General features: G+C 37.9%; 114 protein-coding genes, 2 tRNA genes and 8 pseudogenes (2 of these 124 only partly in view). 70 read left to right on the forward strand and 54 right to left on the reverse strand.

The window, feature by feature from the left end:
* Both AC6ER9_RS01060 and AC6ER9_RS01065 read left to right on the forward strand, forming a co-directional pair.
* Positions 1 to 1,446, forward strand: the 3' portion of a protein-coding gene (locus AC6ER9_RS01060) for an autotransporter family protein (protein WP_497074622.1). It extends 1,767 nt beyond the left edge of the window; 1,446 of the gene's 3,213 nt are visible here — the last part of the coding sequence; its start codon lies off the left edge, out of view; its stop codon occupies positions 1,444 to 1,446.
* Positions 1,447 to 2,475: 1,029 nt separating this feature from the next.
* A complete protein-coding gene (locus AC6ER9_RS01065) occupies positions 2,476 to 5,781 on the forward strand; it encodes an autotransporter family protein (protein WP_497074623.1) in 3,306 nt (1,101 codons plus the stop codon).
* Positions 5,782 to 6,986: 1,205 nt separating this feature from the next.
* Here AC6ER9_RS01065 and AC6ER9_RS01070 read toward each other — a convergent pair.
* The 13 genes from AC6ER9_RS01070 to AC6ER9_RS01130 form a co-directional block, all read right to left on the reverse strand.
* A complete protein-coding gene (locus tag AC6ER9_RS01070; protein ID WP_497074624.1) occupies positions 6,987 to 7,769 on the reverse strand; it encodes an ABC transporter ATP-binding protein in 783 nt (260 codons plus the stop codon).
* A complete protein-coding gene (locus tag AC6ER9_RS01075) occupies positions 7,766 to 8,641 on the reverse strand; it encodes an ABC transporter ATP-binding protein (RefSeq protein WP_497074625.1) in 876 nt (291 codons plus the stop codon). The genes AC6ER9_RS01070 and AC6ER9_RS01075 overlap by 4 nt, the downstream gene beginning before the upstream one ends.
* Positions 8,634 to 9,563: an ABC transporter permease gene (locus AC6ER9_RS01080; protein ID WP_497074626.1), complete on the reverse strand. Its 930-nt coding sequence runs from the start codon at positions 9,561 to 9,563 to the stop codon at positions 8,634 to 8,636. The genes AC6ER9_RS01075 and AC6ER9_RS01080 overlap by 8 nt, the downstream gene beginning before the upstream one ends.
* 2 nt (positions 9,564 to 9,565) lie before the next feature.
* The gene (locus tag AC6ER9_RS01085) at positions 9,566 to 10,639 is read right to left on the reverse strand and encodes an ABC transporter permease (protein WP_497074627.1); all 1,074 of its coding nucleotides are present in this window, start codon (positions 10,637 to 10,639) and stop codon (positions 9,566 to 9,568) included.
* A gap of 114 nt (positions 10,640 to 10,753) precedes the next feature.
* Positions 10,754 to 12,355: an ABC transporter substrate-binding protein gene (locus AC6ER9_RS01090; RefSeq protein ID WP_497074628.1), complete on the reverse strand. Its 1,602-nt coding sequence runs from the start codon at positions 12,353 to 12,355 to the stop codon at positions 10,754 to 10,756.
* 367 nt (positions 12,356 to 12,722) lie between these two features.
* Entirely contained in the window at positions 12,723 to 14,348 is a 1,626-nt protein-coding gene (locus AC6ER9_RS01095) for an ABC transporter substrate-binding protein (protein ID WP_497074629.1), read from the reverse strand.
* 1,833 nt (positions 14,349 to 16,181) lie between these two features.
* Entirely contained in the window at positions 16,182 to 16,808 is a 627-nt protein-coding gene (locus tag AC6ER9_RS01100) for a DNA-3-methyladenine glycosylase I (protein WP_497074630.1), read from the reverse strand.
* A complete protein-coding gene (xseA, locus tag AC6ER9_RS01105) occupies positions 16,786 to 18,213 on the reverse strand; it encodes an exodeoxyribonuclease VII large subunit (RefSeq protein ID WP_497075249.1) in 1,428 nt (475 codons plus the stop codon). The genes AC6ER9_RS01100 and xseA overlap by 23 nt, the downstream gene beginning before the upstream one ends.
* A 447-nt stretch (positions 18,214 to 18,660) precedes the next feature.
* Positions 18,661 to 20,286, reverse strand: a complete 1,626-nt coding sequence (locus AC6ER9_RS01110) for an ABC transporter substrate-binding protein (RefSeq protein ID WP_497074631.1) — start codon at positions 20,284 to 20,286, stop codon at positions 18,661 to 18,663.
* A 964-nt stretch (positions 20,287 to 21,250) separates the two neighbouring features.
* Positions 21,251 to 22,882 carry an ABC transporter substrate-binding protein gene (locus AC6ER9_RS01115; RefSeq protein WP_497074632.1) on the reverse strand — a complete coding sequence of 544 codons (1,632 nt, stop codon included), beginning with the start codon at positions 22,880 to 22,882 and terminating at the stop codon, positions 21,251 to 21,253.
* Between the two features lie 943 nt (positions 22,883 to 23,825).
* Complete coding sequence (locus tag AC6ER9_RS01120) at positions 23,826 to 25,457, reverse strand: ABC transporter substrate-binding protein (protein ID WP_497074633.1); 1,632 nt, start codon at positions 25,455 to 25,457, stop codon at positions 23,826 to 23,828.
* Positions 25,458 to 25,675: 218 nt separating this feature from the next.
* Positions 25,676 to 25,951, reverse strand: a complete 276-nt coding sequence (locus AC6ER9_RS01125) for a hypothetical protein (RefSeq protein ID WP_497074634.1) — start codon at positions 25,949 to 25,951, stop codon at positions 25,676 to 25,678.
* Between the two features lie 398 nt (positions 25,952 to 26,349).
* Complete coding sequence (locus tag AC6ER9_RS01130; protein WP_497074635.1) at positions 26,350 to 27,975, reverse strand: ABC transporter substrate-binding protein; 1,626 nt, start codon at positions 27,973 to 27,975, stop codon at positions 26,350 to 26,352.
* Positions 27,976 to 29,104: 1,129 nt separating this feature from the next.
* On the opposite strand from AC6ER9_RS01130, the gene AC6ER9_RS01135 reads away from it, so the two are divergent.
* Positions 29,105 to 29,386 (forward strand): DUF6460 domain-containing protein, encoded by a 282-nt coding sequence (locus tag AC6ER9_RS01135; protein ID WP_497074636.1) that lies wholly within the window; start codon positions 29,105 to 29,107, stop codon positions 29,384 to 29,386.
* A 22-nt stretch (positions 29,387 to 29,408) separates the two neighbouring features.
* On the opposite strand, the gene AC6ER9_RS01140 is transcribed toward AC6ER9_RS01135, so the two are convergent.
* The 3 genes from AC6ER9_RS01140 to AC6ER9_RS01150 form a co-directional block, all read right to left on the reverse strand.
* A complete protein-coding gene (locus tag AC6ER9_RS01140) occupies positions 29,409 to 30,218 on the reverse strand; it encodes a TIGR02186 family protein (RefSeq protein WP_497074637.1) in 810 nt (269 codons plus the stop codon).
* Positions 30,219 to 30,220: 2 nt separating this feature from the next.
* The gene (locus tag AC6ER9_RS01145) at positions 30,221 to 31,147 is read right to left on the reverse strand and encodes a sulfite exporter TauE/SafE family protein (RefSeq protein WP_497074638.1); all 927 of its coding nucleotides are present in this window, start codon (positions 31,145 to 31,147) and stop codon (positions 30,221 to 30,223) included.
* 178 nt (positions 31,148 to 31,325) lie between these two features.
* Positions 31,326 to 32,219 (reverse strand): hypothetical protein, encoded by an 894-nt coding sequence (locus AC6ER9_RS01150; RefSeq protein WP_497074639.1) that lies wholly within the window; start codon positions 32,217 to 32,219, stop codon positions 31,326 to 31,328.
* A gap of 545 nt (positions 32,220 to 32,764) precedes the next feature.
* On the opposite strand from AC6ER9_RS01150, the gene AC6ER9_RS01155 reads away from it, so the two are divergent.
* The 8 genes from AC6ER9_RS01155 (at position 32,765) to AC6ER9_RS01190 (ending at position 40,357) form a co-directional block, all read left to right on the forward strand.
* A complete protein-coding gene (locus AC6ER9_RS01155) occupies positions 32,765 to 33,511 on the forward strand; it encodes an electron transfer flavoprotein subunit beta/FixA family protein (protein ID WP_497074640.1) in 747 nt (248 codons plus the stop codon).
* A 46-nt stretch (positions 33,512 to 33,557) separates the two neighbouring features.
* The gene (locus tag AC6ER9_RS01160; RefSeq protein ID WP_497074641.1) at positions 33,558 to 34,478 is read left to right on the forward strand and encodes an electron transfer flavoprotein subunit alpha/FixB family protein; all 921 of its coding nucleotides are present in this window, start codon (positions 33,558 to 33,560) and stop codon (positions 34,476 to 34,478) included.
* Positions 34,479 to 34,481: 3 nt separating this feature from the next.
* Positions 34,482 to 34,637, forward strand: coding sequence for a hypothetical protein (locus tag AC6ER9_RS01165; protein ID WP_497074642.1), 156 nt, complete (start codon positions 34,482 to 34,484; stop codon positions 34,635 to 34,637).
* A gap of 2 nt (positions 34,638 to 34,639) precedes the next feature.
* A complete protein-coding gene (locus tag AC6ER9_RS01170; RefSeq protein WP_497074643.1) occupies positions 34,640 to 36,301 on the forward strand; it encodes an electron transfer flavoprotein-ubiquinone oxidoreductase in 1,662 nt (553 codons plus the stop codon).
* Between the two features lie 1,574 nt (positions 36,302 to 37,875).
* Positions 37,876 to 38,763 (forward strand): 16S rRNA (cytidine(1402)-2'-O)-methyltransferase, encoded by an 888-nt coding sequence (rsmI, locus tag AC6ER9_RS01175; protein WP_497074644.1) that lies wholly within the window; start codon positions 37,876 to 37,878, stop codon positions 38,761 to 38,763.
* Between the two features lie 16 nt (positions 38,764 to 38,779).
* A complete protein-coding gene (locus AC6ER9_RS01180) occupies positions 38,780 to 39,148 on the forward strand; it encodes a YraN family protein (protein ID WP_497075250.1) in 369 nt (122 codons plus the stop codon).
* 103 nt (positions 39,149 to 39,251) lie between these two features.
* Positions 39,252 to 39,497 carry a hypothetical protein gene (locus AC6ER9_RS01185; RefSeq protein WP_497074646.1) on the forward strand — a complete coding sequence of 82 codons (246 nt, stop codon included), beginning with the start codon at positions 39,252 to 39,254 and terminating at the stop codon, positions 39,495 to 39,497.
* Between the two features lie 77 nt (positions 39,498 to 39,574).
* Positions 39,575 to 40,357, forward strand: coding sequence for a pyrroline-5-carboxylate reductase (locus tag AC6ER9_RS01190; protein WP_497074647.1), 783 nt, complete (start codon positions 39,575 to 39,577; stop codon positions 40,355 to 40,357).
* Positions 40,358 to 40,963: 606 nt separating this feature from the next.
* On the opposite strand, the gene AC6ER9_RS01195 is transcribed toward AC6ER9_RS01190, so the two are convergent.
* Positions 40,964 to 42,025 carry an Mrp/NBP35 family ATP-binding protein gene (locus tag AC6ER9_RS01195; RefSeq protein WP_497074648.1) on the reverse strand — a complete coding sequence of 354 codons (1,062 nt, stop codon included), beginning with the start codon at positions 42,023 to 42,025 and terminating at the stop codon, positions 40,964 to 40,966.
* Between the two features lie 428 nt (positions 42,026 to 42,453).
* On the opposite strand from AC6ER9_RS01195, the pseudogene AC6ER9_RS01200 reads away from it, so the two are divergent.
* The 10 genes and pseudogenes from AC6ER9_RS01200 to AC6ER9_RS01245 form a co-directional block, all read left to right on the forward strand.
* Positions 42,454 to 43,141 (forward strand): annotated as a pseudogene (locus AC6ER9_RS01200) (Arm DNA-binding domain-containing protein); the annotation flags it as partial.
* A gap of 273 nt (positions 43,142 to 43,414) precedes the next feature.
* Positions 43,415 to 43,630: a hypothetical protein gene (locus tag AC6ER9_RS01205; protein WP_497074649.1), complete on the forward strand. Its 216-nt coding sequence runs from the start codon at positions 43,415 to 43,417 to the stop codon at positions 43,628 to 43,630.
* Positions 43,631 to 44,048: 418 nt separating this feature from the next.
* Positions 44,049 to 44,183 carry a 50S ribosomal protein L34 gene (gene rpmH / locus AC6ER9_RS01210; protein WP_005864709.1) on the forward strand — a complete coding sequence of 45 codons (135 nt, stop codon included), beginning with the start codon at positions 44,049 to 44,051 and terminating at the stop codon, positions 44,181 to 44,183.
* Positions 44,184 to 44,302: 119 nt separating this feature from the next.
* Complete coding sequence (rnpA, locus tag AC6ER9_RS01215) at positions 44,303 to 44,695, forward strand: ribonuclease P protein component (protein ID WP_497074650.1); 393 nt, start codon at positions 44,303 to 44,305, stop codon at positions 44,693 to 44,695.
* The gene (gene yidC, locus AC6ER9_RS01220) at positions 44,685 to 46,547 is read left to right on the forward strand and encodes a membrane protein insertase YidC (RefSeq protein ID WP_497074651.1); all 1,863 of its coding nucleotides are present in this window, start codon (positions 44,685 to 44,687) and stop codon (positions 46,545 to 46,547) included. The genes rnpA and yidC overlap by 11 nt, the downstream gene beginning before the upstream one ends.
* Positions 46,544 to 47,188 (forward strand): ribosome biogenesis GTP-binding protein YihA/YsxC, encoded by a 645-nt coding sequence (gene yihA, locus AC6ER9_RS01225; RefSeq protein ID WP_497074652.1) that lies wholly within the window; start codon positions 46,544 to 46,546, stop codon positions 47,186 to 47,188. Before yidC ends, yihA begins: the two co-directional genes overlap by 4 nt.
* A gap of 139 nt (positions 47,189 to 47,327) precedes the next feature.
* Positions 47,328 to 48,020 (forward strand): glutathione S-transferase family protein, encoded by a 693-nt coding sequence (locus tag AC6ER9_RS01230; RefSeq protein ID WP_497074653.1) that lies wholly within the window; start codon positions 47,328 to 47,330, stop codon positions 48,018 to 48,020.
* 1,721 nt (positions 48,021 to 49,741) lie between these two features.
* Entirely contained in the window at positions 49,742 to 50,548 is an 807-nt protein-coding gene (gene dapB / locus AC6ER9_RS01235; protein ID WP_497074654.1) for a 4-hydroxy-tetrahydrodipicolinate reductase, read from the forward strand.
* 34 nt (positions 50,549 to 50,582) lie between these two features.
* The gene (locus tag AC6ER9_RS01240; protein ID WP_497074655.1) at positions 50,583 to 51,203 is read left to right on the forward strand and encodes a 2,3-bisphosphoglycerate-dependent phosphoglycerate mutase; all 621 of its coding nucleotides are present in this window, start codon (positions 50,583 to 50,585) and stop codon (positions 51,201 to 51,203) included.
* 418 nt (positions 51,204 to 51,621) lie between these two features.
* A tRNA-Leu gene (locus tag AC6ER9_RS01245) sits at positions 51,622 to 51,706 on the forward strand.
* Positions 51,707 to 51,792: 86 nt separating this feature from the next.
* Here the strand turns inward: AC6ER9_RS01245 and AC6ER9_RS01250 are convergent.
* The 7 genes from AC6ER9_RS01250 to AC6ER9_RS01280 form a co-directional block, all read right to left on the reverse strand.
* Complete coding sequence (locus AC6ER9_RS01250) at positions 51,793 to 51,996, reverse strand: helix-turn-helix transcriptional regulator (RefSeq protein WP_139413528.1); 204 nt, start codon at positions 51,994 to 51,996, stop codon at positions 51,793 to 51,795.
* Between the two features lie 86 nt (positions 51,997 to 52,082).
* The gene (locus AC6ER9_RS01255; protein ID WP_497075251.1) at positions 52,083 to 52,460 is read right to left on the reverse strand and encodes a DUF488 domain-containing protein; all 378 of its coding nucleotides are present in this window, start codon (positions 52,458 to 52,460) and stop codon (positions 52,083 to 52,085) included.
* 148 nt (positions 52,461 to 52,608) lie between these two features.
* A complete protein-coding gene (locus AC6ER9_RS01260) occupies positions 52,609 to 53,199 on the reverse strand; it encodes a lambda exonuclease family protein (protein ID WP_497074261.1) in 591 nt (196 codons plus the stop codon).
* A 1-nt stretch (position 53,200) separates the two neighbouring features.
* On the reverse strand, positions 53,201 to 53,965 hold the full coding sequence (locus AC6ER9_RS01265) for an ERF family protein (protein ID WP_497074656.1): 765 nt from the start codon (positions 53,963 to 53,965) through the stop codon (positions 53,201 to 53,203).
* A 115-nt stretch (positions 53,966 to 54,080) separates the two neighbouring features.
* A complete protein-coding gene (locus AC6ER9_RS01270; protein ID WP_497074657.1) occupies positions 54,081 to 54,479 on the reverse strand; it encodes an LbetaH domain-containing protein in 399 nt (132 codons plus the stop codon).
* Between the two features lie 126 nt (positions 54,480 to 54,605).
* Complete coding sequence (locus AC6ER9_RS01275; RefSeq protein WP_497074658.1) at positions 54,606 to 54,965, reverse strand: hypothetical protein; 360 nt, start codon at positions 54,963 to 54,965, stop codon at positions 54,606 to 54,608.
* A 245-nt stretch (positions 54,966 to 55,210) separates the two neighbouring features.
* On the reverse strand, positions 55,211 to 55,549 hold the full coding sequence (locus tag AC6ER9_RS01280) for a helix-turn-helix domain-containing protein (RefSeq protein WP_497074659.1): 339 nt from the start codon (positions 55,547 to 55,549) through the stop codon (positions 55,211 to 55,213).
* Positions 55,550 to 55,634: 85 nt separating this feature from the next.
* Here AC6ER9_RS01280 and AC6ER9_RS01285 point away from each other — a divergent pair, with 85 nt between their 5' ends.
* Positions 55,635 to 55,997 (forward strand): hypothetical protein, encoded by a 363-nt coding sequence (locus AC6ER9_RS01285; RefSeq protein ID WP_497074660.1) that lies wholly within the window; start codon positions 55,635 to 55,637, stop codon positions 55,995 to 55,997.
* Between the two features lie 2 nt (positions 55,998 to 55,999).
* Positions 56,000 to 56,194: a hypothetical protein gene (locus AC6ER9_RS01290; RefSeq protein ID WP_497074661.1), complete on the forward strand. Its 195-nt coding sequence runs from the start codon at positions 56,000 to 56,002 to the stop codon at positions 56,192 to 56,194.
* Positions 56,195 to 56,201: 7 nt separating this feature from the next.
* On the opposite strand, the gene AC6ER9_RS01295 is transcribed toward AC6ER9_RS01290, so the two are convergent.
* Complete coding sequence (locus AC6ER9_RS01295) at positions 56,202 to 56,867, reverse strand: hypothetical protein (RefSeq protein WP_497074662.1); 666 nt, start codon at positions 56,865 to 56,867, stop codon at positions 56,202 to 56,204.
* Positions 56,868 to 56,993: 126 nt separating this feature from the next.
* Here AC6ER9_RS01295 and AC6ER9_RS01300 point away from each other — a divergent pair, with 126 nt between their 5' ends.
* The 5 genes from AC6ER9_RS01300 (at position 56,994) to AC6ER9_RS01320 (ending at position 59,646) form a co-directional block, all read left to right on the forward strand.
* Complete coding sequence (locus tag AC6ER9_RS01300) at positions 56,994 to 57,473, forward strand: crossover junction endodeoxyribonuclease RuvC (RefSeq protein WP_497074663.1); 480 nt, start codon at positions 56,994 to 56,996, stop codon at positions 57,471 to 57,473.
* The gene (locus tag AC6ER9_RS01305; protein ID WP_497074664.1) at positions 57,463 to 57,873 is read left to right on the forward strand and encodes a DUF1376 domain-containing protein; all 411 of its coding nucleotides are present in this window, start codon (positions 57,463 to 57,465) and stop codon (positions 57,871 to 57,873) included. The genes AC6ER9_RS01300 and AC6ER9_RS01305 overlap by 11 nt, the downstream gene beginning before the upstream one ends.
* Positions 57,866 to 58,579, forward strand: a complete 714-nt coding sequence (locus AC6ER9_RS01310) for a hypothetical protein (RefSeq protein WP_497074665.1) — start codon at positions 57,866 to 57,868, stop codon at positions 58,577 to 58,579. The genes AC6ER9_RS01305 and AC6ER9_RS01310 overlap by 8 nt, the downstream gene beginning before the upstream one ends.
* Before the next feature lie 205 nt (positions 58,580 to 58,784).
* Positions 58,785 to 59,141 carry a hypothetical protein gene (locus AC6ER9_RS01315; RefSeq protein ID WP_497074666.1) on the forward strand — a complete coding sequence of 119 codons (357 nt, stop codon included), beginning with the start codon at positions 58,785 to 58,787 and terminating at the stop codon, positions 59,139 to 59,141.
* Positions 59,128 to 59,646, forward strand: a complete 519-nt coding sequence (locus tag AC6ER9_RS01320; protein WP_497074667.1) for a hypothetical protein — start codon at positions 59,128 to 59,130, stop codon at positions 59,644 to 59,646. The genes AC6ER9_RS01315 and AC6ER9_RS01320 overlap by 14 nt, the downstream gene beginning before the upstream one ends.
* Here the strand turns inward: AC6ER9_RS01320 and AC6ER9_RS01325 are convergent.
* The 5 genes and pseudogenes from AC6ER9_RS01325 to AC6ER9_RS01345 all read right to left on the reverse strand — a co-directional run bounded on the left by AC6ER9_RS01325 (position 59,630) and on the right by AC6ER9_RS01345 (position 62,190).
* The gene (locus tag AC6ER9_RS01325) at positions 59,630 to 60,331 is read right to left on the reverse strand and encodes a hypothetical protein (protein ID WP_497074668.1); all 702 of its coding nucleotides are present in this window, start codon (positions 60,329 to 60,331) and stop codon (positions 59,630 to 59,632) included. The genes AC6ER9_RS01320 and AC6ER9_RS01325 overlap by 17 nt on opposite strands.
* Before the next feature lie 398 nt (positions 60,332 to 60,729).
* Complete coding sequence (locus AC6ER9_RS01330) at positions 60,730 to 61,158, reverse strand: type II toxin-antitoxin system HicB family antitoxin (RefSeq protein ID WP_497074669.1); 429 nt, start codon at positions 61,156 to 61,158, stop codon at positions 60,730 to 60,732.
* 66 nt (positions 61,159 to 61,224) lie between these two features.
* On the reverse strand, positions 61,225 to 61,416 hold the full coding sequence (locus AC6ER9_RS01335) for a hypothetical protein (protein ID WP_004859817.1): 192 nt from the start codon (positions 61,414 to 61,416) through the stop codon (positions 61,225 to 61,227).
* Between the two features lie 182 nt (positions 61,417 to 61,598).
* Positions 61,599 to 61,892, reverse strand: coding sequence for a HigA family addiction module antitoxin (locus tag AC6ER9_RS01340; RefSeq protein ID WP_497074670.1), 294 nt, complete (start codon positions 61,890 to 61,892; stop codon positions 61,599 to 61,601).
* Between the two features lie 16 nt (positions 61,893 to 61,908).
* Positions 61,909 to 62,190 (reverse strand): annotated as a pseudogene (locus AC6ER9_RS01345) (type II toxin-antitoxin system RelE/ParE family toxin).
* Positions 62,191 to 62,381: 191 nt separating this feature from the next.
* On the opposite strand from AC6ER9_RS01345, the gene ssb reads away from it, so the two are divergent.
* The 4 genes from ssb to AC6ER9_RS01365 all read left to right on the forward strand — a co-directional run bounded on the left by ssb (position 62,382) and on the right by AC6ER9_RS01365 (position 64,028).
* Positions 62,382 to 62,825: a single-stranded DNA-binding protein gene (gene ssb / locus AC6ER9_RS01350; RefSeq protein WP_497074266.1), complete on the forward strand. Its 444-nt coding sequence runs from the start codon at positions 62,382 to 62,384 to the stop codon at positions 62,823 to 62,825.
* A 10-nt stretch (positions 62,826 to 62,835) separates the two neighbouring features.
* On the forward strand, positions 62,836 to 63,372 hold the full coding sequence (locus tag AC6ER9_RS01355; protein WP_497074671.1) for a hypothetical protein: 537 nt from the start codon (positions 62,836 to 62,838) through the stop codon (positions 63,370 to 63,372).
* Positions 63,373 to 63,435: 63 nt separating this feature from the next.
* Positions 63,436 to 63,636 (forward strand): type II toxin-antitoxin system HicA family toxin, encoded by a 201-nt coding sequence (locus AC6ER9_RS01360; protein ID WP_497074672.1) that lies wholly within the window; start codon positions 63,436 to 63,438, stop codon positions 63,634 to 63,636.
* Positions 63,633 to 64,028, forward strand: coding sequence for a type II toxin-antitoxin system HicB family antitoxin (locus AC6ER9_RS01365; RefSeq protein WP_497074673.1), 396 nt, complete (start codon positions 63,633 to 63,635; stop codon positions 64,026 to 64,028). Before AC6ER9_RS01360 ends, AC6ER9_RS01365 begins: the two co-directional genes overlap by 4 nt.
* Before the next feature lie 163 nt (positions 64,029 to 64,191).
* Here the strand turns inward: AC6ER9_RS01365 and AC6ER9_RS01370 are convergent, their stop codons facing one another.
* Both AC6ER9_RS01370 and AC6ER9_RS01375 read right to left on the reverse strand, forming a co-directional pair.
* Complete coding sequence (locus AC6ER9_RS01370; RefSeq protein WP_497074674.1) at positions 64,192 to 64,614, reverse strand: type II toxin-antitoxin system HicB family antitoxin; 423 nt, start codon at positions 64,612 to 64,614, stop codon at positions 64,192 to 64,194.
* 20 nt (positions 64,615 to 64,634) lie between these two features.
* Complete coding sequence (locus tag AC6ER9_RS01375; RefSeq protein ID WP_038473319.1) at positions 64,635 to 64,817, reverse strand: type II toxin-antitoxin system HicA family toxin; 183 nt, start codon at positions 64,815 to 64,817, stop codon at positions 64,635 to 64,637.
* Positions 64,818 to 65,169: 352 nt separating this feature from the next.
* Between AC6ER9_RS01375 and AC6ER9_RS01380 the strand changes: the two genes are divergently transcribed.
* From AC6ER9_RS01380 to AC6ER9_RS01395, 4 genes are all read left to right on the forward strand, one after another.
* Positions 65,170 to 65,496, forward strand: a complete 327-nt coding sequence (locus AC6ER9_RS01380) for a hypothetical protein (protein ID WP_497074269.1) — start codon at positions 65,170 to 65,172, stop codon at positions 65,494 to 65,496.
* Positions 65,493 to 66,074 carry a hypothetical protein gene (locus AC6ER9_RS01385; RefSeq protein WP_497074675.1) on the forward strand — a complete coding sequence of 194 codons (582 nt, stop codon included), beginning with the start codon at positions 65,493 to 65,495 and terminating at the stop codon, positions 66,072 to 66,074. The genes AC6ER9_RS01380 and AC6ER9_RS01385 overlap by 4 nt, the downstream gene beginning before the upstream one ends.
* A 594-nt stretch (positions 66,075 to 66,668) precedes the next feature.
* Entirely contained in the window at positions 66,669 to 67,412 is a 744-nt protein-coding gene (locus tag AC6ER9_RS01390; protein ID WP_497074676.1) for an antA/AntB antirepressor family protein, read from the forward strand.
* Positions 67,409 to 67,687 (forward strand): hypothetical protein, encoded by a 279-nt coding sequence (locus tag AC6ER9_RS01395; RefSeq protein WP_497074677.1) that lies wholly within the window; start codon positions 67,409 to 67,411, stop codon positions 67,685 to 67,687. The genes AC6ER9_RS01390 and AC6ER9_RS01395 overlap by 4 nt, the downstream gene beginning before the upstream one ends.
* 48 nt (positions 67,688 to 67,735) lie before the next feature.
* Here the strand turns inward: AC6ER9_RS01395 and AC6ER9_RS01400 are convergent, their stop codons facing one another.
* Positions 67,736 to 68,041 (reverse strand): BrnA antitoxin family protein, encoded by a 306-nt coding sequence (locus AC6ER9_RS01400; protein ID WP_497074678.1) that lies wholly within the window; start codon positions 68,039 to 68,041, stop codon positions 67,736 to 67,738.
* The gene (locus tag AC6ER9_RS01405; RefSeq protein ID WP_220717753.1) at positions 68,019 to 68,285 is read right to left on the reverse strand and encodes a BrnT family toxin; all 267 of its coding nucleotides are present in this window, start codon (positions 68,283 to 68,285) and stop codon (positions 68,019 to 68,021) included. Before AC6ER9_RS01405 ends, AC6ER9_RS01400 begins: the two co-directional genes overlap by 23 nt.
* An 89-nt stretch (positions 68,286 to 68,374) precedes the next feature.
* On the opposite strand from AC6ER9_RS01405, the gene AC6ER9_RS01410 reads away from it, so the two are divergent.
* The 10 genes and pseudogenes from AC6ER9_RS01410 (at position 68,375) to AC6ER9_RS01455 (ending at position 75,721) form a co-directional block, all read left to right on the forward strand.
* Positions 68,375 to 68,926, forward strand: coding sequence for a hypothetical protein (locus tag AC6ER9_RS01410; RefSeq protein ID WP_497074679.1), 552 nt, complete (start codon positions 68,375 to 68,377; stop codon positions 68,924 to 68,926).
* 30 nt (positions 68,927 to 68,956) lie between these two features.
* Positions 68,957 to 70,884: pseudogene (locus AC6ER9_RS01415) on the forward strand (phage terminase large subunit family protein).
* A gap of 3 nt (positions 70,885 to 70,887) precedes the next feature.
* Entirely contained in the window at positions 70,888 to 71,136 is a 249-nt protein-coding gene (locus AC6ER9_RS01420; RefSeq protein ID WP_497074680.1) for a phage head-tail joining protein, read from the forward strand.
* Positions 71,136 to 71,369 carry a hypothetical protein gene (locus AC6ER9_RS01425; protein WP_497074681.1) on the forward strand — a complete coding sequence of 78 codons (234 nt, stop codon included), beginning with the start codon at positions 71,136 to 71,138 and terminating at the stop codon, positions 71,367 to 71,369. The genes AC6ER9_RS01420 and AC6ER9_RS01425 overlap by 1 nt, the downstream gene beginning before the upstream one ends.
* Entirely contained in the window at positions 71,288 to 72,679 is a 1,392-nt protein-coding gene (locus AC6ER9_RS01430) for a phage portal protein (protein WP_497075252.1), read from the forward strand. Before AC6ER9_RS01425 ends, AC6ER9_RS01430 begins: the two co-directional genes overlap by 82 nt.
* Positions 72,669 to 73,712 carry a S49 family peptidase gene (locus tag AC6ER9_RS01435; RefSeq protein ID WP_497074682.1) on the forward strand — a complete coding sequence of 348 codons (1,044 nt, stop codon included), beginning with the start codon at positions 72,669 to 72,671 and terminating at the stop codon, positions 73,710 to 73,712. Before AC6ER9_RS01430 ends, AC6ER9_RS01435 begins: the two co-directional genes overlap by 11 nt.
* A 110-nt stretch (positions 73,713 to 73,822) precedes the next feature.
* The gene (locus tag AC6ER9_RS01440; protein WP_246054783.1) at positions 73,823 to 73,975 is read left to right on the forward strand and encodes a hypothetical protein; all 153 of its coding nucleotides are present in this window, start codon (positions 73,823 to 73,825) and stop codon (positions 73,973 to 73,975) included.
* Entirely contained in the window at positions 73,972 to 74,343 is a 372-nt protein-coding gene (locus AC6ER9_RS01445) for a head decoration protein (RefSeq protein ID WP_497074683.1), read from the forward strand. The genes AC6ER9_RS01440 and AC6ER9_RS01445 overlap by 4 nt, the downstream gene beginning before the upstream one ends.
* Positions 74,344 to 74,355: 12 nt before the next feature.
* A complete protein-coding gene (locus tag AC6ER9_RS01450) occupies positions 74,356 to 75,426 on the forward strand; it encodes a major capsid protein (protein WP_497074684.1) in 1,071 nt (356 codons plus the stop codon).
* A gap of 1 nt (position 75,427) precedes the next feature.
* Positions 75,428 to 75,721, forward strand: a complete 294-nt coding sequence (locus AC6ER9_RS01455; RefSeq protein WP_497074685.1) for a head-tail joining protein — start codon at positions 75,428 to 75,430, stop codon at positions 75,719 to 75,721.
* Positions 75,722 to 75,799: 78 nt separating this feature from the next.
* Here AC6ER9_RS01455 and AC6ER9_RS01460 read toward each other — a convergent pair whose 3' ends face one another.
* A complete protein-coding gene (locus AC6ER9_RS01460) occupies positions 75,800 to 76,885 on the reverse strand; it encodes a hypothetical protein (protein WP_497074686.1) in 1,086 nt (361 codons plus the stop codon).
* 385 nt (positions 76,886 to 77,270) lie between these two features.
* On the opposite strand from AC6ER9_RS01460, the gene AC6ER9_RS01465 reads away from it, so the two are divergent.
* Together AC6ER9_RS01465 and AC6ER9_RS01470 are read left to right on the forward strand one after the other, a co-directional pair.
* Positions 77,271 to 78,020, forward strand: a complete 750-nt coding sequence (locus AC6ER9_RS01465; protein ID WP_497074687.1) for an antA/AntB antirepressor family protein — start codon at positions 77,271 to 77,273, stop codon at positions 78,018 to 78,020.
* Entirely contained in the window at positions 78,017 to 78,295 is a 279-nt protein-coding gene (locus tag AC6ER9_RS01470) for a hypothetical protein (protein WP_497074688.1), read from the forward strand. The genes AC6ER9_RS01465 and AC6ER9_RS01470 overlap by 4 nt, the downstream gene beginning before the upstream one ends.
* Positions 78,296 to 78,337: 42 nt before the next feature.
* Here the strand turns inward: AC6ER9_RS01470 and AC6ER9_RS01475 are convergent, their stop codons facing one another.
* The 3 genes from AC6ER9_RS01475 to AC6ER9_RS01485 are packed head-to-tail and all read right to left on the reverse strand — an operon-like array spanning position 78,338 to position 79,106.
* The gene (locus AC6ER9_RS01475) at positions 78,338 to 78,484 is read right to left on the reverse strand and encodes a CopG family antitoxin (protein WP_497074689.1); all 147 of its coding nucleotides are present in this window, start codon (positions 78,482 to 78,484) and stop codon (positions 78,338 to 78,340) included.
* A 42-nt stretch (positions 78,485 to 78,526) separates the two neighbouring features.
* Positions 78,527 to 78,844, reverse strand: a complete 318-nt coding sequence (locus AC6ER9_RS01480; protein ID WP_497074690.1) for a type II toxin-antitoxin system HicB family antitoxin — start codon at positions 78,842 to 78,844, stop codon at positions 78,527 to 78,529.
* A complete protein-coding gene (locus tag AC6ER9_RS01485) occupies positions 78,834 to 79,106 on the reverse strand; it encodes a toxin HicA (RefSeq protein WP_497075253.1) in 273 nt (90 codons plus the stop codon). The genes AC6ER9_RS01480 and AC6ER9_RS01485 overlap by 11 nt, the downstream gene beginning before the upstream one ends.
* A gap of 47 nt (positions 79,107 to 79,153) precedes the next feature.
* Between AC6ER9_RS01485 and AC6ER9_RS01490 the strand changes: the two genes are divergently transcribed.
* The 7 genes and pseudogenes from AC6ER9_RS01490 (at position 79,154) to AC6ER9_RS01520 (ending at position 87,189) form a co-directional block, all read left to right on the forward strand.
* Complete coding sequence (locus AC6ER9_RS01490; RefSeq protein ID WP_497074691.1) at positions 79,154 to 79,696, forward strand: hypothetical protein; 543 nt, start codon at positions 79,154 to 79,156, stop codon at positions 79,694 to 79,696.
* Positions 79,677 to 80,342: a phage baseplate assembly protein V gene (locus tag AC6ER9_RS01495; protein WP_497074692.1), complete on the forward strand. Its 666-nt coding sequence runs from the start codon at positions 79,677 to 79,679 to the stop codon at positions 80,340 to 80,342. The genes AC6ER9_RS01490 and AC6ER9_RS01495 overlap by 20 nt, the downstream gene beginning before the upstream one ends.
* Positions 80,339 to 80,680, forward strand: a complete 342-nt coding sequence (locus tag AC6ER9_RS01500; protein ID WP_497074693.1) for a GPW/gp25 family protein — start codon at positions 80,339 to 80,341, stop codon at positions 80,678 to 80,680. Before AC6ER9_RS01495 ends, AC6ER9_RS01500 begins: the two co-directional genes overlap by 4 nt.
* Complete coding sequence (locus tag AC6ER9_RS01505; RefSeq protein WP_497074694.1) at positions 80,677 to 81,501, forward strand: baseplate J/gp47 family protein; 825 nt, start codon at positions 80,677 to 80,679, stop codon at positions 81,499 to 81,501. Before AC6ER9_RS01500 ends, AC6ER9_RS01505 begins: the two co-directional genes overlap by 4 nt.
* Positions 81,501 to 82,607 (forward strand): annotated as a pseudogene (locus tag AC6ER9_RS01510) (phage tail protein). Before AC6ER9_RS01505 ends, AC6ER9_RS01510 begins: the two are co-directional and overlap by 1 nt.
* A gap of 1 nt (position 82,608) precedes the next feature.
* A complete protein-coding gene (locus AC6ER9_RS01515) occupies positions 82,609 to 85,752 on the forward strand; it encodes a DUF4815 domain-containing protein (RefSeq protein WP_497074695.1) in 3,144 nt (1,047 codons plus the stop codon).
* Positions 85,753 to 85,766: 14 nt separating this feature from the next.
* Positions 85,767 to 87,189, forward strand: a pseudogene (locus tag AC6ER9_RS01520) (Bgr_08870 family protein).
* Between the two features lie 283 nt (positions 87,190 to 87,472).
* On the opposite strand, the gene AC6ER9_RS01525 reads toward AC6ER9_RS01520, so the two are convergent.
* From AC6ER9_RS01525 to AC6ER9_RS01545, 5 genes are all read right to left on the reverse strand, one after another.
* Positions 87,473 to 87,652: a helix-turn-helix domain-containing protein gene (locus AC6ER9_RS01525; protein WP_497074696.1), complete on the reverse strand. Its 180-nt coding sequence runs from the start codon at positions 87,650 to 87,652 to the stop codon at positions 87,473 to 87,475.
* Between the two features lie 42 nt (positions 87,653 to 87,694).
* The gene (locus tag AC6ER9_RS01530) at positions 87,695 to 88,081 is read right to left on the reverse strand and encodes a hypothetical protein (RefSeq protein WP_497074697.1); all 387 of its coding nucleotides are present in this window, start codon (positions 88,079 to 88,081) and stop codon (positions 87,695 to 87,697) included.
* Positions 88,074 to 88,325 (reverse strand): type II toxin-antitoxin system Phd/YefM family antitoxin, encoded by a 252-nt coding sequence (locus AC6ER9_RS01535; protein WP_497074698.1) that lies wholly within the window; start codon positions 88,323 to 88,325, stop codon positions 88,074 to 88,076. The genes AC6ER9_RS01530 and AC6ER9_RS01535 overlap by 8 nt, the downstream gene beginning before the upstream one ends.
* Positions 88,326 to 88,498: 173 nt before the next feature.
* Positions 88,499 to 88,777: a hypothetical protein gene (locus AC6ER9_RS01540; protein WP_497074688.1), complete on the reverse strand. Its 279-nt coding sequence runs from the start codon at positions 88,775 to 88,777 to the stop codon at positions 88,499 to 88,501.
* Positions 88,774 to 89,505, reverse strand: coding sequence for a phage antirepressor KilAC domain-containing protein (locus AC6ER9_RS01545; protein WP_497074699.1), 732 nt, complete (start codon positions 89,503 to 89,505; stop codon positions 88,774 to 88,776). The genes AC6ER9_RS01540 and AC6ER9_RS01545 overlap by 4 nt, the downstream gene beginning before the upstream one ends.
* 394 nt (positions 89,506 to 89,899) lie before the next feature.
* On the opposite strand from AC6ER9_RS01545, the gene AC6ER9_RS01550 reads away from it, so the two are divergent.
* From AC6ER9_RS01550 to AC6ER9_RS01585, 8 genes and pseudogenes are all read left to right on the forward strand, one after another.
* Entirely contained in the window at positions 89,900 to 91,129 is a 1,230-nt protein-coding gene (locus AC6ER9_RS01550; RefSeq protein WP_497074700.1) for a phage tail sheath subtilisin-like domain-containing protein, read from the forward strand.
* A complete protein-coding gene (locus AC6ER9_RS01555; protein ID WP_497074701.1) occupies positions 91,129 to 91,635 on the forward strand; it encodes a phage major tail tube protein in 507 nt (168 codons plus the stop codon). Before AC6ER9_RS01550 ends, AC6ER9_RS01555 begins: the two co-directional genes overlap by 1 nt.
* Positions 91,636 to 91,637: 2 nt before the next feature.
* On the forward strand, positions 91,638 to 91,922 hold the full coding sequence (locus AC6ER9_RS01560; protein ID WP_497074702.1) for a phage tail assembly protein: 285 nt from the start codon (positions 91,638 to 91,640) through the stop codon (positions 91,920 to 91,922).
* Between the two features lie 8 nt (positions 91,923 to 91,930).
* Positions 91,931 to 92,035: a GpE family phage tail protein gene (locus tag AC6ER9_RS01565; RefSeq protein WP_256387030.1), complete on the forward strand. Its 105-nt coding sequence runs from the start codon at positions 91,931 to 91,933 to the stop codon at positions 92,033 to 92,035.
* Positions 92,032 to 94,240: pseudogene (locus tag AC6ER9_RS01570) on the forward strand (phage tail tape measure protein). The gene AC6ER9_RS01565 and the pseudogene AC6ER9_RS01570 overlap by 4 nt, the downstream one beginning before the upstream one ends.
* 5 nt (positions 94,241 to 94,245) lie before the next feature.
* The gene (locus AC6ER9_RS01575) at positions 94,246 to 94,626 is read left to right on the forward strand and encodes a phage tail protein (protein WP_497074703.1); all 381 of its coding nucleotides are present in this window, start codon (positions 94,246 to 94,248) and stop codon (positions 94,624 to 94,626) included.
* A complete protein-coding gene (locus AC6ER9_RS01580) occupies positions 94,623 to 94,847 on the forward strand; it encodes a tail protein X (RefSeq protein WP_497074704.1) in 225 nt (74 codons plus the stop codon). Before AC6ER9_RS01575 ends, AC6ER9_RS01580 begins: the two co-directional genes overlap by 4 nt.
* Positions 94,844 to 96,150, forward strand: a pseudogene (locus tag AC6ER9_RS01585) (phage late control D family protein). The gene AC6ER9_RS01580 and the pseudogene AC6ER9_RS01585 overlap by 4 nt, the downstream one beginning before the upstream one ends.
* Before the next feature lie 13 nt (positions 96,151 to 96,163).
* Here AC6ER9_RS01585 and AC6ER9_RS01590 read toward each other — a convergent pair.
* The gene (locus tag AC6ER9_RS01590) at positions 96,164 to 97,150 is read right to left on the reverse strand and encodes a DNA cytosine methyltransferase (RefSeq protein WP_497074705.1); all 987 of its coding nucleotides are present in this window, start codon (positions 97,148 to 97,150) and stop codon (positions 96,164 to 96,166) included.
* Positions 97,092 to 97,796: a type II restriction endonuclease gene (locus AC6ER9_RS01595; RefSeq protein WP_497074706.1), complete on the reverse strand. Its 705-nt coding sequence runs from the start codon at positions 97,794 to 97,796 to the stop codon at positions 97,092 to 97,094. The genes AC6ER9_RS01590 and AC6ER9_RS01595 overlap by 59 nt, the downstream gene beginning before the upstream one ends.
* Before the next feature lie 497 nt (positions 97,797 to 98,293).
* On the opposite strand from AC6ER9_RS01595, the gene bgtA reads away from it, so the two are divergent.
* Genes bgtA through AC6ER9_RS01615 form a run of 4 tightly spaced genes read left to right on the forward strand, consistent with a single transcriptional unit; the run spans position 98,294 to position 99,521 of the window.
* The gene (gene bgtA / locus AC6ER9_RS01600) at positions 98,294 to 98,956 is read left to right on the forward strand and encodes a gene transfer agent endolysin BgtA (RefSeq protein WP_497074707.1); all 663 of its coding nucleotides are present in this window, start codon (positions 98,294 to 98,296) and stop codon (positions 98,954 to 98,956) included.
* Positions 98,953 to 99,180 (forward strand): hypothetical protein, encoded by a 228-nt coding sequence (locus tag AC6ER9_RS01605; protein ID WP_497074708.1) that lies wholly within the window; start codon positions 98,953 to 98,955, stop codon positions 99,178 to 99,180. The genes bgtA and AC6ER9_RS01605 overlap by 4 nt, the downstream gene beginning before the upstream one ends.
* On the forward strand, positions 99,113 to 99,316 hold the full coding sequence (locus tag AC6ER9_RS01610; protein WP_497074709.1) for a hypothetical protein: 204 nt from the start codon (positions 99,113 to 99,115) through the stop codon (positions 99,314 to 99,316). The genes AC6ER9_RS01605 and AC6ER9_RS01610 overlap by 68 nt, the downstream gene beginning before the upstream one ends.
* The gene (locus AC6ER9_RS01615; protein ID WP_497074710.1) at positions 99,309 to 99,521 is read left to right on the forward strand and encodes a hypothetical protein; all 213 of its coding nucleotides are present in this window, start codon (positions 99,309 to 99,311) and stop codon (positions 99,519 to 99,521) included. The genes AC6ER9_RS01610 and AC6ER9_RS01615 overlap by 8 nt, the downstream gene beginning before the upstream one ends.
* Before the next feature lie 237 nt (positions 99,522 to 99,758).
* Here AC6ER9_RS01615 and AC6ER9_RS01620 read toward each other — a convergent pair whose 3' ends face one another.
* The 6 genes and pseudogenes from AC6ER9_RS01620 to AC6ER9_RS01645 all read right to left on the reverse strand — a co-directional run bounded on the left by AC6ER9_RS01620 (position 99,759) and on the right by AC6ER9_RS01645 (position 104,798).
* Positions 99,759 to 100,175 carry a hypothetical protein gene (locus AC6ER9_RS01620; RefSeq protein ID WP_497074711.1) on the reverse strand — a complete coding sequence of 139 codons (417 nt, stop codon included), beginning with the start codon at positions 100,173 to 100,175 and terminating at the stop codon, positions 99,759 to 99,761.
* Between the two features lie 309 nt (positions 100,176 to 100,484).
* Positions 100,485 to 101,642: a tyrosine-type recombinase/integrase gene (locus AC6ER9_RS01625; protein WP_497074712.1), complete on the reverse strand. Its 1,158-nt coding sequence runs from the start codon at positions 101,640 to 101,642 to the stop codon at positions 100,485 to 100,487.
* A 485-nt stretch (positions 101,643 to 102,127) separates the two neighbouring features.
* Positions 102,128 to 102,413: pseudogene (locus tag AC6ER9_RS01630) on the reverse strand (XRE family transcriptional regulator).
* A 908-nt stretch (positions 102,414 to 103,321) separates the two neighbouring features.
* Positions 103,322 to 103,513: a hypothetical protein gene (locus AC6ER9_RS01635; RefSeq protein WP_497074713.1), complete on the reverse strand. Its 192-nt coding sequence runs from the start codon at positions 103,511 to 103,513 to the stop codon at positions 103,322 to 103,324.
* Between the two features lie 258 nt (positions 103,514 to 103,771).
* The gene (locus AC6ER9_RS01640; protein WP_497074714.1) at positions 103,772 to 103,963 is read right to left on the reverse strand and encodes a hypothetical protein; all 192 of its coding nucleotides are present in this window, start codon (positions 103,961 to 103,963) and stop codon (positions 103,772 to 103,774) included.
* A gap of 244 nt (positions 103,964 to 104,207) precedes the next feature.
* The gene (locus tag AC6ER9_RS01645; protein ID WP_497074715.1) at positions 104,208 to 104,798 is read right to left on the reverse strand and encodes a hypothetical protein; all 591 of its coding nucleotides are present in this window, start codon (positions 104,796 to 104,798) and stop codon (positions 104,208 to 104,210) included.
* Between the two features lie 1,191 nt (positions 104,799 to 105,989).
* Between AC6ER9_RS01645 and AC6ER9_RS01650 the strand changes: the two genes are divergently transcribed.
* Entirely contained in the window at positions 105,990 to 106,487 is a 498-nt protein-coding gene (locus AC6ER9_RS01650) for a hypothetical protein (RefSeq protein ID WP_497074716.1), read from the forward strand.
* Positions 106,488 to 107,708 (forward strand): MFS transporter, encoded by a 1,221-nt coding sequence (locus AC6ER9_RS01655; protein WP_497074717.1) that lies wholly within the window; start codon positions 106,488 to 106,490, stop codon positions 107,706 to 107,708.
* A 1,709-nt stretch (positions 107,709 to 109,417) separates the two neighbouring features.
* Here the strand turns inward: AC6ER9_RS01655 and AC6ER9_RS01660 are convergent.
* Positions 109,418 to 109,508 (reverse strand) — tRNA-Ser (locus tag AC6ER9_RS01660).
* 339 nt (positions 109,509 to 109,847) lie between these two features.
* Here AC6ER9_RS01660 and AC6ER9_RS01665 point away from each other — a divergent pair.
* Positions 109,848 to 111,065, forward strand: a complete 1,218-nt coding sequence (locus tag AC6ER9_RS01665; RefSeq protein WP_497074718.1) for a porin — start codon at positions 109,848 to 109,850, stop codon at positions 111,063 to 111,065.
* A 1,356-nt stretch (positions 111,066 to 112,421) separates the two neighbouring features.
* On the opposite strand, the gene AC6ER9_RS01670 is transcribed toward AC6ER9_RS01665, so the two are convergent.
* Positions 112,422 to 113,291, reverse strand: a complete 870-nt coding sequence (locus AC6ER9_RS01670; RefSeq protein ID WP_497074719.1) for an N-acetylmuramoyl-L-alanine amidase — start codon at positions 113,289 to 113,291, stop codon at positions 112,422 to 112,424.
* Between the two features lie 1,145 nt (positions 113,292 to 114,436).
* Positions 114,437 to 115,343: the final stretch of an isocitrate/isopropylmalate family dehydrogenase gene (locus tag AC6ER9_RS01675; RefSeq protein ID WP_497074720.1), read on the reverse strand. 1,256 nt of this gene lie beyond the right edge of the window; only the last 907 of its 2,163 coding nucleotides appear in the window; its start codon lies off the right edge, out of view; it ends in the stop codon at positions 114,437 to 114,439.

Genomic DNA, 115,343 nt, shown 5'->3' on the forward strand with positions numbered 1-115,343 from the left:
CCAACAGAAACACAATATCAAACGCTTCATATAGGGGCTGGTAAACGAGACACTTCTGCCGTCTACAACGCAACAGGAAGCGCAAAAATTTATTTCAATACTGAATGGAGCGATGGCGCAGCAATAGGCAAACAAAAAACCGATCGTCTTCTCATTCAAGGCGACGTATCAGGTATCACAACCATTTATTTCCAAAATCCTTTAGAAAAAGAAACTATACAAGCAGACGATTCTGACCCCTTAAATACCCTTGGCATTTCACTGGTTCAAGTTTCTGGAAAAGCAAATAAAAACGCTTTCAAACTAGAGCATAGCTATATGGCAATAAAAGGTTTACCTTATAAATACATCCTTAAAGCCTATGGAAGTGATGCAAATTATGGCAAAGCAAATGCTAACCAAAACCTGTTAGGAAACGGTGATGATTTTTGGGATTTTCGTTTACAAAACGAATTTCTAGATCCTCATTTAAGAATAAAAGCAGTTCTTCCACAAGTGCCAAGTTATTTGATCATGCCCAATGCGATTTTCTACGCTGAATTGACTGATATGGCTAAGCAAAATGCACTGTTAGCCACTATGAGAACATCTGCCTTAGGGAACAAACAAGAAAAACAAAACGCTTTCTTCTTATATACTTACGGCGGCACAGGAACATTATCCTCGCAAAACGCTCCACGTCAATATGGTTATAGCGGTGCTCATCTTCGCTATGCTGCTTTACAAGGTGGTGTTAATTTTGCAACATTAGAAGGACAAAACACCACAACACATTTGGGTCTTTTGGGAACCTATGGACGTCTTTCTTTCACCCCAAAAGAAATACAAGACGCAGGGAAGAGTACGCTCGATAAATGGTCACTCACAGCCTATGGAACCATACAGCATGACAATGGCGTTTATCTAGATACGCTGTTATCCTATGGTATCCTAAAGGGGGAAATCACCAATGCCCTCATTGGCAAAACTGCAAAATTTAAAAATGCAAAGATGTTGAGCATCTCCACCACTGTTGGCAAGCAATTTGCAACCGGTATTGAAGGCTTAACGTTTGAGCCACAAGCACAACTCGCTTATCAACATTTAACGTTTGATACCATTGCAGATGCCAATGGTTTTAATGTTGACATGCAAAATCCGCATCAATGGGTGATCCGTGTTGGTGGACATTTGACCAAAACCGTTGTCACAACTGAAAACGGGCGTTCTTTTTCCTTCTATGGAAAAGTGAATGCAACCAAAACTTTTGGCAATAATCAAGCACTATATATTGATAAAGATTATCCACTGGATTCTATGGGTTCTTTCCTTGAAGGTGGACTTGGCATCAGTGCACAATTATCTTCAAAGCTCTCCCTTCACGGTGATGTTAGTTATCAACACAAGCTGCAAAAAACCGGTATCTCTGGAGCAAGCTTTTCAGGCGGAATACGCTATAAGTTTTAAATAAAAACTATAAAATAGCTATTCTATTCAATTTAACAAAAAGGCAGTATAATATGCTGCCTTTTTTATTCTGGACACTCTTTCATGAAAAAAATCGCTCGAATAGCTTTGTTGTTTATCCCCTAAAACACCATCTCCATTAAGAGTTATTGATTGATAAAGCTAGCTATTATTTCGGAAACATAGAAGCATATCAGATTGGATGCTTTCATCTCTCTCAAACAAAATGTTACAAAGCGCTTCACCTCCAAGTGAAAGAAAAGTCTTCAGAAGAAATACCTAGAGAGGATTATGCCCAATCCAAATTTTATTGATATAATATCGCTTGCTTCATAAAATCCCCTTCCCTTTTGAGAGAGAGAAAAATGTAAGATATTTTTATCCAAAACCCTAAATAATAAAAACAAAGATTTTTTAATAAAAATACAATTCTAATAAAAGTGCCATTGTATTAGCCACAACCCCATTCATTTCAAAACTTCAACACGAAGATTTATATGAATAACGTTTTTAAATTTAAGATATGCCTGTTTTAACACCTTCAATTAAGACAAGCGCTTATGAGAAGTTTTCTCCTCATCAAAAACCTTCAACAAATTTTACTTTTCATACAGTATTAAAACAATAGAAAACACAAAAAATGCAAATAATATAGTAATAAAAAATCTTTTTACTTTAAAATAAATTTATTTTAAAGTACTTATCATAAAGTTTATTAACCATTATAAATAACAATAAGTGTTTTTTAAATACTGTGTTTATTACTTATATTAATATATAATATTAACACCGTATTATATAACAAATAATTCCATTATAGATGACAACTAAATAAACTTATTTAATAAAACATAAACTATATATAACACGAACTTCTGCACAAATTACTTACAACCTTTGACAAAAAAACAAAAATATCCTACTACGCTAGAGGAAATTTAACAAAACTAAAAGCAATAATTCATTTTCTATTCTTCTTGTGAAGTTCGGTGGGGGAATGAATATTGGGGGCTTCAAAGGAGAATACAGATGTATAAAAAATCCCTTTTATCATATACAGCAACAGTTGCGATCATACTCTCTAGCATGCATTTCACTGCCCATGCTGAAGCTCTTAAAGCTTCAGGAGAAGGGCAAGAAGTTACTGGGAAAACCGAAGGAAGCTATGAAATTATTCACGCAGAAAAGGGTGGAAAAATCACTGGTGAAAATTTAACAGTCACCGGAAATAAAGATACCAATAAAGACACTAACGAAGGAGCTGTCAACCCTCCTCTTGGATCATCAGAATCACCCGCTGCTGTAACAGCTGAAGGCAAGGGGAGTATAGTCACATTAACGGGGGATAAAACAACCATTAAAGGAACTGACTCAACCATTATCCACGGTCTTAAAGCAAAAGAAGGCGGCGTAATCTCTATGACTGGAGGCTCCATTAATGCTTCTGATTTTGGTGCGACCTTCGAAAACAGTAACAGCGACAACAACAAGCTGGAAAATGTAAACGTACAACAAGCAAGAAAAGCCATTGTTGCAGATAGTCAATCTAAAATAGAGATCATTGGAGGATCATTTGAAGCGAAAGGAGACGCAATATCTGCTTTAAACGGCAGTACCATTAATATAAAAGATGGTGCGACAATTAAATCATCTTATGGAAATGGGCTCTATGCAGAAGGTGAAAACTCAAAAATTATAATGACAGGTGGAACAGTCAAAGCAACAAATACAGAAGCTGCATTGCAAGCAACAAAAAATGGATTCATCAATGCCACGGATGTTACTCTAACAACAGATGATGATGGAACCGGTGCAATTGCATATGGTTCGAAAAGCAAAATTGAATTGCACGGACATACAACAATTGAAAATACGTTTAACGGTCTTGGAGCAGTGAATGGGGGTAAAATTGTTAGTGATGGGCATTTAAAAATAACCGCCGGAGAAACAAATTCAGACCCCGAAGAAGAGCGCTCTGGTATATGGACTAGCGATTCTGGTAGTGAAATTATTTTAAAAGGCAATACAACCATTGAAGGTTTTTATGAAGGCCTTTATGCAGATTATGGTGGAAAAATTGTTAGTGATGGTGATTTAACAATAATTGGCGGTAAATCTGAAGAATTAACCGTTGGTTTAAACATTTGGAAGTCTAATAGCGTCGTTGAATTAAATGGTAACACAACTATTAAAGATGTTGATAGTGGCCTCTTTGCAACTGAGGGTGCTACAATTAAAGCAAATGATAGCACTAAAAATGAGATAGAAGCAAAAAAAGTTGCGTTAGCCGTAGTAAATGGCGGTCATATGGATCTCAAAAATATTTCTGCAACAGCAGACATTGCTGGCTTACAATTCACAAATTTTTCTGATGATGATTCACTTCACCCAAGTGATCCACAAAAATATCGTAGCAATGAAATCAATTTAAGCCATGCAATTTTTCATATTGACAATGGCACAGGAATTTTCATTAGCGTTTTGACACCCAAGGACAATGATGATGATGTTCCCAATCTATCAATTGGTAAAGTTAATCTTACAAATTCAGAAATTCATGCGGATGTGTTATTAAATGACGGTGATTTTTGGGACAAAATTTCTTTGAAAGATAAAAATATCTGGAATGGTAAAGAAGTTAAGAAAATAACCAATGGTCGCTTTACCTTAAACGCAGATCATTCCACTTTAGAAGGCAGAGCAAACATTGCACAAGAGAGAAATGTAGGCTTTAACCTAAAAAATGGAACACAATGGATCTTGAAGACCAGTACAAAAGAAAAAAATGAAAATGGAGAACTCCTTGATATCGCTCAAAGATCACGGTCTGATATTTCCACGCTTAACCTCGACAATAGCACGATTGCTTTTAGTGGACCAACGGAAGATGGTCATTACCACACATTGCATATAGGATCTGGTAAACTAGATGACACAAAAGTCTACAACGCTTCTGGAAATGCAGAAATTCACTTCAACACGGCATGGAGTGATGGCATTGCCATAGCAGATCAAAAAACCGATAGACTGTTGATCCACGGTGATGTCACTGGCAAAACAACCGTTTATATTGACAGCGATAGAGGAGAGGAAAGTTTTGTAGAAAATGCTTCTGACCCTTCAAACACTGGTGGGCTTTCACTGATCCAAGTCTCTGGAGAAGCAGAGGAAGATTCCTTTAAATTAGCGCATGGTTATACCACAAGAGGTGGTTTGCCTTATAAATATACGCTAACCGGTTACGGACCAGACTCAAGTCATGGCCAAGCAAATATTGACCAAAACCTCTTTGATACAAAAGATGAAAATTTTTGGGATTTCCGTTTACATAAAGGCTTTCTTGACCCTGATTTAACCGCCGAAGAACTTGTTCCACAAGCAGCAAGCTATATCGTCATGCCGAATGCTCTCTTTCACGCTGGATTAACCGATATTGCTAAACAAGACGCGTTTTTAGCCAGTATGAGAATGTCAGCCACAGAACAAAGACAAGGACTGGGACAAGGAATAAAGAACGCATTCTTCTTAAACACCTATGGAAATACAGCAACCTTATCTTCCAAACGTGGTCCTCTCAAATACGGTTATGGAGCTGATTTCCGCTATGCTTCTCTCCAAGCCGGTGTTGCATTGGCAACCTTAGAAGGACAAAATACCACAACTCATCTAGGATTAGGGGGAACTTACGGACGCCTCTCCTTTACGCCAAAAGATATGCCAGATGCAGGAAAGAGCACGTTGGATAAATGGGCCGTGACAGCCTATGGAAGCATAGAACACAACAGTGGTTTCTATATCGATGCACTTTTATCTTACGGTATCCTCAAAGGCCATATCACCAATGCCATCAGAGGAAACACCGCAAAATTAAAAAATGCAAAAACACTGAGTGTTGCCGCCACCATTGGGAAACAATTTGCAACAGGTCTTGAAGGCGTTTCTTTCGAACCACAAGCCCAACTGGTGTATCAACGTTTAATGTTTGACACCCTTGTCGATGTCGATAACTTAAAAATTGATATGAAAAATCCTCATCAATGGTTAGCACGAATTGGTGGACGTTTAACAAAAACAGTTTCCACTCAAAAGAACCGTCCTCTTTCTTTTTATGGAAAATTAAACCTTCTCAAAACCTTTGGGGATGATAGTACAATACAGATGGGCAAAGACTTTGACCTTGACACGACCGGAACTTCCCTTGAAGGAGGCGTTGGCATCAATGCGCAACTTTCTCAAAATCTCTCCCTTCATGGTGATGTTAGTTATCAACAAAAGCTGCAAAAAACCGGTATCTCTGGAGCAAGCTTTTCAGGTGGAATACGCTATAAGTTTTAAAGAAAAACTATAAAATAGCTATTCTATTCAATGTAACAAAAAGGCGGCATAATATGCTGCCTTTTTTATTCTGAACACTCTTTCATGAAAAAAATCGCTCGAATAGCTTTGTTGTTTATCCCCTAAAACACCATCTCCATTAAGAGTTATTGATTGATAAAGCTAGCTATTATTTCGGAAACATAGAAGCATATCAGATTGGATGCTTTCATCTCCCTCAAATAAAATGTTACAAAGCGCTTCATCCCCAAGTGAAAGAAAAATCTTCAGAAGAAACACCTAAAAAAGGCTATATCCAGCAGATTTTATTGATAAATCTTGCTTCATAAAATCCCCTGCCCTTTTTCTCAAGAAAAATGTCAGGTATTTTTATCTAAAATATGTCAAAAGCCCCAAATAATGAAATCCGCAACCTTTTAATAAAAGTACAATTTCTCATAAAAGTGCATTTTGAGACAATAGAAAGATAACAGTATTTAAAAAAAATAATAAAAAGCTCTTTCTTCGCACCCTTGCTCTGTTGATATTCCCTATTCTTTCAATCAACGAAGTTATTACCTCATCTGTAAGATTTCATTGAAACATCCCTGTACCATTTTAGGTAAACAATTTTGCAAAAGTTCATCCTCTCATATCCAGTTCATCTCACTAAAAGAAAATAGAACGACGGAAAAACGATCAAAGTCAATATAATAGAAATGAATTTTTAAGCGCCTTAAAAATAGAAAAATATTTGAAGACAGCTATTGACCATTAGAAAAGTTTTATAAAAAATTTCTTCTTTTTTTAAAAATAAAGCTTTGCACTTTTCAATAAAAAAATACCAAAAACTGTAAAAAAGAGCCTAACTAAAAATAAAACGGATGTTACAAAATAAAGAGAAGCTTTTCCGGAATATACAGCATTATTATCTTCTGTTATTTTTTACAAATTTAATGCTAAAAAAAACCAAAATAAAACCTCTAAACATAAAATTATAGGCACAAAAACAGGATAACACGATCAGACAAAGGATAGATGTTACAAGTCACTCGTATATTTCACAACTGTCCTTCTAAGAGGCTCTAATAGGATTGAAAATATCATAGCTCAAACACTATTCAGCAAATTCATGACTAAAAAATCCGACAATACCCTCTAGCTTTCAATGGTATTATGGAACATTTCCAGAAATTTAAAATGCACTTTTTCTTCTGTAAAATCAATCACACTCTTTCTTCTCTATGAGCGATAGGATCAATACTTGCTTCAAAAAACGCCTTTGTATAATCATGTTGCGCATGTAGATTACGCAATTCATCATTGCTAAGCTCTTCAAGAATAATTCCTTTATACATAATGCCAACACGTTCACAAATATGTGCAACAACAGCAAGATCATGGGATACCATCAAATAAGTAAGCTTTTTTCTCGCACGCAATGATTTCAATAAGTTTAAAATTTCAGCTTGTACGGATACATCCAATGCAGATGTTGGTTCATCAAGCAACAAAACCTCTGGCTCAATAATTAAAGCCCGTGCAAGAGCAATACGTTGACGCTGCCCTCCAGACAACTCATGAGGATAACGATAAAGAAATGAAGAATCCAAGCCAACGGCATCTAAAGCATCCTCCACTTTTTCTTTTTGATTATCCATACCATGGATTTTGAGAGATTCAGAAAGAACCGTATGGACCATTTTTCTGGGATGAAGCGAAGCATAAGGATCTTGAAAAACCATTTGAACACAGCGTAAAAAATCCTTACTTCTTTTTTTTTCAACTTCTTTTCCATCAAAAAGGAACGTTCCACTATAGTCTGGAATAAGCCCTACCAATGTATTCAAAATAGTTGATTTTCCACATCCAGACTCACCAATCAACCCATAAGCTTCACCACGCTTAATATGAAAATTAACATTTTTAACAACGGTTACAGCCTTGTGCCTATGCCCAAAAGTTACAGATAAATTAGACACATCAATAATATTCTCATAATTTGTCATGGAGAAACCTCCTCAACACCATTAACAATCGTAGGATTATATAACCAATCAGGATCACGCTCAGGAACAGCCAAAACATCAACAGGATTATCAAGCCGTGGCAAACTTGCGAGCAGAGCCTTCGTATAAGGATGACAAGCATGAGACAAATCAGAAGCAGGCAGCTCTTCCAACACACGGCCCGCATACATCACCAAGATACGATCACAAAAATCAGCAATCATATTCAAATCATGACTAATGAAAATAAGTCCGGTTCCAGACTTTGTTACAAGTTCATCTAATACAGATAAAACTTGTCGTCTAACCGTAATATCAAGTGCAGATGTTGGCTCATCAGCAATGATTAAATCCGGTTTTGGAATAAGCATCATTGCAATCATCACACGCTGTCCCATCCCCCCAGATATTTCATGCGGGAAGAGACGCATCACACGTTCAGGATTACGAATATGAACAGATTCCAACATAGAGATGGTTCTCTCCCGTGCTTCAGCTTTTGAAACTCGGTAATGAATACGGTAAGCCTCCATAATCTGTTCCCCAATCCTTATTAAGGGATTAAGTGAATATTTGGGGTCCTGTAAAATCATTGAAATACGTTTCCCTCGGATTTTTCGCATCTGAGGTTCACTGGCCGTCAATAAATCGACATCTTCAAAGCGCATTTTTTTTGCTTTAACAATGGCTGATTTTGGACTAAGCTTCAGTATTGCACGCCCAGTCATCGACTTTCCAGATCCGGATTCACCAACAATTCCAATTTTTTCTTTTCCGACAGAAAAGCTAACACCGCGCACAACTTCTGAAAGTCCACGTGTTGTCGGAAAAGAAATACGTAAATCTTCTACTTCTAATAATTTATTACCCATTGCGCGGATCCAATACATCACGAAGACCATCACCTAAAAGATTGAAAGCAAGGCTTGCAAATAATATTGCACAGCCTGGTATTGCCGCCAACCACCAATTTGTCATCATAAATTCCCGTCCTGAGGAAAGCATCGCTCCCCACTCAGGACTTGGAAGTTGCGCTCCCAACCCCAAAAATCCAAGACCAGCAGCTGTTAAAATAATTCCAGACATATCTAAAGTTAATCGTACAATCACTGAAGGAATACACATGGGAGCAACATGAAACAAAATAATTCTCCAAGCAGAAGCCCCTTGCAAGCGAACGACAGAAACATAATCAGAAGAACGTATCGTCAAAGTCTCAGCACGCGCTAAACGTGCGATTGGTGGCCATGCTGCAATTGAAATTGCAATAGAAGCATTTTCAATCCCAGGACCCAATGCGGCTGAAAAGGCGAGAGCTAAAATCAAACCTGGAAAAGCAAGAAAAATATCGACAATGCGCATGAGCACAGTATCAACCCATCCCCCCATATAACCAGAGACAGTCCCAACAATAAGCCCTATTGGACCGACAATAATTGTTGTAAGAAAAACAACATAAAGAGTAATCCGAGAACCAAAAACAAGACGACTAAAAATATCACGTCCTAATTCATCGGTCCCAAAATAATGCGCCATAGAGGGGGGCTGCAACCGATGACCCAGATCATTGCTAAGAAAATCATGCGTAGCAATCCAAGGCGCAAAAAGTGCACATATGATAATGATACAAATAATAAGCAGACCAAATACAGCCGAGAAGTTATGAAAAAACTTAACCAGCGCGTGATAAACTCTTTGTAGGTTCGCTTGAATGATGGACCGTGGAACAGGATCATTTAACCAAGAACCCAAAGAAGATGATGATTGTGATTTTTGATGATTACGAGCTGTCATATTCAACGTGTCCTTGGATCAAAAATGCGATAAAGCAAATCAGAAAATAAATTAATGGCAACAAAGATAAAGCCTACAAGTAAAGTACACCCGACAACGGCATTCATATCTCCAGCGAGAAGAGCATTTGTCAAATAATGTCCAAAACCAGGCCAAGCAAAAACGGTCTCTGTCAAAACAGCCCCTTCTAATAAAAAAGCATAAGAAAGTGCAACAACGGTAATAACTTGAACAGCAGCATTGCGAAAGGCATGCCCCCAAACCGTCCGCGCCCACGATAATCCCTTTACACGTGCCGTAATGATATATTCCTGATTGAGCTGTTCAATCATAAACCCACGAGTCATCCGACTAATATAAGCCATCGCACCAAAAGCTAAGATCAAAGCAGGCATAATAATGTGACTAAAGACATTGCCAAAAGCCTCCCACTGTCCTTGAGTTGCGGTATCCCAAAGAAAAAATCCTGTTTTGGGTTCAAAAGAATATTCATAAAGAAAATCAAGTCGCCCTGGACCACCGACCCAATTAAGCTTGGCGTAAAATATTAACAACGCCATAAGCCCAAGCCAAAATGTCGGCGTAGAATAACTCAAAAGTGTAAAAACACGGACAACATAATCAATAAATGAATCGCGATACATTGCGGCAAAAACACCAAAGGGAATTCCAAGAGTTGTGCCAATAACAATAGCAACAGTTGCAAGCTCTAACGTTGCAGGAAACACGCGCATAATATCAGCTAAAACAGGACGCCCAGATGTTAAAGCATCTCCAAAGTCAAATAAAAATACATTCTGAAGATACTTCCAATACTGAACAATCAACGGCTTATCAAGACCCAGCTTATAATACATGGCATCATAAGCTTCCTGACTAATATTATCACCAAGAATAGACAGAACTGGATCGAGAGGAAGTAGATGACCAAGAAAAAAAGTAATCGTCACCAACCCAAGCAATGTGATAAAAACTGAAATAAGCAGCTTTAATCCTTTGAACAAAAAATCCCATACAAATAATCTTTTTTGTTTTTCTGATACGGCTCTTTCAGTCTCTGAAAGCGACAAAACCATTATAAAAATCCCCTCTGTAGCGATAAAACATAAAGCAAATACCTCTTTTTATATAACGAAACAACCTCTTATTAAGCATGTTCTAAAATCCTTCTCTATAACATGCCTCTTTTTTTATTTTTCTGCTTCATTGTAATAAAGTCTGTAAGTGTTCCAAACCCATTTTTTGACATCAGGTCCCATGCCAACGGTATAATATGTCTGAAATAAATAAACCATAGGACCATGCTCTAGCACATAATGTTGTAAAGTACGATATTGCATAATGCGCTTATTAGGATCTTGCTCAAACAAAGCATCCATCACCATTTTATTAATATTTTCATCATAATATCCAGCGCGCCAAGCCAAATACATATTGTGTTTTTTTGTAAAGGTTGGATCAGGATTAAACACGTGATTTAATGAAGCAGGATGTCCATCAGGGTCAGCACTCCCCCACCCCATAAGGGCAGTATCATAATTTCCACCACGCACACGGCCCAATAATTGATTTTGAGCCATTTTTTCAAGTGTCAGCTCAACACCGATTTTGTGTGCATTGGCTTGAATAGACTGCGCAACAGAGGACATATAACTAAGACTTCCAACTAAAAGATTAGCCTTAAAACCGTTAGGATAACCAGCCTGTGTAATCAACTGTTTTGCTTTTTTCAAATCTAACTTAAAAGGCAAACCTTCTTTTTCATCCAAAGCCCCCGGAACACCCAAGGACATATAAGTTGCCCGAGGAATAGCAATCCCCTTCAAAACAGTTTTTCCAAGACCTTCATAATCAACCAAATAACGAAGAGCCAATCTGACCTTTTCATTCGCAAAAATTTTATTTTTATTGTTCAGTGATAAATAAATAATCTGCGGGCGCAAAACACGACTAATTTTGATCGGACCGCCTTTTTTTTCAATATCTAAAATATCCTCGGAAGAAAGATCCCGCGCTATATCGACATCACCTTTTTCCAAAAGAAGTCTTTGACTTGCTGAATCTCCTACATGCTGTACAACAATATGCTTAATTTTAGGAACATTCCCCCAATAATGCTGTGTAGCCTCTAACACAACTTTATCCCCTGGAGACCAGCTTGCCAATTTATAAGGTCCAACACAAGCCGAATGTGTCGCTAAATACTTATTCCCCATATCCCCGTTAATACTCTGCGCTTCAAGTGTTTTCCGATCAAGCAGAGCAGAAGCATAAGACTGTCCAATAACAGTCAATATCAGCTGAGTAGGATAAGGTTTGTCTAATTTTAATTGTAAAGTTTTATCATCAAGAGCCTGAATATTTGTTTCGGCATTATCTTTGCTAAATCCATAATCCATTAAAGATTGAGCATAACTCAATCCTAATTTAATAATCCGTCGCATTGACCATGCCAGATCTTGCGCTGTTGCTACCCTTCCATCATCAAATTTCAAATCATCACGAAGATGAAAAACTATTCTTTTGCCATTATCTAAAACGTCCCAAGATTTTGCCATAGCAGGACGAATTTTTGTAGGATCATGCTCATCATACTGCACAAGCGCACTGCAAATATTTGTCAATAACTCACTCGTCACAACCTCAACGGTTTGTGCTGGATCAAATCCACTAATTGAATCAATATTCCATGCCATCACCAATACATCTTTAGATGAAGCACTAAATGCTGATGCTATAGCGCTATTTAAAAAGCCTATTGTACTTAATAAAATACAAATTCTTTTCAACATTCTTTTTTCCCCATTTTATCGCTTCCTGTTGTATTCTTGTACCTCTTCACACAACATAATTGTGATTTTGCTCTTTTATCTTTTAAACAGCATAGTATCAAACATCAACTTTATTTAACCAAACCAAACATCTAAAAATACTTCTCTCATACAGCAGTCTATTACTTAGAATACTAAGAATTCATATGACCTTAAACAAAGATTCCTCCTCCGAATATACCTATCCCATCTATCAACAGCTTCAATCATATACGGCCCCACACAAATGCATTCTTTTAAAAAAACTGAAAAGCTTTTACACAGGAGAATATTTGCATCACGTAATTATGATCAAACTCTTTTTGCCTAGACAGCATTATAGACATACTTATTTTTCAATTTTACTATAGAAAACACGGGGAGCACTATTCCAAACCCATTTTTTGACATCCGGCGTCATCGCAACAACATCATATTTCTGAAAAATAAAAGCATAAGGACCTTTTTGCATAAACTCACGTTGTAAATCAGCATAAAGCTGTGCCCGCTTTTTCGGATCTTTTTGAAACAATGCCTCTTCAACCTTTTTATTCATCTCTTCATCAAAATACCCACTCTTCCAACTAGGATAAGCTGTATTTCGAGCCTCAAACCGATTATCCGGATTATAAACAAGGCGTGAAGCCATGGTATGTGGATCGGCAGAATCATTATTCCATCCGATAAAAGCTGTATCAAAAGCCCGTGCATTTACCTTTGAAAATAACTGCGTCCCAGCCATACGTTCAATTTTAAGATGCACTCCTGCCTGCGCAGCACTATCCTGGATTGATTGAGCAATCAACAAAGCATAAGGCGTATTGGAGACCAAAAAATTGACTTCAAATCCATTCGGATAACCCGCCTCTGCTAAAAGTTTCTTGGCTTTTTGAACATTAAATTTAAAGGGTTGCCCTTCTTTTTCATCTAAAGCCCCAAAATTGCCAATAGGAATAAAACTTGACCGCGGAATACCAATCCCTTTGAGAAGTTTTTTGCCAAGTCCTTCATAATCTATAAGATAGTGCATGGCCAAACGCACTTTTTCCTTCGCAAAAATGGGATTTGTCATATTAAATGCCCAATACATCATTGTTGGCACGAGGACTTCTTCAGTTTTAACATTTGTTGTTTTTTTCAAGTCTGTCAGATCTTCAGGGGTCAAGTTACGTGCAACATCAATATCGTGCTTTTGCAACAACAAACGTTGTGTTCCAGGCTCTGCAACATGGCGAATGAGAATCTGTTTCAGCTTCGGTGCCTCTCCCCAATAATGGGAACTAGCACGCAACAAAATAGCCTCTCCAGGACGCCAGCTTTTTAACTGATAAGGGCCAACACACGCAGCATGAGCCTTCAAATAATGATTGCCCAAATCACCATTTTTTTCATGTTTCATAATCGTCTTACGATCAAGCAAAGCGGTCGCACGACTTGCCACAATATTATTAAGAATGAGCTCTGCTGGATAAGGTTTCTCAAACTTCATCACCACCGTTTTCTTATCCGGAGCTTGCAGCGCCTCATCAACATTTTTTTCTACAATGCCATATTCATTAAAAATGGCCGCATTCGCCATCTTTAATTTGACAATCCGCTTCATGCCCCAAACAAGATCATGGGCGTTGGCTAATCTGCCATCATTAAACTTCAAACCATCACGCAAATGAAAGGTAATCACTGTGCTATGATCATCCCCTGAAACATCCCAATGCGTTGCTAATGCTGGAACGATTTTTGCTGGATCATCTGTCGCTGTGCTAACCAAATTATCACAGACATTGTAAATAATTTCACTTCCATAAACATCGCTAATTTGCGCGGGATCAAACGTACTGATTGCATCAAGATTCCAAGCCATGACAAGCGTATTCGCCGGTGTTTTTGCTTCAACCTGTTGTGTCACCATTCCCAGTGCCATAAGAACAGAAACAAGGCTACTGCTCCTTTTTAAGATTTTTCTTTTCAAGTTCATAAACTTTCCCCTCTATTTTTATCAATATTGTTATCAATGAATGACACCAAAATGACAGGTAAATTTATAATCATAAAGAACAAACTTGTGATTATAAAAATGAAACAAAGACGTTCTCATCACCTATACACAGTCATCTTATTTTTAATTTCATCAACTTTATAAATTCCCATCCCACTTTATAAGTCCATTGACTGATTGTCTCAATCAAACCATAGTAAACATGCCAATATATGGTACCAACTAATATTACCTTTTTTCATAATCACTCTTTGCACACGACAATGTACTTTATATTAGGTGCTTTATATCAACCCCGCGCTTTATCTGCCCCCCATTCCATTCATCATCAAATGATAAACCTTGTAAGTCCCTCCAAAAAACAGTAATCTTTTAAAAAGACAATCATTGCATAAAATTTTATGACATTGCGCAAAGTTTTATGAACGCACTATTTTTATTCCTTTTCTATTTCTTTAAGTTGTATTTAAAAATAAAATACGTAAACTTTAAAAGTCATTTCCCCCTTAGATACTCATTTTCAAGATACCAGACATCTTTACGCCATGATCAAAACTGTATTAAAACGATAGAAAAATATTAAGAAAATATCTTCTCTAAAACTCTTCCTCTTACAAAAATCTGCTTAAGCTTTTGAACATTAAGTATCAAAATTTTTCCTACCAAAAAGGCTAAACGCCTTAACAAAGAAAAATGAATAATGAGAAAACTACTTCTTCCAAATTTTATCTTCTGAGAGATAAAGCTTACAATAAAACTTGTAACAAAAGAAGATCCATTAAAATAGTCTCCCTCATTGATAAAAACAAAATTCATGAGATGATTTTTCCCAAAAACATAACGAATATAAATCCTTCTAAACTTTAGTATACTTTATTGCTTTTCCGTAATTGCTTTTCCGTAACAAAAATAGAATAAAAAGCAACACACCGTCACAAAACCTTCGTTTGCAACAGCCCAATACAGAGATTCAACGAAGCAATGCAGTGGATACAAGTGCGATTGAGCTTAAGTATCCTCCCCAAAACTGCTGCTTACACGCAGCAAAACTCCTCTCTAATAGGGAAAACTTATCAGATAATAAAACCTAACACAAGAAGCTTAAGTTATTTAACATCAATTTTTCATTATTGCGTTTTGTTTTAGAGTGCCTAAGCAAGTCTTGGACAATCAATCACCACGCAAATAAATCAATCCTCATACAATCAAAGCAAAATACGACAATGCAACAGTAACACCCCAGCTAAAAACGACTTTGCATTCATCAATAAACATGAATAAAATATTGATGACTTCATTATAACGATCGGCTTATAACAATGTCATTAACAAAAATGCAAATATCTCTTCTAAGCCATTTCAAATACCAAACGTGTGCACAACATGGAGGGATGCAGAATATGGAATGGTGCAGACACATTCCTTCATAAGCACACGAAAGTGGTGTGCAATAACTTCATCGTTATAGCATTCATAAGCCCTATTGCTAAATGAAAACATTATATTTTTTAAGAAAGCACATGAATTAGCAACTAGGTAATATCCTGTTTGACCAATAAAATATCATCATTATCTAACGCCAGATACATAAAAACTCAAGATATCACTCTTTTTTATTTTTACATCTGTTTTTTCATCCTCAAAATTATACTTTATTTTATCATTTTGATTTCCAGCAACAGTAGAGAAAATCATCATTATGGTATCATTTATATCATTCAGATATCTTATGTCGCAGTGTTATCTGTACATTTATATCATTCAATTATTATTCTCTTGATCATTGCCCTTGATAAGAGAAAATTTGCCAATTTATCGACAAAAACACCCTTCAAGATGATCATTGACAATCCCGATAGACTGCATAAAAGCATAACAAATCGTGGGACCAACAAATGTCCATCCGCGTTTTTTTAAATCTTTAGAAAGACGAAGAGAGGCAGGGGTTGTAGGATGAGCTGATAGTGTTTGAAAATCTATCTTTTCATAACGCTCCGATTGTGGTGGTTTAAAAGACCAAAAATAGTGAGACAAACTTCCCCACTCTGTTATAATTTCCTGTGCTCTGAGTGCATTATTAAGCACTGAACGAATTTTCCCTTGATGACGCACAATTCCTTTATTCTGCATCAACATTTGCACCTTTAGCGCATCATAATGAGCAATCTTTTCAAAATCAAAATCATCAAATGCAATGCGAAAAGAAGGGCGTTTTTTTAAAATCGTCAACCAAGAAAGCCCCGCTTGAAAACCTTCAAGAGAAATTTTTTCAAACAAAGGAATATCCTCAAAAACAGGTTTACCCCATTCGTTATCATGATAAGCACAATAAAGAGGATCCGTTCCAGCCCATGCGCAACGAACTTTTCCATCCCCCCCCTTAAGAAGCCCTTCTGCCAGCATTAAATTCACCCTATTAAAAGAGAGTTCCTTGGTCATCGCTTGGTGACTTTATTTTTTTGTGTTTTGAATGTTTTGCAGAAACAGACTCTTTTGTTGCAACAGTGATATCCCCATCAAAAAAGCGTAAATTTACTTGTCCATTTTCAGGCAACTGCGCTAGCCGTTTAATGGGCTTCTGATCTTGCCCTAAAGCCAAAACAAAACCACGCTCTAAAATATTCTGATAAGAAGTGCTTTTTAAAAGCCTGCATGCCAACTCTAATGCCGCGCGTTGTCTTTCCACACTGCGCACAAAAGCACGCTGAAGACGCGCCGTATATTCTTCTGTATGGCGTTGTGCTTTTTCACTATTTAACAAACGTGGCGAAAGACGGAGCTGAAGAGCATGAAAAGAAAAACGTTTTTTATCGTAGCTCACACAAAGAGCACGCTGTAATCGACTTGAAATTTCATCAAAACCACGCCGCGGTAGTGCAAAAAGTTGGTCGACAGTGGGAAGCCCTCGTCTGGCAGCACGCAACTTTTGTTGATGAAAATCAAAAGAACGTGCAAATCCTTTACGCAAACGTGCCCCAAGGGATGCAACACTTACTTCAAGATCAAGCTTGACAGGAACAGCCTTTTCTGCCGCTCCTGTAGGGGTTGGAGCACGCCAATCAGCGACATAATCAATCAAAGTCCAGTCTGTTTCATGCCCAACGGCAGAAATAACTGGGAGCTTAGAAGCATAAACAGCACGAACAACAGCTTCATCATTAAACCCCCACAAATCTTCTAAACTTCCCCCTCCCCGTGCAACAATAAGCAGATCTGGTTTTGGAATGTGTCCTCCTGCGTCAAGAGCATTAAAACCTTCAACAGCAGCAGCCACTTCACTCCCACTTGTTTCCCCCTGAACACGGACAGGCCAAACCAAAATATGTAACGGAAAACGGTCAGATATACGATGAATAATATCCCGAATAACAGCGCCCGTTGGTGATGTTACAACACCTATAACGCGAGGCATATAAGGCAAAGGCTTTTTCTTTGTCTCATCAAATAAGCCTTCTTCTGCAAACTTTTTCTTACGGTTTTCAAGCAGAGTCATCAAAGCACCAACTCCTGTTGGTTCAAGAGCCTCAATGACAATTTGATATTTCGATGACCCTGGATACGTTGTTAGTTTTCCGACAGCAACGACTTCCATCCCTTCTTCAGGAGGAAATTTAAGCTTGTCCATGACCCCACGCCAAATAACAGCCTCCAGCCGTGCCTTGTCATCTTTTAAAGCAAAGTAAGCATGCCCCGAAGCATGGGCCCCACGATACCCTGAGATCTCACCACGCACCCGTACATACCCAAACTTCTCTTCAACAACGCGCTTTAAAGCCCCCGCTATTTCTGAAACAGTAAATTCTGCGACATTTGTTGCAACTGTTTTTTCATCAAACAAACTCACCATTTTTGAACTCACTACATCCGTTTCTGTGAAGCCTTTAAAAACTCTGAATCTTTAACCTTTTGATGTATATTTTATCTCAATACCCATAACACCAAATCGGATACCTCTTAGCTTTAAAGCAATTATGAGAATTATCAATAATACCTAAAACCATTTCATGGAAATTTATAAAGCATTCTTCTCGCTTATAAAATATAAAAAGTACCAACGACAGTTGAAACATTCAATCTTAACATCTATACAAACACAGCTTTTATCCAAATACAGCTTGCATAAGAATAGAAACTCTTTCTAAAGAGAATGTCTTAAAATTAAAATTTTCTACAAAACAAGAACAATCGATCAGCGATAAAATTCAACGTATTGCAAATTGCTTTGATGCTTTGCAATACGTCAAATATATCGTGATCATGCTTTTTTATGTTTTATAAATTTGATCTTTTTTTATTTTTCAATTTTACTATAAAAAACACGGGGCGCACTATTCCAAACCCACTTTTTGACATCCGGCGTCATCGCAACAACATCATATTTCTGATAAATAAAGGCATAAGGGCCGCTTTGCATCAATTCGCGTTGTAAGTCAGCATAAAGCTGTGCCCGCTTTTTCGGATCTTTTTGAAACAATGCCTCTTCAACCTTTTTATTCATCTCTTCATCAAAATACCCACTCTTCCAACTAGGATAGGCTGTATTTTTCGCCTCAAATCGATTATCTGGATTATAAACAAGGCGTGAAGCCATGGTATGCGGATCTGTAGACCCGCTACTCCAGCCGATAAAAGTCGTATCAAAAGCCCGAGCAGCCACTTTTGAAAACAATTGCGTCCCTGCCACACGTTCAATTTTTAGATGCACCCCAGCCTGCGCAGCACTGTCTTGGAGCGATTGAGCAAGAGCTAAAGTATAAGGCGTATTGGAAACGAGAAAATTAGCTTCAAATCCATTTGGATAACCCGCCTCTGCTAAAAGTTTTTTGGCTTTTTGAATATCAAGTTTAAAGGGTTGCCCTTCCTTTTCATCCAAAGCCCCAAAGTTGCCAAGAGGAATAAAACTTGCCCGTGGAATACCTATCCCTTTGAGAAGTTTCTTGCCAAAACCTTCATAGTCTATGAGATAACGCATCGCCAAGCGTACTTTTTCCTTTGCAAAAATGGGATTTGTCATATTAAATCCCCAATACATCATGGTTGGCACCAACACCTTTTCAACTTTAACATCTGTTGTTTTTTTCAAGTCTGCCAGATCTTCAGGGGTCAAATTACGCGCAACATCAATATCGTGCTTTTCCAATAACAAACGTTGTGTTCCAGGCTCTGCAACATGACGAATAAGAATCTGCTTCAGCTTCGGTGCCTCTCCCCAATAATGGGAACTAGCACGCAACAAAAGAGCTTCTCCAGGACGCCAACTTTTTAACTGATAAGGACCAACACAAGCAGCATGACTCTTCAAATACAGATTGCCTAAATCGCCATTTTTTTCATGTTTCATAATCGTCTTACGATCAAGCAAAGCTGTTACGTGATTTGCAATAACATTATTAAGAATAAGCCCCGCTGGATAAGGCTTATCAAATTTTATGACGACTGTTTTATCATCCGGAGCTTGCAGCGCCTCATCAATATTTTTTTCCACAATTCCATATTCATTAAAAGTTGCCGCGCTGGCCATCTTTAATTTAACAACCCGCTTCATGCCCCAAACAAGATCATGGGCGTTAGCGGGTCTGCCATCATTAAACTTTAAACCGTCACGCAAATGAAAGGTAATCACCGTACTGTGATCATCGCCTGAAACATCCCAATGCGTAGCTAATACCGGAACGACTTTTGCTGGATCATTTGTCGAAGTAGTGACCAAACTATCACAAACATTTTCAATAATCTCATTGGCATAAATATCATTGCTTTGCGCCGGATCAAGCGTACTGATTGCATCAAGATTCCAAGCCATGACAAGCGTATTTGCCGGTGTTTTGGCTTCAACCTGTTGTGCAACCATTCCCAGTGCCATAAGAACAGAAACAAGACAGCTGCTCCCTTTTAATATTTTTTTCTTCAAGCTCATAAGTTTTTCCTCTTAATGTTTATTGTATTTCCCCACACAACAAAATCACGTAAAATAATGAGATTAGACGCGCCATAGGCTCTGCAAGATAAACATGATGAGCACTTTTACCCCTTACTCATTATCCTTTTGTCCTTGTACACCTGTTCACCTATAGGATACCCCCAAACCTACACAGGAAAACGCTCCGCCAGACAAACATTCCAATAGACAATGGATGATTATAGACAATGGATGATCCCCCATAAGAGAGCCTATTAATGATATAACCCACCATTTAAAGACGATAAAACCAAGATTTCTTCTCTCTTGTTGAGCAAACGTATCTCTTCTTTCTTCCCGTATTTTTCTCTTTTAACGTCTTTTACATTTTTTAAATATCGTCAAAGCATGCTCCCTGTGGGCTCAAGCGCTTAATAACAAACAGTCTTCATAATCATTTGATGTTTCGATAAAGTAGAAAATTTCGTCACCCCACCAAGTTGCGCAACTTCTATCCCTTTCAAAAAGGGATTTCAAATCTTTTCATTGCTTACCATAAAATAACCTCCTCCCCGCAAAATAATGGCTTCAAATATGCACCGTAGCAGCTTTCAAAGTAAAAGAAAATATGGGCAGCATAAAAACCTGATATTCCTCGTATCCCCCCATAACAAAACTTTTCTTACAACATTGCAAAATCTTTGTGCCTTTAGAAAAGTTCAATTATGTGACATATGTTGCACTAATCTTTTCAGCAAATAAATTGATCCCTTTTCAATTCAGAGAAATTGAAATCTTCACCCCACAAAATACCGCTTTGAATGAGAATGAAAAATCTCTCTTAAGATGGACGATCTTGATAAGACGTGAAACAACATATCCCTCTCTTAATTTACAATCTTCGACGTCTTGCAAAATGTTAAAATCTATACAAAACGTCGAAGATATCATGACGATGTTTTTTATGCTTTACAAATAAAAATTATTTTTCAATGTCCGCATAAAAAATACGGGGTGCACTATTCCACACCCATTTTTTGACATCAGGTGTCATCGCGACAATATTATATGTCTGATAGATAAAAGCATAAGGGCCTTTTTGCATAAAATCACGTTGTAAATCAGCATACATTTGTGCTCGTTTCTGTGGATTTTTTTGAAAGAGGGCTTCCCTTACCTTCTTATTCATATCTTCATCAAAATAACCATGGCACCAACTAGGATAGCCTGTGTTTTTAGCCTCAAACCGATTATCCGGATTTAAAATAAAACGTGCAGCCATGGTATGGGGATCGGCAGAAGAATTATTCCATCCGATAAAAATTGTATCAAACCCCCGTGCATAAAGTTTTGAAAACAACTGTGTCCCGATAAAATGCTCAATTTTAAAACGCACACCTATTTTTTTTGCATTATCTTGGATAGACTGAGCAATAGGCAACGCAAAAGGATAAGGAGATTTTCCTGCAAAAATATTAGCCTCAAAACCATCGGGATAACCTGCTTCTATTAAAAGCTGCTTGGCTTTTTTTAAATCAAGTTTAAAAGGTTGTCCTTCTTTTTCATCCAAAGCCCCAAAATTGCCAAGAGGAATAAAGCTTGCCCGTGGAATACCAACATCTTTAAGAAGCGTTTTTCCCAAAGCATCATAATCGATAAGATAGCGCATGGCCAAACGCACTTTTTCATTGGCAAAAATAGGATTTGTCACATTGAAGCCCCATACGATCAGAGAGGGAGCCAATATTTTTTCAACCTTAATATCTGTTGTTGCTTTCAGGTCTGCTATATTCTCTGGCGTTAAATTACGTGCCACATCAATATCGTGTTTTTCCAACAACAAACGCTGTGTTCCAGGCTCAGCAATATGACGAATAAGGATCTTCTTCAATTTTGGTGCCTTTCCCCAATAATGGGAACTTGCACGCAATAAAATCCCTTCTCCAGGACGCCAACTTTCTAACTGATAAGGACCAACACAAGCAGCGTGACTGGCCAAATAGCGATTTCCCATATCACCATCTTTTTCGTGTTTCATCAGTGTCTCACGATCAAGCAAAGCAACAGTACGATTAGTGGAAATATTGCTCAAAATAAGCTCTGCTGGATAAGGTTTATCAAATTTCATCACCACTGTCTTATCATCGGGTGCTTGAAAAGCCTCATCAACATTTTGTTCTGTGATGCCATATTCATTAAAAGTTGCCGCATTAGACAGCTTCAATTTGACAACCCGTCTCATCCCCCAAACAAGATCATGAGCACCGGCAGGCCGACCATCATTAAATTTCAAATCATCACGCAAATGAAAAGTAATCACCGTACTCTGGTCGTCGCTTACAACATCCCAACTCTTTGCCAAAGAAGGAACAACTTTAGCGCCATCATCTTTGGCAGTATCAACCAAATTATCACAAACATTGACAACAATTTCAGCGCCATACCGATCATTGAGCTGTGCAGGATCAAAATTACTGATTGCATCAAGATCCCAAGCCATCACAAGCGTATCGGCCGGTGTTTTTGCTTCAACCTGTTGCACAAATATCCCCAATGTCATAAGAGCAGAAACAAAAAAACGGCTCCTTTTCAATATATTTTTCTTAAAGTTCATAGACTTTTCCTTTAAAGTTTATTGTATAAATTTCCCTTGGCCATAGGAGCGCGCAAAAATAAAAAGATCAGACTTGGGAAAGACATCTCCTAAAGATAAAATAGCAAAGCCTTCAAGCAGCAGAAACAACCCCCTTTAAGCAGTACTTGTCAGCTAAAGCAAAACAGACAACAAAGATCTGCTAAACACGGAAATCTGCTAAACAATGCGTGATCGCACAAATGACAGCGCCCATTTGTAATGTCAGCACACCTGAAACTTTGAACATACAAACCAGAGAACTTCCTTGATCGCATCAAACAAAACTTCTGCTTTAAAAGTCTTTTTACGATTTTCTAAAAAGAGTCTTGAGAACACAAATTTCCGTTGCTTTAAAAGCCTTCAAAGCCCCTTTGATATTTTGCCAATCCTTATAAGCATCATTCCCAACAATGGACACTCCCCTCCCTCCTCATATAGAAATTTGAGCATTTCCATATGAACCTATACAGAGGATAATCTCCAACATTTTATCATTTTTTAAGGAAAGCTGGTATCATTTGAAGCATCAGCTCCACAACAACCTCATATTCCCCCAACGCACCTACATATAATTCATTTTTTCTCAACAGCACATTTTAAGGTTCCCCGCTTTTTCTATAAAATACTAAACTCTGCTTATATTCAGTGTGCTCGTTTCTTTAACAAACAAATTCATTATTTTTTACTTCACTTAAGTTTTTTTACTTCACTTAAGATGGAAATCTCCAATCTTAATATCTACCTATGTAAATTTCATCGATACAGATAGACCCTACGTTAAACGGCAGTATCTTCCGCATTATTTTATAATGCATTTGACCGATAAACTTCGATATTTTGCAAAGCTTTTAAGCCTTATGCAAAACACCGAAGATATCATCATCATATTCATTGTTGTATATAACAACAGTTGAAAACATGCTTATTTTTCAATGTCATTATAAAAAATACGGGGTGCACTATTCCACACCCATTTTTTGACATCAGGTGTCATCGCGATAATACTATATGTCTGATAAACAAAAGCAAAAGGTCCTTTTTGCATAAAATCACGCTGCAAATCAGCATACATTTTTGACCGTTTTTTGGGGTCTTTTTCAAACAATGCATCCTGAACCTTTTGATTCATATCTTCATCAAAATAGCCATGGCACCAACTAGCATAGCCTGTATTTTTAGCCTCAAACCGATTATCCGGATTGAAAACAAGACGTGAAGCCATGGTATGCGGATCGGCAGAATCGTTATTCCATCCCATAAAAATTGTATCAAAATTCCGTGCATAAAGTTTTGAAAACAACTGTGTCCCGACAAAATGTTCGATATTAAAGCGCACACCTATTTTTTTTGCATTGTCTTGGATAGACTGAGCAATAGGCAACGCAAAAGGATAAGGAGATTTTCCTGCCAAAATATTAGCCTCAAAACCATCTGGATAGCCTGCTTCTGTTAAAAGCTGCTTGGCTTTTTTTAAATCAAGTTTAAAGGGTTGCCCTTCTTTTTCATCCAGAGCCCCAAGATTACCAAGAGGAATAAAGCTTGCCCGTGGAATACCAACATCTTTAAGAAGCGTTTTTCCAAGAGTATCGTAATCGATAAGATAGCGCATGGCCAAACGCACTTTTTCATTGGCAAAAATAGGATTTGTCACATTGAAACCCCACATGATCACAGAGGGTGCCAATACTTTTTCAACCTTAATATCTGTTGTTTCTTGGAGATCTTTGATATCTTCTGGCATCAAATTACGCGCAACATCGATATCGTGTTTTTCCAACAACAAACGTTGTGTTCCAGGCTCAGCAATATGGCGAATAAGAATTTGCTTTAATTTTGCTGGCTCTCCCCAGTAATGGGAACTTGCACGCAACAAAATTGCCTCTCCAGAACGCCAGTTCACTAATTGATAAGGACCAACACAAGCAGCGTGACTTGCCAAATAGCGATTTCCCATATCACCATCTTGTTCGTGTTTCATAATGGTTTCACGATCAAGTAAAGCAGCAAGACGAACAGAAGCCATATGACTAAGGATAAGCTGTGCTGGATAAAGCTTATCAAATTTCATCACCACTGTCTTATCATCGGGGGATTGAAGAGTAGAATCAACATTTTCTTCAGTAATTCCATATTCGTTAAACATTGCCGCTGCAGACAATTTTAACTTAACAATCCGCTTCATACTCCAAACAAGATCATGAGCACCAGCAGGACGACCATCATCAAATTTCAAACCATCACGCAAATGAAAAGTAATGACTGTCCCCTGGCCATCATCTGAAATATCCCAACTTTTTGCCAAAGAAGGAACGACTTTAGCAGCATCATTTTTCGCGGAATCAACCAGATTATCACAAATATTGCTAATAATTTCATTGGCATGACGTTCATTGATCTGCGCAGGATCAAACGTATCTATTGCATCAAGATTTAAAGCCATCACAAGCGTATCAGCCGGTGTTGTTGCTGAAACTTGTTGTACAAACATCCCCAATGCCATAAGAGCAGAAATAAAAGAACTGCTCCTTTTCAATATATTTTTCTTAAAGTTCATAGACTTTTCCTTTTAACGTTTATTATATAATTTCCTCACGCAACACGAACTTGCTTAATAATAAAATTAAACAAACCATGAGATCCTAAAAACACAGTTTTAAAACCTTCAATTTCCCTCTTGCCAACCAGTCTCTTTTGCCCATAAACACCTCTAGGATAACAAAAAAAACATAAGAGAAAACAATGTGATAAATAATCACCCATCACAAAACAACTTCATCGCATCTTCTCTTCATGGTGTCCTAACATCTCACCATTGAAGACTCCCAACAAAGTTTTCGTCTTTGTTTTGTTGGCAAACTTATCTCTGCTTTCTTTTGCATTCTTTAATATCATTAAAGCATTCCCCTCTATTGGCCCAAAAGCCTTCATTATAATTTGACGTTTTGATAACACAGGAAAATTCGGCAACTTGCCACGTACAACAACTTTTATTCCTTCGTTCAAAAGAAAAGTTGAATTTTTTGCTTCTCCCTGAAACACATCTTCCATCTGCCTCTCATCACCTTTCAGAAGCAAAAGGAAATATGCGCCTCATAAAAAACTGATATTTCCGCGTATAAACAAAACCTTTTTCCATATTGCAAAGTCTTTGCATCTTCAGCGCGACTACATTATGCCACATATGTTGCACTGATTTTTTGTTGCACTGATTTTTTTTGCCAATAAATTGATAACCTTTCACTGCAAGGACTATGTTCAATCTCCACATCCACGCAAATACATCTTTCGTGAAAATGAAACATCACCGTTCAATGAGTTATGTCAAAAATATTTAACAATACGAATTAATTACGATCTTCGACGTCTTGCAAAACTCGAAAATTTATGCAAAACGCCGAATAGATCATGACAAGCTTTTTATGTATTTGACAGCATTATAGACACACTTATTTTTCAATTTTACTATAAAAAATATGGGGTGCACTATTCCAAACCCACTTTTTAACACTCGGCGTCATCGCAACAACATCATATCTCTGATAAATAAAGGCATAAGGACCCTTTTGCATCAATTCGCGTTGTAAATCAGCATATATTTGCGCCCGCTTTTTCGGATCTTTTTGAAACAATGCCTCTTCAACTTTTTTATTCATCTCTTCATCAAAGTACCCATGCTGCCAACTAGGATAAGCTGTATTTTTCGCCTCAAACCGATTATCTGGATTATAAACAAGGCGTGAAGCCATGGTATGTGGATCCGCAGAATCATTATTCCATCCGATAAAAGTCGTATCAAAAGCCCGTGCATTTACCTTTGAAAACAACTGCGTCCCTGCCACACGTTCAATTTTAAGACGCACCCCTGCCTGCGCAGCACTATCCTGGATTGATTGAGCAAGCAACAAATTATAAGGCGTATTAGAGATAAGAAAATTGGCTTCAAATCCATTCGGATAACCCGCCTCTGCTAAAAGTTTCTTGGCTTTTTGAATATCAAGTTTAAAGGGTTGCCCTTCCTTTTCATCTAACGCCCCAAAATTGCCAAGAGGAATAAAACTTGACCGCGGAATACCAATCCCCTTGAGAAGTTTCTTGCCAAGACCTTCATAGTCGATAAGATAGTGCATGGCCAAACGCACTTTTTCCTTCGCAAAAATGGGATTTGTCATATTAAATCCCCAATACATCATTGTTGGCTCTAAGATTTCTTCAACTTTAACATCTGTCGTTTTTTTCAAGTCTTCCAGATCTTCAGGGGTTAAATTACGTGCAACATCAATATCGTGCTTTTGCAACAACAAACGTTGTGTTCCAGGTTCTGCAACATGACGAATGAGAATCTGCTTCAGCTTCGGTGCCTCTCCCCAATAATGAGAACTAGCACGCAACACAAGAGCTTCTCCAGGACGCCAACTTTTTAACTGATAAGGCCCCACACAAGCAGCATGACCCTTCAAATACTGATTGCCCAAATCACCATTTTTTTCATGTTTCATAATCGTCTTACGATCAAGCAAAGCAGTCGCAGGACTTGCCACAATATTATTAAGAATGAGCTCTGCTGGATAAGGTTTCTCAAACTTCATCACCACTGTTTTCTCATCCGGAGCTTGCAGTGCCTCATCAACATTTTTTTCTACAATGCCATATTCATTAAAAATGGCTGCATTGGCCATTTTTAATTTAACAATCCTCTTCATGCTCCAAACAAGATCATTGGCATTGGCTGGTCTGCCATCATTAAACTTCAAACCGTCACGCAAATGAAAGGTAATCACCGTGCTATGATCATCTCCAGCAACGTCCCAATGCGTTGCTAATATCGGAACCATTTCAGCAGGATCATCTGTCGCACCACTCACCAAAGTATCACAAACATTGCGAACAATTTCACTTCCATAAACATCGTTAAGTTGCGCGGGATCAAACGTACCGATTGCATCGAGATTCCAAGCCATGACAAGCGTATCGGCGGGTGTTTTTGCTTCAGCCTGTTGTGAAACCATCCCCAGTGCCATAAGAACAGAAACAAGAGAGCCGCACCTTTTTAATATTTTTCTTTTCAAGTTCATAGACTTTTCCTTTTAACGTTTATTGTATAAATTCCCCACGCAACCAAAACGTGAAAAATAACAGTATTAAGCGAACCATAGGCTCCAAAAGACAAACGATTAACACTTTTAAGCAATACCACTTACCAACCACACCTATTGCCATATTTATGCCACACTTATAAGCTATAATTTTCAGTATCCATTTAAAAACACTTTGATATACAATCAATAGTGTAATTGATGACAGAATCTAATGACGATGTTACAATATCTGCTATTGAAAATTATAGGATAGAAGTTTTCTCTCTTTTGTTGGATGGGTTTATCTTTTTTTGGTATTTATTCTTTTTTTCTAGCGTTTTTTATGGCATCAGATTTTATGCTATCAAAGCGCGTCTCCTGTTGGCTTAAGTCCCTTCATGAACGAGGAGGCTTAATATTTTGATATCACAATAAAACAGGAAAATTCACCTATTTTCCAGCTTCAACCACCTCACCCTCTTCTACAAGAAGAATTGTGAATTTTCTCATCATTCTCGTAAAATGACAGTCTTTAATGCTATCTTATTTCAAAACAAAAGAAGCATAGGCTTCCAAACATTCGCTTATGCACCCATATAAAACAAAACTTTTTTCAACATTGCTTTTAAATACCTTTGCCCCTTCAGCAATACTCAATTCATTATTCATTGAAATGATATTTTTGAGAAAAAATATTATTTTAATGAACTAAGGTTGAAATATCAAAATATAATCTCTATATAAGCATACCCTTATCAGAATAGATAGTCTTTTTTTAAGTAAATTGTCTTAAAATATTATTTTTATACACAGAACAATCATTAATTCCGTAAAAAAGTTTTTAACCTACAAGAACGCTCACTATGATGCGAAATATTGAAATGCTACAAAATTTCTCTACAAATTCTTATAAAGAAACGTAGATGGCTCTATCTAATAAAAGAAGTACAAAAAAAATTTCGCAAAAAATGCAATAGAATACGAAAATATTTCAAAGGTTAAAACGGATATTACATCAATACTAAGGAATAAACTCAAAAATAAAAAATGCTCATCCTTTATGATAAGAACATCACTATATTATAATGATACAACGAAAAAATAAAATATCCGAAAGTATATTAAAATGAACCAAAAGAAAAAATTGTCCACTTCTTTGCATACGTTTCTTGGAGGCACATTAAGCAAAGTTAGTATAAAATTGCTCATCCTTTCATTTTTCATTGGCATCGTAATGAATTTTTTGGGATGGACACCTCAAAATCTCATAAAAAAAATAGTCAATTTTTTTCAATCTCTATGGAAAACAGGGTTTATAACACTGACAAACTTGTTCCATATAACCATAATGGGAGCCATTGTTGTTGTGCCTATTTTTCTCATCTTGCGCATTCTTCATAGAAAATAAGCACCTTAAACATTTTTCTTAACTAATCTTTTCGAAAAATCAAACGACATAAAAATCCGGTGGTAATAGCAATAATCACCGCAACAACACCATAGAGAAAACGATACTTGTGTGCAGCATAAAAAATTGTATAAGCGATATGTGCTTTAACAATTTCAAGCGTTGTTGTCGCACTATCAATAAACTGTCCGTCACGAAAAAGATAAGCACGAGCTTTATAATGTCCAACAGGGATATTGGCTGGCAAGCGAAAATGTGCTGTAAAAAGTGTATCAGAACCAAAACGAACACCGCCTACTTCCTCATAGTAAAGGCTTTTAGCTTTTTGTAGTTTCACCAGTTCATCGCGAAAAGCTTGTATTTTTTTCTGATCTTTTCCGTCCGTCTGTAACGGCAAATAGGGTAACCCTAATCCCAAGCGTTTATAATTTTCAATGCTTGTAATATCCTCAATGTCACGTGTTGTAACCATAGAATAAAAAAGAGGAACCTTTTTAAAAATAAGGGAATCTGCATTAACCCATACACCGGCATTGCGTTTTTTTTCCCGCATCACCATTGTCCGCCCTTGTCCCTCTAAGCTTACAACAACATCATAACGGTTTTGTCGAGAATATAAGGGATCAATATTTTCTAAAACACCAGCAATATAAAGATCACGACCAGCAAAATTTGCATCCACCGTAATCGTATTCGTTGTTACGATAATTTGGACAGTTTCATGATTAACTTTATCAACAAATGCCCCAATCATCTCAAAATGTGGCCATGTAGGAAAAGAAACAAAACAAAAGCAAGCTGCCATGATGCATAAAGATAATAATCTACTCATTTTCATCTCATCAAAATATCCAGAGAGAAAAGATTATCTGGGCGTACAAATAACTGAAAAGCAAGACGCATACACACAACCAACACCAAAAATGCCAGTGCCATACGCAATTGTTCAGCTTTTAACTTCCGTCCAGCCCGTGTTCCATATTGCGCCCCAATACTTCCTCCAAGCATTAATAAAAAAGCCAAGACAATATCAACGGACTGATGAGTCATACTTTGTAAAATTGTCGTAAAAGAAGATACAAATGTAATCTGAAAAAGTGAAGTTCCAATCACCACATTGGTTGGAACACGCAAAAGGTAAATTAATGCTGGGATCATAAAGAACCCCCCACCAATTCCCATAATAGAAGACAATAACCCCACAATAAGACCAATGCCTAACACTGGAATAATGCTGACATATATCATAGAAGTCCGAAAACGCATTTTTAACGGTAAGCGATGAATCCAATTATGTTTATGTCGACCTGCAAGACGAACATTGGCTTTTCCTAACCTACGCTTGCGCATCATATCAAACCAACTCTCAATAATCATCAAGCTCCCGATACTTCCCAGAAGAATCACATAAAGAAGCGAAATCATCAGATCTAATTGACCTAACTTTTTCAAAACAGAAAAAATCTGAATCCCGATTAACGCTCCCCCTCCTCCCCCAAGTGCCAAAAGAATACCAAGTTTGATATCAAGTGTCCGTCTTCTAAAATGTGTAATCGCCCCTGTTACCGATGATGCAATCATCTGGTTAGCCCCTGTTCCAACAGCAATAGCAGGGGGAATATTATAAAAAATTAATAATGGTGTGATAAGAAAACCACCACCAATACCAAAAAGACCTGAAAAAAAACCAGCCACGACTCCCATACCAATTAAGATCAGCATATTGAGTGACATTTCAGCAATGGGTAAGTAAATACTCACGGATAGAACCTTCAAGATAATTTGAGTCTTTTTAACAGCTGGAGATTTTCTCTCCAACGATCCCTCTTGTCTAATAATCTCTGTTGCGTGTTTAAAAGGATGATTTTAACGGCTATAGCTTTCGCACAATCACAAATGCGCAATCTATTTCATATCTATTCACATCAACATCATAAAATTAAAAAAAACGAACTCCTTTAAAAAAGCTATAAAAACATAACGTTATCGCTCCCATAAATGCAACGGTAAAAACACAAAGAATACTTTTTTTTACAAGATGAGATAAAAACGATACACGTTCGCAAGACCGCGCTTTTAAAACAGGAGAAACATCATTCTCAATAGGATGATTAGAAGCCTGAACATCTATCCCCTTTTCTTCTATCACAACATGCTCCACTGCTCCCTCAACCTTTTTAAAAGTAGGTTTTAAAACATCCCTAGGCAAAAGTGCATCCCTTGGCGAAAGGGCATTACTGGACACAGAGCTTTTATTTTCTTGCTGTAACACATTTTTAACATGTAACCCATTTTCAACATTTGTCTGGAGGGACGCTATATTCGTCTGGAATGGCGCTATAGTGTTTTGTTTGGAAAAGTTTTGTCCCTTGTAAAGCCGTAAGTGCTTTTGATTTTCCTCACATTCCATATAAGCCAGTTTTTGCACAACAGAATCAGACAATTTTGAACGAGGCACCTGTCGTGTTACCGTTGCTTCTTCTAGGCTTTTTTTTTCACGCTGCAAATTTTGAACAAGTATTTTAATCTGCTCTAAAGACTCAAAAAGCTTTTTTTCCCTTTGCCGACGGATATAATATTCAGCCAAAATGGCCCGACTAATATCATCTAAATAAGCTTTAAAATGTTCTTCGGCAAAACCCTGTTGCTTCAAAGGACGAGACGAAGGTTTCATTTGCATTTGTGCATAAACCGTGCGTAACTTTTGAGCAATATCCGACATCGTTACTTCTACAGGTGTATCCATTCTCTCCTTTTTCTCAATAAAAGAAGAAAATTGATGACTCCGAACTTTATCGGTTGCTTGGTCGACCGTATGGCCCTTCGTATTCACAAACGCCTACCCCTCATTAACCTTTTTAAAAAGAACAGCAAGAAATGATTAGAAATCATACGCTATTTTAGTAAATAGAGCTTTAAGAGTTCCCAATTTTTTTGTTAGAAATATTTTCCCCTGATCTTCAACCAAAATATTTATCTTCATCTCAAATATTTCCCTAATATTCATCCACAATATTTAAAAGAAAAAATATTTTTCTACCCTCAAGATTTGAAGGGCACAGTCATTTCCCCCACTTTTACTTTTTTCACTTAATTTTTCATGGCATAAAATCTCTATCGCATCTCATCATAAACAAAGCATCGTGAAACAAAAAATAATATTCTCACAAGATGGTTTTATTTTTTTACCTTTTATTCAAGCAAATAAGGCAATTATGTCCATACAAAAGAAATAATGATGACAAGAAAGTACAAGTAAACGTAAAAAAGCTTAAATTAACGAGAACACAAGTTATCAATGAAACTTTATTCTAAACAATTTGGTTTCTTATGTGTATTGCTATAAACTTGTGATCATATAAACCAAAGAGGATCATCATGAAGATAATTGTCGCTGTCAAACGTGTTGTTGATTATAACATCAAGATACGCGTCAAGCCCGATAGCACAGGCGTTGATTTGTCTCACGTAAAAATGTCTATGAATCCTTTTGACGAAATCGCCGTGGAGGAGGCCATTCGCCAGAAAGAATCCGGTAAAGTTTCAGAAGTTGTGCTTGTTTCAATTGGACCGGAAGCCGCCCAAGAAACTTTACGAACAGGACTTGCAATGGGGGCTGATCGCGCCCTTCTTATCACAACAGATCAGACACTTGAACCCTTGAGCATTGCTAAGGTTCTCAAAGCCATTGTCGATGAAGAAAAACCCGATATGGTCTTTTTAGGAAAACAAGCAATTGATGATGATAGCAACCAAACAGGACAAATGCTTGCCGCTCTTCTTGGTTGGGGACAGGCAACTTTTGCCTCACATCTTAACATAGAAAATGGGCAGGCTACAGTTACGCGTGAGGTCGACAATGGAACACAAACCCTTTGTCTTCCCCTTCCCATGGTTATGACCACCGATCTACGGCTCAATGAACCGCGTTATACTTCTCTTCCCAATATCATGAAAGCAAAAAAGAAAATCATTGAACAAAAATCGCTTACTGATCTTGGTATCGATACGAAAGCACGCTTAACAGTTTTAAGCGTTGAAGAGCCAAAACCGCGTCAATCTGGAATTAAAGTAGCGAATGTCGCAGAGCTTGTCAGTGCACTAAAACAAAAAGACTGCATTTAATATTTTCTAGAGTAAAAGCAATACGCACATAAAAGGGAAAAAACTTATGGCAATTCTTTTATTGGCCGATCATAATACACAAGAAACTGCAAAAGCGCTCACCGCTGCGCGTGCAATCGGTAGCGATATCGATATTTTGGTTTGCGGAGAAAACATTCAAACAATAGCGCAAAACAGTGCTAAACTTAATGGTGTGCGGCAAGTCCTTATGGCCGAAGCTGATTATTTAGCCCATCAACTTGCCGAACCGATGGCAGATACAATCATTGCGCTCGCCAATGATTATGATGTGATCATGGCAGCCTCCAGCACGACTGGAAAAAATGTGATGCCACGCGTAGCGGCTCTTCTTGATCTTATGCAAATTTCAGATATTACTGCCGTTCTTTCACCCGATACCTTCAAACGCCCCATTTACGCAGGCAATGCACTTGAAACTGTCCGCAGCAATGATCACAAAAAGATTATAACCATTCGCACCGCCTCTTTCACACCAACGCCTGTCCAAAATAATGCAGCCCCCATTAAAACAATAACACCAGCGCCCAATCCCAATCTTTCTTCTTTCGTAAAAGCAGAAACGCATAAAAGTGATCGCCCAGACCTTACCTCTGCACGTGTTATTATCTCAGGCGGGCGTGGTCTTGGTTCCCAAGAACAGTTTATGGCGCTTCTTCTTCCCCTTGCAAAAAAATTAGAAGCCGCTTTAGGAGCCAGCCGCGCAGCAGTTGATGCAGGCTATGCTCCCAACGATTGGCAAATTGGACAAACAGGAAAAATCGTTGCCCCTAAACTCTATATCGCCGTTGGCATTTCTGGTGCAATCCAACATTTAGCCGGTATAATGGATGCACAAATTATTGTTGCCATTAATAAAGATGAAGAAGCACCCATCATGAAAGTTGCCGATTATATCCTTGTGGGAGATCTCCACCAAATTATTCCAGAACTTGAGAAAACTTTATAAGCTATGCGTGCCCCTCAGCATCCTCAACGCGAAAAAGTGCTCTTGAACAAAATTGTTGTTGAAGAAAAACCGATAGAACTTTTTGCTACGTACATCGTTAATTTACCTCTTGTGGTCAAGCCACGCAAAACTATTCCAAAATTGGAGAAAGCTTTATAGCCATGAAAGCACCTCTGTATGACCAGCGTGAAAGCATGGAGTTTGACATCGTCATTGTCGGAGCAGGACCGGCAGGGCTTTCTGCTGCCATTCGTCTAAAACAAATTAATCCTGAGCTTTCTGTCACAATTGTTGAAAAAGGAACTGAAGTTGGGGCACATATTATCTCTGGTGCTGTTGTTGATCCCATCGGTATCGATACACTCTTACCAGACTGGAAAAATGACCACGACCATCCTTTCACAACCCCTGTGACCCGTGATCAGTTTTTTTTTCTAAAGCCTCAAAAAGCGACACGATTGCCCCATATCTTGTATCCCAAAACCTTATCCAATGACGGGTGTTATATCGTTTCGCTTGGCAATGTTTGCCGCTGGCTCAGCAAAAAAGCCGAAGCATTGGGTGTTGAAATTTATCCTGGTTTTGCCGTAACACAAACCATTCAAAATGAGGACGGCGCGATCATTGGTGTTCTCACCGGTGATATGGGGCTTAACAAAGATGAAACCCCTGGAAAAAATTATATACCTGGTATGGCATTATTGGCAAAATATACTCTGATTGCGGAAGGCGCACGCGGTTCCATTGCAAAACAACTGATACAAACTTTTAACTTGAGCAAAAATCGTGACCCTCAAAAATTTGGTCTTGGTCTTAAAGAGCTCTGGGAAATTGATCCCCAAAAACACCAACGCGGCTTAGTTCAACATTTCACCGGTTGGCCCTTAGACAATAATACCGGCGGCGGTGGTTTTCTTTATCACCAAGAAAACAATATCATTTCTGTCGGTTTTGTTGTGCACTTAGATTATAAAAATCCTTATCTTTCTCCTTTTGAAGAATTTCAGCGGTTTAAAACACATCCACAAATCTATGAAATCTTCAAAGATGCAAAATGTCTTTCCTATGGGGCACGTGTTATCAGTGAAGGAGGATGGCAATCTGTACCAAAACTCACCTTTCCTGGCGGCGCGCTGATTGGCTGCTCTGCTGGCTTTGTCAATGTTCCTCGTATCAAAGGATCACACAATGCCATTTTATCGGGCATATTAGCAGCCGATAAAATTGCGACCGCTCTTGCGCAAGGTCGTGCTCATGATGAAGTCACAGAAATCGAAGAACAGTGGCGAAAAGGCCCCATTGGCAAAGATCTTTATCAAGTGCGAAATGCCAAACCACTCTGGACAAAATACGGGACAAAATATGGAATTAAACTTGCCGGTTTTGATATATGGTGGCAACAACTGTTCGGATTTTCTTTATTTAAAACACTCTCCCATGGCAAGGAAGATTATGCTTGTCTTGAACCCGCAGAAAAATTTCAACCCATTGCTTACCCAAAACCCGATGGGGTGATAACCTTTGACCGCCTGACAAGTGTTGCCCTTTCCAATACACATCATGAAGAAAATCAACCTTGTCATTTAAAGGTCGCCTCATTAGAAAAACAAAAGGACTCCGAATATGCAATTTATGGAGGACCTTCCGCACGCTATTGCCCCGCCGCTGTCTATGAATGGCTAGAACATAATGATCATCTAACATATATGATCAACGCTTCAAATTGCATACATTGCAAAACATGCGACATTAAAGATCCAAACCAAAATATCACTTGGATTTGTCCGCAAGGCAATGAGGGCCCTTTCTATCCCAATATGTAATCCCTCCCAATAACGCATCATTGTTTATTCTCTTAAAATATCAGCATATTGATTTATAATCATATAGAATTATTCAACGTGAATGAGAAGCTTAAATACCGTAAGCTTCTCTCATCTCAAATCCCTCTCATGATGAATTAATCAAATTTATTTGCTTGTACGTTAAAAGTACAGGGGCGCCAAAATAGAAAGAGCCCATATGGATAAAAATCGTACAATAAAAATGCCTTTTTATAAAACCGTCGAAAAGTGCTAAAAACTATCTACAACACTCAAAGACAGATCCAAGTGTATTATGGTACCCCCTGCTCCTTCATAAACATAAAAATGGGCGGCTCAATGGCTTAATCGTTATCCCCCGTTATCCCCTTAACGGGCGCCATCGTGAAATGGATGTGACGGGCACTTTGAGAGATATTTCTTTAAAACAAGCCCGTGAAACTGCACACCAATAGCGCTCTGTTCTTTATGAACGTCGTGATACTATTAAAAAACGCGAGAAACAAAAGTATGAAGCAATCTTCATGATTTAAAAGATAGTGCTTTGGATGTTTTTGAAGGTTGCAAAACTGAAATGAAAAAGATGATAAAATGCGTGATTGGTTTGCACCTTTAAAACTTCATATCTTTCCTAAATAAGGCTATCTGCCGGCTTGAGAGATGACACCAATAAAAATACGCTTATCTCCTTGCTCCCCTCTGGCATAAAGAAGTTGGAATGGCTTGAATAGTATTGATGCGTCTTAATCTTTGTTTTAAACATGCGGCTGCCTTCAGTGTAGCTGTTTATCTACCAGCAACAGAAAAAGCATATGCGCTCCCTTAAGATAAACAACACCATAAAACGCAAAACATGCCGACTATGGATCTATGAATCGGAGAGAAAGACCAGCTTTTTATAAGAGGGGTAAAGTGAGATAATTTAAAAGCTTTTACTCAAGATAAAAGATAATAAATTCGTCATTAAAATTATTAAGATAAAAATGAACCTTAAAAGCTTCTAAGATAAACCTAATATTGTTAAAGATGTCGAGAATATAACAAAATATTTTTCTGATAAGGACTTATCTTTCATTCATAATATTCGTGAGGCATTTTGTGTTTTAAAAGGGTCTGTTTATACTTGCTCAAAAAAATATTAATGGGACTTTTAAAAGATCAGCATGATAGAAATAATCCTGTCAGCTTCGTTTTGAAAAAATCCCAACCAAAGGTGAGATGGTACCATAGATAGTTTTTTTGCTTCTTGATAGGAAGGTTTTATAGAAAATAATAGCGCTAATAGGATATTGATATCTGGAATTTATTTGACTGAAAATAAGATAATGGTGAGAAAAATAACGGAGCATATGAGACAAAAACGTTGAAGTTGAGAATAAAGTTATCTCATTATGAAGTAAGCGATTATTTAAGCAAGTAAACCCAAACAAATAAGCTGTTGTTAAGCCGCTGTTGTTAAGCCATTGTCATGATAAAAATGTACTGATAAAAAATGAGCAAAAATAACTGATAAGTATGGATATAAATTTTGATAAGATCTTATAGTAAGGGAAGTTTGATGAAGAGACAAAAGCATGTCTAAGAACACCTATTTCATAGGTGCACATGCTTATTGTGCACCCATCATAGAACCAGGGCTTTATCTTGTAGCAACGCCCATTGGAAATCTTGCAGATATTACGCTTCGTGCTTTGCAAGTTCTGGCAAGCGTTGACATTTTAGCATGTGAGGATACACGGGTAACCCGTGTTTTGTTGGAACGTTACGGTATTGAGAAAAAACCTTTTCTCTATCATGAATATAATGCGCAAAAAGCAGGCCCGAAACTCTTAGCAGCTTTAGCGGAAAACAAAACGATAGCGCTTATTTCTGATGCAGGAACACCGCTTATCTCTGATCCTGGTTTTCGATTAGTGGAAGAAGCCCGTACAGCGGGTCATAAAATTATTCCGATCCCTGGAGCCTCAGCTCTTTTAGCAGCTCTAATACCAACAGGGCTCCCAACCGATAGCTTTTTCTTTGCAGGTTTTTTGAATGCACGCAAAACACAGCGTCAAAAAAGATTGGAACAATTAAAAAACATTCCAGCAACTTTGATTTTTTATGAATCACCACATCGTCTTGTTGAAACTTTACAGGATATGGTCACTGTTTTTTCAGCAGATCGTCCTGCTGCAATTTGCCGTGAATTAACAAAAAAGTTTGAAACAATCGATGTTTCCAATTTGGGAGATTTATTGGAAAATTATAAAAAACAGACACAAATTCGTGGGGAAATTGTTGTGCTTGTTGGAGAAGCCTCTTCTTCTTTCAATGTGATAAGTGATCAAGAAGTTGATGAAATGTTATTAGAACACGCACAAACACATTCTGCGGCTCAAGCAGCAGCTTTGGTTGCCAAAAAGACTGGATTTAAAAAGCAGAAACTTTTTCAGCGGTTGATTTTTTTAAAAAATGCGTAAAATAATGCCTAAGACGATACAAAAAAAACAGAGACAAAAGTCTTTTTATCGAGGGGTTCGAGCAGAAAAATTAGCCGCTTGGTGGTTGCGTTTCAAAGGATTTCACATTGCAGAAATGCGTTTTAAAACCAAGTGTGGGGAAATTGATTTAATTGCACGACGGGGAAATCTTGTGTTAATTGTTGAAGTTAAAGCACGTTCAACATTGATGGAAGCAATGGAAGCGGTTTCTCGAACAAATGAAAGACGAATTGAGGCCGCTGCCGATATTTGGCTTGCACGACAAAAAGATTATGCTCTTTTGTCTGTACGCTTTGATTTGATTGCCATTTTACCTTGGCGTTGGCCACAACATATCCCCGCATTTTTTACATCTGATCAATAAGAGGAGGCACCCATTTTAACCATGCTCAATAAAAAACATTTCTCCTTTATGTGCATATGCGTTAAAAAGTGTCTAACCGTTTGAGCGCTATAAGGAGCAAAATATGGATGATTATGAAAAGTTTGCAACAGGTTTACTCATTGTTTTTGGAGCGCTGATTATTGGTGGTTTAATGGCAATGCATATTGTAATGATGAATAAACCAGGTTTTTTATGTGCCTTATCCGCCGCTGTTGTGGGTTGGTTTTCTGCTTTTGCTGTCCTCTTCGACAAGCCTAAAATCTATTTGGGGTTGATTATTCTTGCGATACTCTTTGTTGCTGCCTCAATTAGCATGTATGTGAGTTAAAATATTTAAAAATGTTGATGGGGATTTCTTTTAAAAGGTAAAACTAAAGAATAAAAAAACAAAACTGAGGCATAAAAATGAAACTTGGCTTTTTGGGAACCGGCACAATCAGCGCTTCAATGATCAATGGACTAATGAAAAGTGCCTTTAATGTTTCTTCCATTGTTGTTTCACCGCGCAATGCACAAACAGCAGAGCATCTTTCACGCACTTATGATAAAGTGATGATTGCTGAAAATAACCAAGCATTGCTTGATATGAGTGATTGTGTTTTTCTTTGTTTACCCAACCAAATTGCAGAAAGCGTTTTGCGCTCTCTTCGTTTTCGTCCAGAACAGCTGGTTATTTCCGTTCTTGCTATGGCCAAAGCCGCAGAAGTGGAAGCGTGGATCAATCATAAAGTTTATCGAGCTGTTCCGTTACCTTTTGTTGCAGAGTGCAAAAATTTGACCCCCATTTATCCTGATCACCCCTTTTTGCGCACTTTATTTGATGCCTTGGGAGGCACATTGGTGCTAGATAAAGAAGAACAATTTAATCTTTTTATGACAGCGGGTTCTCTTATGGGCGTCTATTTCAATTTTATAGCAACAGCCCATCAATGGTTTATCACACAAGGGTTAAAAAAACAGCAATCAGCAGAATTCCTTGCCATGATGTTTGGAAATCTTACGGATGAAATGCGTAAAATTATCACAAAGGATTATTCTCCCTCTCTTAATTTTGCAGAACTTGAAAAAGAATTTTCAACAAAGGGGGGAACAAATGAATTTTTGTCAAATTACTTTTCTCAGAAAGGGGGAAGAAGGGCTTTAACAACAGCTCTTGAGGCAACTTTACAAAAAATGAATGCTCCTTAAAAAGACTTAACCAACATTTTTTTATCTCAAAGCTCTAGCGCTCCGATTGCTTCCTATTCAGGTTTCAAAAATACCAAATACATGATGTATTTTTTGTTTTAAGCAATATACAAGGCCCTGATTTATAAAGGATTCTCAGTGTTTTGCATGTTGAATGAGAAACCCCAATAGTATGAGATTCTCTCATGCAAAATTTCTCTCATGTTGCATTAAGCAAACTCCTTGGCTTACACGTTACTTGGCTTGCACATTATAAGGGGCATATGGAATAAAACTGTATAAGATAAGGACTAAAAAATACCTTTTCATGAACCGCCTCAAGTGCCAAGAATGATCGTAACGCTAAGAGATAGCAAGGTGTGTGATAATGCTGGCTTACTCTTTCAAACAACATCAAAGATGAAAGGCTCAATGGATTACCGTAAAACCATTCACAAAAAACATAGCAAAACACGAAAAACGTTGCAAAATGGCTGTGACATACCTTAAGAGATGTTTTTTTTCATATGCCATTCAACCATTAAGGCTCCCCTTATCCCATGACAAAAATTATTTTTATGTCTTTCATGACTGTATTTTAGCAAACGTTCTTCAATAAACATCCATTCACAAAAGTTTATTTTTTATTTGATCAACAATTGTACGATACAGTTTAGCATGCTCGCCATCAGGCTGAGCAACACAAATAGGGATCCCCTCATCTGAAGAAAAGCGTAAAGCAGCATCAAGCGGTATTTCTGCTAAGAAAGGAACTTCTCGACGTTCCGCTTCTATTCGTGCCCCACCATGGCCAAAGATATCATAGCGTTTTCCTGTATCAGGAGCAATAAAATAACTCATATTCTCAATGAGACCTAAAATGGGAACATTGACTTTCATAAACATTTCTATCGCTTTACGTGCATCGACTAAAGCAAGATCCTGCGGTGTAGAAACAACCAAAGCACCGGTTAATTGCACCTGTTGCGCAAGTGTTAATTGTGCATCTCCTGTCCCTGGCGGCATATCTACAACTAAAACATCCAAAGGCCCCCATACAACATCGCGTAATAATTGCGTTACAGCCGCCATAACCATAGGACCACGCCATACGACCGGCTTTTCTTCTTCAACCAAAAATCCCATCGACATCAATTGCAGACCAAATTTTTCAATAGGTTGAATCTTTTTTTCTCCAATAAGCTGCGGCTTTTGATTAACAAGTCCTGTCAAACGTGGCAAAGATGGTCCATAGATATCCGCATCCATCACCCCCGTTTTTAAGCCAGCATTTTGTAAAGCTAAGGCGATATTGATCGCCGTCGTAGACTTTCCAACCCCTCCTTTTCCAGAAGCAACAGCAATCACATGCCGCACGCCTTCTATGGGCATTTTTACAGGTAAGGGATTGGCTCTCTGCCTGAACACCCCCTTTGTTGTCTTTTCTGCTGTAAGGGTGACAACAACAGATTTTACTCCCTCCAAAGCACACACCAGCTCTTCAGCAGTACGGCGCAATGATTCCCACTCTTGTATACGTCCATCCGGAACTGTAATGGAAAAGAAAACCTTCCCATCCGCAATCAATATTTCTGAAACAAGCCCCAACGATACAATATCGCTTTCCAAATCTGGTCTTTTGATTTTACGTAATACGTTGCGGACAGTCTCACTTGTCATAGGATCCACATTCTTTCCTCTCTATCAAAATGCTAAAAATACAAGCATAAGAACGAAAAATATTTACAGATTTATCACCTAAAATTTTCTACTTTACTCAGAAACGATAAAGTATAAACAACCTCTATTTTATCTCTTTAAAAATAAGAAAACACCCTTCAAATAAAGAAATTAAAACACAAAATTTGCTATAAAAACTTAATTAAGCATATTATCTTCAGATAATACTTTGATTTATAATCATAGTCTAACGTTATTCAATTTGAATGGGAGACCCAAATAGTATAAGATTTTCTCATTTCAAATTTATCCTTTATTGAATCAATCATAATCTCTTGCTTGCACATTACAAGCGGAAGGCACCTGTGTATAAAAGTATAAAATATGTATAAGATGTGTATAAAATTTGTACAAGAAAGGAGCCCAAATGGCGTTTCATGAACCGTCTTACGAGCCAAAAGATGGTCAACAACACTCAAAGGCTGGCACAAATGTGTAATAGTGCCGGCTTTCTTCTTCACAAGCGTAAAAGTGGAGGATTCTCAATGGATTGACCATTATACCATTCATGGACACCGTCGTGAAGTAAATTTGGGCGCTTTATAGAGATATTTCTTTAAAACAAGCCCATGAATTGGCAGCATAGCTATATTCCATTGGATCCTTTATCCCATTGGGGCGTTCTATTTTACGCGAGGGGCGTATCCCCATTAAAGACCATGTGAAAAACAAAAGCGTGAGGCAATGTGTCATCTCCATTATTTAAAAGACATTATTGTTTAAAAGACATTGCTCTAGATGCCTTTGAAAGCCGTCAAGCTAAATTAAAAAATGACGATAAAGAGGAAAACTGGTTTACATCTTTAAAACTTCATATTTTACTCAAATTAGGCTGCAAAATTAGGTTGTCTACCAGTTTCAAAGATTACACAAACTAAAGATATGCAATACTCTTTCCCCTATTTGGCATTCAAAAGAGATAACCGCAGAAAAAGCATTGAACTGTCTTAATCGTTGTCTTAAACATGCGACTGCTCTGGAGTTAAATGTTGATTTACAGGCAATAGAAAAACAAACGCCATAAAACCATTACCAGCAATGGATTGGCAAGATGTACCGGCTTTCCCAGCCTTTGAGTGTTGCGGACCACCCCTTAAGCTTGTAAGATGGTTCATGAAAAGTCATTTTTAGTCCTCATCTTATACAGTTTGTATTCACGCGGGCTTTCCCCACTTATGATGTGCAAACGTATAGTTTTGATTGATCCAAGACCAACAGATTTGAAATGATTAGTCTCTGACGTTATTTAGAAATTTTCATTCAAGTTGAATAATACTATATTATCATTATAAATCAATTTATTATCTTTCCTACAAAACGCTTTGTCAAAAAACAACAATGACACATTTGGCTGTGCATCACCTTATCCTTATAAGTACTTATACACGCCTTTTACGTTACATTCGTAAAAATCATATTGATAGGGATATAGGAACTATTCTTGGGCTCGAAGGTATAGAAGGGAAGCATGATGCTCCAACAGAATTTTGCGTGCCCCTCTCATTTAAAGCATTAGAAATTAAAAAAACAAACGCGCTTGCTCTCTCGCAGTGATTTCTTTTTTTATGAAAAATCGTCGTTCCCTTAGGATGACCACTTTAACGGATTTTTTGATGAAAATTTTATAAAAAGCAAAACTGAGAAAAACACTTTATATAAAAAGTATATATAAAGCTGAGCATACAACAGTCCGTCACACTTTCTCTCATTTTTTAATGCCTTAATCATTTACTTTCTATATACGCAATCATTATGTTTGTGCTCATTTAAAATATCACAAAAAAATATCACAAACATTTATAAAGCATTTTGTATTTTTTCAAGAAAGAGAAAAGCAATCTAAGATTGACTTTTTTTATATTTTTCCTTATGGATAATCAGCTGTATGATTAGAATAAATTTGTTCATCTCGCGCATAATTGTTCATAAAACTTAAATATAAGAAGGGCCGCACGCCGCGGTATTTAAATAAATGAAACGTACCTACCAACCCTCTAAACTTGTCCGTAAACGCCGCCATGGATTTCGTGCACGCATGGCCACAGCTGGAGGACGTAAAGTTATTGCAGCAAGACGTGCTCGTGGACGTAAGCGGCTTTCTGCTTAACCATTTAAATTTTCACAACCATTGAGGATTGTTTACCATTTCTTTGTTGTGAAGCTTTTATTATGAATTTCTAATGCTTGGTCAGTCAAGCATTGAGTGAGGTTGTGAAATATTCTTTTATGAAGAAAAAACATCCCTGCCGTATTCGCAAAAGAGCAGACTTTTTAGCTGTCCGTACAGGAGAAAAACGACGGGGTCCTTTATTTTTACTCGAAGTTAAATCTCGCGAACAAACAACAGAAAAAAAATCTTCTCTTGTTTCACGTGTGGGATTCACTGTTACGCGTAAAAATGGTAATGCTGTAAAGCGTAATCGTATCAAAAGGCGCTTGCGTGAAGCCGTAAGAGTTGGTGCAACAAACCATATGGAAGCAGGAACAGATTATGTCATTGTGGCCTATCGTGACGCATTACATGCCCCTTTTACATCTTTGATTAATGAATTAAATCGGCGCATAAAACCAAAAGCAAAACATCAGCAACGACAACAAGGGTGTACGAATGGAATATAACCGCAATTTCTTTATCGCTATTGGCTTATCTTTCCTAGTGCTTATCGCATGGCAATTTCTTCATGTCGCTCCCAAACAAGCAAAGCTACAAAAACAACAAATCATTGCACAACAACAGCAATTGTCAAAGCAACAATCCGCCCTTTCTACTGCCACAACGAATTTTTCTGATGATGACTCAACGCATCAAGCAACCTCGATTATCGAGCAACCAATGACTCCTGAAATTCGCAAAGCTGTATTAGCCAAAACAGAACGTGTTGCGATCAAAACCAATGAGCTTGAAGGCTCTATTAATCTGGTTGGGGCTCAATTTGATGATCTTCACCTCAAGAGATATCGTGTAACAGTCAATAAAAAATCCCCAGAAATCGGTTTGCTAAATCCTAAAGGTTTTAAAACGACCTACCTTGCTGAATTTGGTTTTGCCAGTGCATCTTTGCCAGCAAAAGCCTTGCCACAATCTGATACCCAATGGCAAATAGAGGGAGATAATACAACCCTAACCCCTTCAACTCCCATCACTTTAATTTATAATAATGGACAAGGACAAATCTTCCGCCGCACCCTTTCTGTTGATGATCATTACATGTTTACCATTGAGGATTCTATCAGCAATGAAAGTGATCAACCGATACATCTTTCATCCTATGCTCGCGTTGCACGTGCAGCACCACCAGAACATACAAATGCCACCTATTTGCTTCATGAAGGGATGATCGGGATTGCAGGAGATTCGCTCAAAACTGAAAAGTATAAAACCTTAGCAGAACTTGATCCCAATCCTGATAATGGACAAAAGAGTATGACTTTCTCCAAAGTCACGGGAGGCTGGATTGGTATTACTGATAAATATTGGGCTGTAGCCGTTATTCCCCCACAAGATAAGGAATATACAAGCCGTTTTATTTATTTTGATCGTTTGCAAACGCATTATCAATCTGACATGCTAGGATCACTTTTAACGATTGCTCCGAATGAAACAAAAACCGTCACAAATCGTCTTTTTGCAGGTGCAAAACAAGTTGAAATTATTAATAACTATCAAAACGACCTAAAAATTAACAAGTTTGCTCTCTTAATTGATTGGGGCTGGTTTGATTTCATCACCAAACCCATGTTTGCTCTCATTGACATTCTTTATAAGCAAACAGGAAATTTTGGTGTTGCTATTCTTCTTGTTACAGTGCTCTTAAAAACACTTCTTTTCCCTCTTGCCAATAAATCTTATCAATCTATGGCACGCATGAAGCTGATGCAACCGCGACTGCTAGAGATAAAAGAAAAATATTCCGATGACCGAACCAAACAGCAACAAGCAATCATAGAACTGTATAAAACCGAACAAATTAACCCCCTTGCCGGTTGTTGGCCAATGTTGGTTCAATTTCCCATATTCTTTGCTCTTTATAAAGTTCTCTATATCACCATTGAAATGCGCCATGCCCCTTTCTTTGGCTGGATACAAGATTTAGCAGCTCCTGATCCAACGTCTCTTTTTAATTTGTTTGGACTCTTACCCTATACAACGCCAGCATTTCTTATGATTGGTGCTTGGCCTTTGATTATGGGAATAACGATGTTTTTACAAATGCGTATGAATCCCGCTCCTCAAGACCAAACCCAAGCCATGATCTTCACGTGGATGCCTGTCGTCTTTACTTTTATGCTAGCCTCTTTCCCAGTTGGTCTTGTCATCTATTGGGCATGGAACAATATATTATCAATTATTCAGCAAGGGATCATAATGAAGCGTCAAGGAGCCAAAATTGAGCTATTTGATAATTTAAAAGCCATGTGGAAAAAATCACCCAAAAAAGAAGTGCAGACCTCAAAAGAAGTTCAGAAATGACGAGAGATTCTTCTCTTTCTGGAATTTTTTCTCGCAATTGGATTTTTATTCGTGGTGTCCCCGCAATAGGCTTTCTCCCGCCTGAAGGGCCACCAGAAATCGCATTTGCAGGACGTTCCAATGTTGGAAAATCATCTTTAATCAACGCACTTGTCCAGCAAAAAGGTTTAGCACGGACCTCAAATACACCAGGACGAACGCAAGAGCTTAATTATTTTATTCCCGATGGTTTTAGTGGACAACAAGAAGATCTTCCCCCTTTTGCCTTGGTCGATATGCCTGGTTATGGTTTTGCTGCGGCTCCTAAAAATCTGGTTGATGCATGGACAAATTTGATTTTTAGTTATTTACGAGGACGCACAACCCTAAAACGTGTCTACCTCTTGATTGATTCACGGCACGGCATCAAAAAGAATGATGAAGATGTTCTAACACTCCTTGATAAAGCAGCTGTTTCTTACCAAATTGTTTTGACAAAAAGTGATAAAATCAAATCAAATGTCTTGGAAAAATTAATGATGACCATGCAAACAAAACTTCTCAAACGTCCAGCCGCTTATCCACAGATCCTTGCCACCTCTTCAGAGAAAGCATATGGCCTAGAAGAATTACGTACTGCCATTTTGCAAACCATTGCATAAAAGAGCACCTTCACATTATTAACAGTTTATTAAGCATAACTGTGTGCCACTGCTAATGATCTTGTACTTCTCATCAAGCATCTTTATAAAAAAGATGACTTGAAAGAATTCTTATCAACTCTATTTTATAGTGTAAATTATGCTGACACTTTTTCACTCTCCTTTATCTACTGCCTCGCGCTTTATACGCCTCATTCTTGGGGAATATGGTTTAACCATTCAATTGATTGAAGAATATGAATGGGCTAGAAGACACGAATTTCTCGCTCTCAATCCCGCTGGTCATGTTCCTGTTTTTCTCGATGAACACGAGGTTCCATTATCAGGCCCCTTAGTCATCTGCGAATATTTAGATGAAACCCATGGAAGTTTACGACAAGAAAATAAACTCTTTCCAGAAAATCCTTTAGATCGTGCGGAAGTACGACGCCTCAATGACTGGTTTTTAAATAAATTTGAAAATGAAGCAACGCGCCATATTGTACGAGAACGAATCCATAAACGTGAAATGCCTCTTGCCATTGGAGGGGGTGCTCCCAATTCACAAATTTTACGCAATGCACGCGCTAATATTCCACCCCATATGAATTATCTTAATTGGCTTTGTGCCTCTCGCGATAGCTTAGTGGGCTCTAGCCTATCCTATGCTGACCTAGCAGCGGCTGCTGCTGTTTCTGTCCTTGACTTTCTAGGGGAAATTGACTGGGAACAATCCCCTGCTGCTAGAGATTGGTATATGCGGATTAAATCACGCCCTTCTTTTCGTTCTCTTTTAACAGATCGTGTCCGTGGAATTGTTGCAAGCGCTCACTATGCTGATCTTGATTTCTAATCTCTTCTCATAAACAAAAATATAAGTGATATTTTGCTTAAAAGAAACTGCCCCATTTATGGATTTTTATGCTTGCGTATCAACAAAATACAGAGACTCATCATCGTATTAAACAAAACAACAGAATCCATCATAATCTCTTAATTTCAAGCCCTTACTAATGCCGCCCAAAATCCTTTTTGCTGTACCACAAAAAAGATCAGTTTAGAGATCAAGATCTTGAACAAGGGGTTTTAAAGTCTCTCTTTCAAAGACAAGAGCTATCGTAAAAGACAAAAGCTGTCGCACCATGGAAAGCGAAGCAAATAAAATAACACTTAACTCAACGCATGTTATCCTCCATTCTTGCCGATATATGAAAAAAGGTATTCCATAACCTACATAACTATTGACTCTTAAAAAAGCGCCCTAGCGCCATCACACATTTTTACAAAATAATAATTTTTTCAACGGCCTTTCCTTAAAAGATAAAGAATCCAACCAACGCCCGTGTGTTAAAAATCCAGCGTCTCAGATACCTGTTTGTTTTCTTTCCTTATGTTTTTATATATCGATAAAAAAATAGTGATTCAAAATGATACGTTTTTAAATTGAATGATGAACTTCAAATATTTTTTATACATGCCCCTCCTCACATTTGAAGAAATTAAAAGCTTTTCCCTCTACAGCGCCGCTGGGCTTCTCCATCACTGCTGGAATGAGCGCATGAAAAAAATTATACAAAAAAGAATAAAGATACTCATGAATCATTATAAGTACCAAGAGCTGTCAGTCTACATTGAAGACTGAACAAACATAGAGCGCTCTCTTTGTTATGAAATGTGGTGGTGCAGAATAGATTTTATATTATTAGTTTTTTTCGCTATCCCCTTAAAAACGTCTCATTATAAAATGAGCTTTAAGAGCATTGAGCCCCTATTTCTTTTAAGACAAGCGCATAAAGAAACACCTTAAGTATATTTTGTTTTAAAACGTTCTATTTTACATGAGAAACACACTTCCATATAAAGGTAATATATTGATTTATAATGATAGTTTAGCGTTATTCAGCTTGAGTTAGAATCTTGAGTACTGTAAAATTTTCTCATTTAAAATCTGTGTCTTTTGAATCAATCAATATCACTTTCTTGGCACATTAATATTAAAAACAGAATGAGTATTTGGATAAAATTTGTATAAGAAAGGAACGAAAATGCTCCTGATAGAGTCTTACGTGCAAAAGATTGGTTAGCAACACTCAAAAGGCTAGCAAATATAACAATAGTACCCGCTTGCTTCTCCACAAGCATAAAGACAGGGGTGCTTCAATGGATTTATCATTATACCATTCACAAACCACCGTCGCGCAATGGGATGAGAAACGTTGAAAAATGTTTTCTTTAAAAAAGCCCGTGAACGTACAAATCAATGGCCTTCTCTTGTGCATGAAAGACGTGCCCCCACTCAATAACCAGAGCAATAAAAAAATAAAATTAAAGCACGTACGCAATCTCCCTTAGGCTTTACAAGCTAAGCCTCAAACGATCCATCACATAACATAACGAAAAACATCTCTCTATAAATTTATAAATCTTATATCACTTACCCTAAAGGACAAAATTCTACAGAACAAAAGAATGAATTAACATAGAATTTTTTTCCTATAAAGAAAAAGAACCCTTGGAAAAAAAGCGAGAATTTGCCTATATTACAGACCAGTAAAATATCATAAGGAGATAAAAATGCGTCTTACGGTTGTTGGTGCAAATGGAAGAATGGGACGTGAACTCATCACAGCAATTCGACGGAGGAAAGATGTAGAGCTTTGTGCTGTTCTTGTACGCAAAGGCTCATCTTTTGTAGGAAAAGATGTGAGTACCTTAATTGGTTCAGATTCTCTCGGACTTCGCATTACCGATGATCCCGAAAATGCTTTTTCAAACGCAGAAGGTATTTTAGATTTTTCACGACCCCAAGCCAGTATTCTTTATGCTAATTATGCAGCTCAAAAAAAACTTGTCCATATTATTGGCACCACAGGATTTAGCCAAACAGAAGAAAAAAAGATTGCAGAGTTTGCCCAACATACAACAATTGTCAAATCCGGAAATATGAGCCTTGGAATAAATCTTTTAGCCAACCTTGTAAAGAAAGTGGCCAAAGCATTAGAAGCCGATGATTTTGATATCGAAATTTATGAAATGCATCACGCAAACAAAGTTGACGCCCCTTCTGGAACATCTCTTCTTCTTGGACAAGCCGCAGCTGAAGGGCGCAATGTTATGCTGCAAGATGTACGTGTCAACGAACGCAATGGCCATATCGGTCAACGCAAAAAAGGCTCCATTGGCTTTTCTTGTTCACGCGGTGGAACGGTTGTTGGCGAACACAGTGTCATTTTTGCCGGTTCAAATGAGCGCATTGTTCTTTCCCATACAGTGCAAGAACGTTCCATCTTTGCCAATGGTGCATTAAAAGCAGCTTTGTGGGCAAAAAACCATGAAAAAGGTCTCTATTCCATGCTTGATGTTTTGGGATTAAACAATTAATTTTAAATAATCAACAGAATAGAGGAAATTCGTAATGAGACGCACACTTGTACTCATCCGTCATGGTCAAAGTGAATGGAATCTCAAAAATCTTTTTACCGGTTGGAAAGATCCTGACTTAACTAAAAAAGGTCAGGACGAAGCGATAGCAGCAGGAAAAAAACTGAAAGAATCTGGTTTGAAATTTGATATTGCTTATACATCCGCCTTACAGCGTGCCCAAAAAACGGCTCAGCACATTTTAGAGCAAATGGATCAATCAAATTTAGAAGTGATCAAAAACACCGCATTAAATGAACGCAATTATGGGGATCTTTCTGGTTTAAATAAAGATGAAGTGCGTCAACAATGGGGGGCAGAGCAAGTACAAATATGGCGCCGCTCCTATACGATTGCTCCCCCGAATGGAGAAAGCCTACGCGATACCGGTGCACGCATTTGGCCTTATTATCTTTACCATATCCAGCCTCATATTTTACGCTCTCAAACTGTTTTGGTCGCAGCGCATGGAAATTCTCTTCGTGCTCTTATTATGGCGCTTGAAGGTCTTACCAGTGAAGAAATTATATCTCAAGAATTAGCAACCGGCATTCCTATTATTTATACCTTTAATCCTGATTCAACCATTTCATCAAAAACTATCATCACACCTTAAACTCTTAAAAATTTAAGGGAGCAAGAAAATATAATCATGCCATTGCTTCAAAATGAATAGTTTTCTCTCCTCCTCACGATAAAGGATCAATTTTTCTACTCTCCCCCAATAGGCTCATCAGTCCATAAATCCATAGGTCTATCAGTCCATCAAGCCACCGCCCTATCAGATGCGTTTCTCTTACAATGACTCTTCTTGGTTTTCTCAATAATGCCGCTCTCACTCTTTCATTTAACGTTGTTATTTTATCCTTGATGAATAAAAAGCAGAAAATCAGACCTCGACAACATGACGCTTTATACCATGCATGATATAAATAGAGGTAACTTTCCCACCCCGTACCAAAACATAATGTCTGACAGCACTATCGATAATTCTATTGACAGAATTGCTTCACAAGCTTAGATGAATTTCATGAGCCCAGATGGCGGAATTGGTAGACGCGCAGGTTTCAGGTACCTGTGCCGCAAGGCGTGGAGGTTCGAGTCCTCTTTTGGGCACCATTTTATGTCTTTAGTACATTGAAATCTATAGATTTTTATTTAAACAATCATTTTTAGACCACCTTCTACGGTTTATATAATTTTACCTAATTTGTTGTTATTTGCTCCGTATTTTTCTTTGGAGTGAATGCCAGAATCTCTTTTTTTCTCCATCTTACGGCTCTCCCTAGTTTATATGGTTCTGGAAATACTCCTTGAAGCACCCAATTGCGAATCGTTGTTGTCGATACACTAAAAAGCTCTGCACATTCACGGGTTGTTACATATCTATCGCCATCATCAAATATCATCTCATGACCTTTCTATCTTTTTATGTTATGTAAATAAGTAGGCTGTTAAGAAACACCTCTGTATTTAAAATTTGCAAATTTATTTGTTAGATGTGTTTAATTTCATATTTCCAATTTGTTAGTTGTGTAAGAGCCTTCGCAATTTCTCCCCTATGACACAAGCACACATCAGATTCAAAACAAGTAATAGCAACACGTTTTTTATCTAAAAAAAGCTGATATAATTTTTCTATTACATGAAGATTATCCTTAAGAGTTGTATTTTGGTAATCTTCAAAAAGATATTCATAATCTTCTCGTGTTTTCAGATTACGCCTTTTTTCAGAGGAAATTCCAAGTTTAGGCATGTGCATATATTCAATGCCAATGTTGCTTACAGCTTTCTCTAATTGCCTTTTCGAAAACCCATATTTTCTACTTATTGGATTTTTACGAACATCACACTCAGATAATGGTCTAGTGATTTTCCTTCATAACCAATGGTAAAAAAACAAGGCTTCTCATCTTTGGTGTTACACATATTTAATTTCCTTATGTAAATGGGTGGGGGTGCTGGGAGGAGAGAGCACCCCCATAATATCAAGCAGTTTTCGCTAAAATCTTTTGCATCTCTTAGTCTATTTCGGCTAAAAAGATTTCAACCGCTTGATTGATTTTTTTAATTTGTTCTTCATCACGGTTGACGCGTTTGATTTTCATACGGAAACCAGATGATTTGCCTACAAAACGTGGGTCATAACTGATAAAATCACACCATTTGCGCCCCGTACAAGCCATTTGAAATTGCATTTGTGCGTGATATTCAGGCTTGATATTACTATCGATAAAGAAGCGTAGATGATTTGGTGATTGTGGGCATTTAACCTCTACTAGACCGTTCTTACCAACAAGCCCATCTGGACTTGCACCAGCCATTTGAATTGTGGGATGTTGAATGAAACCACATCTTGTGACCTCTGTATCATAAATGAATGCATATTCTCTCAAAGCATCTTCTTCATGTTCAATGCCCCATTGCATAGCAGGCGTTGTATAAGATTGGCTTATTTCCTCTGTTAATCGCTCTGTCATAAGCTTTATTTTGTAATCTTCATATTTGCTTGTAGGTGTTCCTTTTGCCGTTTTACTGAGTATGTTATAAACGTTTGAAGCGGTGACTTTTCCTAAACGGGCTTGAAACCATTCTGCTGTTCTTTGTTCCATTTCACACCGCCTTTTGTTGCTCTTGTTGTGTTTTATTCATCTGAGAGCGTTTCTTTTTTTTCAAAGCAAACAAAACGGTTTGTGCTTGTTTATAAGACATCTGTGTTAGATTTTTTACTCCTATGAAAGAAAGAATATCGCTTTCCTTTGCTTGCGTCTGTTCTATTAATTCTTTGATTTCATTCATTTGTTCAGGTGTGACACCTGCGATAAGCGTGTTGCCATCTGTATCATCTTCTTTGTTTGCGACATTAAGAAGCATGCCTAACAAGTATCTTCGTGCATAAGTAATTCTAGAACCAACAGATTGAGTGCTATTTTTGCTCCCTTGTCCATCAATTGGAAATGTTCCTTGTGTTGATATTTCATTTCCCGTGGGATGTCTCAAAGCCATTTCTAAAGTTATGTTGTTTGAATTCTGCTCTTTGATCTTAGCAGACAAGGAAAAGTGGTATTTTGCAAGAGTATCCTTTACTGCTTCAATATACTGATCAAGCGTTGCATATGTACTCTTTGTATGGGTATTAATAGCGTTTTTTTGGATTTTTTGATATTCCGTTTGCATAGCAGAAAGATCAAAGACAAAGTCTTGATAATTTTGTCGTTCTATTTCCTTTTCTCGCAATGCAATAAGACGCTCTAAGCGATCCATATCGACGTCATTTTCTAAAGCTTTGGTTAAAATGCGATCCATGGCTGTTTGTTTGGCTTCACCATCATTTGTTTGTTTTTCTAATTCGGTTTTCGTGATAGTTAACTCACTCATCTTGATTTCCTCCATTAAAGCGCAATTCCCCCGTGGCGTGAATCACGCATGTGTTAAAAGTTGTTTGGTTTGCTAGAAAGGGCTTATATGTTACGCCTTTTTTCTATGGATAAGTTTAGCTTTTTTTATTATGACTAATGTGTTCATAGTCTGAAATACATGTCTTACCAGATACAACAGCGTCACCACAAACATGTGCATAACCACAAATTTTGGCATCTCCATAAATAAAGGCTTCATTAAATATTTGGGCATCATCATAAACATGGGCATTACCATAAACCCGCGCATGATCACTCACCTTGGCGTTACGATAGACCCGTGCATCATCATAAACCCAAGCATTGCCTCCAACCCAACAGTCATCTTCATGACTTAAGTTCCTTTCATGTTCAATAAAGCCACCTAGATCACCTGCTTTTATGTCTCCAAAGTCTTTTAATGCTTTAATTCGGTGAAGAGTTCTTCCCAAAATTTTGATTGTCTCATCTGTCAGTTCGTATTTATTTGGCATGATTTTACTCCTTTAAGTTAGACTCCACCTTTGTCGCTCTTGAAAAGAACGGCATTGGTTTGTGTTGTAGTTTTTTTGAAAAGGGGGCGTTATTAGAAACGCCCTTCATAGTTTTTAAAGCACATCTCAAGGATAACGGTGCTGTTGTTCATAAGTACCGTACATTTCATCTTCATATCGCTGCTTTTCTAAATCAGACAAAAATTCATGGTAAGCATCACTTTCGCGTACAAACTCATAAGGTACAGCTTTCTCGTGGAGCCAGTCGATATTGTCTTTTACATATGCTTCTGCAATCTCTTCAGAAATGTCTTCACAACTATTTTCAGAAGGATTTATACGAAAGATTTGGAAGGCATCATCTTCTTCATAAACAATGCTTAGAATTTGGCTCGCATCAAGCGGTCCAGCCTCTGCAATGTATTGATCTTTATCGAAATAGATTAAAACAATTTCATCAGAATTTATAAGAATTGGCTTTTCCATAATTTTTTCCTCCCTAACGCCTTTGCCTATTGGCAAGAGCTTGTTTGTGGTTTATGAAAATAAAATACGTTTATCGTAATTATGTGTCAAGAAAAAAATTACGATAAACGTATTTTTATATATTTATAATCCACATGATTATTTATTATCTCAAAATTTAAATGGGGAATTTATGTTGGACAGTGAAAGTAAAAAACAACTATCTGTAATGCTAAATAAATTAGCAGAAAATGAAAGAACAGCTTTTATAGATTTCGTGCTGCGAGCAAAGATTTTAAAAGATCCTCAACAATCTTTTTTTCAGAATCATTTGCTTGAGAATACAAATAAAGAAAATCATCCGAACAAAATCCAGAAACAGGTGAAGAGTCTTTAAAAAACTCCATAATTTTAACAAGCTCATCAGCTTTAACGTCTCTCATTTCTTTATTAGGATCAAGATTGACAATATTAGATATAGCTGGTCTACGCACTCCAAGATGGGCTGCAAGTTTTGCTTGACTTCCACGGCCCATTTTATTGAGTTCTTGCTTTATCCAAATTTTTAGCTCTCTTTGTTTAACCATACTTGAATTATTTACCATTTTTAAAAAACCTTACAATATTAAAAAACAAAAAAATACGTTTATCGTATTGACTAAATATTTCTTATATCGTATTTTATTGATTATGATAAAAGCATATACAGAAACAGCGAAACTTATAATTACATATCTTGGTGGGCATCATAAGGTTGCAAATATTGTTAATCGTAATGTTATCGTAGTTAGAAAATGGGCTTATTCTCTTGAAAAACGAGAAGGTAAAGGTGGAATTATTCCGGCTAAATATCAAGTCATGCTTTTAAACTATGCTTGTAAACATAATATTGACTTGCGTCCCGAAGATTTTTTCTACCCCGAGCGTTTGAAAAATTTGATGAGCAAAGAAGAGCACCTCCCACCGCCTTCTTTTGTCAACGGTTTCAGTTTGAGTGAAAAATCGTGCGAACAAAATAAGATGATACAGCCCCAATATGAAGAAAGGAAATAAAGATGGATTCCAGTTGGGCGACGACTATTGTGCTTTTTATAGTCGATGTAATCATGTTTTTTGTTTTTCTTTACATTTATAAAATGACGGAAACGCAAGAAAAAGAGACAGATGAAATAATGAAAAACATAATACGTCGACAAGAAGATTTAATTCAAACACAAAAAGATTTAATGGAAAAAATTAACCGCTTTTGAGACTACTCTACTGAAATGGCAGTAAAAATTTTGGCCAAAAAGTAGTTTCAAGTATTTTCTCTGCGTGATTTGATGAAGTGTGTTCAATGATAAAGATTGGTGTGCTTACGATATCTGGTTTTAGGTGGCGAACTGTGAAAGAAAATTCTGTTTCTTCAGATGCATCTAAATTAAAAAAATCGAAGATTTCCTGTGTGTTTAAATCTGCTACAAAAAGACTTTTTAAGGGTATATACTTTTCATTTTCTGGTTCTAAATGCATTGGATATCTTCCCAAAAGAGCACCTTTATCAAACGCAAATGGGTTTTCGTTATATAACCGAAAATTATTTATTCTCATTGTTTGCTCTGTAGGATTTTTTATGATGCCATTTACCTCTATGAAGAAGTCTTTGTCATATTTGTATGCTGTTGACTCTTTCATAGAAACCTCCAACTTTGGACCCAAGTCTCGTATTTGTTTTTCTGCCCATAAAATGGAGACGTGCTCTTTTGCAGCTTCAGCTTGTTTTTTTAGCTGCTCTAATTGCCTTTCTACATTGTTTAAATCTTCTTTGCGGATTTTGGCTGCTTCTTTCTGGTCTTTGTGTCTTAAAATAAGAGTCACAGAAAGAGATGCAATAAATGACAAAAAACCTGTAAGAAATGTATTTATCCATTCTTCTTGCATCATAACTCCCCCCACTTTTTTAGAATCGTTGGGAGGTTACTTTTTCACAAACATTTTTGCAAGACGGGCAATCACAACACGATTTGTCATGGCGTGCAGATAAATACACAACAGCCTTAAGGGGGGATTATGATCACGCATGCACAAACCATTCTCTGTCTTGATCTAGGCACTAAAACTGGTTGGGCTATATGCGGTGCTGATGGTCACATAATAAGCGATACAGAACATTTTCAATCACGCCGTTTTGAAGGCGGTGGTATGCGTTATCTACGCTTTAAGAAATGGCTTTCTGAACTAAAGAGGTCCGTTGATGAAATTGATGCCGTGTATTTTGAAGAAGTACGCCGGCATGTGGGGACTGATGCAGCGCATGTTTACGGTGACTTTCTAGCAACTTTAACGGCTTGGTGTGAACATCATCAGATACCGTATGAAGGTATTCCAGTTGGCACAATTAAGAAAGAAACAACCGGCAAAGGAAATGCTTCAAAAGAAGAAATGATTAAAGCGGTGCGTGCAAAAGGACACACGCCTTGTGACGATAATGAAGCAGATGCTTTGGCAATTTTATATTTAAAGAAAGAAGGGGGTATATATGTCCAGTAAATTACCATGGACAAGGCTTTTTGCAGATAAGTGGGCAATGATTGTTGATTATTTGCCTGCTGTAGAGGGCAATATTTATATGCGATTACGGTTACGTATGTTGCGTACTGGTGAACCTCTTTTTTATAACATTAAAGTTTTATCTCATTACACCGGTTATTCAGTGAAGAAGTTTGAAGCAGCGTTAAATGTTTTGCTTGAAGAAGGACACCTTGTTCGTTTAGCAGATGGTCGCTTATGGAATTTAGATGTTGAAGAAGAACTCAATAACTCTAATGAGAATTTAGATAAATCTTCAGAAAAGGCATCAAAAGCAGCAAAAGCTAGATGGGATAAAAACAAAGATAAAAGCAATCATGATGTTAGTGAAATGCACAAGCAATGCATGAGCAATGCATGAGCAATGCTTGGAAATGCACAATAACATTAACAATAACAATAACAAAAAAAATAAAAATATTCTTTTATCAAAAAGAGAAATTGAATTTGAAAATTTAGAAACAACAGATTTGCTTGAAGAGCCAATCGAGTGTGATGATGTTCAATCAGAAGAAATTAAAACGATAGAAACTAAACAACCAATCATTCACGAGCAAAATAACAACATTTCAAACGAAGCTAATAATCGATGGCAAATTAACGAAGCAATGATTGAGAAATTGCCGTCACGAAAAGGTAAAAAGGTTGGTAAACAACTTTCAGAAATCGTTGACAAGATAATGCCTGCTTATTTTCCAGAGAAAGCAAAATTTCTTGAGGTAACAAGGAAAACGAGGGAAAAACAAGAAGTTGAAAGCATATTAGAAGATTTCAAGCCCGATTTCCAATACGCAATTAAACAAGGGTTAACGTATGATGAAGCGTTATCAGAATTTAAAAAATTTTTACGCTTTTCAAAAGCAAACCCATGTCGAAATGCTCATGAACGAGATTGGCAAAGCGCTTGGGATAATTGGATTACGCACCCAAAATATGGATTGGTAAGAAAGAAACACGCAGAATTAGAAATGAAAGAACTATGTACAATCACATGTTGTGAACCACTATCAGACACCTTGGTAAAATATCTCAGAAATACAGAGGCTATCAGTTCATTTGCAACATAATAAAATCGTATTTAGTTGCATTTGGAGATCAGCAAAATAGTGAAAAGTGCTGATGGTTTTGAGATTAGATATGCGTTTAAATCGACAAAAAGGCACCGTACAGAGCGATTTAAAGATTTTATGATAAAACATATCTGTAATATAAAACACTCTGTACGATCAAATTTGAGATAAGTAAGCCCATACGTAAAATTAGGATTAAAGCATGACAATTTTAAAACATTTATCCTTAATAAACCGTAAACAGCCCATGCAAAAAAAGTTCGTAGCAACAGCCGTTAGTTATGTTCCATGGGGAGATGGAGCAGCAGAGTATTTTTACAACCTCTACGAATATGAAGACGGTACAAGAGAATGTGAAAAGTTTGATGGTGGTCAGTATTACACCGTACCAGAGAATGCGGGTTTTAGCACCAAAGCGCAAGTGAAGGCGTGGATTTACGGTGGTAATTTACCAAGAAGTGTTCTCGATTATGAACCTCTCATTGATGAGATCAACAAAGAAATTAAAAAATTATCAAAAGCCGCAGAAAGTAAAGAAAATAAACATGTTTACAGATAAGCAGATAAAAGCCTTATTTGGCATTGGAATTTTTATATTTTTATGTTTTTTAGGAATTAGAAAAAATCCCTACTTTATTCAAAGTATTTTGATATTTGCATCTTTTGGTTTGATAATGGTAACAAATATTTTTATAATTTTATGCAATTCTAATATCCCTTCTGAGTTGCAGAATAACCCAAAATATAAAGATGATGATACAACTGGTTGGGTGAAACTAACACGTGATTTAAAACAATATATGCACCGACTCTTAAATATAATAATTTTAGCGCTTGTCGTTTTAATTTTTCCAAATAGTTATAAAGAAACTTTTTCTTTGCCTGTCATTTCTAGGTATATGGAACACAAGTTTCCTGTTTCATTAGATACCGTACTGTTGTACTCAGATATTGCTATTTGGTATTATTTTTTATGCCGTGTACTCTTTCTTATGTTGTATACACGCAGTTTAATAAATATATCTATCCTTACGCTGCAGTGTTCCATTATAAAGCCACAGTGAAATTTCCGATTTCAAAGATCAATTCTTTTTTTACAGAATCTTTATTATATCTGCCATTATCATCTTTAGATACTTTAATAGGGATTCTATGCTGAAAACTTTCAGTATTAAATATTACATCGAACTTATCATATGTATCTCCCACAAAATTTAATTTGTGGAATATGGGATTTTTTTTATCTTTTTTTAAAAAATCACACAAATACTCCCTCAAATTATTTTCTTCTTTAAATTTAATATCTAAGCTGAGTTCTATTTCAGTAACATCATCATTGGGAAATGCATCAAGAGAATCTTTAGCCAACTCCGTTAAGTATTTTGCTGATTGCTTTCCAAAAAGTTCTAATTGTTTTTGTTTTTTATATTTTAATTTTATTTCTTTAATGGAATGCAATTTTTTTTCAAAATCTTGCTTATCAATAAGCTTAGGTAAAATATTAATTTCTTTCTTGAAATTTTCTTTGTAGTGTGACTGCAAGCATTGGTTTAGCTTTTTACTTGAAGAAAAAAGAAGAAATTTTGTAGGAATCAAAACTCCAAAATATTGTTGATTTTGTTCAATTTGTTTTTTAGAACGTGGATTAGGAACGCTTTGAAAGCCATTTTCGGAATCAATCACTTCAGGATCATAAGGACTTTCTTCTCCTGTTAAAACATAAACCCAATAGTAGGCACTTGATTTCACAGAAAATTTTTCAATTGTTAAGGTAGCATATTGATTTTCACGGTAAGAGTGTACGTTCCTTCCTATAAAAATTTATCAATACAATTTTTATTAACTAATTTTGAGTCTGTATCTATTTCATATTTATAAGAAAGAAAGTTAATGGTATTCATAAAGCTAACACAATTACAACGTTTATAATCTTATTGAGCAGTAAGTACTGCCCAAGTTATCTCAGTGATTATGAGGAGTGGTTTCTATTTAAAATATCTTGTATCTTTTAGAATCATTCAGCTAAAAAGTGGAAGTTATGAAATTTTACTTGTAGAAGCAATATGAGTTCTAAAAAATCTATTATAAAAATTTTTTAAATTTAAAAGAACGATAATCATCTTCCCTGCTTTAAGCGGAGAAGAAGATCAAGCCGTATCTTTGACTGTAATCACAACTTGCTTACCAAGAACAGTCAGTGCTTGCTCTAGTGTTTGAAGTTTCGTTGGATAATTTAGATCAAGAATGCGTCTTGCTTCTGTTTCTTTCTTACCCAAACGATTGGCTAATTCTGTTTTAGTAATATGGGCTTCTTTAAAAGCTTCTACCACTGCAAGCTTAAGAGCATTCCATGCATCTACCGTTACCTCTACAAGACCTTTATACTGCTGTGGTGTAGGGAGAGGCAAACCCCGCATCGGATAGCTACGTAATGCCAACCCTAAAGCTTCAACAGCATTCTCTAGTGCCTCTGCTCTATTTTCTCCAGCTGTTATTGCTTCGGGTACATCTGGAAAAGTTACCACAAAACCACCATCTGGATCAGATTCCAATTTTGCTTGATAAGTATATTCCATATCTAAATCTCCTTTCTGTTACCAAAATGCTTCTAAGAGAGGTATAAAAACATTCGAATGAAAACTTCACACTCCCAACTGTTTTTTGATTATTTTCACATAGAGCGGGGTTAATTCACCAGATTTTATAACGGTCGTCTTATCTCCAAAAGTGACTAAATAATGGGACCCCTTGCCTGCATCTGGAGCCTCACTGTAATGAATACCTCTTTTTCTGGCTTCTTTACGTAACTCTCTAAGCAGTGCTTCTCTTTTCATTCACCCTCTCCCACTTTGTAATAAAACTAATATCGCACAAAAAAGTTCGTCAGTCAATAACAAATCGTACAAAAAAGTTTGATATAATCATTTATGAGAGGAGCTTCCTTAAAGAACTAGAAAATGCCGAGAATTGCTTAATATGTTTTAAGTACAAAAAAGCTCAATCTCGTTTTTCATTTCTAAAGATGCTCTACTTGCTCTAAAGGTAAAATATGGGGGATTGAGCTGTTATGACGAGCTTGCCATAGATCATGCTTTTGTTGCAATTTAAGCCAAAATTCTGCATCATTTAAACCAGCCTTTTCTAAACGTAAAGCAAGGTTAATACTGATTGCGGCATGACAGTTTAAAACACGCGATAGAGTTAAACGTGCAACGCCGAGATGATTTGCAGCCTCTGTTACTGTTAAGCCTAATTCGTCCAGCAATTCTTCTTTCAAAATGCCGCCAGGGTGTGGAGGATTGTACATCATAATAATACCTCAAAAATCAATGGTAATCTTGGTAATCAACCAGTTCAACGTTTGTTCCAATGAAACGAAAAGTAACACGCCAATTTGCATTAACACGCATAGATCAATAACCCTTTAAATCGCCTGTAAGTTCGTGAAGACGGTATGATTTAATAGTCATTTGTTCAGGAGCGGATATCGTATCTAAAATCACTAAAATATTTGCTCATTTTTTAGCATGTGCAGGCTGTATTCCTTTAACAATTCCTTTTTCGAAAAATAACTTCAACCCTTTATGCTTAAAACTAACGATTGCCATAATACTACCCCTTTGCTACTTGATACGATACACCATGCATTTATGTCAATCGATTATTTATTAATTTGTCATGTAAAACATAATGTTATATGTTAATATTTAATAATATCATTTTGAAATAATTGAAAAAATAAACAAATTATGATAAAATTTTATATGTATAAAATGCAAATCAAATGGAACTTACAAACATGTTGAATAAAGTGACTTTAATTGGCTATTTAGGGGATAATCCAGAGAGCAAAACGATGAATTCTGGTGCAGAAGTGGTCAATTTTCGGTTGGCAACCTCTGAGAGCTATACAGATAAAAACACGCACCAAAAAGTAGAGAAAATAGAATGGCATTCCGTGGTAGTGTTTAATCCACATTTGGCAAAAATTGCGCTTCAATACTTAAACAAAGGTTCAAAGGTTTACGTAGAAGGCAAATTACAAACCCGTAAATGGCAAGATAAAAATGGTCATGACCGTTACACAACAGAAATTGTTTTGTCACAATACAAAGGTGAATTGTATTTGCTTGATGCAAAGAAAGAGCAATCTCCCCCCTCACCCGTGACTTCTCAAAATTATGCTACAGCCTCTGGTGCCTCCGATTATAGCGCATCTCTTAATGACAGCGTGCCATTTTGATTGAAAAAATATGACAAAAAGAAAAAAACGAGCAAAACGCGGTCGTCCTCGCATTGAAGGTTGTATCAGAGAACCAAATGGTCGTATCTCACGAACCAAAATGCCTCGTGACCCTATCGATAAATTGGCAATTGAAATGCGTGCCAAACGCTTCTGTTTGACCATAGAAGAAGCAAAAAATCCGCTTTCCGGTACCTATATCGGACGGCTTTATCTGCAAGGCAACCTTAATCAAGATCAATACGATGCAGCACAAAAATATCTTGAAGTGAAAAATGATTATTTATGTGCAAAAACATTACCTAGTGCAATTTATGATGAAATGCCCTCATCTTCTGATGAAGCAGCTAGAAAAAAATGGGTTGAATTTACAACAAAACAATTTTCAAATATGCAAGAGGTAATAAAAGAAACACAACATCTTTACAGACAGTATAATTTTTATGCTGCATTACAATACCTTGTTATAGAAGATCTAGAATTGCCATATCTTGTACCTTCATTACATATCGTCCTTAATGCTCTTCAAAAATATTTTGGTTATTAAAAACATTGACTTAGAATAAAAAAAATATAGTGTGTAAATATATACACATTATGAGATTGGGTAATGGAACAAAACAGCCGAAAGATAATTGCAAAATTAAAACGCGACGGCTTTGAACTTGTTAAAGTGAAAGGTTCACACCATAAATTTAAAAAAGATAGCAAGGTTGTTATTGTTCCACAGCCTAAGAAGAATCTTCCAATCGGTACAGCGCGTTCTATTGCACTACAAGCAGGCTGGTTAAAAAAAGGAGAAGAAGAATGAAAAGATTTTTTGCTCTTGTTCATAAAGATGAGGATTCTGCTTTTGGTATTCAGTTTCCCGATTTTGAAGGTTTATTCTCTGCTGCTGATGAAGAAGAAAATCTTATCATAAATGCAACCGAAGCCTTACAACTTTATTGTGAAGATATGGATACAGTGCCTGTTCCTTTAAAATTTGAAGAAGTAATACAACAGAAAGCTGTCAAAAAAGCTTTGTCACAAGGAGCTTTTTTAATACAAGTTCCTTTTATTGAAAATGATGCAGAAGTTGTACGTACCAATATATCAATTGAACGAGGGCTTTTACGTGCAATTGATAATTGTGCACAAGAGAGAGGTTTAACAAGATCTGCTTTTTTGGCAACAGCAGCCCGCCATGAGCTTAATATTTAGCTATATATTAATGAAAATCAAAAAGCAGCAGGTAAACAAAATGCTACAGTTAAGAGGGATATGACTATCATTGATATCATATACACAGCATCTAATATTTCTGGACCTGTCATTTCTCTTCCCTTCTATAATAATTGCTCAGTAGTTTATAAATAAATAAGTTTTAAGCAGCATCTTGGATACTAATGGTAACTTCTTTGCCAAGAATAATAAGAGTGGATTCTAAAGAGTCTAATTTTGTTGCGTGGTTTAAATCCAACAATCGATCAATTTGTATTGGATTGAGTTTTAAAAGACGCGTAAGATCTGCTTTGCGTAATTTTTTTTCAACCATAGCGTTATGTATTGCAATTTTTAAAGTGACCAATGAAGATACTTCAACAAAAGGATAGGCAGTATCACGAACTCCGAAAGGAACAAATTCTCGATCTTGGAAACGCCCCATAATAACTGTTAAAAGGGCATTTTTAGCGTTTTCTAAAGCCTCTTTTTCGTCGTTACCATAGGTAATAAATTCTTGAAAGTCTTTGGAAACGACAAGAAGAGTATCATTGTCATCTTTGATAAATTTAAGTGCATATTTCATTTATATCTCCATATTCAGACTTACCTTAGGTCAAGATCTTTAAGAATCTTTTGAACTAATCCCGTTCCTAATTCTTTCCGTGTACCATGCATAGGTAAAACAGATTTTTTAGAACCGCGTTTTACAAGCAAATGGCCACCTTTCCCTGAGGTAAAACTGCAACCATGTTTTGTAAGATATCTTTTTAATTCTTGACTGTTCATAAACATAACATAACATCTAAAATGTTTAAATACAACATAAATGTTGTTATTTGTATAAAATTAAAGATTGGCTTTTAAAATACTAAGTTTTGATCAAAAAATTAAAAAAATACAAAATATAGATTTTTTCTATTGACAATACGTAGAAAATTTTATTTAATGCCTGTGCTGTCACTGGTCGTATTGTGTCTAAAATTCAAAAAAATCCCTTAAAATTTGTTAAAATATTAAGCTTTAAAAGTAGTTTAACTTACTGTTTTTATTAAAAAAACTGGATTATCTATTTTGCACACATCAAAAGCCATTCATTGACCAATAATGTCATTAATTAACTTCCTCAAAAGGAGTGAAGATGAAAGCAATCATCACCAAACCAATGTGTGTTGTTGGCGACAACAAAAGCACTGTTCGTTTTGAAACATCAACTTTAAATAATCCATTTGTGGAGGTTTCCAATCAAGTCTACGCACGCCTCAAACGCGCCAATGCCGCAAAACCTTTTTTGGAAAGTAAAACAACAATAAAATCTGAAAAGATAAATGAACCAATTAAGCCAATAGAAAAAGAAGCCGTACAGATATCCTCTGAACCAAGTGCAGAAGAAATTTCACTTCAACAGACCGAAACATCTAAAGTTTCCAAATCATCAACACCTACGACAAAAAAGCTTAAAAGTTGAAATTAATCATCCATCAAGAATGGTATCTTCAACAGGTAAAAGATCCCTTTACCAATCTTCAAGCACCACGTCTTAATTGGGCTTTGCGGAACGCTATAAATACTTCAGCAAAACAAGTCGAACGCTTTACTGAAAAGCAAGTTTCCGACCTCTCATCAGCCCAACTAAAGCGTATCAAAAAAGGTATTTATATTAAAGGAAAAGCTACCGCAAAATTTCTCGAGACAGATATCATTGGTTCTGGAACACCCTTGCCTCTTAAATTTTTTCAAGCAAAAGAAACAAAACGCGGTGTGACCTACACAATGTTTGGAAAGAAAGAAATCTTGCCCCATGGTTTTATTAAGGGGGGAAATTTTCCAAAGCGTGTTGAATTAAAAAAAATGAATGGTCATGTTTTTCAAAGAGTAGACGACGATAAATTCCCCATTGCAAAACAAGAAGGACCTTCAATTGCTATAGTGATGTCTAAGCCAGAGATTACAAATTCTATTATAAAAAAAGCCAATGAAAGATTAACCAAAAACATACAGATTCAACTTTCTCGTCAAGAATACGCTGCCAATAAAAGAGGCTAGATCATGTTCTTAAGCTTTATCTATACATTACATATAGTTATTAGTTTACGCATTCCATATTCTTATTGTAATTTCAAAAACAGATCATCGCTTATGCTTTGCTTTTTCCATAAAAAAACCAATAAAATCAATGCAAAAGGTACTTTCCAGCGGGTTGGCTTCGTTGCGGGGCGGACGAGCGCGAACTATCGCTAGCGACAGAATTTTCAAATCGACTGTACATTGTACACTTAACATATTGATAAATAACAAAATTAATGTGCATTAATATACACACTATACAATCTATGATTATTTAAAAAAATGTGAAGTCACCGCTTGACAATATGGCAACAATGTGTCTATTGTTGAGTCAGGTGCCTCAAAAACACCCAACGATAAGCGGATAGATTACCGAAATAATCTCTTCCCGCCGAAATTTAAAAACTTTGACTCATCACATGCTTTGTAGCATATAGTGATTTTGTCGGGTGTGGTTACACTATACAATACCCTTGCGGGAAAAGTGTAACGACGGACTTATCGCCGTGTTTTTGAGCGCCCGGCACTCTTTTTGAGTGTCAATCAAAAACATCTAACGATAAGGAGTTCATTATGAACACGCTTATAGAAATATCAGAACAGGTTATTGATCAAGAAACTGTTCAAACAGTCAATGCTCGTGATTTACATGCATTTTTGGGAATTACATCAAAGTTTGCAGACTGGATTAAAAATCGCATTAAAGAATGTAAGTTTTTGGAAAATATAAACTTTATAATGCTTTCTAAAAATTTAGAAAACGGTGGAAAGATAAAAGAATACCATATTACCTTAGATATGGCTAAGCACCTTTCCATGATAGAACGTAATGACAAAGGACATGAAGCGCGTCAATATTTTATCAAGTGTGAAAAGCTTTTGAAAAAAGTAGTAACACCGCAAATAAATCTTGCCAATGCTTTGGAAAATCCTCTTACGATTAAACAGCTGCTTTTAGAGAGTATCAATCAATTAGAAGACTTAAGAAACGAGGTAAGTACACTCAAACCAAAAGCAGAGGCTTTAGAAGGCTTAAAGCGCTCTGATGGGCTGTTCGGTCTTATTGAAGCAGCAAAGATGTTAGAGATACGACCAAAGGATTTAAACGATTATTTGCGCAAACACGATTGGGTCTATCGACGTGCTCCAGGGGCGCCTTTGCTACCCTACCAAGATAAAATCAAGAAAGGTTTTATGGATTGCCCTGCGATTACTATTCAAAGACCAGATGGTACGGAAAAAATACTCCCTTCGACAAAAATCACCTCCAGAGGATTGGCATGTTTAAGAGAACAAATCCATGGAGGTGTACAATGAAGATTGATACCAACTTCTTATGCAATTTGTGGATAGCATTATCTCAATTTTCTAGACATGAAAATATGAGTGACAAAGATTGTACTGCTCTGGTTGATACTATGAGTGTCATAGAAAAAGCTTTGATTTTAAAGCTTCAAGATGATGTGCCAAATATACTTAAAATTTTAACAGTTCTAACAGATTTTGGAGATTCAGAGCTACCGCATAGCATGGATTCTTTGTTGCGTGCTTACGAACCAGATTTAGACAACCCTATTAAAAAGGTTGCTTAAGGTAAAACATTTCCCTTCCCCATCTTTTAAGGTGGGGAGGTGGTAGCTTTAGCAACGGCTTGCTTTTTTTAACACTTCACTCATACGTGTGCGCCAATCTTTTCCTTGTTTTTTAAAAGAGGCAATAACGTTTGGGTCAAGGCGTAGAGTAACCGCTTGTTTTGGAGATTCAACAGGCGGACGCCCACGTTTACGGCGTTCTTCTGTTACATACTTAAAGAAAGAGGGTGGTAAAACATCTTTCGCTGGCTTGAGACGTGCAAGTTCTTCATCTGTTAGTGGTGGAGAATCCACAGCGTCCCAATCTTCTTTTGTATAGTCACAGCCTACTTCAAAGGTTTTTTTGATAGTCATTGAAAACCTCTCTTTCTTTTTTATTGGCTTGACGGAAACTGATAATGGATATCGCTTCAGTGCCAAGCTTCGCAAAAACAACAACGGTCGTACCATTAGCAAAACGTCCAATAGCCTTCATGCGGTTTGAATGAGTTGCATCAATAAGAGCATGCTCCCAATCAAAGTAAATAACATCAGCAAAATCAAGCTTATGTTTAACAATGTTTACAGCTCTTTTTGGTTCATCCCACACGATCTTCATATATTTTATGTACACGAAAAATACAATTGTGTCAATAATTAAAGTGTACAATAATTCGCATAAATTATTTAAAATGGAGCGACTGCTCAATGAATAAGAAATCTCGAAAAGGTCTATCGCTTCGTGCCTTTGCCAAAAAGATGCATGTTTCTCCTAATGCGGTGGTTTCTCGTTTTAAAACTGGAAAATTTGATAAGGCTATTTTTGAAGATGGTTCTGTTAATGAAGCGCTTGCAACAGCCATCTGGAATGAGAATCCAACAAAGCGCCCTGCCCCATTTTTAGCACCGGATGGTCAACCACGGACAAAGATCAAACAAATCTCTAAAGAGGGTGCTAATGAATACGAAATCAAACTGGAGAGAATGCAAGTTGCCCTTGAAAGCGAAAAGATTGCTCTTGAACGTTTGCGCGAAACAACCGTTGACCGTGAAGAAGTAAAGAGAGCAGCCCGTGAGTTTGGAAGAGCACACCGTGATGCCATGTTGAATTTTCCTCACCGCTTTGGAGCAAGTATTGCCGCACAGGTTGGATGTGATGCCGCAAGCCTTATCGGTGCTATCGATTATTATATACGAAAAGCTTTGCTTGAAGCTGTTCATATTCCAGTTCCTTATCATGATCATCAACCTCCGGAATGAGAGCGTTTTGGGGCACGCAAAGAATGAATAATGGATGAGAATGCTGTTAAAGAATTTTTCGCCAATGCCAATGATGCAAGACAACCGAACCCACCGTATACGGTTTCTCAATGGGCGGACAAGAATAGATACCTTAGCACCGTAGCAAGTGCTGAACCTAGATTATGGAGAACAAAACGCACCCCCTATTTGCGCGAAATCATGGATAATCTTTCCTCTTATGTGCCTATTGAAACAACCATTGTTATGAAAGGGGCACAAATTAGTATGTCAGAGGCAGGACTGAACTTTTGTGGTTATGCTATTCATTATAGTCTAGGACCAGCCCTTTATGTCATGCCCACCGTTGAGACAGCCAAAAAGCTTTCAAAGACGCGGCTTGACCCCATGATTATGGCCAGTCCCGTTTTAAGTGAACGCATAGCCTCTGCCCGTGCGCGTGACAGCGGTAATACCATGTTTTCTAAAGAATTTGATGGTGGGGCGTTGATGCTGACAGGAGCCAACAGTGCTGCTGGTTTGTGCTCTATGCCTATTCGTTATCTGATTTTGGATGAGGTTGATGCTTATCCTCTCAGTGTCGATAACGAAGGTGATCCGGTGATGATCGCAGAAAAGCGTACCTCGACCTTTATTCAACGAAAGATCTTTAAATTGTCCACGCCAACCCACCGTGACACAAGCCGTATTGCCAAGGATTTTGTTTTAGGAGACCAGCGATATTACAACGTCCCTTGTGATGCATGTGGTGTACTCCAGCCAATTGTTTGATCACAGATTAAATGGCCGAAAGGTGCCCCTGAAAAGGCTGTTTTTGTTTGTGCGCATTGTGGTCACGAGCATGCTGAACACCGAAAAACGGATTTGATGTGTGAAGAAAGAGGTGCGTGTTGGGTTCCTACCAGCGAGTCTAGCAGACCCAATTTGCGCTCTTATCATATTTCTGCACTCTATTCCCCTTGGCTAACGTGGGGGAATGTGCAAGAGAGTTTTTAAATGCCAAAGATGATCCAGCCCTTCTGCAACCTTTTGTGAACACTGTTCTTGGAGAGCCATGGGAGGATAGAACCGGTGAGGTTGTTGATCCAGACAGTCTCTATGCAAAGCGCGAAGAGTATCCCCTTGCCCCAGAACAAGCTGTGGTGTTGACAGCAGGAATTGACGTACAAAATGACCGTTTAGAGCTTGAAGTGGTAGGTTGGGGACGCAGCGAAGAAAGTTGGCATATTGATTATCAAGTTATCCTTGGTGATCCCTCTTCTTTTGAAGTGTGGGACCAACTGGATGAATATCTTGCAAAACGTTGGCCGCATCCAGGCTATAAAGACGGTATTAGGATAACGGCGGCTTGTATTGATACTGGTGGTGGACATACACAGGCTGTTTATAATTATGTGCGCCCCCGTGAAGGACGGCGCATCTGGGGCATTAAGGGACAGGCTGGCTGGCGTGCGGTATGGCCACGCCGCCCAAGCAGAAACAATAAAGGACAGATTAATCTTTATATTGTTGGGGTTGATGCGGCGAAAGATATCATTACAGCGCGGTTTAAAAAATCGGGTCCCGAAGCAACGGGGGCTGGTGCAACACATTTTCACAAAAGCCTTGATCGAGAATATTTTGATCAGCTAACCGCTGAAAGAAAAGTGATCAAATTTTTTAAAGGCTTCAAGCGTATTGAATGGCAAAAAAGTGAAAAGGCAAGAAACGAAGCCTTGGATTGTAGGGTCTATGCTTATGCGGCTTTACAAGGTCTGATTTCGGCAGGAATAAACCTTAATCGAGAAGTCGATATCTTAGAAGAACGTTTGGAAAAGCTTAAAATTGAAGGCTCTGTAGAGCAGCCAACATCAGAACATGTGTCCTCTCCTTCTCCAAGAAGATCTCAGACAATACGGCCTCAAAAGAAACCATTCAGAACAATGATGAATCCTTATATGCGAGGGGATTGGAGGTAATTTGTGGATGAAACTTTAGAACCAATGAACAGCAAAATTGAAAGACTTGAAAGTTTAAAAAGGCGGCGTGAGCAAATTGAAGAAGCTCTTTATTCGGGTGCGCAATCCGTCCGCCATGGCGATAAGCAAGTCAGTAACCGCTCTGTTGAAGAACTGCGCAGAGCACTTGAGATGCTGAACACACAAATAGCAGACCTTGAAGGACGCAAACGTTCACGCGTGTTCTATTTTAATATATCACGAGGCTATTAATGGCTGGTTTGTTCAATAAAATTACGGGATTTTTTACAATTTCTCGTCAACACAATCCCCATTTTGAAGCGGCAAGCAAAAGCCACCGTATGGGTGGTTTTGACCCCGCAAAAAACATATCAATAAAGCCATTGAAGAATGCGGTGATACCATTGTTGCCCGTTCAAGATGGCTTTATGACAATGAATCTCTTTATGGTTCTGCAACAGAGGAATGGGTTTCTGCCGCGGTGAGTGATGGGATTAAACCCTATCCTCGTATTGAAGGCTTTCAAGAAGAAAAGAAAAAGCTTTTAGACTTATGGTGGCAATGGGTTGATGAAGCCGATTATGATGAAGATGCCAACTTTTATGGGCTGCAGGCAACCATTGCACGAGAGGTCTTTTTAACTGGTGAATGCTTTGTAAGACTGCATTATGTTGACCTTTATGGACGCTCTGGTGTGCCTCTTCAATTACAAGTTTATCCAACCGAAATGCTGGATTTAACTTACAACGGACCTGCTGAAATTAAAGGCAATTACATTCGTATGGGGATTGAATTTAATGCCAGTGGTAAGCGCGTTGCTTATCATTTCTGGAAACATCACCCCTATGATGATTGCCCTTCCAATACAGTCTTTGAGAGTCAAGAGCGCATACGCGTGCCTGCTGAAATGGTCATTCATATCAAAGAGCGCCGTATTGCTGGACAATTGCGCGGTTCTCCCAAAATAACGCGCTCTATGACAAAAATCTTTCAACTTGAATCCTATGATGATGCAGAACTTGAACGAAAAAGGACAGCGGCTCTTTTTGCAGTGTTTATTACAGGAACTTCTCCCAATGGTGAAAGAATACCTGAAAACCGTAGTGAAGAGGACGCCAAAGAACAAGAATTACCGGTAGCTGCACCTGGTGCTTCACTTTACGTAGGAGAGAATAAAGAGGTTACATTCTCAAATCCTGTTGAGGTTGATGGCTCTTATGAGGCTTTTCAATTTCGCAATATCTTGAAAATTTGTTCTGCTCTCAATATGCCTTATGCCGTTGTGACAGGGGATGTTACGCGAGGAAACTTTTCCAATGTGCGAACCTCCATTATTCAGTTTAGACGCCATGTTAAACAATGGCGAGAACATATCATTGCCTTTCAGTTTAATCGCATTGTTTGGGAACGCTTTGTCGAAATGGCAGTGCTTGGCCAATGCGTGAATTTACCAGGATGGGAAGAAAGTCCCTTGCCATGGCTTCAATGTGAAAGCTTTGCACCACCCCTTGAAATGATTGACCCCATTAAAGACATTTCCGCAGAAAAAGAAGAAATCCGTGCTGGCTTGAAAACACGACGTATGGCGTTGGCTGAACGGGGCTTTGATATTGATAACATTCATGCCGAACTTGAAGAAGAACGCACAGATGCGCACACACGGGGTTTATCCTTTGATACCGATAATGCGCTAGCGCCCTCTGGTGGCAATCAACTGATTGATACGGAAGATTCAGATCCTTCTGAGAGTTATGAAAGCAACCAAGACAGTAAGGCACAAGCAAATGGTGAATAATCTTGATATGCCCTTTTTGGCATCACGGCTTTTTGGTGTTCCACACATGCTTGCTTCTACAAAGCTTGATATTATTCTCAATGCGCTTGCTCCACGGCTTTTTGCAGGAGAAAAGTTTGCCGTGAAAGCCTTTTTGGAAAAGGATGGGGCTGCTTTAAGACCACCAGAAACTTACGTGGTGCAAAACAATATTGCTATCATACCGGTTCATGGCACGCTTGTACGTCGTGGTGCATGGCTTGGGGCTTTATCGGGATTGACCTCTTATGAAGGCTTGGGCGCTTCTTTTCGTGAAGAAATTAGGCAACCTGATGTTCATGCAATATTGCTGGATATTGACAGTAGCGGTGGAGAAGCCGGCGGTGTGTTTGATCTGGTGGAAGAGTTTCAAGCACTTTCACAAAAATATAACAAGCCGATTTGGGCACATGCCAATGAATTTGCTTGTTCGGCAGCTTATGCCATTGCTTGTTCTGCTTCTCAAATCTGGACTGCACGCACAGGGGTTGTGGGCTCCATTGGGGTTGTTTGTGCGCACCTTGACCAGTCCCGTGCAGATGAAAAACATGGGCTGAAATGGACTTTTATCTTTGAAGGGGATCATAAAGTTCATGGCAACTCTCACGAACCTTTGAGCGATACAGCACAGATAAAAATACAAGCCGATTACGCCCTACTCTACGAGATGTTTGTGGATTTGGTTGCAAAAAACAGACCTCTGAATGCGGCTACAATTCGCGATACCAAAGCAGAAACTTTTATAGGCAACCAAGCCATCACGCTTGGATTGGCAGATGCGCATGGAACTCTTGCGCAAGCTTTGGAAGCCTTAATGGATTCCATTCACTCACCCCCAACAGCAACAAAAAAAGGACAAAGCCCATGGCACGCACACACTACCGCGCCGAACAAGAGGATGATGAAAAGATTGTCGACGTCACCCATGAAGACGAAGAAGACACTCTCGACATTGACGCAGACGACGAAGAAGAAAGCGAAGACGAGGACAACGAAGATAAGCAAGAAAACATAAAAGCAGCTCTTGAAAAAGAAAGAAAACGCGCACAGGCACTCACAAACCTTGAAAAGCAAGCAAAGCGTTTAGGTGTTTCTTTTGATGCAGCAAAAGCAATTCAAAGCGGCATGAATGTTGAGAAGGCTAAAAATGTTGTTTTATCTGCTGCTGTCTCAAAAAGTTCCTCTTTAAAACTATCGACCACAGCGCCCCATAGTGATGGGACGAGCAAGGCAAAAATTAATACAAAATGGGAAGCCGCTTGGAGGGCAATAAAATGAATAATCAAGTTTTTTATGAAGATGTTCGCAATGGCGCTTATCTTGGACGCTATGATACGGATATGTCCAATGAAGAAGTGGTTTTTGCGTCTGGGGCATTTGTTGAAGCCGGCACTGTTATGGGAAAAGTAACAGCAACGGGGAAATATGTTCCTCTCAATCCAGCAGCATCTGATGGCAGTAAAATACCAGCAGGGATTTCTTATGCCACTGTTGATGTAACAGAGGCAGATCAACGTGCAGTCATTACAGCGCGCTTGAGTACCGTGAAAGCTTCTGAACTCCTATGGCCGGATGCCATTACAGACGAACAAAAAAATGCTGCCATTCAGTCTTTAGAAGACAATAACAAAATACTGTTGCGATAGGAGAATGCGTACATGGATATGAACTTTTTTAAACACGACGCTTTCTCCGCAACCACCATGATGAAAGCGATTGAAAACTATGAGTTTCAACCTAGTCTCATTAGCTCTCTTAATCTTTTTGAAGAAGTGGAAACAAGCACCACAGTGGTTGGCATTGAAAGACGTGACAATACATTGTCTTTGATTCAGACCAGTGAACGGGGCGCCCCTTTGATTGAAGGAGATGGGCATAATCTGCATTTTTTCAAAACAACACGGATCGCCAAAAGTGATACCGTAAAAACAGAAGAAATCCAAGGATGGGATATATTGAGGCCAGAAGATCAACTCGAGACAGCAATGAAATATATTGCTAGAAAACAAAAGAAGCTGATTTCTGAAATCGAATTGACATGGGAAAACATGCAGCTTGGCGCTGTTCAAGGTGTTGTGCTTGATGCCGATGGCTCTGTTATTGTTGATTGGTACAAGGAATGGGAAATTACACCCCCAAAGCCGATTGATTTTAAACTGAATGTTGAGACAACAAATGTTGCCGACCACGTTGATCAAATCATTATGAGAATGATTGAAGCTTCAAAGGGGGCATTTTCTGATCATTCACGGATTATTGGACTTTGTGGAAATGAATTCTTTTCCAAATTGAAAAACCATAAGACAATTCGTGAAACCTATCTCAATACAGCGCTTGCACAAACACTCAATAGCGCTGGAGGTGTTGCAACACCCAGTAGCATTGGTTCTGGAAGCTTTGGTAGTTTTGACTTTGCGGGTGTTACGTTCATTAACTACCGCAGTGTTCATAACTATAATGTAAGTGCAAAAGCTGGAACAAAACGCGCCATAGGCATTAAGCCCGATGAATGCCAGTTTTTTCCTTCCAATGCGCCTAGCGTGTTCCAAAAAACCTTTTCTCCAGCAGAAACTGAGAATTTTTCTCACACAATTGGAAAATCTCTTTACACTATTCTTATTCCAGATACTAATCACAATACATGGGCCAAACTTGTGGTGTACAGCTATCCGCTTTATATTTGCACACGCCCTGAAATGCTCTTTAAAGCGGTCAGTGGAGGCAAATAGCATGCAATGGCACGGGTTTGCTCAACAAAATGATCAAGATGTACGCAACACCTTTGGGCAACCCGTCATCTATACGCGAAAAGATAATCAACAATCGTTTCAGATTACAGCAATTTACGGCATTAAACATTCAGAATCGAACGCTGGCGGGAGAATCCCCACAACAGTGCCTCGAAAAGAACTTGATGTCTGTATTCATGATATCGGTGGCTTCCCCCCAAAACCTCAAGATAGTGTTGTGATCATTTCTCCTAAAGATACCTCTCAAGAGCACTTCTTGATCACAGAGGTATAAGCCTCTGAATCCGGTATGTATAAGCTTATCTTACGGGAGTTAAAGTAAGGGAAGTCTATATGGTATACCTTTAAAAATCTAATAAGGCTGCCCAAGAGCTCGGATTATTGCTGCAAACCTTGGATTTGGAATAGCACTAAATCGGTAATTCCATGGTGCGCCAGTACGATGACTGATGTGACATCCTTGGTATGTTATAGATACTGATGCAATGCTTGCCCAAGTAGTCCTTTCATTATCTTCAGGGCTTTCAAATACAATAGCTTGATTTGTTACTAAAAGACGTCCTAAAAGCGGGGTATTTTCGCCAATATTGAAGGTAACGCGCGCTTGAACTCCCAACAGTTTTTCATTTTGTGCTAAACGATAATCATATTCACTTGCGTCAAGTTCTTGAAACATTTCACATGCCTCCTCAAAATTAGAGGGAGGAATGTCTGATTGCCACAAAGCAACTTCTTCTTCAAAGCGTTTTTCTTTTTTACTTGCAATATAGATAGGGATAATCAAAGCTAAAACGATAAGTATTGGTACTAATAACCATAGTGTAATACTTATTATTACGACAATGCCTCCAATCAGTAGAGTACAAAGGAGAAAGATCTTTATTCTCTTTTCTAACCGTTTTTTTTCAAGTTCCGGTGACATTTTATTAACAATTGATAAATCAGAAGAGGGGTGGATATGGGGGGGAGGCATTAACACCTGCTCTGAAACTGTTTCTTTAAAACGTTTTTTGCGTTTATCTCGCCAATGAACAAAAATAGACAATGCAATAAACGCAAAGAAAATTAACCTGAACCACCTCCAAAAACCTAGATTATCATTTTCGTCTGACTTTTTGTCTTGAACATAGATACTTTGCTTATCAGTATTCTCAAGTAGTGGCTGTGTCACGCTTTCATTTTGAGTAGCAATATTTATTAATAAAGCTGAGGAGGAGAAAAAAAATTCATTATTGTATGCAACCTGATCTGATTCGATTTTGTGAAAAAAAACCGCACCTAATATTGCAAAGCTGAGAAATAATAAAACTCCAATGCCAAGGGTTTTCAATCCGTTTTTACGCCATTTTTTTATATACACTAAAACAAGGCCGACAACCATCACTGATAACGACAACAAACATACGATCATTGCAATTGCATCAAGCATGCCAAGCATTATTTTCCCCTCCGCTAAATAAAAAAAGAAGTTGATAGATCTGAAGTGAGTCGACAAATAAAGTAAAGGAACGCTTATTAATTTTTAAAAAAAAATTAATATTACTGCTTGACATTATAATAAGGATATGAATAATCGAATCAGGTGCCTCAAAAACACCTTAAAACCACAAGCAGATAGATTACCGAAACAATCTCTTCTCCGCACATTAAAGATTTTGACTCATTGTATGCTTGTAGCATATAACAGTCTTGTCGGGTGTAGTTATGTCATAAAATACCCTTTGCGGGGAAAGTGTAACGACGGGCTTGTGGCCGTGTTTTTGAGCACCCAGCACTCTTTTTAGAGTGTCAATCAAAAACGTCTACCCCACAAGGAGTTCACAATGACTCTCATTAAAATATCAGAACAAGTGATCGGAGAAGAAACTGTTCAAACCGTCAACGCGCGTGAACTACACGCATTTTTAGAAGTAGGAAAAGATTTTTCAACTTGGATTAAAAACCGTATCGGTAAATACAATTTTGAAGAAAATCAAGATTATATAGTTTTCCCCCATTTCGGGGAAAACCTCCAAGGTGGTCGTCCCTCTAAAGACTATCACCTCACCTTAAGTGTAGCCAAAGAACTTTCTATGGTGGAGAATAATAAGAAAGGTAGAGAAGCGCGTTTATACTTCATTGAATGCGAAAAGCTTGCAAAACAAGCAGCAACACCGCAAATAAATCTTGCCAATGCTTTGAAAAATCCGCTTACGATTAAACAGCTGCTTTTAGAGAGTATCAATCAATTAGAAGACTTAAGAAACGAGGTAAGTACACTCAAACCAAAAGCAGAGGCTTTAGAAGGTTTAAAGCGCTCTGATGGTCTGTTCGGTCTTATTGAAGCAGCAAAAATGCTCGAGATGCGACCAAAGGATTTAAACGATTATTTGCGCAAACACGATTGGGTTTATCGACGTGCTCTAGGGGCGCCTTTGCTACCCTACCAAGATAAAATCAAGAAAGGTTTTATGGATTGTCCTGCGATTACCATTCAAAGACCAGATGGTACGGAACAAATACTCCCTTCGACAAAAATCACCTCCAGAGGATTGGCATGTTTAAAAGAACAAATCCATGGAGGTGTACAATGAATACCAGTATCGACTTTTTATGTGATTTGTGGATGGCGTTGTATCAGTTTTCTGATCGTGATGATATTGAAGATAAGGCTTTTAATACACTCATTGAAACCATGGATGCGATAGAAAAAGCTTTGATTTTAAAACTTCAAGATGAAACCCCAAATGCACTGAAAATTTTGGCAATGATTACAAATTTTGGAACTTTAAGACCACCTCCGATTATAGAATCTTTGTTGAAATCTTACGAACCAGATTTAGACAACCCCATTAGAAAGGTTGCTTAAGGTAAAATATGCCCCCTCCTCGTTCTCAAAATGGGGAGGTGGTTAAGAGGCTTCTTTAGGTAAGAATTCGAAATGAACGGTTTTAAAACCTGTTAAGTCATAATCTGTAAGATCAGCAGTATCAACAAAGTTCTCTGCTTCTTCATCCGTCTTTAAAACGGGCATTTGTTTTAATTGAGAAGTTTTCATAAAAATCAATCTTCTTTTGGCACATATAAACCTTTAAAAGCTTCAAAGTTTAGAAGAAATGTATCTGTTTAAGCTTACACCATTTTCGGCGGCTTGAATTGCAAGTTGTCTATGGAGTTCTGGTGGTATTCTTAATTGAAACTTACCACTATATTTGCCATGTGACAAAGGTATCGGGACTTGTTCTCCATTATGTTTCATATCCTCAACGACTTCTGAAACGAGGTCCATAATACCTTTTAAAGCTTTTTCTGCTTGAGCATCTAACCATGAAAGGGAAGGAAATTCTGCACACAAACCAACATATTCCTCATCTTCTGGTGACCAAAAAACACGATAGGTATAATGATTATTGTTCATGCTTTATCCTTTCTATTGCTTGTAAAACCTGCTTAACTTGATAGGCTTTTGCCTTATTTCCGGAACCTTTCTGAATATTGACACGAGGGTCCCCTAACCAAGGGGTTTTAAAAACAAAATGACTTGAACCATTGTTCCTTGGTTCTCCAAAGAAATAGACACACACAGCCAACAAATCTGAAAACTTGATGTTTTTTGGTGATGCTTTCATCAAGCTGATTATTTTTTCAACTTTATTACTCATAACCAATAATAGTATTATTATTAATACTAGTCAATCATTTATATGCCTACTCCAAAGGAGCCTTTATGCATCCGCGTGAAACGATAAGAGAAACATTTGTTGGGTTGATCAAAGCAGCAAAGACAACAGCTGGTGACAATGTTTTTAATATGCGTGACTTCAATTTATTCATTGAAGCAATGCCCGCCATTAATGTTTCAACGCAAAACGAAACCATTGAAGATGGGCATGATTTTGGCTTAAGGCGGCGTGTTTTAACAGTAGATGTTGAATGTTATAGCACACAAGAAAACGGAGCGTGCTTCGTTGATCAATTGGCATGGCACGTTGAGAAAATTTTCCATGCCAATCCCAATCTTAACAACACCGTTGAGACATGCCGCTTGCAAAATATTGCTTTTGCCTTTGGCGATAATGGCGCCTTAGCACTCCATGGTGCAATCCTAACCTTTGAAGTCACTTATGTGACCAATATCCCCTTCCCTCATGAAGGAAATGCAACCGCAGGAATTGTTGAACCTCTTGTCGGTTTTAAACCAGAAATTGGTGTGGAAAACGAAGAAAAATACGTAAAAATTAAGGAACCCCATGTTAGAGCGACGCGATAAAGAGATTACCGATTTAAAAAGACGCATGGCCAATATGGTAGTGGTTGGAAAAATTAGCCATGTCGACCATAAAAATGCACGCTATCGGATAAAAAGCGGTAATCTGATCAGTGACTGGATTCCAGATACACAAGCCCGCACTGGTAAAACTTGTTCTTATGAAGGGCGTGATGTTGGAGAGCAAGTTATTGTTGTCTCTTCATCAGGCGATTTATCACAAGGGGTGATTGTTGGTTCACTTCACACGGATGCAAACCAAGCTGCCGATAAAGGCAATATTCATAAGACACTTTATCCAGATGGAACCACCATTGAATATGATGATGAACAAAATAGCTATACCCTTAACCTGACATCAGGAGGAAAGTTTAATCTCACGATTTCTGACGGTGTGTCGATAAAAGGCGATGGCAAGAAATTAGAACTGCAAGCACCAGAAGGCATCAAAATTACCGCACAAGGTGATCTGAATTTAAACGCAGAAAAAGCCATTGCTCTAAAAGCAGGCGGGGGAATTTCACTCCATTGTGATAATGGTATTGCTCTTCATTCCAGTGACTTAAAGCATAATGGCACCAATGTAGGGGCAACCCATGTTCATGGGGGTGTTTTCCCTGGTGGTGCTATGACAGGAGGTCCAAAATGAACAGTGGAATGGACCGCACAACAGGAAAGCCCCTCTCCGGTATTGATCATTTGCGCCAATCAATTCTTGATATTTTAACAACACGCATTGGCACGCGAGTGATGCGACGTGACTATGGTTCACGTATTGGAGAACTCATTGATGCACCAGCCAATCATGCGCTTACCATTGCCCTTTATGCCGCTGTTGCTGAAGCGTTAGACAAATGGGAACCCCGTTTTAAGCTTCAAAAGATTGATTTTCAAATGTGTGATGCTGGAAAAGTATCCTTGTCCTTTGAAGGCATTTATTTGCCATCTGGCAAACCCATTACCATGGAAGGAGTGCTGATACAATGAAGAGTCTTGCCAATCCGGAAATCATCTCAGAACTTTCTTTTGAAGAAATCCGTGCTGCAAATATTGAACATTTAAAAGAACTTTTGCCTAGCTACATTTTTTTAGAAAGTGACCCTGCTTTAAAAATCATTGAGGCTTTTAGCTATCGAGAACTGCTTTTAAGACAACGCATTAACGAAGCCGCACGTAATAATATTCTTGATTTTGCAAAAGATGAAGCTCTTGATGCTTTGGGCAATTGGCATGGGGTTCAACGCATGGACGACGAGAGTGATGAGAGATACCGCGAACGCATAAGACTTCACACCCGCAGTGGCAAAGGCAGTGGAACAGAGCCTTATTACAAATTTATTGCTTTATCCGCAGATAACCGCGTAAAAGATGCTATTATTTACCGGAAGAGTAAAAACCCAACCATTCATGTTGCCATTTTTGGTAACAATGAAGAAGAAACCGCAAGCCAAGACCTGCTAGACAAAGTCTCACAAGCGCTTCACGATAAAAATGTCATCATGACTAATGACACCATTCTTGTGCATGCGGCTGTTGCAAAAGTTGTGGACTTAAAAGCAGACGTTTGGCTGTTACCCGAAACAGCACTGACCGTTTTAACCCAAATGGAGACACATTTGCGCACCGCTTGGAAACAAGAACAAGCCCTTGGACGTGAATTAAGCCTCTCATGGTGGATTTCAAAACTGATGATCCCTGGTGTGCAAAAAGTTATTGCTGTTGAACCTACAACGGATAATACTGTTTTGGACGAAGAAGTGTTGTCCATTGGCAAGGTTACCTTAAACTTTAAAGGACGTGCACGCTGATGGGTAGCACTTTACTCCCAACAAATGCAACGGAATTTGAAAAGCGCCTTGCTGATGTTTGCGACTTTCATCAAGATGTTGATGGTTCTGTTTTGGGGATTTCACAAACAAAACTCATCACACGCCCTCCCCGCGTCCTACCATGGTTGATTGAAGAATATGGTCTTGGAGAACTGACCCCTTATGTTCCAAACCTTTATGATCTTCTTGACCAAGGGCTCCAATGGCAACGGATACGTGGCTCTGTCGCTGCCATTGATAGGGGGCTTGAATGGCTTGGACTCTCAGTACAATTCACCCCCGCATGGTCAGAGCGGGCTTGGTGGAATTCCTTCCAACTTGAATTTGACCAACTGCCTAAATGAAGTGATCTTGAGGCGATTGAAGCCATTGTGGAACTCTCCAAAAGCTTGCGCTCTGATTTTCGCCGCGGTGTCACGGGTTATGATGTTGGGGCTATAGAAGCTAATATGTCACGGCTTGATGACAGCATGCTGGATTTTGAGAGTGGTATCCGCTTAACCGCTGGAGATACGCTGTTTTCTTTTGGACGCACCACAGAAATCAACCATGTTCTCACAAAAGAAGAAGGCAAACGCATTGGCAACTGGATTGATGATGGGGATGAAGAGTTAAGTTGGGATCAAATTGATTATCCATGGGATTTGGCAAATTTTCCGTGGTGTTCGGTCAAAAAACATGAACGCGACATATTAATGGCAGAATGGTTTAAAAACCGCACACTTTATTTGGCTTTAAGAGATGCAAGCAATGCTCTGATTGGCTATCGCCGCTGCTATGCTGTACAACCCGTTGAACAAGCAGTTGAGGGCATCTACAGCCATTGTGGCAACAGATTTAACCCTTGTCCTACCGGCACTCTGTTGTTTCTTGCCGCGCGCACGGATTTTAATGATGTTGAGGATAAACACGCCGCCTCTGTTTCCCTTCTTGTTCATGGCAATCTTGCAGAACAGACATCCCTTGGCAAACTTTGGCTTTCCGCTGGTGATTTAAGTGGTGGTGTGGAGATTCTCAAAACACCGATCAACATTCCTTTGCGCGCTGATGTTCGCGAACAATTCAAGATTTTATTGAGGTTTTAACATGAAACATGAAAGTGGCTTGCCCTTTGCAATTGACAGATCTATTGGCAGCGAGGAACAACAAAGCGTTGTGTTTTATGGACAGCGCTCCTTTATTCAAGGCGCTGAACTCAATGAAATGCAAACCATCATCAAAGGGCGCCATAACCGTTTGGGGCGCCTTGTGGCCAAAGAAGGAGACCGCGTTGAACGGGCGGATGCCTTTGTCAATAAAGACACAAAGACGGTGACGCTAACCGAGGGCAAGATTTATATTTCCGGTGATATCTTTCCCGTCTCAAATGCCGTCTTAGAGAATGTTTCTATGATTGGACGCGTAGAAATCGGTGTAAAACTCCAAAAAACATGGGTAACGCATGAAGATGATCCAAAGCTCTTGGGGCAAATTCCAGGCACTTTAGCCGAAGGAGAGCCTGGTGCTGCGCGCGAGGTGGCAAAGCTTGTTTGGGCTCTCAAAGATGATGGACAGCAAGGCGCATTTTTTCCGGTTTATATTTTACAAGATGGTGTTTTGATTGATCAGAAATCCCCCTCTCTACTTGAACCGGCCATGCAAGCCATTGCGACCTATGATCGCGCCCATGGACATTATATCGTGAATGGTTGCCGTGTCACAGCTTTGGGCAGAGAGGGACAAAAGCAAGTGTTCACAATCCAAGAAGGCGAAGCCAATATCAATGGTTTTAAACGCAAGCGTCTAGCCGCTTTGCGCCATGAAGAGATGGAAGATTTTTCCACGAGTGAGATCCCTAGCGAAACCTATATTTTTGCGCCTCAAAGCAAAAAAACAAGCTTTACCTTTAAGCCCTATTACACCCCTATTGCCGCTGTTCATTCTATTTTACTCACAAAAGAAAAAACCGTTACAATCACGCGCGGGGCTATTACATCTGGGCGTGATGGTGTTCCCGATAAAAGCATCACCGCTTTTCTTAAAATTGTGCAAGGAGACAAAGAATTTAAAGAAGGCAAGGACTTTAAAAAGACCGGAGACACCATTGATTGGGTCCTCGCTGGCGATGAACCCCTTCCTGGTAGCAGCTATAAAGTGACCTATCGATACCGTGCAAGTGTGCAAGCAGATAAAGTGACAACAGAAGAAATCACTGTCTCAGGGGGTGCTGATGGAGGTGATATTATTGTACGTTACTCTTATAAACTCCCCCGCATTGACCGGATTGGTCTCAATACTGGGGGCAATGTGGTCTATATCAAAGGGGTTTCGGCAGACCAACCCATGGCACCAAGTGTTCCCGAAGATGTGTTGTCCTTAGCAACCATTAGCAATAATTGGCTGGATGTACCGCGTGTGGTCAATGATGGCACGCGCGTTGCCCCCTATGATGAGATGTGGCGCTATTTTCAACGCGTACTCTCCCTTGACCGCTTGATGCAACTAGAGCGCATTAAAAGCAATGTGGATTCTAAAGAACCCGTTGCTAAAAAAGGCATGTTTGCAGATCCTTTTCTCGATGACAGTTATCGCGATGAAGGTTTTGAACAAACAGGGGCGGTTGGCAATGGCATGTTACAGCTGGCAATTGACCCAACATTTTATACTGCCCCCTTGAATTCACCTATCACTCTTGATTGGAGCAATGAAGTCATCATTGCGCAAGAATTGACAACGGCTTGTGAAAAAATCAATCCTTATCAAAATTTTGCCCCTCTCCCTGGAACCGTCACCCTTACCCCCGCAACAGACTTTTGGCATGTTGAACGCACTGATTGGCTCTCTGGTGTCACCAATCAACTCAATATGGGTTGGAACCGTGGGAGAAGCATTCGCAAAACAGAAATTAGTGATGATTTGGTGAATACAACGAGAGAGCAAATTGACTTTTTAAGACCCATTCCGTTGAACTTTAAGATTGAAGGTTTTGGCAGTGGGGAAATCTTGGAAAGCCTTAGCTTTGATGGTGTGAGTGTTTTACCCAAAAGCCGCCTTGTTGCCAATGCCAAGGGGATTATAGAAGGAACCTTTATCATTCCTAAAGACATTACCGCTGGGACAAAGAATGTGATTGCACGGGGCAAAGGTGGAACGGTTGCAATGGGGCTTTTTACCGGACAAGGCGTGATTGATGTAAAAGTCATGCGGCGCACCACCACGGTAAAAATATGGACAGCCTATGATCCGCAAGCACAAGTCTTTACCCCCGATGAAACACGACAAATCACCGGCATTGACTTTCATCTTTGTAAAATTGGCAATCAAGCCCATGATCTGGTGATTGATTTGGTGACCACTGAAAACGGTTATCCTACCGCTGATATTCAAGCCCAAACCTCCTATTCCATGAAGGGCGCCAAAACGGGCTGGGCGAGCGCACGCTATGCTGTACCCTTGTTAGTGCCCGATGATCGTTTGACCGCCTTTGTCATTAAGACCGATGATGGTGATCATTCCGTATCACTTGCCAAACTTGGGGATTTTGATAAAGAACATCAAAGGTATGTTTCCAGTCACCCTTATGTGACGGGTCCACGCTTTTCTTCTGTGAATGCAAAAAGCTGGAGCGCGCACCAAGATGAAGCCTTAGCCTTTCGGGTGTTGGCCGCCCGCTACAAGCAAACAGAAAAAACAGTGGATTTAGGCAGCTTTGATCTTGTGGACTGTTCTGATTTACAAATCCGTGCAGCCATTGAATTGCCTTCAAGCGATTGTTCTGTCATCTTTGAAATTGAACGCAATAATGGCACGGTTTATCAATTGTTGCCCTTTCAATTGCTCAGTCTAACCGAATATATCAGTGAAAAAGTCAAGCTTCGCGCTATTCTCAAAGGTACAGAAAAGCTCTCGCCGGTGTTATTTGCTCCCGTGCAATTGATTGCAGGAAAGATTCATAAAACAGCAACCTATGTCACGAGAGCTTTTGCCTTTGGGGAAAAGGCAAGATTAACCAGCTATATCAAAAGCTTTTTACCAGGTGGTTCTTGCTTAACCCTCGAGATGCAACTGGATGATGGTGCTTTTACCCCTTTAAAACTCGATGAAACAGAACAGCTTTCTGAACCCCTTTGGACAGAGCGCAAGTTTATTAGCAGTGACAAAACAGGAGGACATGCGCGCCTTAAACTTACCCTTACCGGTGGACCAGCGGCACGGTCCATGGTGTGTGATTTTGGCGCCGGTATCATATAATGGGAGAATGAGAGATGACAAAAACTAAAAAACTCGACATGGAATTACCCAAAGAAGGACGCTTTATCAGTTCTGAATTCCCCATATTGCGCGATAATCTCACCAAACTTGATCAAGCTCTTATAACTGTTGAGGAAAAAGCAGACGAAAAAGCCCCTTTACAACATAAGCATACAATCAGTGATGTGACGGGGCTAGAAACAGCTCTTAATGGCAAGATGGCAGCGGGTAAAACCTTCACTTTTGCCGATTTAGGCGATATCGAGGGGGCTAAAGATGCTGCCAACAATTATGTGCTTTATAAATCAGGCAACAATAATTTTACCTTTGGCAGTGCCATCTCTTTATTAGGCACCCATCAACATAAAACAGAAGATATTGTAGGATTGGATGATTTTAGAGCCAAGATTAACCAAGATCTGACCAGCTATGGGCTTCTCACAAGCCCAATGAATGGCAAAGTTATAATAAATTTACCAGCAAAGTCACCATGAGTGGTGGTTTGGAGATCGTCGAGAGTTTATCATCTAGTGCATCTCCATCATTTGGTTTCTCCGCCGACTCCATCGGGACTAGAAGAAGATTCTCAATCTCAGAACCAGAGAGCGCCAATGTAAGCGCAAACAGAAGCATGTTGAAAGGACCGCTAACAGTTGACGGTGACAAGGTTTATACCAAGGCGCAAGTAGATGCCGCCATTTTGGCTGGGATAAAGAGTCTTAAAAAAGATTTAATCGAGAAAATCACCAATTGGCCAGAACTTGCTGATGATGAATTGCTCTATACACAAGATGGTAAAATTGAATGGCCCGATTGGGTGACGGATAAAACCAAAGTTGAAATCCAAGCTTGGGGCGGCGGCGGTAGTGGTGGTGGAGCTTATCGTTCATATTTAGGTAGCGGTGGCGGTTGTTCCGTGTGGTATGGCTATAAAGCCAGTTTAAACGGTCATGAGAATATCATCATTGGTCAAGGAGGAGCTTCTGTTTCAGGGTGGAATGAAACAGGTAAGTCTGGAGGAATAACAACCGTTGGAAAGAGTTTTATGACTGCTACAGGAGGAAAAGGTGGTGGTGGTGTTCACTCCTATACCTCTCACTCGATTACTGGGAGTACGACTTCCTTCTATTCAGGCTCTGGCGGTGCTGGAGGTACAGGTGGAAACTTTGGTTTAGCAACAGACGAACATCTAGGAATTGCCAAAGGCGGAAATGGTTATGCAGGAACGGATGGAATCAATGGAAAAACAAGCGGAAATGGTGGTGATGCTGGGGGGATACATCAAGAGGTGGCGCTGGAGGGATAGGACAAGGTTACTATAGTTCAGGAAAAGCAGGACGTGGTTTTGGTGGTGGTGGATCAGGTTCTCATGGGACTGCTTATTCAAGCGGTGCTGGAGCTGATGGGGCTGTTCTTATAAGATTATGGAAAGAATAAATACAAAAACAAGTAGCGCAATTCAAACGGATGCTTGTTGTATAAAACAGTCTTTGTATGATTTGTCCTTTTATCTTATCGCTCTTTTTGACTGACATTGTCAGTCTTATGAGAGAGTTCTGTTGGTTGTTAATGTCTCTTCATTGATTTGGAGAGCAAAATGACAATAGAATTTAAATTTCGTATTCGCTTTATGAAGGATGGCAAGAGATCTGAGTTTTTAGCAATATTTTATCAGATGTTTATGTGCAAATTGATCCCTTCCATGAGTTTGTGCTTCTCTTTACGCATGAGTTGGAAAAATAGGATAGTGCTCGGCTTCATATGCTTCAATCAACAAAACAAGAACCTCCATTAGATCAAATTCTGGTGTGTTTTCTTGAGGTTGATTATCAAACATTGCAGATACAATTTCTAAGGCTTCTTGATAATCTGTTTCAGTGCGAATGGGCTTGATGTTCATTTCTTAAATTTCTTTGAATTACACAATGTTTAATTGCATCACTTAGTCTCTAAAAACTTTTTTAAGTGATTTTATTGTTTTAACTTCTTTAATTTTAAGTGCAATTTTACGCACGAAAGCGAGGCTAAAACGCCCTTGTGGCTTTAAATCTTCAAAGTCAAAAAGAGATTCACAAGGAACAACATTAAATTCATCAACACGTACCCAAGACTGCTTTTGTAAACCCGCACGTTTACATTCTATCTCAGGTACTTTTAAGCTATACTGCAAATCATGAGGTTCTTGAGAAGTGATAGGAAATAAAAAAAGATGCTTTTCAGTTTTGACCATAACGCAGGAAGGACGCGCTTTACGCCCCGAATGTTCACCCTCTTGTGCTTGTTCATGCCATAAATAATAATATCGAACAACATCCCCAGCTTTAAACATGTTCGTCACTATTTAAAATGTCATCTAAACCACGATCTAAATCGTCCAATATATTTTGGGGTGCATCTGCATAGGAAAAAGACTGTGCGTGAGAGCGCGCTTTTATTAATTCATGATATAAATCAACGGGAAGCATAATAATTTTTTCACGCCCACGCTTCGTTAAAGCGACAGGCGTTGCCATCGCTTCGTCTAAAATATCGCCTGCCCCGCGGTTTACATCTGTAAAACTATATTTTTTCATCAGTACAGCCCTTTAGTACATAATACGTATTATACGTATAATATGTATTATGTAAAGATGTTTTACAACGTACTGGAGAAAAAATACACTTTTGTAATTGGAATAAGCTTCTTTAAGGGAATCTGGTCAACTCTTCCCCACTTAGAAGCAGGGAAGAGAGGTTATATTTTACCTTAAGCAACCTTTCTAATGGGGTTGTCTAAATCTGGTTCGTAAGATTTCAACAAAGATTCTATAATCGGAGGTGGTCTTAAAGTTCCAAAATTTGTAATCATTGCTAAAATTTTCAGTGCATTTGGGGTTTCATCTTGAAGTTTTAAAATCAAAGCTTTTTCTATCGCATCCATGGTTTCAATGAGTGTATTAAAAGCCTTATCTTCAATATCATCACGATCAGAAAACTGATACAACGCCATCCACAAATCACATAAAAAGTCGATACTGGTATTCATTGTACACCTCCATGGATTTGTTCTTTTAAACATGCCAATCCTCTGGAGGTGATTTTTGTCGAAGGGAGTATTTGTTCCGTACCATCTGGTCTTTGAATGGTAATCGCAGGACAATCCATAAAACCTTTCTTGATTTTATCTTGGTAGGGTAGCAAAGGCGCCCCTAGAGCACGTCGATAAACCCAATCGTGTTTGCGCAAATAATCGTTTAAATCCTTTGGTCGCATCTCGAGCATTTTTGCTGCTTCAATAAGACCGAACAGACCATCAGAGCGCTTTAAACCTTCTAAAGCCTCTGCTTTTGGTTTGAGTGTACTTACCTCGTTTCTTAAGTCTTCTAATTGATTGATACTCTCTAAAAGCAGCTGTTTAATCGTAAGCGGATTTTTCAAAGCATTGGCAAGATTTATTTGTGGTGCTGCTACCTGCTTTTCCAATTCTTGCCAACGATCAATTATTTTCGCTCGTAAGGCAGTGTTATAACCGGATACAAGAATCAAACATTCACGTTTGGGAAGGTTGTAACAAGGGAGGGTGCGACCTGTTGAATCTTTATAACCCCCTGCAAAATCACTGAGCTCAAATTTGAGCTCAGTGAATATTTGTTTAATATCGCGCATAACATTTTTATGCTGCTTACCACACACTTCCGCAATTTCAATGCTAGACATAGTTTGAACTGCGGCATCATTAGCAATATTTTCTGTAATTTCTGTAAGAGTGTTCATATGAACTCCTTGTGGGTTAGACGTTTTTGATTAACACTCAATAAAAAGAGTGTCGGGCGCTCAAAAACACGGCCACAAGTCCGTCGCTATGTTTTTCCCGCAAAGGTATTTTATGACATAGCTACACCCGACAAACCATTTATATGCTACAAACATACAATGAGTCAAAGTCTTTAATGTGCGGAGAAGAGATTGTATCGGCAATCTATCCGCTTGTGGTTTCAAGGCGTTTTTGAGGCACCTGATTCGAAAATACAGATTACAGAAATAATGTCAAGATACTTTTGATATTTTTTTCATTTCATCTTTGGAAGCCGAGCATTGAAAAACACAGCTCTTCACTTCTCATTTTTTCATATTCATTTCATTAGCCACTATTTTAAAGGAGCATAAAATGGCAACAGGTTTTCTACACGGTGTTGAAGTCGTCGAGGTTGATGACGGTACACGCCCCCTTCGTGCAGTTCAGTCTGGCGTTATCGGAATTATCGGCACAGCACCCGATGCCGATGAACAAGCCTTTCCTCTTAACACACCAGTTTTGGTCGCAGGCTCTCTTTCACAAGCCGCAAAACTGGACAAAACAGGTAAACGACGCGGTACTTTGCCTAATGCCCTTGATCTAATTTTTAAGCAAGTGGGAGCAATTGTCGTCGTCGTCCGTGTGAGCAAAGGTGACAATGAAAACGCCACACTCACCAATATTCTAGGTGGAGTGAATGAACATGGCGCTTATGAAGGTGTTCACGCTTTCATTGGGGCGCAATCTGTTGTGGGACAAACACCACGTATTCTGATTGCTCCAGGCTTTACCCATCAACGCCCTTCCGGTGTAACCACTGATGAAACGGGGGCGACTGTCAAAGACGAGAGCAGTGTAACCTCTAACCCCGTTGCGGCAGAATTGATTGGCATTGCCGAACGCCTGCGCGCCATTGTGGTGATTGATGCTCCAAACACAACAGATGAAGCAGCTCTTAGCGCATCAAAGGATTTTGATTCCAAACGCGCCATTCTTATTGATCCATTTGTCAAAGTTAATCGCAATGGCAAAATCTTAGCAGAACCAGCAAGCGCAGCGGTTGCCGGTGTCATTGCTAAAACAGATTTTGCTAATGGTTTTTGGCATTCCCCTTCCAATAAAGTGATCAATGGAATTGTAGGAACTGCGCGCCCGATTGATTTTTCTATTGGTGATCGCGCAAGCCGCGCGAACCTGCTTAACGAACAAAATATCACAACCATTATTCGTGAAAATGGCTATCGCCTTTGGGGAAATCGCACCCTTTCAAGCGATACAAAATTTGCCTTTTTATCCGTAGTACGCACTGCAGATATGATCAATGATGCCATTTTACGTGGACATCTATGGGCAGTCGACCGCAACATCAAAAAGACCTATCTGAATGATGTGAGTGAAAGCGTCAATGCTTATTTGCGTGATTTAAAAGCGCAAGGCGCCATTCTTGGGGGGCGCTGTACACCAGATCCAGAGCTTAACACAGCAAGTGCTATTGAAGATGGCAGAGTCTATTTCAATGTGGAATTCACACCCACAACACCGGCTGAACACATCACTTTCCGTTCACAAATTATCAATGATTATCTAGAGGAGATCTTTTAATGACCGTACCCATTTTACCAAGAGTCTTGAAATATTTTAACATTTTTGTCGACGGTATTCCCTATCAAGCAAAATGTGAAAGTGTCACCCTACCAAACTTGAATTTGGTCGTTGAGAGTTATCGCGGCGGTGGCATGGATAGCGCCATTGAGGTTGATCTTGGTCTTGAAACCCTTATCCTTACCATGACCATTTCTGATTGTTCACCAGAATTAATGGCACTGTTGGGACGCACGGATGTTGACATCTCATTGCGCAGTTCAATGCAAGCCCAAGGCACACCCGCAGAAGACGTGATCATTACCATGAGAGGACTTTGCAAAGGCTTTGAAATGGCAGAATGGCAACCTGGGGGAAAAGCAACATCTACAGCAACATTTACATTGCAATATTTCAAATATGTCCAAAAGGATGTTGAAATTGTTGAGATAGATGTTCTCAACTTGGTGAGGAAATTCAATGGCGTCAATCAATTAGCAGACCACAAAGAAAATATAGGATTATAAAAATGACGATACAACAAACTGTTACACATCAATTGCTTATCCCTATTACCTTTGAAGGAAAAGAACACACCAAAATTACCTTACGCCGCCCCAAAACAAAGGATTTGCAAGCCATTGATAAAAAAGAAGGCGTAGAGCAAACAATCGCTATGATTGCACGTCTTTCTGAATGGCCGCATGAAGCTATCAGTGAACTCGATATCAATGACCTCTCAAACATTGGAGAAATTTTGGAATCTTTTATCAAACGGCGGGAAACCTCGACTGGGAAACCGCCGCTAAACTGATTGCCGATATTGCCATTGTGTTCCATTGGTCTCTTTCAGAGATGATGGAAATGGAACCAAGAGAGTTGCTCTTTTGGCGAAAACAAGCAGCAGAAAGGTATAAAACAAAATGAGTAAAAAAGTTGCCGATGCAAAGGTGAAATTGTCTCTTGAAGACGAACTCACCGCGCCTTTAAAACGTGTACAAGAGCGTTTTAAGAAATTATCCCATAGATTGCGTATTCCGCGCTTTTCTGCTGCTGTCAAAAACATGACAAAAAGCCTTCATGGCGTTCAAAGTGCTCTTGGTACAGCAGCAAGCCGTGCTTCGGTCTTTACCGGTGTTCTAGGACTTGCTGGGGGTGGTCTCGTGGCAAGCTTAACCGCCGTCACCATGAAAACCATGCATATGGGCGATAGTCTCTACCATGCCTCACACCATTTAGGAATGAGTGTAACAGCCCTTCAATTATGGGGTGATGCAGCGGATAATTCAGGATATTCTGCCGAACTCTTTCAACAATCCTTGGCAACCTTAAATAGACGGTCTGCGCAAGCATATGCCGGACAAAAAAGAGGCATGATGAGATTTGAAGCGCTTGGTATTTCTGTCAAAAACGCTTCTGGAAAACTCAAATCAAATTCTCTCTTACTAGAAGAAATTACCGAAAAAATGAGTAAAATGAAAAACCAAGCGCAAAGACAGCACATTGCTGCCCTACTGTTTGGTGGAGATGGTAAGGAAATGGCATCTATGCTCTCACAAGGCATGGCGCCCATTAAAGAACTTTTTGCAAAAGCGAGAAAAGGAAAATGGCTAATCGGTGCTGATGTTGCACGCTATGCAGCAGATTTAAGTGATAAGCTTGGTGCTTTTAAGAAAAAAATAGGCGGTATCGCAAGCTTTATTGGTGCACGTTTCATGCCCGTAATCAATGATTTAATTGATGGTTTTTCAAAGTTGATTGATGAAAACCGTGACCTCATTCAAACAACTGTTGCAAACTGGGCAAAAACCTTAAAACAAGTCTTGCAGGATTTACTGAATCCTACCTCTGATTTAAGAAAAAGCATCCGTGATCTCACAGAGAGGATTAAAGGCTGGTTCCAATGGTTAGAGCCTCTGATTGGTGAAATAACCCTCTTTAAAATTGGGCTTGTCGCCCTTGGTTCATTTATTTTTGGTCCACTCATTGCCGCATTAGTCGCAGTTGGTGTCGCATTTGTTACCCTTGGCTATGCTATGCTAACCACCCCTATCGGTTGGATACTGGGTGGTATTGTAGCGCTTGTTGCACTCTATAAAAATTGGGATAAAATCAACGGCTGGGTGGCTACATCCCTAGCCTTAGTCAGCCTAGTTTGCATCAGGCTTGCTGTTGCTCTTTCAGGACCAGTGTCTTCAGTCTTAACTAAAGTTGGTTCTAAAATTGCTGGTCTTGCTGAAAATCTTTGAAGATCACTCCTTTCAGCACTCGCCTCAGCTGCTTCTGCTGTTGCCAGTCTTGCTTTAACTCTTGTAGGTTCACTGATTTCGGCAATAACCGCCGTTGGTTCTGCTTTTATATCGCTTGGTGTTGCCATCATGACCACACCTATTGGCTGGATAATGGCTGGTATTGCTGCTCTTGTAGGTGCTGGATATCTCCTCTACAAAAATTGGGATACGGTCATGAATTTCTTACGCAATTTGTGGAATTCTTTTGCCAACTTATGCAGTAATATTTTTAGTAACCTCTTTAGTCTCTTTAAAAACTGTTCCCCCCTCTCTTGGATAGCAAAAAATCAATGCATTGATTGATTGGCTGTTTGGAGTCAATTTAATGGATGCAGGCGCCCATCTGATTGGAGGGCTTTGGGAAGGTATCAAAAGCAAATGGAACGCTCTGTCTGATTGGTTTAGCAGCATGATTAATAAATTAACCAGTTGGATGCCAAACTGGATGAAAGAAAAGTTAGGATTTAAGGCTACAATCGATAACAATTCAACCCAAACCATTAAAACCTTTACCGATGAAACCAATGCACGTGCAAAAAGAATGGTTGATACAGCCATTGTTCCCAATGCTCCATCTGGAAAAGGCAAAAGCGGTTTTAACACCACTAGAGTCGAAGCAGGACAAATGCAGGCGACAAATGTAAAGGTTGACTCTTTCAAAGTTCCAGAGCCCATTACCGTTCATAAACCGGTAGAAATAGATGCCCGCGTGATAATTTCAAATTTAAATATCTCTGTGCCCAATGGTTTAAAAGACGAAATCCGCGCCGCAGTCAATCAAGCTCTTGAACACTATGCCAAACAACAGCGTTTGGCTATCGCCTCTAGCCTTTCGGATTAAACATCATGATGTTAGCTTTAGGTGGTTTTATCTTTTCCATTGAAACAGCAGCCTATCAAGCCCTCGATATGACCTATGACATTCCATGGGTAGAGCAAGGGCGATTGGGACGCAAGGCTGCTCTTCAATTACCAGCCGTTGCCAATGCAGAATTTTCCCTAACAGGTGTGGTTTATCCAGACTTTAAAGGCGGTTATAGACAACTGGAATATTTACGACAAATGGCACATCATGGTCCTCACATTCTTGTGACGGGTCAGGGGAAGATTTTAGGTAAGTTTGTCATACTTTCTGTCAAAGAAAAGCAAAGCTTCTTTCACCAAAATGGCAGCCCTAAAAAACAAGAATTTACCGTCAATTTGAGAGAATATGGTGAAGAGCTATGAGTGATCTTTACGTAACCAAAGAGGGCGATATGGTTGATGCCATTTGCTGGAAATATTATGTCAAGGGTCAACAAGCCCTTGCTGTTGAACGCGTCTATGCAGCTAATTTTGGTCTTGCAGACTATGGACCACTCTTAAAAGCAGGCATGACCATTCTCCTACCAGCCCTTCCCTATCCCAAAGCCACACCGGTTATCAGACTTTGGGGTAGCAAACAATGAAACCTTTTTGCATAGTTCTAGCAAATGGCGAGGACATTACAAAAACGCTCATGGACTATGTTTTGTCGATTGAAATTACCGATGAAGCAGAAGATAAAAGCGACCGCATCACCATAGAGCTTGATGACCGCGCCCGTGAGTGCGATAATGGCTTTCTTGACATTCCTCTCATTGGGACAATCCTTTCTGTCACTCTTGGCTATGAAGGCGGTAAAAACCGCGATATGGGCACCTATCTGATTGATGAAATCTCTGTAAGCAGCCCACCACAAACCTTAAGTGTTACAGGGCGCGCGGCTTCTATGAACACCTCTTATCGAACACCCAAAAGCCAATCCTATCATCAACAAACCCTTGTAATATCATTCAAGAAATAGCACAACGTAATGGCTATATAGCAAAGGTAGAGCCCAATCTTGCAAAAATTGTTGTGCGTCACATGGATCAAACAGCCGAAAGCGATATGGCTTTTGCCACACGCCTTGCAGAAGAATATGATGCCGTCGCAAAACCCGTTGATGGCAAATTGGTTCTTGCCAAACGAGGCGAAGGCAAAGCCATAACCGGTGAAACGCTGCCCGTTGTTGTCATTCATGAAAAACAATGCACCTCTTGGGATTTTAAATACAGTGCACGCGATGAAGCAGGCAGTGCCAATGGCTTAGCAACAGATGCGGGAGATGACCAAAAAGCTGCCGCTGATGCAAGAGAACCAGAGGAAATTGAAGAAGGCGAAGATGTTATCCATATGGATGAAAGTGATACCCAGAATTTTCCTAAAGAAGAAACAGCAGCAAAAACACCCGAAGAACAAGAGCTAGAAGAAGAGAAAAAAGGCGGCGTTATCGCAAGCTATCATGATATCCGCAGTGGTGAAAAAAAGGAAGTCAAGGTTGGCAAAGCGCCTTTTCATGAACTTAAATATACTTACCATAACCAATCAGAAGCTGTTGCGGCCATTGCTGCTTATCGCAACAAATCATCACGTGAAAAATCTTCTTTCTCTTGTGATATTGGTGGCAACCCCTTTGTGCAAGCAGAAGCAAAACTGGTTCAAGAGCCCCCTTTCCGCCCCTATATTCCAGCAGAATGGCGTATCAAAAGTGTTAAACACAAGCTTGATAAAACAGGTGGATTTACAACAAAGATAGACTGCGAACTTTTTGATAAAGCGCAAGAAGATGCCGCTAAAAACGTAGCCAATACCACACCAGACAAAGACGATACCCTTGATCCAAACGCCCTACCCGATGCTTCATATGAAGAAGACGGCGTCATCCATATGGATAAAGAAGATGTATGAGTGAAGGCGCATTTTAGTACAGATATCTTTTCATCTGCAACGCAATGGCTTTAATGACAGGAACAGACACACTATTTCCAAATTGGCGATAAGCTTGTGCGTCAGATACAGGGATCTGATAACTTTCAGGGAACCCTTGCAATCGGGCTGCCTCTCTCGGAGTTAATTTTCTAGGATTTTTATTATTCTGCATTATGAGTATTTCACTACCGTCTTTGTAATAACGGGCAGAAAGCGTGTTCGTATATGGTGATTCTACATTGAAAAGTCCATAACCAAACCCTTTTCCCTTTAGTTTATTCTGAGCTTTTCTCCGTTGGTGTCCATACCAAAGAGTATTACTAATCGTATATTTTTCATCAACATCGTCATCCAAAATATCCCCCACTCTTGTTTTAATATTCATGGGAGATGGAAATTGAAAGTCTACAGAATGATCTAAAAAACCAACAATATATATGCGCTCACGATTCTGAGGAACTCCAAAATCTCGTGCTCTTAAGATATCATAAAAAACTTTATAACCACTTGATTGTAAATGCTCTATGATACTAGAAAGTGTGCGTCCCTTATCATGCCCCTTTAATTGCTTAACATTCTCTAATAAAAATGCCCGAGGCCTTCTGTACAATAAAATCCTATTGATATCAAAAAATAAAGTCCCACGTGCATCTGCAAATCCTTTCTTCAAACCTGCTTGCGAAAAAGGTTGACAAGGAAAGCCTGCTAACAAAATATCATGTTCTGGTATTTCTTGTTCACTAATCTGAGTAATATCTCCATGGACGTAATCATTATTAAAATTAAGCTTATACGTTTGAATAGAATATTTATCGATTTCTGATGTAAAAACACATTGAGCATTATCCAAACCAAATGCATATTCGAAGCCTAAACGAATTCCACCAATACCAGCAAACAAGTCAATTATCCTAAACATCTTACTGATTTTTCCAATAATTAAAAATTTCAGGCAGCTCTTCCAAAAAATACGTTTCAAAATCTATAACACTGTGATTACATAATATTTTTTCTTGATTTTTAACCGTGTCAAGCACAACAAGAACTATATTATGCTTGTTCATTTGTTCAATTTTATTGACAGAGATATCATTATCAACTGTCAATAGATGAATATTAGGAGCTTGAGATCTTGATAACTCTTCGATAACTTCTTGCCAACGCTCGCGTAAAGTGGTTTTCATTGTGCCAATAATAGTCTTACCGCGTCTTTTCTCAAAATTCTCCACACTAGGTAGAACTGAATCAACCATTTTCCCCAAACCTGCTTTTTGAAATAAATCTTTTGCAACTTTTCTTTGCGCATCAAAACTATAGCCAAAACGATTATATAAAAAATAAATGATATCTTCAAATGTTTTTCCTGCTCTTGAACGGCGTGATTGTGTATTGCTAAGACATAACGCATAAATATATGGAATGATTTTTTCTGCATATTGGCCAAAACACTTTATTAGCTGCTCATTAAACTTTTGAGAATCAGAAATATTAAGTTGAAACAATTTCAAACTTAATTCAGAAATCACTCTCTTGGGCATTTCAAACTGTTGGCTAATTTCCATTAAGATAGCAGAATTAAAAGCAGATTCTTGTTTTAATAATGCGGAGTATGATAATTCTCTCATATAAAAAATTGTTTTAGAAATTTCATTTTTTTCGAGAAAATCATTGATAATTTGTTGATTTTCTTTTGCTGCTTGATTTACAATTTTACCAGTGGGTAGAATTAGTTCATTTCTTTTTTTTTGAGAAAATTTCCAAAGCTTCTTTTTTCTTCCTCATCAAGTCCATAAAAATCTTCTAAACTTTTATATCCTATCTCTTTCATTACATTAAATCCTACAATTATAAATTGCGTAACTGATTAACAGATTCTACATTGCAACCAATAATATTTTTATCAGCTACATCGTAAAATCTCATTCTTTAGAGCAGATTGGAATTAAGCTTTCAATTTTTTCAGTTTGAAGCTCTTAGAAAACATTATGTACTGTAGCTAATTCTATTTCAGCACTAATTTAAACCTTTAAAACACTATTTTTCTCTTCTTTTTTAAGAAGGAAAGAAATTCATTTTTTCACTCAGTCTCACTTTATGTGGGACTTTTTTTATGGAGAACTTTATGCGAAAAATATCACAAGAAGGGTTTGCACTCATTAAACAATGGGAAGGTTTGCGTTTAAAGGCTTATAAAGACGCTATCGGGATATGGACAATCGGTTATGGACATACAAACAGTGCCGGAAAACCTTTTGTTCACAAGGGCATGACAATCACTAAAAAACAAGCCGAAGATCTTCTTTGCCAAGATTTAAAACAATTTGAAAATGCTGTTGAAAAAGCAGTTCAAGTTTCCTTAACAAACGAACAATTCGCAGCATTAGTGTCCTTTTGCTATAATGTAGGAACAACAGCTTTTTGCAATTCCACCCTATTAAAAAAACTCAATAGTGGCGATTATGAAGCGGTACCGGCCGAATTACAAAAATGGACCAAAGCCGGTGGTAAGCGTTTACAAGGTCTTGTGCACCGGCGTGCAGCAGAAGCAGGGTTGTGGGCGAAAGGCGCTTATGTTTCCTCTAACTACCAAACCGTGGAAACGCAAGCACCAACGGGACGCTTTAAGGCAGAAGCATTGGCACCAGTTATTGGTTCTTTTTCAGGTCTTGGAGGCTTATTGGCAGGCAATGGTCCAGTGCAATGGGCTTTTGCTACCATTATGGTTTTAGCAGCAGGTGTTGGTCTTTTCTTTGTTGCCAAACGCTTTCAGGAGCACCGCCTATGATCTTATGGATAAAAAAGTATTTGCTCCTAACTGGTGCGGCACTAGCCGCTTTTTTTATGGCTTTAGCCAAAGCTTTCATGCTTGGCAAAAAAGCAGAACAGCAAAAGCAAACAGAAAAAACGCTAAAGGCAGCAAAAAAACGTCTGGAGGTGGAAAATGAAGTTAATCAAAAAAATGACACTGATGTGCGCACTGCTCTTTCTCGTTGGTTGCGCGACAAATAAGTATGTCTCTTGTGTTGGTTGGTTACCCATTTATTTAAACAAAAGAGATGTTGACGTGATCAGTTCAAGCTTAGCAAGAGATATCTTAAAACATAACACCCTAGGTGAACGTTTGTGCGGATGGAAACATGGCTAAAAGAAAAACAAGAGACGATATAGAGCTTACAGAAGCGGAAAAAGAAATTCTTCAAGAAATCATCATGACCTATAAAAGCGTGAAAGTGATGTCGCGTTATACGAAATGGATTGTACTTATTATACTCTTATTAGCGCTTGATTTTTCACGCATCCTAGATGCATTTGGAAGTGTTTTTACACAAAAACCAAATATTCGACTCTAAATACACTTTGAGACGTGCAAAATTTTTAGCCTATAGATTTTTAATTTTGCACGTCTCATCAAAGCGATCAATAATGTATTTGCGCATATGAAACAGCGGTTTTCAAAAAATTTGACGCATCAAACTTCCCCTCCAAATAGCTAAAAGAACGCAAAAAGATTTGTTAAAACTTTGTTCTAAAAAATCTGTTTGCATATAAGCTATTTCTACCCCATAAAGCATTTTGATTGTTGATAATCAATGGCAAAATGGAGTGTTGATATTGAGAAGTTTTATTATACCGTCGTTTTTACAAAACGAGCTGTTTAAGCGTCTCTCAACACTTCTTTGAGTCCCGACAGAACCAAGAGGATACACCGGAATCCTATCATCTTTACAATTTTCACACCATTTCCCATCTTTAATTTTATAGTGAAATCCTGATTGGATCATACAAGTATGAATCATCGACCATTCATGAAAGCCTAATTTGCTATTGTCCATATCTCTACTATAAGGAGATAGAGCACCACACTCTAACAGTGCTTTTCCTACCTCAGTAGAATTTACACCTGGCTTTTCCCATATAACAAAGTATGTTGAAGGAGGCTTTGAGTAACATCCAGCCATATTTAATAAAGCTATGCAGCTTAATAATTTTACAGTTTGTTTCATTTTTCCCCTTTTTTAATGGATTTATTGACTATGAGAAGACTTTAAAGCCTGTTGATTAGATATTTGTTAATGACGTCGTAAAAGGGCACTGGGCGCTAACAAATACGGCGATAAGCCCATCCGTTACACTTTCCCTGCAAAGGTATTGTATAGTGTAACCACACCCGACAAAATCACTATATGCTACAAAGCATGTGATGAGTCACAGTTTTTAAATTTCTGCGGGAAGAGACTATTTCGGGAATCTATCCGCTTACCGTTCGGCGTCTTTCGGCACCTGATTTGACAATACACATCGCAGGAATAATATCAAGTCGCTCCTGTTATAAATGCAGCCCACTGTTCTAAGAGAGCATGTCGTTGTTCTAAAAAATCCGTTCGCATATAGGCTTTTGTCACTGAACTCCCAACTGAATGCGCAAGAACAGTTTCGGCTATTTCAAATGATGTTGACGTTGTTTCCGCTATCCAATCCCGTAAGCTTGAACGGAAACCATGGGGACGATAAGTCAAACCACAAATGGTCATATATTTTGCCATGCTTGCATCAGAAATTGGCTTGCCGGTAAGACCAGCAAATAAAAAACCATTTTTTTCAAAGGAGAGAGATTTTTCAATCACTTTCAAGGCTTCACCACTCAATGGCACACGAAAATCTGAAACTTTTCCTACAATACCTTTCATATTTTCTTTCGGTATCGTCCATATATTTTTATCTATTTGTTCAAGACGCAAATATCGCAATGGATGTGACCGTACTCCAGTCAAAATAAGTAATTTCAGTGCTAAATTTGAAAGAATCTTATCATCCAAATTCTGATAAAAAGCTGGAACTTCTTGCCATGGCATAGCCGGAATATTTGTTGATGTAGTGCGGGACTTTCCTAAAAGAGCGCGCGCTTTCATACAAGCTTGTAGATCAACATCCAAACCAAGAGCCGCAGCATATTTCAAGCAAATGTTAATGCGATTAAGTGCTTTTCGTGCTGTATCTGCTTTTTCATGCCAAAGAGGTGCGAGGACATTACGAATAACATTTGCTGTTAATTGTTCTATAGGTAAGCTGCCTATCTGTGGAATAACATGCAATTCTAGTGGAGAAAACCAACGCCCATTTTTGCCTTCATTTTTTAACTCTGCCTTTTTACTTTCAAAAGCTGCCTGCGCAATTTCTTTAAACATATTGCTTTGCTGTTTTAAGACAGTTTGTTCTCGAAAGACAATAGGATCATTGCCTTCTTTAAGAATATCACTATAATGTCTTGCAAGTTCTCGCGCTTCTTTTAAAGAAAGTTTTGAGACAGAACCAAGCCCCATTTCACGGCGCTTATTGTGGTGTGTATAGCGAAAAAACCAAGAGCGTGTATTGTCTTTTCGAACATTCAACCACAACCCTGCCCCATCATAATATTTGCCTTGAGAAGATGCTTTTACGAATGCCGCTGATAACCTATGAATCGCCCTCACTTAATTCACCTTCTCGTCCACCTTTTAGACCACCTTAATTTTTTGATTTGAGATTTTTTCTTTAATTCTTAATTTTTTTATTGGAACATAAAAAACTATACACATCAATACGTTCTTACACATATTTATATACTTTGAATCTTGTTAATAAACCCCAACTTGCCTCTTTTGGGCACCATTCAATAGTGTTTTTTATATTTTTTCAGTGAGTTAATGAAAACTTTTGGAAAAAACACCTTTTAAACCATCAGATAATATAAAAAAATTATAATATTACCAAATAACATCATCATCTATATATTATAACTGTGAACGAGAGAGAGTTCAAATCGTTGATATAGTATAACAAATTGATTTTATTTATATTTCTTAATAATTAGGGATTACATCATAAGATTCGGAAATAGGATTTTACAACCATGCCCTTATAAGACGCTTGTTTTTTCTTCGAATTTCTCCAATAATTTTTTTAATTTTGCTGCGTCTTATTGCGAAAAATTCTCTAAGTTTCGAACTAACATGCCAACAGCTTCACGTTTAAATGAATTAGAAGATTTCATTGTGAAACTCTTACGACAAACATAGGATTCTTTTCTAAAAGAAAAGCTGTCTCTTGATCTAAGAGTTCTATGATTTTGTCTTTCATACCAATGGGTACGGATTTTTTGCCAATCTCCACAAAAGATAAAAATGCTAAAGCTTAGTCTTATCTAAAAGGTGTTCTGAGTAATCGCAAAGTTTGCGTAAAATTTTACCAAAGGATGTTACCATCTAAAAAGCCTTGTTAGAAGAAAAAATATTCTTGTAAATCGAATAAACCTTTTTGACATTTCTCTCAATTATTACAAATCATGATTTTTTTGACTTTACCAAGTGCTTTAAAAGAACTTTACTTTTAAAAAATAAAAATCTCTCTCATGACAATCATTCGTATCTTAAAATAAGATGGACCTTTAATGTGTAAAAACCTATATCTTTTAAAGTCATAAGGGAAAATTTCATTTACCCACAAAACCCGTAAAATCAAGACAAAAACCTCTTCGATCATAAAATCTAACAATCATTACCTCGCTTCCCCCGATAAGGAGAGGCTCCTTAAATGGGCTCATATATTATATTTCGACAACCGGTCTCATGATTGATGAGCAACTGTTTTTTTTACGCTTTGTTATTTGTAATTCAACAAAATACCTCCCCAACCCATTAAACTTAAAGTCCAATAAAATTGGAAAATCAGCACAAAAGGATAAACCATAACAGTTCAAAGAAAATAGATTATACAGATTATAACGAATAAGAAAATTTCTCTTTTCTAAAAATCAATTTTTTTAAAAAATTTATTTAATAAGAGAAGAGAGAAGAAAATACATTTTAAAAATATCCGTACACATTCTCATTTGTACAAGAGAATACTGCGGCAAACTCAAAATAGTTTATCTCAATGATATTAGAAGAATTTGTTTTTCACACTTCCATGCATCAAGAAAAAAACTTAGAAACATAGAGCGTACAATCATTCTTCATGAGAAAAATTCTAATCACACATCTTGAGTTTTGTTCCCCCTCTTCTTTTGTTCTATCTAAACCGTTAGATGATATCGTCAAGCATCGGTATGGCACATCTCCATGATTAAAATTAACAACGCGTGCCATAAAAAATTGGAAGCCTTGTGCTGCTTTTATTGTTCTTTCTCGAATAATCCCTCGATTGCTGCATATCGTTCTCTTGTCACTTTTTCTAATTCAGCAACAACCTTTTTATACAATTTTGAACGCTTAATAAAAGAATAACAAAGCATAATGATTGCTATCTGAAAAATACAATCGATAATTGTATTTATAAAAACAAACAATATTGTAAGAGCTGTCATTTTTCTCTCCCTTCCTGTACTGCAAGAGCTTTATCTCGCTGCTGAAGAGTGTCTTCTAATTGCTGAAGTGTTTTTCTCAATTTCTTCGTCAATCATATGTGTAAAATTAAAATAGTTGGGATAGCCAAGAAATAACAGAGCAAAATACATATAAAAGTCAGAACATCGAACTCTCTGACTCCATCCAATACTTGGATAATAGTCTATCAAATACTTGGATAATGGCCTCACGCAACATCCGGATAACAGAGTTCACCGCTAAACAGAGTCCATTGCTAACCCGATAATAAATATGAAGAAAATTATTTTATAAGCCTTCGCTGAAAGTGCCATAGCTTCTTTAAATGCTAAAACTTTTGATTCTTTATCAAATGCTGAAGAGCCTCCCGAAACCTTATTATCTGAATTTTGAAGCATCTCATATAATGGTTGGGGGTCTTGTATTGTCATAATTGGATTCATTTTCTCCTTTCATTTTCAGAGCATGTTTCTTGTACTTCTTCATATCTTTTCTGTCTCGCTCTTTCGGCCCTTTTGCAATTCCTGTTACACAAAAAACAAAGAGTCCCTATAATAACCGCAACGGATAGAGTGAGTATTATTGCAAATCCCACCGTTCATTCCTTCTTTAATAAAATCATTGAACATTCCATGCTTTCTTTCCCATGGCATCAATGGACAACTTTCTGTTCCTTTATCGTGATATTTTTCTCAGACTTTGAAGCTTTTTGTTTAAACCATCAATTACATGATTGAGCTTCTCAACCTCTTGAATTAATTTATTAATATGTTCATCATGTTGCAACATCACTTTTAAATCATCTAATGACGGAGATTGGTTCTTAAGTTTTTTCGCTTTATTTTGCTTTAGAAAATCTTCTGTCCGTTTATCAACATATTCCAATCCAGTGAGAACTTTCCCTATTCGCTCAAAAACGGCAGCATTCCGTTTTTGAGTTATCTCATATTTATAAGCAAGCTGCTTATTGTTTGGCATCCCTTTTAGCATTGTCAAATAGAATTCCTGCTGTTCAAGGGAACTTCTCTTCAAATCCTCTATCGCTATCCCTAATAACCTCATTGTATCGCTCCATCCCCGTTCGGCATTTTCTTTTTCAAACACGAGCGAATTGGACTTCTGAACAGCATCATCCCGTTCCTTAACCACTTGGGAACAAAAGAAGTCACTTATTCCGGTATAGCCATGCGAGGCAGACACAAGATATGTCAGAAAAAATAGGATCAGCAATAAGCTTTCTCTCAATAGAATTTTTTTTGTAAACATTTTTCTATTTTCTCGTACATAATACCTTAAAATAAATTTTTAAATTCGTATCAAAATAAATATAATAAAAGCTATTACATCTACTAAAAATAATCTACGATAAAAATGATGAGCTGTATACCAATAAAATATTCTATAAACCAAATAAACGGATAAAACGTAATTTATTCCACAGATAAGCCATAACGTTTCTGTTTATCTCTATAGGAGAACTTTAATTACCTTTGTACGGATATTAAAAAGAATTTAAGATAATTTTATAAAACAATCAGTATTAATATTTTGATTAATAAGTATATTAATAATTATGAAATTGATGCATTCATAAAAATGAAGAAACATAATCAATGGTATAAAGGCAATAATATAGAGGTTACTTTTAAGACAGATTTGTTCATTCCATCAACAGCCATAGAAAGCTGCATTTTTTACAAAAGTTCAAAATTATTCATTTTCTATATTATCTTCTTCTATATTATCTTTCCCCAATTAATTAAAAAATCATAGAGTATGAAACGGATCAGATGCTTTTTTCTCAAGCGACATTTTTTTTAAGAAAAGTTGATGGAATCAGCAGGGACACGCAATGAGTAAGATTATAATTTAAGAGCGCTATATATTGCTATTCGTCAAAGAATACCGTTTTGGAGCCGTTTTTTTTAAATATTTATGATCAATGATAAATTAAAGACATAAATTGGGAGGGGTTGGTCTTATCTCACAGCGCCGTAGATTGAAAAAAGAGCATTAATGAAGTTTCAAATTTGCCGTTATTTATCATGAGATGAAAACTTTAATTATGTATTTGTTTTTCTTATTTTGAGCGATTTTGCTCTGTCTGCCCTATCAAAGAATCTCTTCAATTAAGAGTGCTCTTTTAGGATATCATCTCTATCATCAAAGTTATGCGATGCATTGATCCTGCTTTTAGCGTATTTTTTTCAAAAAAGTATCGTCGTTTTAGGTTGCGGTGGAATTGATAATTATGGATCAGCAATACTTACATCCTCTAATGCATGGGAATACAGCCTCTAATGCATGGAAAATTGTCTTTTATTAATGATGTAATTGAAATGACGAACCTTACAAGATAATTTTTTACTAAATAAAAGAGAAAGATTCTGAAAAGCAATTGTTTTTGTAAATGTAAATTGATAAGAAAAATCAGTCAGAAAGAAGGGGGGATTACAAATGTTGATTATCGAAAAAGAGGATATCAAAAAATTATCCAAAACTGATTTATGGATCATTTCTGCTGTTTCACCTAATCAGCGAGGATTACGGATCAATGAATGGTGCGTAAAGAATAAACAAGCCTCTATAAATTCCGGTTATGTTCATGCTATATTCGGTTATGTCCATTTTATAGCTATCTTTGGTCCATTTTATATATCTAGACAAACTGATTATGATGCATGTGGCTCATCTATAGGCAATCTTCCGGAAAAAAGCGACCCTCTTATTTATGGCGCTTGTGTTACGATTAATAATAACTTCAAAGTAGCTATATTTCTTCCTGTGAATGCTCTTTCAGCCGCCATGTGTGCCAATGATGCTCTGAAATTTTTGGGTGGTTATGGCAACCTTCTTTCCACTAATCGTCGTGTAGGAATATGGAGCAACCAACTCTTCATAGAAGAACATTCTCTAAAGAAAAATCCTCACTGTAAGGTTTGTGGAATAACATAAATGAACAGACCGCGTACCCTTGCTCTCACCTATGGCTCCTATAATGCCGTACGTATGCTCATTGGTGTTTACCATGCGATTTTTTTAATGTCGATGGGAGTTAGTCTTGCGCAACTGGCGCTGCTTCAAGTTGTCTTTTCCACAACCATTCTGCTGCTTGATTTTCCTTGTGCTGTTTTAGCAGACAGATATCGACGTAAATATTCCGTAATAGCTGGCGTCTTTATGACCGGAATATTTTATCTTCTCTGTCTTCAAGCCCCCAATATGACAGCGCTTATTATCGCGCAAATTCTCTATGCTGCCGGCATTTGCATCATTGTCAGTGCAATTGACGGCTGGATTTACCATTCTCTTGGTGATCAACATGATCACTTTTCGCATTATGCTCATCTTTATCACCAAGTGAACTCTTTCGGGAGCATTTTCAGTGGGATTGTAGGCATTGGAACGATCTATTATTCTGGACAATATTTTATGGGATATATTCTCTCATGCCTCATGATGGGAATTATTTTTTTGATCTTCCTTATTGTTCCTGAAGAAAAGAAAACAACGATTGAAACACATAAAACAAAAACAATCTTGCACAATGCCAAAGAAACCCTGTGGATCTTTCAAAACACCGTGGGAGGCGCATGGTTTATTTTCCTCATGTGTCTTTTTAGCGCTGGAATTCAGATTATTTATCATTTCTGGCAACCAATTATCCTTGGCAAGGGGGAAAAAATTGCTCACCTTAATGGTTCGCAAATGTTGGTCCTTATGTGCTGTCATATTGGTGCCTTTTCAGCACAGTATTTTTCAAATTTACTAATGGCAAAATATCATGTTCTTGATAAAAAATATAAGAACTCTATCAAATATTTTTCCTTCTTTTCTTCTCTGATGTGCATCGCGCTTTATTTTTTCGTTCATAGCAATCACACAGCTGCATCAGTTATTGCCTTCTCTTTAATCCATGGATTTATTTGCACGGTACCGATAGGAGCAAAAAGCTTATTTTTCTCAGAACTGAATCAAACACAAAGGCAACATATTTCCGGTATTGTTGGTGCGGTCTCTTTTAGCGGAAGAATATTTTCAATCACCGTATTAAGTATTATTTCTTTTCTTCCTGCAAACGTTTCTCCCTCTTCTTACCTCATATTACCAACCTTTACTTTTTTCTTATGTGGTGTAATCGTCATGAAATGGATGAAACACTCTCAAAAGTCCTGATAAGAGGAAAACCATAAAATTATCATCGACGATGTTTTTTAAAGATTTTCTCTCAAAGAGATTTAGGTTTCTTGAGACCTTTGATAACTCGGGATTTCAATAGAATACATCCATACAGCAATCGTTTTATAGATAATATACCGCACTCAAACATTGTAAGATTTTTTTCACATCTGTTTTATGTTGAAATAATCAAAATCTTTTGTTTGCACATCATAAACGAAAAAAACATATCTGATTGTTTTTCCTTTTATTGAAATGTCGTCAGCACTTGCACTTCTTCATTGTGGACTTTTTATACAAGCTTTTCATCGGCAGGCGGTTCTTTTCTTTTTAAGCTTTGTTATATTTTTGACCATTTTTCTGTTGGGTAAAAACAATTGAGAAAGGAAAGAGACCTGTTATGAATACTCATAGACAAAGCCTATGCAACATGGAAATGAGTATAGATATGCCACCTTGTTTCTTAACAAGTCTCAAAATGATATGCTCACTTTCTATAATTCACAAAAGCTTTTGCATTTTATACCATATTGCAAAATAAGCTTGGGAGCGTTGAGAGATATCTCTTTCAAAACAACACATACATTGGTAACATTCGAATATTCTGTTTTGCATTCTTCAGCGTAATCCCAAACGGGATAGACAAAAGCAAAAAGCCCATAATCTCCATTACTAAACAAACACGACTGTTAAAGATTGGGAAAAATTATAAAGCTGGGTTCATTAAGGCGATGATAAAGATAAAGACTGATTTCTCTCTTTGTCGCTTTCATATTTTTTAAAATATGAAATGATTTTCCCATTTTTTTTAAAAATCATTCTCTAACAAGTTACAATATTTTCTCCCCTATTTGACCCATAAGAGCAGATACAACGGTTAAAACAATCAAACGCCTTAAAGATTCATCTTAACATATACTGTTGTATTAAAAGCCGATATCAATTTGACCTGCCGTAGAAAAAGCAAAAGCTTAGAAAACAACATCATCAAACAACAAACATGCCTCAATAGATTGGAGAAATATATGGATATAAAACACTTATTTCAAATAACCTCCCGAACACATCTCTCTTTATATCTGCTTAATTTTTATCGGCATTCGTGCTATTTCCCATATTCATGCCGTTTCAGCTATTCATAAAAGTCTTTCAGCAATTCTTCGCTCAAAAGGCTAAAACATCAATGTAATACAACAGTGAGTTTTGCTTTCCTTGATAGCAACAAAAGCATTCGAAATTTTGCACCCCCTTTAACTTTCTCGCACGTTTTTTTTCACGAAATCATGCTCCTTTTATATAAATTGGCATAAAGATAAATTGGTATGGCGATTTGCATAAAATCTATGGAGGATTAAAACATCCCCGATTGATTTCACTTTAATTTTTCTACCCTTAGAAACAAGTGTTTACTACTTATTTTATGAAATATAGCAAAGCCGCAGGTATGAAAAAGCAAGCAGCTCTACGCGCTTCTCCTGTAAACCCTTAATTTTGCGAATGAAAACATTGTTTGGCAAGACTGAAGATAATACGACATTTCTTAAAACAAAGAAAACAAATCATCAACATTTAGCCACAGAAACCATGAAAAACGACAAAAAGTTCGGAGTAGATAAAAAATAAGTTAAGGGAAGAAAGACTTCCTAGCCTTTATAAATATCCTGTTTTTTTGAATACTATTTTTTCTGCATAACGGTTCTGCATAATGGCGGAGAGGAAGAGATTCGAACTCTCGAGAGCCTTTTGAGCCCTACTCCCTTAGCAGGGGAGCGCCTTCGACCACTCGGCCACCTCTCCAAGGAGTTGCATAAATGGTATCAACAGAAAGTTCAAGACATTTTCGATTTTTTTCCCAAATATTTGAATTTTTTCCTTATTATTAATTCCATAGAGAGAAGAAAGTTAACAAAACAAAAATTGTGTCTTTTTTACCACATTCTTTAGAATAGTACATGGATACATTACAAAAAAGTAATTTCATATTTGAAACTCTAAGAAGATTAGTATAGCTAGAGTAATAAGTATCGCGTGTTTTACTTTGTCTTTAATGCATTAGGCAAAGAAATTCTCTTATTAGACAAAGAGTTCTCTTTAAGAAAAGATTAAACTTAAAAAAACGGACCTCGGAGATCCCATATGAATATTAAATCGCTCTTTTTAAGCTCTACAGCGGCTTTTTTGGCAATTTCCGGAGCACACGCTGCTTCAACCCTTGTACCCGAACCAGAACCTGTAGAATATATTCGCGTTTGTGATGCCTACGGAAAAGGATATTTCTATATCCCTGGAACAGAGACCTGCATGCGTTTATCAGGAAATGTTCGTACTGATTTTATCGGTGGTGATAATATCGATGCAACCACCGAAGATGAACTAAAAAATAATAAAAGAAAAACCTATGGAGCATCATCACGGCTCACCCTTGTTTTTCAAGCTGCTTCTGAAACAGAAATGGGAACCCTTCGTTCATATGCAAGAATTTTTTCAAGCTGGGGGAATGGTACCAATAAAGCTGGTGCAAGACTTTCAGCCGCTTACATTGAATTGGGTGGTTTCCGTGTAGGTCTTGATGATACTATTTTCAACACTTGGGTTGGTGGTTATGGAAATGTTCTCAATGATGACACCATAGCGCCTGCCGGCACAACACGCACCAATTTTATTTCCTATACCTTTAATGGTTCTTCCGGATTTTCTGCTATTATCGGCGCTGAAATAGGCAATAATGCAGATGAACTTCCTGGAATACCAGAGAAAGACAGTTTCTCAGGCCAATATATTTATAAAGATGGTAAACTTGTTCCTCTCACGACCGATACTCTTCCAAGTAAATCAATTAAAAACTACACACCCAATGTGGTTTTGGGTATAAAGTTTATGCAAAAATGGGGTGGTTTTTCAGCCGTTGCTGCCTATGATGCTTACTACAAAAAGTGGGCTGCAAAAATCCGTGCAGATTTCAATGTTAACGATCGTTTCAACCTATGGGTAATGGCGGGCTATAAAAATGGTGTTGATTACTACACAGCCAATGCAAATGATGAATTATCACGCAGAAGCACAACGATCTATGCAAACTGGGGCGGCAAATGGGCTGCTTGGGCGGGTGCTACTTACAAACTCACACCAAAAGTAGATTTGAATGCTCAAGTTTCTTATAGTGCTGTAAAAACCTTTGCAACGTCTGTTAATATTGCATACACATTGGTTCCAGGACTTGTGATTACCCCTGAATTGACCTATGTTTCTTGGAATGATGACCGCATTATGAAAGTTGAAGATAATAATGATAAACATTTCCTTAATGGGAAAAATGCTTTCCAAGGTATGATCCGTTTACAGCGTTCATTCTAATTCTATAACGCTACATTAAAAAAACTGGCAACATTCGTTGCCAGTTTTTATTTTTAAAATCACATATCATTAGCCTCTTTTTCTGATACTTATTTTCTTAATCTTTCTGATAAAAAATTCAGTTTCATAAAAATATTCGGGGTAAAATAAACTTTAACGTGCTGGATAAAAACAGCTTTACGCGGGATTTATTCAGCAATTCAAACACTTTTTTCCTTGCTCTTTAAAGCGTTCCCCTTCCTCTTATTTCAAAATGAGCTTTCTTTTATCATTTATATCTTACCCTTGGTCATTTAAGATATAATCTTCTCGAAGAAGTTTTATCCTGAAGAGCCAGCTTAACGGCATGGAATAACGCTCTCCTCATCCTCTTCGCTCAAAAAACGAGAACGTCTACCTACATCAGTTTGTAAACAATTCAATCGCTCTTAAGAATCCATTTTTTTAGATTCCTGATGATTCACTTACATAAGCATAAGACCCTAAAGACAAACCCCATCCTGAACATTTTCCACGCTCTATTTTTTAAATACTGAAGAATGAAGTGTTATATTTTTTATATCCCGATATAAGCCCCTTCAGTGATGGTGTTTTATGGCATAATAGAATACGACATTAAAAACAGACAGAACACCCTCAATAGGATATTGATTGATAATGATAATTCATTGTTATTCAACTTGAATGAAAAACCTAAATACCGTAGGGTTTTCTCATTTCAAATCTCTTCCATATTGAATCAATCAAAATCACTTTCTTGCACGCCACAAGCAAGCATCCATATGAATAAAAATTGGATAAGAAAGAACGATAAATATCTATAATAAAAGCTTTCAAGCGTTAAAAACTGTAACAACATTTAAGAGCGCGCAAAATCTATAATGGCCTCCCCTTGCTCTTTTATGAAGTATAAAGATGACAGTATCGATAGACAACACTCTTCACAAAAGTGATTTTATATTCTTTACGAATGCCATTCATAAAATACGTGCGTAACACACATCGAAAAATATTTTTTAAAATAAACAGGTAAACATACAATAGAAATTCATGTCGTTGGAGGCATTCTATCTTTGCATAAGCAGAATGCCTCATTATACACGACATCTTAACTTTGGACATTTTTAAAGAAAACAGAATATAAAAAACAGCAAAACTTAATCTCTGCAAATCATAAAGTTTTCTGTAAAATCCTACGTTTCCTTTCCTAAAAAACGCCTTATGCCCTTCATACGATTTTTAAAACGATAAAGCTCTTTTTTATATGAAGCTAATCAGCAAAAGGAACATTCTTTTAAGAAACAAAAAATCTCCACATGTCTCCATAAAATATCTTTTAATTCAAACAAATTGAATTTATGAGAAATATTTATCAATCAATGCATAAAGAATTGCCGCTGTTTCAACATCAAGAATCCCATCATAATTTTCTTGACGAAAATGAAGTTGAAAAGCGCGGATTAAATTTTTATATCCCATGTCAGTACAGGCAACTGAAATATCATACCCATAACATTTTAGCTTTTCCAAAGCTTCCTCTTTGGACGGAAGACTTTTAGAGAACTGTTCTTGATAGCGATTCTTTGTTTCATCATCATACCATGCCCCTATCCCAGCCTCATAAAGTTCTTTCCACGGGAAAGCAGCTCCCGGATCACTTTTTCTGCCAATGGCAATATCACTATGCCCCACAACATCCGTTGGCATAATATCGGGATAACGTTGAAGAATATTCAATGCAAGCTCTTTAACGGCATCAATTTGTACTGGATTATAGGGAGGAAAATTCAACATCTCATTATGATGATCTACTAAACCAACATTAACCTGTGATCCATTTTCATCATTAACGGATTTTAAGACGTGCGTCCCCTTCCCAACTCCCCCCTCTTCTGAAGACTTAGAGCAGCCAGTCGCTAAATTAACAATTTCAATCCCAATAGACGTATCATTGATGTTATTCCGTCCTGCCCATGAACTTACTCCAGCATGCCACGCACGCTCGTTTTCATCCACCAGATTAAAGATACGCATATCCTTAAACCCAGACTCACGATATGTCTGCTCTGAGGGATCTGGAACAAGATAGTGTGCACTCACCTTTTCTCCTGTAAGTGCCATAATCGATTCTTTAAAATTAATAGCCGTATAATGCATAATAAGAAAACGAACACGACGATTAAAACTTTTGACAGAACGATAACTGTTGTAATCAATCCGATACATAAAAGCCCTTTCTTTTTTGCTTCAAAAACCACCGCACATCACAACAGAGAGGACATGAACTGTTGAAAGAATTGCAATGAACTTCTTATTTAGATAATGAGAATTATGCCCAAAATTTGTTCATCTAAAACATCCCCCTCTTCTCAACAATCAAAACACATTTTTATTTTGCTCTAAACGCACATAAAATGTTTTTGACAGCACCTATAAACATACCCCATCCAATATTTTTCCAAATAAATTCTCCAAATGATCAATCGAAAAAAATAAAAGTGTAAAATGATGACGTCTTAAATTTTCACGTCTTACAGACAAAATAGCTGTTCTTGTTATGAAATTGAGAAATATCACCCCCCCCCCAAAGCCCCTAACCATCGTGTAATCGACACATAAAAGCATAAGGAATAAAGTCTTATAAAGCCTTGCAACAATTTATTGACAGCTAACGAAACAGCCTATATTGGCAATCAGCGCTTCATGGGCATATTATTTGCAAATAAAATTTGCAAAGCTTTTGTGTCAATAGACGTTCTTCTTGTGTTTTTACACCATTACTTTCTGAAGTTATCAAGAACTATTGACAACACTTTATAATAACACTTTGATTTATTATAATAATATAGCGTTATTCATATTAAATGAGAATCCCGAATATCTTAAGATTCTAATCATTTCAAATCTGTTTATCTTAAAATTAATCACAATCACTGGAAATCAATCAAAATCACTTGGCTTCCACATCTAAAGCAGGGCTGGCATGGGGGTAAAAACTATTAATGATAGGGAATAAAAATGCCTTTTCATGAACCATCTTACAAGCCTAAAGGATGATCGGCAACATTGAACAAGCACACCTTCTGTTGCGCAATGTTTTTTGTTTTCTACATTCTCGCAGTTTTCTTGCTCAAAATAGTCTGTCGAATGATATGAAAAAACGAAACTCAAAACATGTATCTCGCATGGTTTACACCCTAACTTACAAAATTGATGAGCAAAAAACGGATATCCTTGTATGAGATTACTTAAGAGTCTTTTGTCGCATGCAATAAGAGATCAAAACAGACTTCTCTTTAATGTTCCAATTAATGTTTCAGAAAATGCTATAATTGGAACAATGTTTTTTATGTCTCTACAGAATATGATTTTTATTTTTGCGTTGACAAAACCCTTTTTAAAACTAACCAAGCGGCATATTCTTGTAAGACGACACTTAAAAGCGGTCGCGTATAGGCAAAAGGAATATGATCACCGTCATAGCCTTTTATCTTTACAGTCATCGTAGCATGCCCAAGGTTTTCCTGCTGTTGTTCTAAAATCTCGATGGAAGGTGATAGGCTCACTTCAACCTCCATCTGTGGAACATCTTTGGTACTTTGTTCTATGGGTTTAAAATATTTTAAAAGATGTTGATCATGGATCAACCAATGCACTTTTGCGTATTTTGCAAGTTGTTGAGACGCTGTGGTTACTTCTGCCCCAACCAAATAGGAGCGAAAATGATTTTCAAATTCTTCGATTAAATGTTGGTCCAAGGGGGTGGATGACTGACCAACCAATTGCACCAACACATAAGGACTTTTCCATAAAAAATGGCGTTCAAAGGGCGCATTGGCGAAATGACGATCAACCCAATGCGCAAGGGTACTTTCATCAATTCCAATCAAAGTCCATGCATACTGCGCACGCGATAGCGAAGAATATTTGTTTGCATTTTGCTGTAAATAATCCTCCAAAAGGGCAAGAGCCTGTGAGGGAGGGCCAGGCAAAACAACCAACGTACTTTCATCACAAGAAAGGTAAAATCCTGGTGCTGTACCCGTAGGATTATCAAGCACTGTTGCTGTCTTGGGAAACAAGGCTTGACGCGCATTATGACTATCCGGTGCAATCTTTAACCGCTCCAATTGACCTTTGATGGTTTGCCAAACATCTTCATGATGCACCAAAGGTTGCCTTACAGCTTGAGCAACCCCATCGCGTGTTTTATCATCAGAGGTAGGTCCCAATCCCCCACTGATCACGATAAGATCTTCTTGTCCAAGACAAGAAACG

This window comes from Bartonella sp. SL317, assembly GCF_059687655.1.

Bases quoted from the DNA above. Each gene is read 5' to 3' on its own strand.
- AC6ER9_RS01155 (WP_497074640.1), top strand. From the start codon at position 32,765: ATGAAGATAATTGTCGCTGTCAAACGTGTTGTTGATTATAACATCAAG.
- AC6ER9_RS01125 (WP_497074634.1), bottom strand. From the start codon at position 25,951: ATGGAAGATGTGTTTCAGGGAGAAGCAAAAAATTCAACTTTTCTTTTG.
- AC6ER9_RS01280 (WP_497074659.1), bottom strand. From the start codon at position 55,549: ATGGTAAATAATTCAAGTATGGTTAAACAAAGAGAGCTAAAAATTTGG.
- AC6ER9_RS01135 (WP_497074636.1), top strand. From the start codon at position 29,105: ATGAACCAAAAGAAAAAATTGTCCACTTCTTTGCATACGTTTCTTGGA.
- AC6ER9_RS01085 (WP_497074627.1), bottom strand. From the start codon at position 10,639: ATGGTTTTGTCGCTTTCAGAGACTGAAAGAGCCGTATCAGAAAAACAA.
- AC6ER9_RS01490 (WP_497074691.1), top strand. From the start codon at position 79,154: ATGCATCCGCGTGAAACGATAAGAGAAACATTTGTTGGGTTGATCAAA.
- bgtA (WP_497074707.1), top strand. From the start codon at position 98,294: ATGCGAAAAATATCACAAGAAGGGTTTGCACTCATTAAACAATGGGAA.
- AC6ER9_RS01165 (WP_497074642.1), top strand. From the start codon at position 34,482: ATGCGTGCCCCTCAGCATCCTCAACGCGAAAAAGTGCTCTTGAACAAA.
- AC6ER9_RS01605 (WP_497074708.1), top strand. From the start codon at position 98,953: ATGATCTTATGGATAAAAAAGTATTTGCTCCTAACTGGTGCGGCACTA.
- AC6ER9_RS01265 (WP_497074656.1), bottom strand. From the start codon at position 53,965: ATGAGTGAGTTAACTATCACGAAAACCGAATTAGAAAAACAAACAAAT.
- AC6ER9_RS01305 (WP_497074664.1), top strand. From the start codon at position 57,463: ATGTCCAGTAAATTACCATGGACAAGGCTTTTTGCAGATAAGTGGGCA.
- AC6ER9_RS01290 (WP_497074661.1), top strand. From the start codon at position 56,000: ATGGATTCCAGTTGGGCGACGACTATTGTGCTTTTTATAGTCGATGTA.
- AC6ER9_RS01250 (WP_139413528.1), bottom strand. From the start codon at position 51,996: ATGATATTTGATGATGGCGATAGATATGTAACAACCCGTGAATGTGCA.
- AC6ER9_RS01405 (WP_220717753.1), bottom strand. From the start codon at position 68,285: ATGAAGATCGTGTGGGATGAACCAAAAAGAGCTGTAAACATTGTTAAA.
- AC6ER9_RS01320 (WP_497074667.1), top strand. From the start codon at position 59,128: ATGTTTACAGATAAGCAGATAAAAGCCTTATTTGGCATTGGAATTTTT.
- AC6ER9_RS01445 (WP_497074683.1), top strand. From the start codon at position 73,972: ATGAATAATCAAGTTTTTTATGAAGATGTTCGCAATGGCGCTTATCTT.
- AC6ER9_RS01295 (WP_497074662.1), bottom strand. From the start codon at position 56,867: ATGATGCAAGAAGAATGGATAAATACATTTCTTACAGGTTTTTTGTCA.
- AC6ER9_RS01545 (WP_497074699.1), bottom strand. From the start codon at position 89,505: ATGAACACTCTTACAGAAATTACAGAAAATATTGCTAATGATGCCGCA.
- AC6ER9_RS01550 (WP_497074700.1), top strand. From the start codon at position 89,900: ATGGCAACAGGTTTTCTACACGGTGTTGAAGTCGTCGAGGTTGATGAC.
- AC6ER9_RS01120 (WP_497074633.1), bottom strand. From the start codon at position 25,457: ATGAACTTTAAGAAAAATATATTGAAAAGGAGCAGTTCTTTTATTTCT.
- AC6ER9_RS01610 (WP_497074709.1), top strand. From the start codon at position 99,113: ATGAAGTTAATCAAAAAAATGACACTGATGTGCGCACTGCTCTTTCTC.
- AC6ER9_RS01170 (WP_497074643.1), top strand. From the start codon at position 34,640: ATGAAAGCACCTCTGTATGACCAGCGTGAAAGCATGGAGTTTGACATC.
- AC6ER9_RS01070 (WP_497074624.1), bottom strand. From the start codon at position 7,769: ATGACAAATTATGAGAATATTATTGATGTGTCTAATTTATCTGTAACT.
- AC6ER9_RS01470 (WP_497074688.1), top strand. From the start codon at position 78,017: ATGAATACCAGTATCGACTTTTTATGTGATTTGTGGATGGCGTTGTAT.
- AC6ER9_RS01110 (WP_497074631.1), bottom strand. From the start codon at position 20,286: ATGAGCTTGAAGAAAAAAATATTAAAAGGGAGCAGCTGTCTTGTTTCT.
- AC6ER9_RS01205 (WP_497074649.1), top strand. From the start codon at position 43,415: ATGACACATTTGGCTGTGCATCACCTTATCCTTATAAGTACTTATACA.
- AC6ER9_RS01380 (WP_497074269.1), top strand. From the start codon at position 65,170: ATGAAAGCAATCATCACCAAACCAATGTGTGTTGTTGGCGACAACAAA.
- AC6ER9_RS01450 (WP_497074684.1), top strand. From the start codon at position 74,356: ATGGATATGAACTTTTTTAAACACGACGCTTTCTCCGCAACCACCATG.
- AC6ER9_RS01275 (WP_497074658.1), bottom strand. From the start codon at position 54,965: ATGGAAAAGCCAATTCTTATAAATTCTGATGAAATTGTTTTAATCTAT.
- AC6ER9_RS01330 (WP_497074669.1), bottom strand. From the start codon at position 61,158: ATGGAATATACTTATCAAGCAAAATTGGAATCTGATCCAGATGGTGGT.
- AC6ER9_RS01185 (WP_497074646.1), top strand. From the start codon at position 39,252: ATGGATGATTATGAAAAGTTTGCAACAGGTTTACTCATTGTTTTTGGA.
- AC6ER9_RS01075 (WP_497074625.1), bottom strand. From the start codon at position 8,641: ATGGGTAATAAATTATTAGAAGTAGAAGATTTACGTATTTCTTTTCCG.
- AC6ER9_RS01640 (WP_497074714.1), bottom strand. From the start codon at position 103,963: ATGACAATACAAGACCCCCAACCATTATATGAGATGCTTCAAAATTCA.
- AC6ER9_RS01555 (WP_497074701.1), top strand. From the start codon at position 91,129: ATGACCGTACCCATTTTACCAAGAGTCTTGAAATATTTTAACATTTTT.
- AC6ER9_RS01160 (WP_497074641.1), top strand. From the start codon at position 33,558: ATGGCAATTCTTTTATTGGCCGATCATAATACACAAGAAACTGCAAAA.
- AC6ER9_RS01455 (WP_497074685.1), top strand. From the start codon at position 75,428: ATGCAATGGCACGGGTTTGCTCAACAAAATGATCAAGATGTACGCAAC.
- AC6ER9_RS01535 (WP_497074698.1), bottom strand. From the start codon at position 88,325: ATGAAAAAATATAGTTTTACAGATGTAAACCGCGGGGCAGGCGATATT.
- AC6ER9_RS01530 (WP_497074697.1), bottom strand. From the start codon at position 88,081: ATGTTTAAAGCTGGGGATGTTGTTCGATATTATTATTTATGGCATGAA.
- AC6ER9_RS01355 (WP_497074671.1), top strand. From the start codon at position 62,836: ATGACAAAAAGAAAAAAACGAGCAAAACGCGGTCGTCCTCGCATTGAA.
- AC6ER9_RS01130 (WP_497074635.1), bottom strand. From the start codon at position 27,975: ATGAACTTGAAAAGAAAAATATTAAAAAGGTGCGGCTCTCTTGTTTCT.
- yidC (WP_497074651.1), top strand. From the start codon at position 44,685: ATGGAATATAACCGCAATTTCTTTATCGCTATTGGCTTATCTTTCCTA.
- AC6ER9_RS01260 (WP_497074261.1), bottom strand. From the start codon at position 53,199: ATGGAACAAAGAACAGCAGAATGGTTTCAAGCCCGTTTAGGAAAAGTC.
- AC6ER9_RS01315 (WP_497074666.1), top strand. From the start codon at position 58,785: ATGACAATTTTAAAACATTTATCCTTAATAAACCGTAAACAGCCCATG.
- AC6ER9_RS01540 (WP_497074688.1), bottom strand. From the start codon at position 88,777: ATGAATACCAGTATCGACTTTTTATGTGATTTGTGGATGGCGTTGTAT.
- AC6ER9_RS01480 (WP_497074690.1), bottom strand. From the start codon at position 78,844: ATGAACAATAATCATTATACCTATCGTGTTTTTTGGTCACCAGAAGAT.
- AC6ER9_RS01495 (WP_497074692.1), top strand. From the start codon at position 79,677: ATGTTAGAGCGACGCGATAAAGAGATTACCGATTTAAAAAGACGCATG.
- AC6ER9_RS01340 (WP_497074670.1), bottom strand. From the start codon at position 61,892: ATGATGTACAATCCTCCACACCCTGGCGGCATTTTGAAAGAAGAATTG.
- AC6ER9_RS01500 (WP_497074693.1), top strand. From the start codon at position 80,339: ATGAACAGTGGAATGGACCGCACAACAGGAAAGCCCCTCTCCGGTATT.
- AC6ER9_RS01095 (WP_497074629.1), bottom strand. From the start codon at position 14,348: ATGAACTTGAAAAGAAAAATCTTAAAAAGGAGCAGTAGCCTTGTTTCT.
- AC6ER9_RS01090 (WP_497074628.1), bottom strand. From the start codon at position 12,355: ATGTTGAAAAGAATTTGTATTTTATTAAGTACAATAGGCTTTTTAAAT.
- AC6ER9_RS01465 (WP_497074687.1), top strand. From the start codon at position 77,271: ATGACTCTCATTAAAATATCAGAACAAGTGATCGGAGAAGAAACTGTT.
- AC6ER9_RS01525 (WP_497074696.1), bottom strand. From the start codon at position 87,652: ATGAACATCAAGCCCATTCGCACTGAAACAGATTATCAAGAAGCCTTA.
- AC6ER9_RS01365 (WP_497074673.1), top strand. From the start codon at position 63,633: ATGAAAAGATTTTTTGCTCTTGTTCATAAAGATGAGGATTCTGCTTTT.
- AC6ER9_RS01615 (WP_497074710.1), top strand. From the start codon at position 99,309: ATGGCTAAAAGAAAAACAAGAGACGATATAGAGCTTACAGAAGCGGAA.
- AC6ER9_RS01335 (WP_004859817.1), bottom strand. From the start codon at position 61,416: ATGAAAAGAGAAGCACTGCTTAGAGAGTTACGTAAAGAAGCCAGAAAA.
- AC6ER9_RS01645 (WP_497074715.1), bottom strand. From the start codon at position 104,798: ATGTTTACAAAAAAAATTCTATTGAGAGAAAGCTTATTGCTGATCCTA.
- AC6ER9_RS01595 (WP_497074706.1), bottom strand. From the start codon at position 97,796: ATGAGAGAATTATCATACTCCGCATTATTAAAACAAGAATCTGCTTTT.
- AC6ER9_RS01375 (WP_038473319.1), bottom strand. From the start codon at position 64,817: ATGAACAGTCAAGAATTAAAAAGATATCTTACAAAACATGGTTGCAGT.
- AC6ER9_RS01635 (WP_497074713.1), bottom strand. From the start codon at position 103,513: ATGACAGCTCTTACAATATTGTTTGTTTTTATAAATACAATTATCGAT.
- AC6ER9_RS01505 (WP_497074694.1), top strand. From the start codon at position 80,677: ATGAAGAGTCTTGCCAATCCGGAAATCATCTCAGAACTTTCTTTTGAA.
- ssb (WP_497074266.1), top strand. From the start codon at position 62,382: ATGTTGAATAAAGTGACTTTAATTGGCTATTTAGGGGATAATCCAGAG.
- AC6ER9_RS01310 (WP_497074665.1), top strand. From the start codon at position 57,866: ATGCATGAGCAATGCTTGGAAATGCACAATAACATTAACAATAACAAT.
- AC6ER9_RS01395 (WP_497074677.1), top strand. From the start codon at position 67,409: ATGAAGATTGATACCAACTTCTTATGCAATTTGTGGATAGCATTATCT.
- AC6ER9_RS01425 (WP_497074681.1), top strand. From the start codon at position 71,136: ATGGCTGGTTTGTTCAATAAAATTACGGGATTTTTTACAATTTCTCGT.
- rnpA (WP_497074650.1), top strand. From the start codon at position 44,303: ATGAAGAAAAAACATCCCTGCCGTATTCGCAAAAGAGCAGACTTTTTA.
- AC6ER9_RS01115 (WP_497074632.1), bottom strand. From the start codon at position 22,882: ATGAACTTTAAGAAAAATATATTGAAAAGGAGCCGTTTTTTTGTTTCT.
- AC6ER9_RS01460 (WP_497074686.1), bottom strand. From the start codon at position 76,885: ATGCTTGGCATGCTTGATGCAATTGCAATGATCGTATGTTTGTTGTCG.
- AC6ER9_RS01575 (WP_497074703.1), top strand. From the start codon at position 94,246: ATGATGTTAGCTTTAGGTGGTTTTATCTTTTCCATTGAAACAGCAGCC.
- AC6ER9_RS01285 (WP_497074660.1), top strand. From the start codon at position 55,635: ATGATAAAAGCATATACAGAAACAGCGAAACTTATAATTACATATCTT.
- AC6ER9_RS01665 (WP_497074718.1), top strand. From the start codon at position 109,848: ATGAATATTAAATCGCTCTTTTTAAGCTCTACAGCGGCTTTTTTGGCA.
- AC6ER9_RS01230 (WP_497074653.1), top strand. From the start codon at position 47,328: ATGCTGACACTTTTTCACTCTCCTTTATCTACTGCCTCGCGCTTTATA.
- AC6ER9_RS01300 (WP_497074663.1), top strand. From the start codon at position 56,994: ATGATCACGCATGCACAAACCATTCTCTGTCTTGATCTAGGCACTAAA.
- AC6ER9_RS01140 (WP_497074637.1), bottom strand. From the start codon at position 30,218: ATGAGTAGATTATTATCTTTATGCATCATGGCAGCTTGCTTTTGTTTT.
- AC6ER9_RS01370 (WP_497074674.1), bottom strand. From the start codon at position 64,614: ATGAAATATGCACTTAAATTTATCAAAGATGACAATGATACTCTTCTT.
- AC6ER9_RS01655 (WP_497074717.1), top strand. From the start codon at position 106,488: ATGAACAGACCGCGTACCCTTGCTCTCACCTATGGCTCCTATAATGCC.
- AC6ER9_RS01670 (WP_497074719.1), bottom strand. From the start codon at position 113,291: ATGTATCGGATTGATTACAACAGTTATCGTTCTGTCAAAAGTTTTAAT.
- AC6ER9_RS01270 (WP_497074657.1), bottom strand. From the start codon at position 54,479: ATGCCAAATAAATACGAACTGACAGATGAGACAATCAAAATTTTGGGA.
- AC6ER9_RS01390 (WP_497074676.1), top strand. From the start codon at position 66,669: ATGAACACGCTTATAGAAATATCAGAACAGGTTATTGATCAAGAAACT.
- AC6ER9_RS01360 (WP_497074672.1), top strand. From the start codon at position 63,436: ATGGAACAAAACAGCCGAAAGATAATTGCAAAATTAAAACGCGACGGC.
- AC6ER9_RS01410 (WP_497074679.1), top strand. From the start codon at position 68,375: ATGAATAAGAAATCTCGAAAAGGTCTATCGCTTCGTGCCTTTGCCAAA.
- AC6ER9_RS01560 (WP_497074702.1), top strand. From the start codon at position 91,638: ATGACGATACAACAAACTGTTACACATCAATTGCTTATCCCTATTACC.
- AC6ER9_RS01620 (WP_497074711.1), bottom strand. From the start codon at position 100,175: ATGAAACAAACTGTAAAATTATTAAGCTGCATAGCTTTATTAAATATG.
- dapB (WP_497074654.1), top strand. From the start codon at position 49,742: ATGCGTCTTACGGTTGTTGGTGCAAATGGAAGAATGGGACGTGAACTC.
- AC6ER9_RS01515 (WP_497074695.1), top strand. From the start codon at position 82,609: ATGAAACATGAAAGTGGCTTGCCCTTTGCAATTGACAGATCTATTGGC.
- AC6ER9_RS01400 (WP_497074678.1), bottom strand. From the start codon at position 68,041: ATGACTATCAAAAAAACCTTTGAAGTAGGCTGTGACTATACAAAAGAA.
- AC6ER9_RS01100 (WP_497074630.1), bottom strand. From the start codon at position 16,808: ATGACCAAGGAACTCTCTTTTAATAGGGTGAATTTAATGCTGGCAGAA.
- AC6ER9_RS01240 (WP_497074655.1), top strand. From the start codon at position 50,583: ATGAGACGCACACTTGTACTCATCCGTCATGGTCAAAGTGAATGGAAT.
- AC6ER9_RS01580 (WP_497074704.1), top strand. From the start codon at position 94,623: ATGAGTGATCTTTACGTAACCAAAGAGGGCGATATGGTTGATGCCATT.
- AC6ER9_RS01190 (WP_497074647.1), top strand. From the start codon at position 39,575: ATGAAACTTGGCTTTTTGGGAACCGGCACAATCAGCGCTTCAATGATC.
- AC6ER9_RS01440 (WP_246054783.1), top strand. From the start codon at position 73,823: ATGAATGTTGAGAAGGCTAAAAATGTTGTTTTATCTGCTGCTGTCTCA.
- AC6ER9_RS01080 (WP_497074626.1), bottom strand. From the start codon at position 9,563: ATGACAGCTCGTAATCATCAAAAATCACAATCATCATCTTCTTTGGGT.
- rpmH (WP_005864709.1), top strand. From the start codon at position 44,049: ATGAAACGTACCTACCAACCCTCTAAACTTGTCCGTAAACGCCGCCAT.
- rsmI (WP_497074644.1), top strand. From the start codon at position 37,876: ATGTCTAAGAACACCTATTTCATAGGTGCACATGCTTATTGTGCACCC.
- AC6ER9_RS01650 (WP_497074716.1), top strand. From the start codon at position 105,990: ATGTTGATTATCGAAAAAGAGGATATCAAAAAATTATCCAAAACTGAT.
- AC6ER9_RS01475 (WP_497074689.1), bottom strand. From the start codon at position 78,484: ATGAAAACTTCTCAATTAAAACAAATGCCCGTTTTAAAGACGGATGAA.
- AC6ER9_RS01435 (WP_497074682.1), top strand. From the start codon at position 72,669: ATGGTGAATAATCTTGATATGCCCTTTTTGGCATCACGGCTTTTTGGT.
- yihA (WP_497074652.1), top strand. From the start codon at position 46,544: ATGACGAGAGATTCTTCTCTTTCTGGAATTTTTTCTCGCAATTGGATT.
- AC6ER9_RS01065 (WP_497074623.1), top strand. From the start codon at position 2,476: ATGTATAAAAAATCCCTTTTATCATATACAGCAACAGTTGCGATCATA.